This is a genomic window from Microbacterium psychrotolerans, from assembly GCF_031085295.1.
Classification (GTDB): Bacteria; Actinomycetota; Actinomycetes; order Actinomycetales; family Microbacteriaceae; genus Microbacterium; species Microbacterium psychrotolerans.
Genome location: NZ_JAVFWO010000003.1, coordinates 343,711 through 459,053, shown reverse-complemented (window position 1 = coordinate 459,053; position 115,343 = coordinate 343,711). Strand labels below are relative to the sequence as shown.

Genomic DNA, 115,343 nt, shown 5'->3' with positions numbered 1-115,343 from the left:
GTCCGCGCATTCTCCATACGCCACGAGCGTCCGGTGCGGCAGGGCCGATGTGTTGTGCGTACGCTGATCGCTCAGCCGTAAGGACCTCGAGTGACCGATTCCCCCGACTCGACGGCGACCGTGGAGTCGCTGTTCGCAGCGCACTATCCGTCGTTGGTGCGGTTCGTGTTCCGCCGGGTCGGCGATCGGCAGCTCTCCGAGGACCTCGCCGCCGAGTGCTACGTGCGGGCGCTCGGTCAGTCGCACCGCACCACCATCAACGCAGGATGGCTGTACGGGACCGCGCGCAACCTGATCGGCGACGCCTACCGCCGACGGGATCGCGAACAGCGCCTGCTCCAGACGCTCTCGACGGCGGTCGCGGAGTCGCCCGAGACCGACCACTCGGCGCTGGTCGACGCACTGGCGGAGCTCACCGCGCACGACCGCGAGCTGCTGGTCATGCTGCATATCGACGATCTGCCGCCCGCCGACGTCGCGACTGCTCTCGGCGTCTCGCTGCCGACGGTCTGGAAGCGCGGCAGCCGTGCGCGAGAACGCCTCCGTACCCTCCTGATGCGTGCCGGACACCGGCCGTCCGAAGGGAGAGTGATCCCCGTTGAGGTGGAGTGATGAGCAGATCGCGGCCGAGCTTCGCGCCCTCGACCCGGCGAGCGATCTCACCGACGACCGCATCGATGTCGCGCGCGCACGGGCGAAGATCGCGGCTGCGGCTGCGGCTGCCGCGCCCGCTCGGCGCTCCCGGCCCGCTCGTCGGCGCACGATCCTCGTGTCGACGCTGGCGGTCGCCTCTGTCGCCGCCATCGCGATCGTCGTCCCCCTGTTCGGCGTGCACGCCCCTCCGGCGGCGGCCGACGGCCCGCCACCCCTCCCGTTCGAGCCGCTCGACGCCACGGTCGCGGAGGTGGTCGACGACGCGATCGCGACACAGCACGAGGATCCCTCCGGCGTCTCTGCGCCGCTGCGCGAGGCGAGCTCGATCGGCTGGTTCGCCGACATCTACATGAACGCCGGCAGCAACGGCCTCAAGACGATCCGCCCCGAGAATCGCCACCTCGTGTGGTCCGAGGACCTGTCCGGCGAGCTCACCGTCACGGCCGGCACTGCGTATGGTCCCGACGGGTCGCCGATTCCGGACTCGAAGCCGACCGCCGGCACCGTGATGGAGCAGGAGCGCTTCGACCCCGGAGAGTTCGCTCCCCGCGACGCCACGGCGCCCGACACCGACCCGACCCGGCTCACGACACTCCTCAACACGTTCTCGAACGGTGAGACCACGACCGGAGCGGCGGACCACCTCACGGGCGTCACCACGCTGCTGGACACCTGGACCGTTCCGGACGACGTCCACGCCGCGATGCTGGAGGTGCTCCAGCAAGACGGTGATCTCACCGTCGAAGGCACGACGACCGACCGCGCGGGACGGCCCGCCATCGGGCTGCGGGCGACGTCGCAGGCGGCGCCCTGGTTCGACAGCATCGTGCTCATCTCCACTGAGACCGGTCGGATCATCGGCATCGAAGGCGTCTACACCGGACTGGCCGATCAGCTCCCGATCCCGACGGGGACCGTCACCAACTACACGCTCTGGGAGGCCGCACCATGAGGCGTCTGCTCCTCGTCGCCGCGGTCTCCGCGGCGCTGACCCTCTCGCCGACGGCGGCAGCGACGGCCGCCGAGCCCGACCTCGACCCCGACGTCGCGCATGCCCTCGACGCCCTGCCCGGCGGGGTGCTCGTCGACGAGTCGACCGTGCAGTGGCCGCGACTGGGCATGACCCTGACCGTCGCCGCCGAGTCCGTCCTCAGCGTCGGCACCTGCAGCACCGGCTACGTCTGCGCCTACTCGGGTTCCAACCGTTCCGGAAGCCGGCTCAGCTTCGCGGGATGCTCGGTGTGGTCCACAGCGGCTCTGCCCAGCGTGGGCTCCGTCGCGAACGCCCGCACCAGCGGCTGGGTCACCGCACGCAACGCGTCGGGCGCGAGCATCGCGTACGCCGGCTACGGCATGTCGGTGAACACGCCCGCCGGCGTGACCAGCATCGCCTGTGCCGGCGACGGCGTCACGTTCTGACGCACCGGAGGATCAGAGCTTCGAGATCGGCGCGATCTTGATCAGCAGCTTCTTGGGCCCCGCCACGTCGAAGCGGACGTGCGCCACGCGCTTCGCGCCCTCGCCCGTGACGGCATCCACTCGACCCTCGCCGAAGTCGTCGTGCCGGATGCGGTCACCCGGCGCCAGCTCGAGATCGCCGTTGTCGCGCACCTTGGAGGGGATCTTGTTCGCGAAGCGCTCGAGATTGCCGGTCGGTTCGCGGCGCGCCAGCGGCACGAGATCGTCGCCGTAGCGTTTGCCTGAGCCAGACCCCGACCCTCCGAAGCCGCCGCGGCGGGCGTTGAGCGCGCGCGACTGGGTGCCGCCGCGGGAGTTGACGTCGCCCGGCGACTGTCGCCAGTGCAGCAGCTCGAGCGGGATCTCCTGCAGGAAGCGGCTGGGCATCGCGACCGTGACCTCGCCGAACTGGGCGCGGGTCATCGCCAGTGAGAGGTAGAGACGCTGACGAGCGCGGGTGATGCCGACGTAGAAGAGCCGCCGTTCCTCCTGCGGCCCGCCCGGCTCCCCCGCCGAGATGCGGTGCGGGATGAGGTCCTCCTCGACACCGGTGACGAACACCGCGTCGTATTCGAGGCCCTTGGCGGTGTGCAGGGTCATCAGCGACACCGAGCCCGAGGCGTCCTCGAGGTCATCGGCATCCGACACGAGCGCCACCTCGGTGAGGAAGTCCAGGAGCGTGCCCTCGGGGTTGTTGCGCGCGAACTCACGCGCCACGGCGACCATCTCGTCGAGGTTCTCGATGCGGGCCTCGTCCTGCGCGTCCTTGCTGGCACGCAGCGCGTCGTAGTAGCCGCTCTTGTTCAGCAGCAGCTGCAGGCCGTCGGCGACGGCGGTCGGCGGCGCGAGCTCGCCCGACGCGGGCAGCATGATCTCCGTCGCCTCGGCGAGGACGGCGTCGAGATGCGCGATCGCCGCCTGGATCTTGGGGCCGACGCCGAGCGCCGACGAGTTGGCCAGCGCGTCGCGGAACGTGATCTGCTGATCGACGGCGTATCGCGAGATGGTCTCGATGGTCACATCGCCGATGCCACGTCGAGGCCGGTTGATGATGCGGCGCATCGCCATCTCGTCGGCGGGATTGGCGACCGCCACGAGGTACGCGAGCGCGTCCTTGATCTCGGCGCGCTCGTAGAACTTGGTGCCGCCCATGATCTTGTACGGCAGCGCGGAGCGGATGAAGATCTCCTCCAGCGCACGGGACTGCGAGTTGGTGCGGTAGAACACCGCCATCTGCGAGTAGTCCACGCCCGCCCGCCGCAGCGCCTCGATCTCGTCGGCGACGAACTGCGCCTCGTCGTGCTGCGAGTAGCCGGTGAAGCCGATGATCTTCTCGCCCTCGCCGACGTCGGTCCACAGACGCTTGTCCTTGCGGTCGAAGTTGTGGCTGATGACGGCGTTGGCGGCCGACAGGATGTTCTGCGTCGAGCGGTAGTTCTGCTCGAGCAGCACGACCTTGGCGCCCGGATAGTCCTTCTCGAACTCGCTGATGTTGCGGATGTCGGCGCCACGGAACGCGTAGATCGACTGGTCGGAGTCGCCGACGACCGTGAGCGACGCGCCGTCCTCGGCGGCCGGCTCGGCCTCGAAGATCATCATGCCGCCGGATCCGGCGAGGGGTGCGGCATCCGACCCGGGCGGGCGGGTGAGCTCGTGGATCAGCGCGTACTGCGCGTGGTTGGTGTCCTGGTACTCGTCGACGAGCACGTGCCGGAACCGCCGTCGGTACACGTCCGCCACCTGCGGGAAGGCGCGGAACAGGAACACCGTCTGTGCGATGAGGTCGTCGAAGTCGAACGCGTTCGCCCGCTGCAGCTCGCGCTGGTAGGCGGCGAACAGCTCGACGAAGACCCGCTCGGCGGGATCGCTCATGTTCGCGGTGCGGGCGTAGGACTCGGCATCCGCCAGCTCGTTCTTCAACTTCGAGATCTTGCCCTGCGTCGCGGCCGGCGTGAGCCCGAAGGCGTCGGCCTCGTGCTCCTTGACGAGCCGCTTGATGAGCGCACGGGAGTCGCCCGAGTCGTAGATCGTGAACGACTTCGTGAACCCGAACTGCTCGGCCTCACGGCGAAGGATGCGCACGCACGCCGAGTGGAAGGTCGAGATCCACATGCCGCGCGCCGAGTCGCCGACCAGGTGCTCGACGCGCTCGCGCATCTCGCCCGCGGCCTTGTTCGTGAAGGTGATGGCCAGGATCTGGCTGGGCCATGCCTCGCGGTTGCGCAGCAGCGACGCGATGCGCCGCGTGAGCACACTGGTCTTGCCCGAGCCGGCACCGGCCACGATGAGCAGCGCCTGCCCGCGGTAGGTGACGGCTTCGCGCTGCTGCGGGTTGAGTCCGTCGAGCAGGTCCTCGTCGGCGCGCGCGCCGGGGCGCGGCGCAGCGCCGCCGTCGAGAACGATCGGACCTATGGTCCCCGCAACGGGCGCGGTGGGAGTGGCGTCGGTCATGTCCCACCAAGTCTAGGTCGCCCGGCCGACACCGGCCGGGCGGGCTGCCGGCCCCGCATCCGCAGACGTGAGCCGCCCTATCTCACGGAAGGCGGGATGCCGCGGCCTTCAGTCGCCGCATCGCCTGCGGGACCTCGTCGAGGCGTTGCGCGGCCTCCTCCCTGGCCACCTCGGCGATCCTGTCGTAGGCGTGCGACAGCTCCCCCGCGCGTCCGGCGAGGACTGCCTCGTGCTCGACCCGCTGCGCGAGCAGCGTGGTGTCGCGGTGCGCCCCGAGAGCATCGTGGATGTCGTCGCCGGCCTCGACGAGTGCCTCGATCTCGTTCGTGCCCAGCCCAGGAGCGGCATCCGTGACGGATTCCGCCACGTAGCGCATGCGACGTGCGGCCTTGCGGAGGTCGTGGTATCGCGCATCCGTGCCGTCGAGGCGGGACTCGGCCTTCTCCACGCGACGCGCCTGTCTCGCGACCGCTGCGACCAGCACCTCCGCGGCCTCGCGATGGGGCTCGACGGGATTCGCCGCTTCCACGAACTCGCGCAGCAGTCGAGCGCGCTCCTCGGCGCGCGGAGAGGCTGCGAGCTCCACGAGCCGCCGATGAGCCACCGCGTACGCCTCCTGCTCGCTGCCGACGAGCCGCCGCTGCACATCCGGATCGTCGACCCCCGCCCGCGCGATCATCTCGCCCGCGACCTCGGCGCGCACCTCGATGTCGCGCACGACGCCGAGCTCGCGGCCCCACTCCGCGTAGGCCACGCGCACCCGCTCGGCGGCGCGGGCATCGAGCGCGTCCCGGAAGCCGCCGAGCACGCTGCGCAGGCGCCTCACCCGCACGCGGTGCTGATGCACACCGTCGGGCTCGTCGGCGACGGCGGCCGGCAACGTCGCATCGACCTCGTCCGCGGCGCGGCGCACGATCTCCCCGAGCACCTCGCCGAGCGTCGGACTCCCCTGCGGTCTTCGCACGTCCCGAGCCTAGAGATGCCGGCCACGTCGCGCGATCCTCACCTTCTCCGACGAGTGACCATGCTCCGAACCAGCGGCCGGCGTCAGAGTCGGACACCCGATGCCGATCCGCAGCGGAGTGGTGGCCGCGTAGACGCGGCCGCGCAGATGGCTGCCGAGCCCTTCCGCGCGGCTTTCCACAGGCCCGGAACACTGCGGGTCAAATCCGACAGGATGAGACCGTGGATCTCCCGTCATACTCGCGGACGACGCTCGCCAGCGGCGTACCTGTGATCAGCATCGACGCGCCGACCCAGTTCGCGGCGGCACTCGTCTTCGGAGTCGGGAGACGGGATGAAGCCCCGCGAATCGCAGGGGTGGCGCACCTGGTCGAGCATGTCGTGATGTCTCGCGTGAGACGCGTCGGCGCCTTCACGAACGCGATGACGACCGATAACGCGATCGTGTTCTTCGCGCAGGGCGAGCAGTCGCAAGTCTGCGACTTCCTCGGTCAGATCGCTCAAGCCTTGCGGGGTCTCGATGCCGTAACGGTCGAGGAGGTGGAGGCGCAACGTCGCATCATCGCGGCGGAGCTCGGAGAACTCGACGAATACCCGGGCAGAGGGCATCTCCTCGATCGCTTCGGATCTCGCGGACTCGGCCTCATCGATCTCGGGTCTCCTGCTCATCGGTCTCACACCCGGGAGATGATTCTGGAGTTCGCGGGTACATGGCTGCATTCGCAGAACGCAACACTGACGGCCTCAGCGCCACTTCCCAAGGGCTTCGATCTGGCGCTCCCCCAGCCCACATCAGCGCTCGGCGACCGTGACGCCGGCGACATAGGTCAGACCGGTTGGGCGGTCAGTCCGGGACTGCCCATCGGCATCTCGATGGTGCTGCGCAGCCATCATCGAAGCTCTCTTGTGGCCTCGGTGGCGGTCCTGGGAGAAGCGCTGACTCAGGTTCTCCGCACAGACCGCAAGATGATCTACAGTGTCACGCCGTACGTCGTCGACATCGATCCGAGTTCGCGGCTGGTGCTGTTCGCGCTCGACCCGCCATCCGACGACATCCTGGGCGCCGCCGTGGCGGCGATGGACGTCGTGCGATCACTCGCCGCCGACGGTCCGGATCCGGAGCTGCTGAGAGTCGTGCTGGCCGATTGGCAGACGGTCGTCGCCGACCCGCAGGCCCACGTCGAGGCACTGGTGGACGTGGCGGCTTCCGTGCTCCGCGGCTACCGCGATCCGGATGACATGATCGTGCCGGACGTGAGATCCCTCACGGGCTCCGACATCGCTGAGACGATCCGGACCGCGCTGCCCACGATTCTCCTGACTATCGGAGAAGTCGCCGACCCGCGGGCAACGCTGGAAACACTCTCGGAGACGCTCGGACTGGACCCGGTCGCGCAGACGGAAGGGCACTACGCGCGAATGAACCGGACTCGCATGGCGCGGGCGCTCCTGCAGCGTGATGTCGACCTGGTCAGTCCGAAGCCGTTCCGGGGACTGCGGGGCCATCAACTGATCCTGGACGCCGAACGAGTCACGTACGTGATATCCGGGCAGAGCATGGTGGAAGCACGCCTGGACGAGGTGGTGTTGGCAGGCGTGAACCAGACGACCGGCGCATGGGACCTCACAACCGCGAACGGAGGAGGCATGGGGATCGTCCCTCGCGACTGGCGTGGCGGTAAGAGAGTGACCGAGCGTCTTACGGCGGCCATCCCCGCCCACCTTCGGTATCCGGTCGCGATGAAGTCAACCGAACCGGATGAGGCCGATCGGGTGGTGGCGGCAGCCTACTGAGCGGGGCACAGGGGCGGGGCGACCTTTCACTCGCGCATCGCGATCGGCAGACTACGCGGAGATGGATGCCGCGGGCGCGCGCCGTCGGGGTCAGAGCAGGCGACGCTCCGATGCCCACGCCGTCAGCTCGTAGCGCGACGACAGCTGCAGCTTGCGCAGCACGGCCGATACGTGCGACTCGACCGTCTTCATCGAGATGAACAGCTCGGCCGCCACCTCCTTGTAGGCGTAGCCGCGGGCGATCAGCCGCATCACCTCCTGCTCGCGCGCCGACAGGCGGTCGAGCTCGTCGCTGGTCGCGGCGGTCTCGCCGACGGCGGCGCCGAAGGCGTCGAGCACGAAGCCCGCGAGGCGCGGCGAGAAGACGGCGTCGCCCTCGGCGATGGCGCGGACGGCGCGGCTGACCTCGGCTCCGGACGACCCCTTCGTGATGTAGCCGCGGGCGCCGGCGCGGATGACCCGCACCACGTCTTCCGCGGCATCCGACACGCTCAGCGCCAGGAAGCGTGTCGTCGGCAGCACGGGTCCGGCAGCGCGGATCACCGCTTCACCGCCCGCCGCGTCGGGACCGGACGCCGCGGCCCCCTGTCCAGACGGCAGGTGCACGTCGAGCAGCACGACGTCGGGCCGGGTCGCCTCGATCACCGACACGGCGGAGGCGGCATCCCCCGCCTCGCCGACGACCTCGATCGAATCGTCGAGGTCGGCGCGCAGGCCGGACCGGAAGATCGAGTGGTCGTCCACGATCACGACCCGCACCGGTGCCTCAGCCATGCGCCTCCTCCGCTCCCGCTTCAGAATCCGCGGTGCTCACGCGGGCAGTCGCTGCGCCGGGCGCGCCGGCCGCTGCCGCAAAGGGGACAGGAGCGGTGACGAATCGCAGGTGCACCTCGGTGCCTCCACTCACTCCGCGGCGCACGGTCGCGGATCCCCCGGCGCGCCGCATCCGGCCGAGGATCGATTGACGGATGCCGAGCCTGTCGGCCGGAACATCGTCGAGGTCGAAGCCCGGACCGCGATCGCGGACGTACACGTCTACGGCGTTCTCGTTGCCCTCGATGTACACCGATACGTCGCCACCGGCGTGGCGGGCGGCGTTCAGCATCGCCTCGCGCGATGCGGCTGCGACCTCGCCGCTCGCGCGCTCCGCCGGCAGTCCCGCCGAGACGACGTCTATGCGCACGGGGTAGTCGAGCTCGAGGGCGGCGGCGTAATCACGCAGATCGGTGGCGAGATCGCTGTCGGCGGGCGCGTCGCCGTCGTAGAGCCACGCGCGCAGCTCGCGCTCCTGCGCGCGGGCGAGGCGGGCGACCTCGCTCGAGGCGCCCGCGCGGTTCTGGATGAGGGCGAGGGTCTGCAGCACCGAGTCGTGCAGGTGAGCGGCCATCTCGGCGCGCTGCTCCTCGCGGATGCGACGCACGCGCTCCCCCGACAGCTCGCGCCATTTGTCCACCAGCATCGAGGAATACACCAGCACGATCCCCACGAGCGGCATCAGCGCGTAGACGAAGCCGGCCACTCCGACCTGCTGGAGCGTCGAGAGCTGCGCGAGCAGCAGCACGATCAGCACCACGGTCACCGCGGCACGCACGGCGTTCTCGTGCCGCGGACCCCGCGTCGGGTCGCGCCGATCGACCAGGGTGGCCCAGCTGCCTGCCGCGACCGCCAGCGCCGTCGCGACGAACACGCCGCCGATCCACCCGGGCAGCGAGGCGCCGACGACGCCGTTCCCGGCGAACACGGCGATGGCCGCGACGGTCGCCAGCGTGGCGACGATGGACCCGGCCGTGAGGATCCACGCCACCGGCGCACGGCGCGTCGGCACCTGCGGGCCGTACGCCTTGACGGCGGGGTCACCGGTTGCGACGTCGTCCCACGGCATGAAGAGCCACAGCCACGCGTACAGCAGCACTCCGGCGCCCGAGACGAGCGTGAGCGCCAGGAAAGCGGTGCGCACCAGCCAGACGGGCCAGCCGAGATGCCGGGCGAGCCCGGCGGAGACGCCCGAGACCACGCAGTCCCGTGGCCGACGCAGGGCGGGACGCTCGAACGCCGCGTGCACCGCGGGGGCGGTGACAGTCGCGTTCGAGGGCATGCCGCCATCCAATCACCGCCCGCCGCCCCCGACCACACCGGGGCACCAGGATCAGGGAAGGGTCAGGGGATCACCCCATAGCGGGCACCGTCTCGCCGCCGCCAGGGTGGAAGCATGACCGACACCACCTCCGCTCCCCCCGCCGATCCGGGACCACCGCCGACCGCGCCTCCCGGCGCGCAGACAGGCTCCGACCGGTTCTTCGCGTGGGTACGAGGCCTCGGCATCGTCCGCGGCGACGCATGGCTGGGCGGTGTCTGCGGCGGCCTCGCGGCCCGCCTCCGGATCGACCCCCTCATCGTGCGCGGCATCTTCGTCGTCGTAGCGCTGCTCGGGTTCCCGGCACTGCTGGTCTATGCGATCGCCTGGGCGCTGCTGCCCGACACGGACGGCCGCATCCACCTCCGCGAGCTGTTCCACGGCCGCTACGACCCGGCGATGACCGGCATCTTCATCCTCACCGCCGTCGGCTTCATCCCGGTGGTGCCGTGGCTGCGGAACCTGCTGCTGTGGCCCGTGTGGGCGGCGTTCGGCGGCGGGTATCCGTCATCGATCTGGGACGTCGGATCGCCCCTCGGCGGCTTCGGGGTCATCATCGCGCTGGCCCTCATCGGGCTCGCCACCTACTTCATCGTCCGGTCGGCCCGCGCCGATCGCTCCCCGTGGGCGGGTGCGCAGACGGCTTCCGCGCAGCCCGCCCCCACCGTCGCGTCTCATTCGGGTGACGACGCGACCTCTCCCCTCGCGGCAGCTGCCGCGGGCGTCGTGGACTCGGCCGGTCGGGCGCCGGCCGAGTCCGCGACGGAAGCCACGGGCACCGACGACCCGCAGGTCGCCGATTGGCGCGCCCGGCAGGAGGCGTGGCGCACCGAGCACCACACGTGGCAGCGCAGCCAGCAGGACGCCGCCCGCGCGGCCCGCGAGCAGGCGCGTCGCGAACGTGAGAGCGCGGGAACGGCCTTCGCCCGAGAGGCCGAGGAGCGTCGGCGCATCCGTCAGGCCACGCGACCGCGCACGAGCTTCGTCTTCGTGCTCACCGTGCTCGGGGCGGCGCTCGTCGCCGGCGCCCTCGCCGTCCTCGCCGCCGTCTCCACTCCTTTCGCCGGAGCCATCGGCGTCTTCACCGCGGCCCTGGTCACGGCCCTGGCGATGGTCGTCGCCGGCGTGGCCCGCCGCCGCAGCGGCTTCCTGACCGCCGTGACGATCGTGCTCCTCGTGGTCGGCGGTTCGGTGGCCGCGGCATCCGGTCACGACCGTCTCGTGGTCGGCAACGTCGATCTCGGCACCGCCAGCTACGACCAGGCCGTCGTGCAGCCGTTCGGCAGCACGACGCTCTCCGTCTCGCCGCTGTCCGGCAGCCGAGACGTCCGGGCAGGCGACGTCGTCGTGACCAAGGGCTACGGCTACACCTACATCGAGGTGTATCCGGGCACAGCGCTCGAGCTCGACGCGACGCTGGGCAGCGGCGCGCTGGAGTACAGCCGCGTGCCGGGAGGCGACGGCGCCGACGTCGAATCGGGCACCGTGGAACCCGGCAGCGACGGGAACCTCAGCTGGAGCGTCCGCAGCGAAAACTCCGCCACCGATGCCGTCACGACCCAGCACATCACCCTCGACCAGCGCAGCGGCTCGGTCGAGGTCACCGTCTACGAGAAATGAGGCCCGCCATGAGCACTCCTGAGACTCCGGATGCCGCACGCGGCGCCGACGCGACCACCCCGGTCGACGACCTCACCCCGCCCCCGCCGGAGTCGCCGGAGTCGCCCAGCGTCCTCCCGCCGGCGTTCACCGGGACCCTGCCACCCGCGTGGGAGCCGCCGACGGCGGCGTCCGACCGCTTGGGAACCGCGGAATCCGACCCGCCTGGGGCCGCGGCATCCGTCGCCCTCTCCCGTCCGCGGGTCCGCTGGGCGGGCATCGTGTGGGGCCTGGTCCTCGCCACGATCGCCGCCGGCGCGGTCTGGTTCCTCACCGACCCTGCCCGCCAGGATGCGCTCGCGTCCTGGCTGGTGTCGCTCAGCCCCGCCACCACGATCGCCATCGGCGTGCTCGTGCTCGGCGGGTTCGCCCTCATCACGGGCGTCGTGGGCATCGCGCGCCGCGCGCAGCGCGGCATCGAGCAGCGACGCACCTCCGCGTCAGCCGCCGGTCTGCGCTGACCCGCGGGCCGAGGTCTCGCGCGACCTCGGCCCGCGCCGCCGAAGCGGCGCGCCTACTCCCCCGGCAGCCAGGCCTCGATGGCCTCGACGACCTCGGGAGCGTCGGGCTTGGTCTGCGGCGAGAACCGCTTCACCTCACCCGACGGGCTGACCAGGAACTTCTCGAAGTTCCATGTGATGCGGCCCTTCTTGCCGTCGACGTCGGGCGTGCCGGTCAGCTCCTGGTAGAGCGGGTGGGCGTTGCGGCCGTTGACGCGTACCTTCTCGGCCATCGGGAAGGTGACGCCCCACGTGGTCGAGCAGTACTCCGCGACCGCCTCTTCGGTCGAGAGCTCCTGCAGGAACTGGTTGCTCGGAAAGCCGATCACGGTGAAGCCGCGGTCGGCATACGCCTTCTGCAGCGCCTCGAGCTGTTCGTACTGCGGAGCCAGCCCGCACCGCGATGCGACGTTGACGACGAGGGCGAGCCGTCCGTCGGCGAGCTCGCCGAAGGTGGTGCTCTCTCCGTGGATCGTGGTGACGGGGATCTCTTCGAGGGTCATGCGTTTCCTTCCTTGCCGTTCATGAGGCGATGGATGCCGCGCGCGCGTCGTACTCGCGCATCGAGGTGCGCAGCGACCGGAGCGTTCCGATGACGGACTCTGCGTCCGCGGGCGTGACCTGCATGGCCTCCGCGACGCAGCGCTCGATGTGGCCCAGCTCGCCGCGCACGGCGAGGGCGTGCGCGGTGGCGGTGATCCGCACCGAGCGGCGGTCGGTGGACCGGTGCTCACGCTCGAGGTAGCCCATGCGCTCGAGCCGTCCGACGAGGCCCGACACGCTGCTCGCATCGAGACAGAGCGCCTCAGCGAGCTGGCCCGGCGACACCTCGTCGCGCTCCCACACGACCGCGAGCACCATGAGCTGCTGATAGGTCAGCCCCCACGGCTCCAGCAGTTCGCGGTAGAGCTGCAGGGTCGTCTGCATCGACGTGTACAGCGCGAAGCACACCGACGATTCGAGCGGCGTGGCGGTCGTCGTCATCGCCAAAGCTTTGCATACAAACTATTGGCATACAAGGTACTTGCTCCCTGCACGAGGGCCGCATGCAGACGCACTCCCGCACAAAAGCGTTCGCGCCGCGCGCCCCGAGGCACACGGCGCGAACGCGGTGGATCCGGCGCCGCCGCAGGCCGGCGACGCCGTGGGATCACTCGGCGACGAGGCTGCTGCAGCCCTCGTCACCCGAGCCCACGCAGACCACGAGGGTCTCGGCGTCGACGAGCGCCTCGGGCACCTGGAAGCTCCACACGAACGTGTAGGACTTCTCCGGCGTCATGGGCACGTCGACCGAGCGCTGCGACAGGGCGTCGGCCGAGAAGGACTCGTCCTCGGTCGAGCGCAGGACGGGCGCGACGTCGACGTCCGAGAGGTCCTCGTCGGTGACCCACTGGGCGACGTTGACGGTGACCCACTGGTTGCCGGCTTCCGGCTCGTCCAGGACGGCAGCAGCGCTCTCGTCGGGGACGATGCTGCTCCACACCTCGAGCTCGTTGCCGTCCGCGCCGACGCGCTCGCCGGCGGCCGCCGGCTCGGTGACCGACGACTCGACGACCGATGACGCGGCCGACGTAGGCGTGGCCTCGGGCTCGGCGGTCGACGCGCAACCGGCGAGGAGCAGGCCGGAAACGGCGGCGATGGACAGGAGTGCTGTGCTTCGTGAGCGCATGGGGAATACCTCTTCGAATCGTTTCGGGGGATGCTTCCAAAATACTCCTCCGAAACGAATGGTCGAGAACGGCGGGTACGCCACCCCCTCCTTCAGGAGGGGGTGGTCGGGCGGGCGCCTTCTCAGCGCGCCGCCGACGCGTCGCCGCGGGCCTCGGCGAGCGTGGATCCCGTGACGCGACGGCGTCGCCAGGGCAGCGCCAGCGCGACCCCCACCACGAGCAGTACGGCCGCGAACGCGGCGGCCGCCCATGCCGTGGCATCGGGGATCTCGAGGTAGGTCGTGATGCCGAGGATCCGCGCGAGGCCCCAGGGCAGCAGGCCCATCTCGTCGTTCCAGAGCGTGAGCGCCGATTCGAGACCGACCACGCCGACGGCGGCGGACGGCACCAGCAGCCCGGCGCCCACGGCGGCCAGCACGTACCCGGTGGCCCGGCGGGCACCGACCTGCGCGGCGAGGGCCCAGCCGGCGGCGACGAACACCCAGACGAAGAGTGCGAACGCCACTGTGATGTACACGGTGCGCAGCACGGGATCGGTCCAGAACGCGAACCAGTAGCCGCCCGGCCCCGTGAACGACAGAGCGAACAGCGTGAGGATGCATCGCAGCATCACGACGCCGCCGACCGCGGCGATGACCGGCCACGGCGACCGCTGCCAGACGAACAGCCGCACGACGAGGGCGAACACCGCCCACGCCCCGATGGTGACGGCCAGGTGCGTCCACGACAGGAACGACGTCTGCACCGCCCGTGTGGCGACGAGCAGCGCTGTCGGCACGATCAGCAGCAGCCACCGGTCGAGCTCGAGCATGCCGAGCGTCGACTCGCGCGCACGCCACGGACGGGTGGAGGCGATCCAGGTCGCGCGGGCAGCGGCGGCACCGGGCTTGGCGACCAGCCGCGTGCGCGCGGCGAGCATGCCGATCACGACCCATGCGATCGCGAGCAGCAGCAGGCCGCGTGCGAGCCACGCCATCGTGAGGTCGCGCTCGGCCCTCTCCACGCCGAGCTGAGCCGCGGTGAGGTTGAACGCCGGGTAGTCGAGGCTGCCCTCGTACCGCTCGAGGTGCGTGACGGCGAGTGCCTCGTAGGCGGCGCGGTCGGCATCCCATTCCGCGTACGACTCGGGTGAGAGCGTGTCGTGCCACTCGCCCTGGTGCAGGATCATCGCCCGGTACGCCTCGAGCAGCCGCAGGGTGTCGAGCTCGTAGTCGAGGGTGTCCATGAAGGCCTCGCGCATGTCGGCGGAGTGCCAGGTCTCGGCATCCGTTCCGGTCACGAGATCGCGCATCTGCTCGACGGCGGCGACTGCCTGCTCGCCGTCGGCGATCGCCGCGGCGATGCCGGCCGTCGACGACCCTCCGGAGGCGTCCGCCCCCGACAGTGCGCTGTCTCGCACGATCGCATAGAGGACGTCGAGCACGGCGGAGTCGCCGGTGAGGATGTCCCACTCGAAGATCCACATCATGGGCGGGGGTTCGAGCCCGATCGCGAACACGCGCTGGTCGGCGAACTGCTCGATGTACATCCCCTGGGCGATCGCATCGCGCGAGAGGGCCATGGCCCCGGCGATGGCCTGAACCGTCGCGGGGTCGTCCGAGAACCACTGCCGCGCCCAGTCGGCGGTCACCTCGGCGACATCGGTCTCGGGATCCTGCGCGAGCGCGGCGGCCATCAGCGTGTTCAGCTCGTACAGCTGCCAGAAGCCCGACTTCAGGTACAGCGACATGGGTCCGGCGCGCCAGGGACCGCCGTCCTGCGTCCACACCCAGACACCCTCGATGCGGTCGTTCGCGGCGAGCAGCTGCTGCAGCGCCGCTTGATACTGCGGGCCGAGGTCGTTGGGGAAGGCGCCGAAGTTCTCGAACTCGCGGCGGCTCTGGAACTCCACGATGCGCCGCTGATCGCCCTGCTCGAGCGTGTGGTTCAGCGGCAGCCACGTGTAGAAGTCGCCGAGGGTGTACTTCGTCGACACGATGAGCGCGGGCGAGTCGATGCCGTCGAGCACGGCCTCGTACGACGCGTCGTTCGTGTGCATGTCGCCGACGGCGCCGACGCCCACGCTCCATGTGCGGAAGATGACTTCGCGATCGGATGCCTCGGCCTGCACCGTGAACGCCCCGAGCATCGTCCGCACGGCGTCGACGGTGGTCACTTCGAGCGCGGAGTAGTAGTCCCATCCGCCGACGTCGTACACGGGACCCGCCTCGCCGATGCGGATGAGGACGCCGTCGAGCGCGGGAACCGCCTGGTACAGCTCGTCGAGGCCGGCGGCGTAGACGTCCCAGAACTCGGGATCCTCGGTGTCGAGTGAGCCGAACCGGTCGATCAGGTAGCGCTCGAGCGGTCCGGTGAGGGCGAGCATGTCGGTGCGCAGGAACACCTTCACGCCGAGCTCGTCGGCACGCTCCCAGAACGGCGCGAACGCCTCCCGCAGGGCGAGCGCCTTGTCGCGGTGGTCGTCGCCGCCCGCATAGACGGCGCCGCCCGGCACGTCGTCGAACGTGACGAACTCGACGAACCCGGGGAAGGCGACGGCGTTGATGCCGTTGGCGAGCGAGTGGCGCAGGAACCCGTCGAAGTCCTCGTACGCCGCGGCGAGCGCGGTCTGGTCGATGTACGGCGGCTCGGGCTGCACGACCGCGGCGAACGCCTTCGACGCGTGGGAGTAATCGTCCCCGCTCTCCCACTCGGCCGGGTCGGGGGTCACTCCGACCGCCCCGAGATCGCTCATCCGCAGCGGAAGACGGGATGCCGGGTGCTCACCGAGCAGGTCGGTGAGCGGCTGTGCCGCCCGCACCCGGGCGGCGAGGTCGTAGATCCCTCGTGTCGCGCCGTCTTCGTCGCCGGCTCGGACGAGCAGGGCAGCCGCGTCGCCCTCCAGCGTGTACGCGTCGTCTGTCGCGGCGAAGGTGGGGTCGATCCGGACGCGGAGTGCGGCTTCGCCGGATGTTCCGGATGCCGCAGCCGCGGCATCCGCCAACTCCTCCAGCGCGACCGACACGCGCTCGGAGTCGGGCGCATCTATCGTCGTGAAGTCAGGCGGCAGGACCGGCTCCGCGACATCGGGAACGACGGGGGCCGCCAGGTCCATCTGCGCGGACGGCTCGGTGCGGATGCCGAGCGCGTCGCCGACGGCGAACGCGACCCCGGCGCCGAGCGCCAGGAGGATGATCGCGGTGACGACAGCGAGGATTCCTCGCCGTCGCGCCGTCGTCATCCTCTGATCCTAGGTCCGGCCCGAGTGCGCCCTTACACCACCGGAGGGAACCGTTGCACACCCGTTGCGGGGAGCCATGCCGGACCAGCCCCGGGGGTCCCACGGGACGGGTAACCCGCCCCGGCAGGGCCGGCGGAAGCACGAATCCGCGCGGAAAGCAAGGCTTGGCCGTCTCGGTGGAGAATTCGGCCGTTTCTCTATACTTTTCTCGTCGCAGGTGGAGCAGGAGGATCGCGATGGCGTTTCGGAATCTGGAGACGTTGGAGTCTTGGCTCACCGAGTACCGAGCACTGGGAAAGCCGCTGGGCGATTCGGCACGCGTGATGGTGCAGGACGGCGACGGTGGGGCCGACACCGGCCTGGTGGCCTTCCGACTGGGTCACGCTCCGACCGGCGTCTTCATCCAGCCGACCCCGCAGGACGCCTCCAGCTGGGTCGCCACGATGGAACCGCGCGAAGAGAACCTGGTCCTCGATGCGGACGGCCTTCGGGAGTTGTCGACCGAGCTGGCCGCAGTCTCTGAACTCTGCGCGTTCCTCGAGGCGAAGTCGCAGGCCCATCAGGGCGCTGACATCGCCTGATCGGCGATCAGTTGCGGGCGCCCACCGTTGCGGCTGTCAACGACTCCAGCAGGGCGGCGGAGTGACCCACCAGCACCTGGTCGGCAGCGCCCACGGCCACGTCGAAGTCGTCGTCGAAACGGTTGAGGGCCGACCACGGATCTTCAGCGATGTCGATCGTGGCGGTGATGCGGTTCACCCGCCTGTCGTCCGGGTCGACGTCGCGCCGAACGAGTGAGCGTCCCACCAGGCGGTCGATGAGCGTCGTCACGCCGGCCGAGGTGATCCCGAGATACTCACGCAGGGCCGTCGGGCGCGTGCCCGGATTACCCACGATGAACAGGAGCGCCCGAGCGTCGGTGTCGCTGATGCCGAGGCTGGCGCGCGCCGCCAGCATCGCTGCGTTGCGCGCGTCGAGGTACTGGCGCAGCGCTTGCCCGAGGCTCAGCGCCGGTGTGTCGTTCGCCATGCCGCCATTCTCCCTCAGCCAGTCCGATTGCAATATAGCTAACCGATCTAATATTCAAGAATTCTAGTTAAGTTCGCGAAGCATCGGGTAAGTTGGGCCCAATGGCCGACCCGACCCCCCACGCCGTCTCGCCACCCCTCACCGCCTCGGCGCTGAAGCTAGGAGGCACTCGTGACCGACCGAAGAACTCCGATCGGCTGCTGCTCCCGTTCGACCCTCCGCGACGCGAGCATTCCGTGTTAGGTCTCGCCGTCTGCGGACTGATCGCCGTCGATCGGCACTCCGTGATCCTCGACGCCAACCCCCAGGTCCTGACGTGGCTCGACTGCGACCGCGAGGCGGTCATCGGGCGGCCGCTTGAAACGCTGCTGACCCTGCGGATGCCGCTGGCCGGCGCTGACGGACAGCGCCCCACCGATGCCACCCTGCACGGCGTGTCGGGAGTCGTCCGCCCCGTCGTCGTCGGCTCTCTCGGCCAAGACCAGTGCGGGGTCGAACGCCTCGCCGTCTACGACGTGTCGACGCGGTCCGCCTTCAGTCTCGGGTTCCAGGGCGCAGAGGCGAAGACCGAACGTGGTCGGCAGCGGCTGCAGATCCTCCTGAACGCTGCGGTCGGCTTCGGCAACGTCAGAACCGAGATCGATGCGGCAGAGCTGCTGGTGGATGTGGCGAAGCGGGCGTTCGCGGCGAGCGCGGTCAGCGTGCAGCTGGCGGGTGCAGAAGGCCTCTTCCACGCCGCCGGGGTGAATCCCCTCGCCGCGCACTGGCCGACGGGTCTCCGGCCCGCCGGGACGGTGACCATGCTCGGCGGAGAAGTCCTGATCGTGCGTTCCCCCGACGAGGCCGACTCGCACCTCCCGGGGGTTGGCGTGAGCGACATCTATCGTGCGGGCGGAGTCCACGCAGCGATCGCCTCACCGATGCGGTCCCATGGCGACGCGGTCGGTTCGATGATCTGCTTCTTCGATCACCCCCGGGAGTTCGACGAAGAGGCGGTGCCGCTCGCCGAAGCGCTCTCGAATCAAGCGGCGCAGGCGATCGCGCGCATCCGTCTTGAAGACACGCTTCGCCGCGCAGCGATGCACGATGAGGTGACCGGGCTGCCGAACCGGCGGCTGATCGAGGAAGACGTCACGCGCACCATACTCCAGGGGTACTCCGCGCTGACCGTCATCTTCATCGATCTCGATGGCTTCAAGGCCGTCAACGATCTCCTCGGTCACGCCGCCGGAGACGCGCTGCTGCGCGAGATCGGTCAGCGTCTACGCGGTGTGATCCGCGAGACGGACGTGCTCGGCCGGTTCGGCGGAGACGAGTTCATCGCGGTCGCGGCGGTGGACAGCGTGGGCGACGCCGCAGTTCTCGCCGACCGCATCCGCGCCTCGATCGCCGAGCCGTACGACGAGCTTCCGAGCGTGCTGTCGATCACGGCGAGTGTCGGCGTGGTCACGGTCGGGAACGACGGCGCCCCGGTGATGGATCAGCTCATCCGCGCGGCCGACCACGCCATGTACGAGGCGAAGATGGCCGGCGGAGACCGGGTAGCACTCGCCCGCGCCGAGACGGCTCCCGTCCCCGTCGGGCTTCCGGTCGTGGAGCAGAGCGCGCTCTAGCGCGCGACGAAACGCCCCGGACGTTCCGCGACGGTCCGGGGCGTTTCGTCTCGTTTCGCGCGCTCAACGACCGGGTCGCCGGCGCCGGGTGCGACTCAGCTGCTCTTGCGCATGGCGCGGATGCCGACGGCCAGGCCGAGGATTGCGAGGGCGACCGCCGCGACCCAGCCCCAGAGGACGGTGATGTTCCCGAGGTCGCCGGCGAACAGCGCCCGCTCCGCCTGCACGACCCAGTTGATCGGGTTGACGGTGGCGACCGCGCGCATCCACGCGGGCGCATCGTCGAGGGGCAGCAGCATGCCCGACAGGATCAGCAGCGGGAAGATGAGCGTCTGCTGCACGCCCCAGAACAGCCACTCGCGATCCTTGGTCTTCAGCGCCAGCGTGTACGACAGCGCCCCGAGCCCGATGCCGAACACCGCGAGCAGGGCGAGCCCGATCACCAGCCCCGGCACGTTGATCGTGAAGCCGAACGGCCACGCGATGAGCACGATGATGAGTGCCTGCACGACGATCGGCGCGATCTCCTTCAGCGCGCGACCGACCAGCAGCGACGAGCGCGCGAGAGGCGCGACCAGGGTGCGCTCGTGCGAGCCCGTCATCATCTCGTACTGCAGGTTCGAGCCGGTCGCCCCGGTGCCGAACAGCACGATCATCACGAGCACGCCGGGTACGAACCACTGCAGGGTCTCCCCCACCGGCTGGCCCGACGAACCCACGAGGAGCGGTGCGAAGAGCCCCAGGAACACCAGCGGCTGCACCAGGCTGAAGATCAGCGTGAACGGGTCGCGCACGACCGGCTTCAGCTCGCGCGTGAGCACGTTCCACGTATCGCGCGCCGGGTTCGCCCGCACCGCGGTGTCGGGCCGGGTCTGGGTCTGGGTCTGGGCGGTCATCGGTTCGCTCCTGTCTTCTCGGCCGCGGGTTCGGCGGTTCGGGATGCCGCGTCCGCGGCGCCTGCACTCTTGTCTGCGTCCTCATCGGGCTCGCCCTCGCCCTCGCCCGCCTCGCGCAGCGTGCGGCCGGTGAGGGCGAGGAAGACGTCGTCCAGCGTCGGCGGAACGCCGGTCGCGGTGCGGACGGCGAGTCCCGCGGCGTCCAGCGCGCGGACGGCCGCGGGCAGCAGCGCATCGCCCTCGGGTGCCGTGACCGTCACGAACGTCTGCGCGGCGTCCTCGGCCGCATCTCCCGCCGTCCGGCGCACCTCGCGATCGGTCAGCCCCTGAACGACGGCGACCGCGGCTGCGGCATCCGCCTGCGTCGCGAAGCCGAACGTGAGCACGTCGCCTGCGAGCTCGGCCTTGAGCCGCGTTGCGGTGTCGTCGGCGATCACGCGGCCGCGGTCCATGACCATGACGCGTTCGGCGTAGCGGTCGGCCTCCTCGAGGTAGTGCGTGGTGAGGAAGACCGTGGTGCCGTGCTGCGCGCGCAGGTCGATGATGTGCTGCCACAGGTTGGCGCGGCTCTGCGGGTCGAGTCCGGTCGACGGCTCGTCGAGGAAGAGGAGCGGCGGCGCGTGCATAAGGCCGAGCGCGATGTCGAGCCGGCGCTTCTGCCCGCCCGACAGCTGCTGCACCGACCGCGTCGCGAAGCCGGCGAGGTCCAGCGACTCGATGAGCTCGTCGGCACGCGCGCGCGCCGCGGCCTTCGACATGCCGTAGAACGCCCCCTGACTCAGCAGTTCGTCACGCGCGCGCTGCGAGAAACTGCCGCTCGTGAGCTGGCCGACGTACCCGATGCGGGCGCGGACGTCGGCCGGCTGCTTCAGGATGTCGAAGCCGACGACCCTCGCCGTGCCCGCCGTCGGGGGAATGAGGGTCGTGAGCATGCGCAGGCTCGTCGATTTGCCGGCGCCGTTGGGTCCGAGGAACGCGACGAGTTCGCCGCGCGCCACCTCGAACGTGAGGTCGGTGACGGCCTCGACCGTCTTGCCTTTCACGGTGAAACGCTTGGTGAGTCCCTGCGCTTGGATGATCGATTCGTTCGCCATGACCTCAAGCTAGGAACGAATGCGGACAGTTCCGGTCCGCAATCTAGGGCAATCTTGAGTCATGTCCGATACGACGACGCGCGCCCTCTCGCTGCTGAACCTGCTCCAGACGCACCGGCACTGGCCGGGCTCCGAGCTGGCGGATCGCCTGGGCGTGACCGAGCGCACCGTCCGGCGCGACGTCGAGCGGCTGCGCGATCTCGGCTATCGCATCGAGTCGTCGCCGGGCGCCGCCGGCGGCTACCGCCTCGAGGCCGGCAGCGCGGTGCCGCCGCTGCTGCTCACGGACGAGGAGGCCGTGGCCATGGCGATCGGTCTGCGCGTCGCCGCATCGCAGCGCCTCGTCAGCGGTCCCGAAACGACCATCACGGCGCTTGCGAAGCTCGAGCAGGTGCTCCCGGCTCCGCTGCGCCGCCGCGTCACCGCGCTGGCCGAAGCCGTGCAGCCGGCAGGCCTCAACGCCGGCGCGGCGGTCTCGGGCGAGGTGCTCGGCGAGCTCGCCCTCGCCACCCGCGACCACGAGCGCGTGCGCTTCATCTATACGGCGGCATCCGGCGAGGTCACGCACCGCCGCGTCGAACCGCACGCCCTGGCACCGGCCGACCGGCACTGGTACCTGCTCTGCTGGGACATCGAGAAGGAGGACTGGCGCACGTTCCGCGTCGACCGTCTGGCTTCGGTCGAGCACACGCGTGTGCTGTTCGAGCCGAAGCCGCTCACGCCCGAGCAGATCGAGGAGTTCATCTTCGTGGCGCGATCGTGGGTGCGTCAGTCTGTGGAGGCGGACGCGGTGATGGAGCTGCCGCTCGAGGCGATGCGCGACTACTTCGGCCAGTGGGGCCAGGGCGCGACCGCCGAGGACGACGCGCACACGCGGTGGCCGGTCGGCGGTGGCGACTTCCGCGAGACGATGTACGGGCTCTCGTGGATCCCTGCCGGTGTCGAGTACACGACGGACTTGGGTTCGCCCGCACGCGAGCAGTTGCGCGAGACTCTCGAGCGGATGCTGCGCGCCCTGGACGCGCCCGCGCCGCCGCTTCCGCCCGAGCGGGCGCTGGCGCGCGAGCGGCGGCTGCCGGCGTAGCGGGCGCTGGGCGCGCGAGCGGCAATTGCCGGCGCAGGCACTCGCCACGCAGCCCGACCTCCCCCTCCGGCCGGGTCGCGGAACGACGTGAGCGTGGGAGCCTCCTACGCGGACCTCGCACGCCTGAGTTCAGCGAGCAGGAGCCGGTTGGGCTCTCGCCAGCGTCGTTGCGGGTCGACCCAGCCGGGTGGTCGCACCTGCGGCATGCCGTCGACCATGCGGATCTCCCATCCGCTGGTCTCGATGCCGCGATGATGAGCCAACAGAGCAGAACGCCGTTGTCGACGGAGGTCGGGCCGCCCTTCGCCCAGTCGATGACGTGGCACCTCGCACCAGGCGGCGGCTACGGCGCAGCCCGGGATGACACAGCCACCGTCGCGGGCGCCGATCGCCTTGCGCTGCCAGTGGTTGAACACGGTCCTCGACCTGGAGTGCCTTGATCGCGCCGTTCGCCGAAACGGTGAGCCGGTGGATCGTCCCGTGGCAGCCGATGTGCCGGGCGAGCGACGCCGGAACCGCCACCGGCCCGGCGGCGCTCTCGACGAACGCGACACCGTTCGGCTCAGCCAGATCCTGCTCCATGGCCGTGACGATCAGGGTCGGCGCGGCACCGCCTAGGGTCGGAGTCTCTGCCGCGCGCGCCGCTGCGGACAGGATGGACGCGAACGCATCGTGCCGCTTCTGATCGATGGTGCGCGGATCGGGCACGCAGTCGTCTGGCGCCCCTTCGGACGCAGCATCTACGAACCGCGGCCCGCGGTCCTGCGCACGCGGGTTGAGATGCGCGTCGACGAGTCGGTAGAACTGCGCCGCGACGTCGTCCGTGACGTCGCCATAGATCCGGCGCAGACCGCGGCGCGACCGCCGGCTGACGCGGATCCCGCGCATCCGCTCTGCGTACTCCTCATCGGGGAGAGTGCCATCCGGGTCGAGGAACAACGCCCACGTGGTTGCCATGACCTTCAATTCATGGATGCCGCAGGCCGGCGCCTCGGCAGCACCCACCGCCGCCCCCCACAAGCTCGAACTCAGCAGCGTCGAGCTCATCGACCGAACAGCGCCCGAGCAGCGGTCGCAGTGCGTCGACGATCGTGGTCAGCGCATCGGCACTGAGCCGCCCGGAAGCCAACGCCGCCCGCGCATGCTCGAGCGGCGCCGGACGCGTCTGCCCGGTCAACGTCACCCTGCGGGTGATCGCCTTCGCATCGCGCAGCCGAGCCCGCGCCGTTGCGCCCGACACCAATGTCGCGCGCTCCACGAGTTCCTGCGCCGACACGCAGCCGAACTGCGCGGTGATGGCATCGTCTCCGAACTCGGAGTCAGCGCGTCGCCCGACCTCACCGCCGAACGCGATGCGAGCGGCATCCGTGATCCGTCCCATCCGTTCGATGACGCCCAAGGCGTCGACCAGCTCGCGGTGCGATAAGGCCCGATGCGCCTCACTGCCGAGTGCCGAACCGAGCGTGTCGCCGAGCAGATCGGCGGCACCGGTGAGGTCGGCGAGTGGGAAGTTCATACCCCGATTCTGGCGAGGGGCTCCGACATCCGTGAGCCGCAAAAGCGCTGGTCAGCGCCGGTTCTGTGGACAACATCGAATCAGCCCGCGAAACCACTGCCTGGGGAGGAATCCCCGCCACAACGCCGCGCTGCCGGGATCGCCCCCCAAGCTCCCGGCCCGTCACAGAGGGCGAATCGATCGAGCCGACCTCGGACAGTAGGTAGGTTCGTCCCATGACCGACGACATCGCCGCCCAGCTCGCCCGCGTCCAGGCCGACGAGGCCGAGCTGGTGCTCCCTCGCTTCGATCTGACGGATGCCTGGGCTCTCGGCACTCGGATGCGCGGGGCCGCCGCGGCGGCGGGGCTCCCGATCGTCATCGGCATCACGCTCGGCGAGGCGCGGGTGTTCCACACGGCGCTGCCCGGCTCGAGTGCCGACAACGACGGGTGGCTGGAGCGCAAGTCGCGCGTCGCCCGGCGGTACAGCCGGTCGTCGTTCGGGGTCGGGCTGTCATTCCGGGCCGTGGGCAGGAACTTCGACACCGATGCGCGCCTCGACACGGCCCGGTACGCGGCGCACGGAGGCGTCTTCCCGATCACGATCGAGGGCGTCGGCGTCGTCGGGACGGTCGGCGTCTCGGGCCTGCCGCAGGCCGACGACCACGCGTTCGTCGTCGAGCAGCTGCGAGCGTGGCTGGCCGACGCGTCATAGACGACGCTCGCGCGGTCGCTGAGCAACGGCCTTCGATGCACTCCTTCGTCGCCCGTCAGCATCCGCCGCGGCGACTGAGACGGACGCGCCGAATCCGCCCAAGAGCTCGTCAGACCTGCTGCTGCCCGAGGGTGACCGATACCGGGTCGCCCAGCGAGCCATCGGGCTGCGGAATCTGGTGCGTCATCGTGACAGACGCGAAGCCCAGCGAGGTCTGCACGACCGGATCGTCGCCCGGATGGGTGGTGCTGACGGTGGTCACGACCGCGTCGCTCAGGCGCAGGGTGAGATAGTCGCCGATCATCCCCTGCCGGCGAACGGACAGCAGAGCCTCGCCGAACCGCTTGCCGCGCGCACAGGCGTCGAACAGGAGCGGAGTGGCCGAGTCGAGGCGGAGCACCACCATGATGTCGGACAGCTCCGCTCTGCCTACCCTGCCTCCCCCACCCGGCCCGCCGGAAGACGCGTGGGAGACGAGCCAGCTCCAGTTCAGCACCTCGATCGACCCCGGATGGCGATCGTCTCTCACCTCACCCGGAATCGAGGGAACGGTGAGGAATTGCTCGTCGGACATCGGACGGTCCTTTCGCCGGTCGCCCCCGCGGCGGCATCCTCGGGACTTCGACGATTCCACGCGACGGGACGCACCTCAAGGGCGTGGATGAGACCTGCGCGCCGTGAGCCCGCGCCTCACCCGAGCGCCGACATCGCCTCGCGCCACAGCCCGCGAAGCCGCCGGTTCGACTCGGGCGCGACGCGGTTTCCGGAGCGGAACTGAAACCGCCACGCCACCTCCGGTACGACGACCTCGAGCACGTCCCGCGGCACGCGGTCGGCCTCGACGACCAGCTCGTCGAACGCGACGTCGACGAAGCTCGCCGTGCGCCGCGGGTCGGCGAAGTGCACGTCCTCGTACGGTTGCGTCAGCACAGTGCCGTGCCCGATGAGCCCGTACGACCCGCCCTGCCGTAGCAGCCACGCGTCGGTCCCCGGCTCCACCTCCTTGCGGGCCCCCACCGACCACTGCGTCACGAACGGAGTCCCGGTCGCGACGCCCGCCACGACACCCGCATAGGTGCCAGGCCACTGGTCCCACAGCTTCGGATTCCAGCCCATGATGATGCCGGCGTCGCGCCAGTGATCGGATGCCTCGGCCATGGGCCCGACCCTAACCCGCTGCGACGCGACCTCGGGTCGAAGCATCCGCGTCTCCCGTCCCGAAGGAGGATCGTCGGGCGCCGTGAAGCGTCCGTCCCCGAACATCACGCGACGCGCTTCCAGGCATGGGCGTCGTCATTCGACGGAGACGGCGATGCCGCAACCCGCGGTATCCGCCGCGCCTTTCTCGCCGTCATCCACAGAAGAACGCCGGTGGCGCAGTATCCGTCTCCGGCTCTGGGATGATGTCGCGGGGCCCCGCAGAAAGGCGACTCGTTGGCAGCTTCCACGGTATTCCGACCCGAACGCGGAATGACGATCATGAACCTCCTGGCAAGTGCCGTTCTGGCGGGCGGCGGCGTCGCACTGGCACTGGCTGCAGTCGAGGCCGGCACGACCTGGCTGCTCGTTCTTTCCGCCGCATTGGCCGCAGCCGGGCTCTGGATGATGGCTCGGTCCGCGATGATGCGGATCTCGTACGACTCCGAGACGCTGCGCGTCGTGGGGCTGTTCCGCAGTCACCGCATTCCGCGTACCGCGGTGCTCGAGATCGAGCGATGGGATCTCGAACGGCCCATGGTTCGCTGGGTCCTGCCAGGCTCGGCCGATCAGTGGACCGCGCTATCGCCGCTGGCGCTGAAGTCGAGCCCGTTCCTCCCCCGCTCGATGTACCTGCGCAGGCACCGGTTCCTGGCGCAGTTGCGCCTCTGGGCACCGGATGCCTCGACTGACGACGTACGGCCGGGTTTTCGCACGCGGTCCATCGCAGCTATCGGCCGCGTCGCGGTGGCGGTATGGGAATCGCCAGCGCTGCGGGTCGTGTTGGCGCTCGCGCTGACGGCCACTGCGGCAGCGTCCTGGCTGTTGGGGTGGAACGAGACGATGGCAGTGGTTGAGGGCCGCGCAGGATTCTCCCGCGGAGTTGTGCTGGGGGTTTTCTTCGCCGGGTTTGCTCTCGAAGGCGCGTACCTGCTGCTGCCACTGAAGCGCCGCCGTCCGCGGGTGTGGCACGTGATCCTCGGGGCGATCCTCGCTCCCCTCGTGGCGCTGCTTCTTATCGCCGTCTTCGGCTAGACCCGCGCACGCGCCCCCTGGTAGGCCGGCGGAATGCGCCATATCATTCGCGTAATCGGCGGTGTTGCCCGAGTCGTGGACCGCCGGAACGTGCGGCACGGAGGGGGATGCTGTGACGTCAGCGACTCCCCCGGATCTTCGGCTGAACGATCCTTGGACGGCACTCAACGTGACGACCTATGCCGCAGGCGTCGTCTATCTGCTGTTCCTCGCCCCGTTGCCCCGCATCCTGTGGATCTTCGCCAGCGAGATCGGCCTGAGTATCGCTGTGACGACGGCCTGGCGTGTCGGCAAGCCATTCTGGCTCGAGGCGATCTTCGTCGTGGTGACGGTCGTGCTGATCGAGGTCTTGCGCGCGGTCTCGCTGACCGTTGTGCGGCGGCCGGGCGTTCTGCGGAGGCTGAGCGGCCGGCCGGCCTTCAAGGACCTCGAGCTGATGCCGCTCTCGCAGTTCAAGTTCCTGCTGCGGTGCATCGGTGGACTGACGTTCACGTTCGATGCCGAGGGGGAAGCGCTGATGCGCGCCATCGGCACCAGCGACGAGATGGTGTTCCACGACACCCTGAAGCGACAGTACGTCGCGAAGTACGGCGACGAGGGGTGGCCAGACGCCTGGGATCAGATTCGCAACGCCTCGGTCGGCGGGACGACATTCGCCACGGCTCTGAAGTCCGGACTGCTCGGCATCATCGGCCTCAAGAGGCGCAGCCTCAGCGACATTCTGGTCGTGCCGGTGCTGCTGTACTTCTCCCTGGCGTTCCTGCTGCTTTCCGATGCACTGATTCGCAACGACGCGCTGATCCTCCTGCAGGCCACGCTGGTCGGCGGCTTGATGGTGTCGGGGCTGTCCTTCGCGCTGATGACCGTGATGCTGCGTCAGGTGACGGTGCTCGACCCCGACGAGCAGATCCTCACCCAGACGGAAGCGCTGCTCATCTCCGATGACGATCGCGCACGGATGGACGAGGCAAGTGAGGCGATGCGCGCGACGGAGGCGTACGCCGCACTCAAGAGCCACGCGGGAGCAGTCTTCCTGCCGACCGTCGAGATACGCCCGCTCTACATCTCCAGCGTCCGCGCTCTGGTCGTGCAGCTGGTCTTCTTCCTCGCGCTGGGCGCCGCGCTGGTCTGCGTCCCGCTCCTGCTCCTGCAGTGGGTAGGCGGGCTCGCTATCTCGGAATGGCCGCCCGAACGCCTCGCGGTGTGGAGCGGCTGGATGCTGCTCGGCACGGCACTGCTTCCCCTCGGAATGTCACTGGCTGTCCTGTTCGGCTTCTGGCTGTTCACGCAGTTCAACAGGTTCCTCGCGCTGGCGATGGCCGCGATTCTCACCGCCATCGTCCCGTCCGTTCTCGCCTACGCGCTGGGCGTCGAATCGGCGCGGACGGTTGCGATCACCGCGCTCGTCACCGCCGCAGTCGGCAGTATCCCGATCGCTGTGGCGGAGCTGATCAAGAAGCAGCCGGCCGCGACTGTTCCGACCCAGATGGCGTCTCCCCCGGCCTCCGACCCACCGATGGCAGTCCCTCCCGACGCAGTTGTCCGCGAGCGGGTCGAAACCCTCCGAACTCCTCGGTCGCGGAGCGAGGAGCGCACGAGACGACAGACTCTCGATCCACGATCGGGGAGCGAGCGAGCAGCGAGCGAGTCGGAACGCTCCGAGCCGACGCCTCCTCCACAACGCCCCTCGCGCCCGATTCGCCGACGCCCGCCCTCGACTCCGGCGTGACAGGTCGATCGCGCTCAGCGGCTCCGACGCCCCCCGTTTCCGTGTACCGCAGGCCCATCGCGCCGAGGATGAGCGCGCCGGCGGTCGCGTCATTGCGACGACGAGCCGCCGCCGGCTCAGTCGTCGAAGATCCCCACCGACTCCGACAGGCGGGTGACCTCGTCGGCGCTGAGCTCGAGGTTCGCCGCCTGAGCCGAGTCGGTGATGGATGCCGCGCGCCGCGCGCCCGGAATCGGAATGACGTGCGACCCCAGCGCCAGTTCCCAGGCGAGCACCGCCTGCTGCGGACTGACACCGTGCGCCTCGCCCACCTCGCGGAACGCCGAGAACCGATCGCCGACCCGGCGCGCTCCCCCGCCGGTGCCACCCAGCGGACTCCAGGGCAGGAACGCGATGTCGCGCTCGCCGCAGAAGCGCAGCTCGTCGATGCTTCCCGGATGCTTCGGCGAGAACTCGTTCTGCACGCTGGCGAGGTTGCCCTCGCCGAGCACATCGATCGCGATCTGGATCTCTTCGACGCTCGCGTTCGAGATTCCGACCGCACGAACGAGGCCGTCGTCCTGCAGCGTCTTCAGACCCGCGATGATGTCGGCGTACACGCGCGAGCGGTCGGGGCGGTGGTACTGGTACAGCTCGATCTGGTCGACACCGAGGATGTCGAGCGACTTCTCGACCGCCGAGCGCAGATACGCCTCCGACCCGTCACGGCCCTTGACGCCGCCTTCGCCGAGCCTGATCCCGCCCTTCGTCGCGACGAAGATGCTCGACGCGTCGCCGTCCCAGGTGCGCAGCGCCTCGGCGACGATGCGCTCGTTGTGCCCCATCTCCTCACCGTCCGGCGCGTAGATGTCGGCGGTGTCGATGAGGGTGACGCCGGCGTCGAGCGCGGCGTGCACAGTGGCCACGGCATCCTCGAACGACGGATACTCCTTGTCGTTGTTCATCGACAGCGGCATGGCCCCGAGCCCGATCGCCGAAACCTGTCGTCCCGCCAGCGTGCGCTGCTTCATCGCATCTCCTTCTCGCATGCGCTCAGCCTGCCAGGGCGGTGCGGCAGGGAGCAGGGACTGGACAACACCGTGCCGAGGCCGTAGAGCGCGCATGCTCGCATGGCGATTCCTCTCGGGTCATCGCGAAGCCGAGCGAGCGAGCGGGCGGCTGACCTGTTCTCGTCGCCCCTCGAGCTCGCGACGCCTACGGGAACACGATCTCCGAATCCGGATGCCGGATGAGGAAGCCCTGCGCACGATCGCAGCCGAGCTGCACCGCGATGTCGAGATGGCTCAGAGTCTCGATCCCTTCGGCGACCACTCGCAGCCCGTGTGCGTGCGCGACCTGGACGCTGTCGCGCAGCGCATCCAATGCGGGTCCCGCTGCCGACCGCACCAGCTCTCCCGGGAGCTTCACCTCCGTCAAGGGCGCACTCCGAAGATGATCCAGCGACGACGAGCTCGCGCCGTATCCTGCCAGAGAGATCTCCGCTCCGACCTCGCGGAGCATCCGCAGCTGCGGCAGCACGACGCGTTCATCGACCGGGTGGGAGTCCTGCGTCAGCTCGAGGACGAGCGCCCCAGGGGCGAACTCACGCCGCCCGAGTTCGGCGGCGACGTGATGTGCGAAGGATTCGTCCGAGAACTGCATCGGCGAGACGTTGACGGCGACGGCCCAGTCGCGGCCCGTCTCGCGCCACCCGGCAAGCGTGTCGAGACAATCGTCGAGCATCCTCCGGCCGAGCGCATGGATCGCGCCGCTGCGTTCTGCGACACCGATCATCGTCGCGGGATCGATGTCACCGAGCCGCGGGTGCCGCCAGCGGCACAGTGCCTCAGCGGCCACGATCGACCCGCTCTCCAGCGACACCTGCGGCTGGTAGACGGCGAAGACGTCGGCACCGCGTACGGCCGTCGCCAGATCATCCGCGAGGTCGTCGGTCGTGGGCATTGCTCAAGTCCACCCTGTCCGGCGATGCCGTTGCAAACCGGCGATGCGACAGGCGGCCATCAGCTAGAGTCCGCTCTGCAACGGTCACCGAGAGGCCCGCGGCATCCCATCCGATTCCCCACCCGCACCGAAGACCCTTCACAGCCGGCAGATCGCCGCGCTGAGAAAGAGAGGTCTCTCATGGGATCGTCACCGAACCGCATCGTCGCCACGGTCTTCGGCGCCGTCTACCTCCTCGTCGGCCTTCTCGGCTTCGCCTTCACGGGAGGCGTCGGCTTCATCGCCACCGAGGGCGGACTGCTCCTGGGCATCTTCGAGGTCAACCCGCTGCACAACATCGCGCACCTCCTGATCGGAGCCGCGCTGCTGATCGCCGGGATCGCGGGGCCGCGACCCGCCAAGATCGTGAACATCACGGTCGGCGCCGCGTACCTGCTGCTTGGTGTGGTCGGCTTCTTCCTCGTCGGCACCGCGGCGAACATCCTCGCCCTGAACACGCCCGACCACTTCCTGCACCTCGGCAGCGCGATCGTGCTGCTGGGCGTCGGACTGGCGGCCGAGCGGACGTCGCGGGTCGCGACGGCGTGACCATGATGGCCGCGGCATCCACGGCGGAGCGCGTCAGCCGCGCTTCGTCGTGGGTGCCCGTCGCCGCGTGGGGGCTGGGTCTCGTCGACATCGCTCTCGGAGCCGCGGCCCTGGTGGGGGTCCAGGCCGACGGGCTGTCGCGAGCCCTCGGCGTGCTCGCCGTCGTCCAGGGCGTCGCGGCCCTGGCATGGGGTGCGGCGAGCCTGGCCCTCGGCCGGACGCCGCTGCCGCGTGCGGCGGTGGCCGGAGCGGCGGCCGCGGTCGCCATCGCCGTGGCGCTCCTCGCCACGGCACCCGGTCGCGCAGGCATCCTCGCGATCATGGCGGCCACCGGCCTGGGGGTGGCAGTCGCCTGCGGGATCGTGCGGGGAACACGGCGTCCGTCGCGCCGGACGAGCCTGTGGAGCCTCATGGCCGCAGCCGCGGTCGTGACGCTCGTCGTGGTGCCGGCGCTCGGGGCGTGCCAGGGGGCGGCGCTCCTCGACGCCGACGGCACGGTCCTTCCTGTGGTCACACACGAAGGACACTGACGGATGCCGCAGCCGCCGCGCCGGCTGCGGCATCCGTCATTCATGGGTGAGGCCGCGCCGGATCGGCGCACGGCGACCCGCTCGATGACAGGTCGTCACGTCGCGCCGCGTCAGCTGAACTCGAGCTCGCCGCGCACGATCGAGTCGCCGGAGTGGGTGGGATCGCCGTCGAGCGGCTCCTGTGAGACGTCGACGAGCACGTAGTCGCGCAGGTCGACGTCAGCGGGGACGACGAACGTGCCCTTCCTCCCGTCGAGCTCGCCGAGACTCACCAGCGCCGAGGCGTCCGCCGTGATGAGCCAGACCTCCCGGAACCCGTCGCCGTCGTCGGAGTCGTCGAGACTCACGGTCAGCGTGCGCTCTCCGTCGGAGAGCTCGGTCACCAGCGCCGTCCCCTTGGCACCGGGGTGATCGGGGAACGCGGCGAGGGTCGCCGACGCGATCTCGACCGACTGCGGCGGTCTGACGAAGCTCCAAACGCCGACGATCGCGAGGACGGCGGCGATGCCCGCCGCCAGGGCGAACATCAGCCGTCCGCCTCCCCGTGCGCGGCGCCGCTCCGGCTGCTGGTCGGCGACCGGCACCGGAGCGACCGCGGGAGTGGCCGCGATCTCGTCGGATGCCGCGGGAGTGGCCGCGATCTCGCCGGATGCCGCGGACTGCTGCGACCTGACCTCATCGAGAATGCGATCCCAGACCCGCTCCGGCGGCGCCTCGAGTTCACCCAGCGTCACCGTGGACCGGCCGACCGCCACGGTGTGCTCGAGCTCTGCCAGCTCGAGGGAGCAGGCGTCGCACGTCGCGAGGTGCTCATGCTCGGCATCCGTCACCGCTTCTCCGACGGCGACCAGCGCAAGACGCTCGGGGTCAAGGTGCGACATGAGACACCTCCAATCGGTCGCGCAAGCGGGTGAGACTTCGGCGGATGTGACTCTTCACCGTACCCAGCGGCATGTCGAGGCGCGTCGCGATCTGCTGGTGGGTGAGGTCGTCGTAGAACGCGAGCCGCACCACGCGCTGCGCGTCGGGCTCGAGGCGCTCGATCTCGTCGGCGAGCAGCAGCCGGTCTCCGAGATCGATGTCGGACGAGATCTCCTCGTCGGTCACCGCGAACCGCTGCAGCTTCTCCTGCAGCTCGCGCACGCGCCGACGAGCCTCCAGGGTGTCGGCGATGCGGCGGCGGGTGATCGTGACGAGCCACGTCGACAGCCTGCCCTTGGCCGGGTCGTACGACGCCCGCGAGGTCCACGCCGAGACGAACGCCTTCTGGGTCACGTCCTCGGCGTCCCCTCTGTCGCCGAGCACCCGCAGCGCGAGGGTGAAGACGATCGGCGACCATCGTCGGTAGATCTGCTCGAGGGCGCGCTCGTCACCGGCGGCGAAACGGCCGCACAGCTCGCGCTCTTCCTCGTCGTCCACGCTGGTTCCCCTCTGGTCGTCCGGCGCCATCGCCGGCTCACGTGATCGGGGTCGCGATGGCGACCACGTTATCCGCGTACCGGCCGGTGCGGGAGTCGAACTGCCCGCCGCACGTGATCAGTACGAGTGTTCGCGTGCCCGATCGGGCGAACAGCTCGTCGACCGGCAGGTCCGCCTTCGGGTAGTAGGTCACGCTCTGCACCTGGTAGCGGCGGACATCGCCCGCGGCATCCGTCACCTCCACGACCTCGCCCGCGGGGAGGTCGCGCAGCCGGCTGAGCGGGCCGATCGGATACTGCGGCGCATCGATGTGGGCCGAGATCACGACATTGCCGTCGGATGCCGCCGGGTCGGAGCCGAAGCGGTACCACCCGCCGATCGCGGGGTCGACCGGGAGCTCCATGAACCCCCCGGCCTCGACGCCCACGGGCACCACCGGCATGTCGACGTCGATGGAGGCGGCGACCACCCTGACCGGCGGCACAGGAAGCCGGGTGGGAGACGGGGTGGCCGCCGCGATCGGCACCTCGACGGCGGGCGTCGGGCGTACCGTCGCCGTCGCAGATGGTGCCGGCGCTGACGGGGCGGCCACTGGGGGCGAGCCGCACGCCGTCAGCGCAAGGGCGATCGCAAGAGATGCTCCGACTCCTGCGACCGCCCTGCTCATGGTCCGCGACGTCAGCGGCGTGCCCGGCTGCGCACGACGACGAGGGCGGATGCCGCCACCGCTGCCGCGACGACCAGACCGCCGATCGCCCACATCGACTGCTGGAACAGATCGCGCTGCGCGAGCTGGCCACCGGTTCCCGAGTTCACGCCGTCCGGCGCCGAGTGGAGGCCCGTGATCGTCTGCACCGCGAGCGCGAGGTTGTCGTCCTCGAGGCTGCCCCACGCGTACGCGATGGTGAGCACGCCCTCCTGCACGTCGACTGGCGCCGGCCCGATCACGGGATCGGTGGTGCCGGCCGCGGCCACGGAGGCCTCGATGGTTCCGGCGGGCAGATTCAGGGTCGCCTCTTCGGGATTGGCGAGGCCGCTGATGACCGCCGTCCCGCCCGCGAGCACATCGACGGCGGGTGCGGCCGCGTCGTGCCGCACGGTCAGGCGTCCCTCCCCCGCCGCCGTCGGCGACGTGTCGTTGACGTACGGAGTCACGGTCGGCGAGCCGGATTCGTTGAAGTGCGCGACCGCCGTGTAGTTCTTGCCGGCCTCGAGTGTGAGCGTCACCGGGCCGAGCACGGGCGAGCTGTCGTCCGCGGCGTCCGTCGCGGTGAGGGCGACCTCATAGGCGCCCGCGGGCAGATCGAGGGGGCCCGCCAAGTCTCCCGGCTGGAAGTCGTCGAGCGTGAGTGCGCCGTTGACGTACACGTCGACGGGCGTTTCGGGTATGCCGTGCAGTACCGAGAGCACGGCGTTGCTGTTCGTGGCCGCGTTTGCGGGGATGCCCACACTGAGTGCGGCGACAATGCCGGCGGCGATTCCCGCGAGAACCTTCTTGCGCACAGTCTTCCTCCTTCTCTGAGCGGCCGGTCGCCGCCTGTTGAAGAGTGATTCCTGCGGAAGGGGAGATTCGGATGCAGGAGGGCGCGAAGTTTCTCGATGAGCGGCGTCCACCGTCACATCTCTTCATCACCGGACACGCTCCGTCACCCTCGCGCACCTCGAGCCGAGGGCGTCTACGGTGGTGTCATCGCGGCGATCCGGGCGGTCCCGGGCTCCGGTTCATACCCGGCAGCGTTGCGGGTTCGACTCCCGCCGTCGCGTCCACGACTCGCTCGGATAAGCGAGCGATCTCGTAGCGCCCGGCATCCTCGGAGTATTCAAGCCGCATCTGCACGCGCGCCTTCTCACCCTGCTCGAGGGCGCCTATCTCGTGCTGGCCGGCGACCAGGTCGGCCTCGATGATCGGCTTGAGGGAGACCCCGGGCGGGACGAGGGTGCTGCGGCCGGAGAGCGTGATGGACTTCGCCATCCGGCCATGATGCGCACGATGCGTACTAATGACTTGAGTACGCAACTCGCTGGATCGTCAGCCCAGTGCGCGCGCCATCGCGGCGATGGTTGACGGCCCAATGCGACAGCATCCACCGATGAAGTGCGCGCCCGCCTCGGCCCACGCCGTCGTGAGCGCCAGGTCGAATTCCGGGTCGCCAATCCATCGACGTGCTGCGCCGTCCCACGTCTCGCCCGAGTTGGAGTAGGCGATGGCGGGTTTGCCGCTCGCGGCGGTCGCCGCCCGCACCGCCGGCAGCACATCGTCGGGTGCGCAGCAGTTCACCCCGACGGCCACGATGGAATTATGGCCGGCGGCGAGGGCGAACGCTTCGACTGCCGGCCGTCCGTCGCGAAGTCGATCCCCGGAGACCGTGCACGACAACCAGGCGGGGATCGCGAACTCGTCAGCGAGCTCCAGGAGCGCCGAGACCTCGTCGAGGTCGGGGATCGTCTCGAAGGCGAGCATGTCGGGTCCCGCGCTCGCAAGGAGTTCCATTCGCGGGGCGTGGAAGTCGCGAAGCGCTGCGCGGCTCAACCCGTACCGGCCGCGGTACTCGGATCCGTCGGCGAGCACCGCTCCGTAGGGGCCTACGGATGCCGCCACCAGACGCACTACGTCGTCATCGGCTGACTCGGCGACGTCGTCGCGCACCTCGCGGGCGATCGTCACACTCCGTGTGATGAGGTTCTCCGCCTCGGTGCGCGTCATGCCGCTGTGCACGAATCCGGCGACACTCGCCTGATAGCTGGCGGTCGTGGCGATCTGCGCGCCCGCGTCGAAGTACGCGCGGTGTACGGCAGCCAACTCGCCCGGAGCGTCGCGCAGCAGTCGTGCTGTCCAGAGTTCGTCGGTGAGATCGTGGCCACGTTCGGCGAGCGCATTGGAGAGTCCGCCGTCGAGCACGATCACGGGAGGTGTCGTCGGGTTCGTCACCTGCTCATCCTCTCCGAGCGGGTCAGGGCGGAGTCTGCCGCACGAGGCGCGACGAGGTACCCCGACGACGGGAACGTCGCGTCGAGGGCTGCGTCGAGATCTGCGAGCAGGTCGGAGGTCTCTTCGATGCCGACCGAGAGGCGCAGGTGACCGAACGTGCGGAAGGGCAGCGGGTAGGTGGCGACGCGACCGCCCTCGGTTCCGGTGTGCACGATCAGCGAGTCGTCGTGCCCGAGAGAGAAGCCCGACGTGATGAGCCGGAGGTTGGCGACGAACCGGTTCTGTGTGTCGGGATCGCCGGCGACGGCGAAGGCGATCATTCCGCCGTACCCGCGACCGCCGAATTGCCGCGTCGCCAGGTCGTGTTCGGGGTGTGACGGCAGGCCGGGATAGTAGACGTACTCCACTCGGGGGTCGCCCTCAAGGAACCCGGCGACGGCGAGCGCCGACGCCATGTGCTGCCGGAGGCGCAGCGGGAGGGTGACCGAGCCGCGGTGGATCTGCCAGGCGTTGAAAGGCGAGATCACTCCCCCGACATCGACCATGGCGTCGGCCTTGATCGGCTCGATGAGCTCGCGAGAGCCGATGACCGCGCCGCCCATGGCGTCACCGTGACCATTGATGTACTTCGTCAGGGAGTGGACGACGAGATCCGCGCCGTCGGCGAGCGGACGGTAGAAGGGCGGCGGCGTGAAGGTCGAGTCCACCATCAGGATCGCACCGGCGGTATGGGTGATTTCCGCGATCGCACTGACGTCCGCGACCTTGGTGGTGGGGTTCGCGATCGCCTCGACGCAGACGAGTCGGGTGTTCGGGCGGAAGGCGGCGCGCAGCGCGTCCAGATCGCCGACGTCGACGAAGGTCGCCTCGATGCCGTACCGCCGCGGCAGGAGTTCGGTCCAGAGCCTCCAGGTCGCCTCGTACGTGACGTCGCTCACGATGACGTGGTCGCCGACACGGACGTGCGTGAAGAAGACGGCGTGCAGGGCGGCGACCCCGGATGCGAGCGCGACGGCGTCTTCGCCGCCGTCGAGGGCGGCGAGCTTGTCTTGGAGGCCGGCCTGGTTGACGCCCGTGTTGCGGGTGTACAGCCCCGGTGCGGAGGCGGACCAGCTGATGTCGCTCGGATCGTCGGGAAGCTCGTACGAGTTCGCCATCACCAGCGGCGTGCGCAGCGCCTTCGTGGAGTCGAGGCGATTGCCGCCGTGCACAGCGAGAGTGAGGTCCGACAGGGTCTCAGCCCGTCGGCGGTCCGGTCGTTGCGACATTGCGTTCCCTACTTTCCAGCGAAGAGACGTAGCCCCTGGGCGGGCCGTTTGATGCGGCATCCTCGATCTACGGTAGTGTGTGCCATTGACACTTGCAATTGCCAATCGTGCACGGAGGCATCGTGGCCGCATCGCACCTGGACGACATCGACCAGCAGCTGCTCGCAGCGTTGACCGCGGACGCGAGGTTGCCGATGGTCGCCTTGGCCAACAAGGTGCATCTGTCGCGCAATGCGGTGCGGCAGCGCATCGAGCGCATGGAGCGCGACGGCGTCATCGCCGGCTACAGCGTCATCAGGGGAACCGCGTCGCGGCCACGCGTGACCGCGATGGTCATGGTTTATCGCGTCGACAGGATGCGGGACGATCGGGTGATCGCCGCGCTGCGGGGCATCCCGGAGGTCACTCGCTGCGACGTGCTGTCGGGGGCGTACGACCTCTTCGTGACGCTGGAAGCCGACTCGATGGATCGCGTGGGTCAGATCTGGGAGCAGATCGCCGCCCTGCCCGGCGTGGCCGACACCGTGACCGCGGTCTCGCTGTCGCGCGCGATCGATCGCCGGTGACGCTGCCGCCCGGGCAACCGGGCGGCAGCGCCTCAGTGCGCGAGGAGCGCTGCCGCCTCTTCTCGAGAGAGCTCCGTGTGCTGCGCCACCGCGTCGGCGATCGGGATGCCGGTGCGAAGCGCGTACTGAGCCGCGTGAGCGGCCGCCTCGTAGCCGATGGACGGCACCAGGGCCGTCACCGTACCGACGGACGAAGCGACGTAGCGCGCAAGCACGGTGTCGTTGGCTTCGATGCCCTCGACGCAGAACCGGCGCAGCGCCGCGACGCCGTTGGTCACCCAGCTCAGCGACTGCAGGAGCGAGTGCGCCATGATCGGCTCGAAGGCGTTCAGCTGCAGCTGGCCGCTTTCGGCGGCGACGCCGATCGTCACGTCGGCGCCCATGACCGCGAAAGCGATCTGGTTCATGACCTCGGGGATCACCGGGTTCACCTTGCCCGGCATGATCGACGAGCCGGGTTGCCTGGCCGGCAGGCGGATCTCACCCAGCCCGGCCTGCGGACCGCTGGCGAGCAGCCGCAGATCGTTGCTGATCTTCGACAGCTTGATCGCGCTGCGCCGGAGCATCGCGGACGACTGCAGGAAGGCGCTGGCATCCCAGCTCGCCTCGAACAGGTGCGCCGCCGGGGTCATCGGGAGCCCGGAACGCTCGCGGAGCCGTTCCAGAACGACATCGCGATAGCCGGCCGGAGCGGTCACTCCGGTTCCCACCGCGGTCCCGCCCAGACTGCACTCCAGCAGCAGCGGCACCGTGTCGCCGATGCGCGTCACGTCTTCGCGAATGGCGACGGCGAACGCGCCGAACTCGTCGCCGAGCGTCATCGGCACGGCGTCCTGCAGCTGAGTGCGGCCGATCTTGACGATCGAGCCGAACGCCACGCTTCGCTCCTCGAACGCCGCGGCGAGCTCCTCCAGCCCGGGCATCAGCCGCAGAAGGCCCTTCGCCACGGCGATCTTGACCGCGGTCGGGTAGACGTCGTTGGTCGACTGGCTCCGGTTCACATCATCGATGGGGTGAACCAGGTCGTAGCGGCCGCGCGGCATCCCCAGGTGCTCCAGGGCGGCGTTGGCGATCACCTCGTTGGCGTTCATGTTCGTACTGGTGCCCGCACCGCCCTGCAGCACGTCGACACAGAACTGGTCGTGCAGCTCGCCGTCGCGCACCCTGCGGCAGGCGACGCCGATGGCGTCCGCCACGCCTGCCGGCAGCAGCCCGAGCTCATGGTTGGCGGCGGCAGCAGCATCCTTCACGGTGACGAGCGCGTCGATGAGATCGGGATGCTGTGAGATCGGCGTGCTGCTGATCGTGAAGTTCTCGCGGGCCCGGGCCGTGTGGATGCCCCAGTAGGCGTCGGCAGGCACCGCCAGCTCGCCGAGCGCATCACGCTCGAGTCGGGTTTCGAGGCGGTTCATGTGTTGATGCAGACGACCTTGGGCTGGGTCATCTCCTCGTACGCGAATCGCACGCCCTCGCGACCCATGCTGCCGTACTTCGAGCCGCCGAACGGCATGCTGTCCACGCGGTAGTCGGAGGAGTCGTTGATCATCACGCCGCCGGCGTCGAGCTGCTCCGACACGCGCAGCGCACGTGTGATGTCGCGGGTGAAGGTGGCGGCGTGCAGCGCGTAGTCGACATCGTTCGCCTGCGCGATCGCCTGCTCCTCGGTCTCGAACGGCGACAGCACGACCACCGGCGCGAACGCCTCGTCAGCCCACAGTTCGCATGAGAACGGCACTCCCTCGACGACGGTCGGCCAATACACACCCCCCTCTCGGCGGTGCCCCGCGAGCACGCGCGCTCCCGCCGTAACGGCATCCTCCACGAGCCGCTCAGCGGCCTCGGCGGACGCGATGGAGATCATCGGGCCCACATCGGTGGTTTCGTCTCGTGGGTCGCCGGCCTTCAGGGCGATGGTCTGCGCCGCGAAGCGGTCGCGGAACTCCTCGTACACCTCGCGCTGCACCAGGATGCGCTGAGCGCCCACGCAGTTCTGCCCGGCAGCCCAGAACGCGCCCGACACGCACGCCTCGACCGCGGCGGGAATGTCGGCGTCCGCGAACACGATGACCGGGGCGTTGCCGCCCAGTTCCATCGCGAGCTTCTTCAGACCGGCGTTGCGCGCGATCGCCTCCCCTGTCGCGAATCCTCCCGTGAAGGAGACCATGCGCACCTCGCGGGCCGAGATGAGCGCCTGCGCCAGTTCACGGTCGCCGTGCACCACGGTGATGATCTCGTCGGGCAGGCCCGCGTCGATGAGCAGGTCGACGAGGAACCGCGCGGCCAGCGGGGTCAGCTGCGACGGCTTGAGCACGACGGCGTTGCCGCCGGCGATGGCCGGCCCCAGCTTGTGCGCGACGAGGTTCAACGCGTCGTTGTAGGGGGTGATGGCGACGATGACGCCGAGCGGCTCGCGGGTGAACCACCCGCGGCGGTTCTCGGACCCCTGGAACGCATCGAAGGGGACGACCTCTCCGGCATCGGAGCGGGCCGCGTCGGCCGACAGCGAGAGCGTCATCACCGCGCGAGACACCTCTTTCCGCGCCTGCCGGACGGTCTTTCCCGCCTCACGCACGATCAGGTCGGCGGCGATCTCGGCGCGCTCGCGCAGCAGCGCCGACGCCCGCTGGAGAATCTCGTGCCGCGCGAACCGCGACAACGACCGCGACAGCTGGAACCCGGTGCGAGCACGCTGCAGAATCTGCTCGAGCTGGGCCGGACCGTTCTGCGGGACGGCGCCGATCACCTCGCCATCGAACGGACTCGTGACGATCAGGTCGGGGTACCCGGAGATGATGGACTGCGTGTCCTCCACGATGCTCACCGGCCGGCCTCGACGCGAGCACGCTGGTGCGCGTCGATCGCGATGATGTCGGACAGCAGGGCGTAGGCGGTCTCGATGCGCCCCGCACCGGGGCCCGAGACGGTCACGGTGCCAAGCAGATCGGTGTCGAACGACACCGCGTTCGTCGGGCCGGTGACGCTGGCCAGCGGGTGCGTCAGCGGCAGCGCCACCGGCTCGACCTTGGCGGTGACCGTCCCGGCGGCGTTGCGGAACGCCGACCCGATCAGCTTGTAACGCTTGCCCTGCGCCGCCGCGTCGATGATGTCGGCGGCCGAGACCTCGGAGATCCCCCGCCGGGTCACGTCGGCCGTGGTGATGTCGGCACCGAGGAGCTCGTTGGCGAGGATCACGACCTTCAGCTGCACGTCGGAGCCCTCGATATCGGCCGTCGGATCAGCTTCCGCGTAACCGAGCGACTGAGCCTCTGCCACCGCGACGTCCAGCGTCATGCCCGACTCCATCTGGCCGAGCACGTAGTTGCTGGTGCCGTTGAGGATGCCCTCGACCGCGTTGATGCGCAGCCCTTGAAGCGTCTCGGACGCGAACCGCAGGATCGGCGTGCCGCTGACCACCGAGCCCTCGTACTGGAATGTGACGCCGTTCGCAGCCGCGAGGCGGTTCAGCTCGAGCCCGGCCAGCGCGACCGGGCCCTTGTTCGTCGTGGTGACGCTCTTCCCGCTCTCCAGCGCAGCACGCACGTGCGAGATCCCCGGCTCCCCGTCGATGGGGTTGGTGAAGGTGGCTTCGACGACGATGTCTGCCGTGCTGTTGCGGATCACGTAGTCGTTCTGCGGCGCCGCCGTTCCCCCCGGCCGGCCGACGAAGGTCTCACCGTCGGACATGGCGAACACGTCAGCCAGGTCGATGCCGTCGGCCTGCATGAGCGATCCCAGACGGAGGTCCGTGATCGCCACGACGCGCAGAGCGAAGCCGAGGTCGGCGGCGAGTTCGTCGCCACGGTCGAGGATGATCTGCGCCAGCGCACGGTTCACGCCGCCGAAGCCGATCAGCGCAATGTCATGACGGTCCACGTCGGGCTCCTTCAAGAGAATCGGGAAGAGGTTCGACTCAGCATCCCCAGCGGTCGCGTCAGCCCGCGCCTGTCGGATCGCTCGCACAGGATGTCAAACTGACCACCGCGGGGAAGGTCTGCCCGAATCGCCCTTGCACGCCGCGAATTCCCGCGGATGTCTTGTGCACCGACCCCCGCGCCCCGTAATCTGCCCGACACGCGCATCGTGCATCATAGACACATGGTTGTGATGATGTAGCACGGCGCCATCCCAACACCGACTGCCGACTCGAATGCGAGAAGTCATGAGCCCGCTGCCCCAACAGAGTGCGCTTCCGAACGCACTGCCACACACCACCGCAACACAGGTGCCGCTGCGACGACTGCAGCGCTCGATGGACGCCCGACACCTGATCATGATCGCCCTCGGCGGGGTGATCGGCTCCGGACTCTTCTTGAGTTCGGGCTACACCATCAGCCAGGCCGGCCCGCTGGGCGCGATCATCGCCTACCTCATCGGCGCGTTCGTGGTCTGGCTGGTGATGGCCTGCCTCGGCGAACTGGCGCTGGCCTATCCCGTCTCGGGCGCGTTCCACATCTACGCGGCACGGTCGATCGGTCCCGCCACCGGCTTCACCACCGCGTGGCTGTACTGGCTGTGCTGGGTCGTCGCCCTCGGCTCGGAGTTCACAGCATCCGGCATCCTGATGCAGCGCTGGTTCCCCGGCGTCGACGTGTGGGTGTGGTGCCTGATCTTCGCGTTGGCGCTGTTCACCATCAACGCGATCTCGGCGAGGGTCTTCGGTGAGACCGAGTTCTGGTTCTCGCTGATCAAAGTGGTCGCGATCGTCGCGCTCATCGTGTTCGGCGGTATGGCGATCTTCGGCTTCACACCGCTCTCGGCCGAGCACCCCGCTGCTCCGCTGTTCAGCAACTTCGTCACTCCTGATGGCCTGTTCCCCAACGGCGTCGCCGGCGTCGTCGTCACCGCCCTCGCCGTCTTCTACGCGTTCAGCGGTTCCGAGCTGATCGGCGTCGCCGCCGGTGAGACCAAGGATCCCGGCAAGAACATCCCCCGAGCCATCCGGTCGACGGTCCTGCGACTGCTGATCCTGTTCGTGGGGTCGATCACGGTGATCGCCGCGCTTCTCCCCTACGAGGATGCGGGTCTGACCAGCAGCCCGTTCGTGGACGTTTTCGAGTACGTCGGCATCCCCTACGCCGCCGACATCATGAACTTCGTCATCATCACCGCGCTGCTGTCGGCCGGCAACAGCGGCCTGTTCTCGTGCGCCCGCATGCTGTTCTCCCTCGCCGAGGAAGGGCACGCGCCGCGGGTGCTGCAGCGCCTCACCCGCCGCGGCATCCCGCTCGTCGCTCTCACCGTCAGCCTCGGGCTGGGTCTGGTTTCGCTGATCTCCAGCGTTATCGCGCCACAGACCGTGTACCTGGTGCTGGTGTCGATCGCAGGATTCGCCGTGGTCGCCGTGTGGATGTCGATCGTGGCGTCGCAGTTCTTCCACCGCCGCCGGTTCGTGCGCGAAGGCGGCGACATCACGACGCTGCCGTACCGAACCCCGCTGTACCCGGTGCTGCCCATCCTGGCGTTCGTGCTGCTGTCGATCTCGCTGGTGGCCATCGCGTTCGACCCGAACCAGGTCGCCGCCCTGTACTTCGGGGTTCCGTTCGTGGGGCTGTGCTACCTGTTCTTCTGGTGGCGCTACGGACGCCGCGGCGCGCGCCCGGTCGTCGCCGTGTCGGAGGAAGCTCCCGTCGACCTGGCCGACGACCCCGTCGCCGAAGAGCCCCTCCGTCAGCCCCGCGGGTAAACCGCGCCGACCACGCCACCGCCACGCATGAACACCACGAGTCCCGTCTGGGTCGAGATCGACGCCGGCGCCATCGCCCACAACCTCGACGTCGTACGAGGCGAGGTCAGCATCGCGACGCGGCTCTGCGGGGTGGTGAAGGCGGACGCCTATGGCCACGGCATCCCGGTCGTCCTGCCGATCCTGATGGCGGCCGGTATCGACACAATCGGGATCACGTCCAACAAGGAGGCCGGGGAGGCACGGCGGCTGGGATTCTCGGGACGCGTCATCCGCCTCCGCGCGGCGCTGCGCGACGAGATCCAGGAGGGTGGCCTCCTCGATATCGAAGAGTGGGTGGGCGGCGGCGATCACACGCGTGTCGTGACTGCCGCCGCCCGCTCGCTCGGGTGCCGCGCTCTACGCCGACACGTCGGCCGCGGTCCCTGGGTTGCGTCCGGCTATGAGGCTGGTGTCGCGCATCGCGGCGATCAACCCGTACCCGGCGGGCAGCACGGTCGGATACGACAGGGCCGCACGCATCGATCGCGACAGCCGGCGGGCCGTCATACCCGCCGGCTACGCCGACGGGTACCCCCGCACGCTGGACGGCCGGGCGCACGTTCTTGTCCACGGCGCCTTCGCGCCGGTGATCGACCGGCTGGCCATGAACAGTCTGGTGATCGACGTGACCCAGGTGCCGTCGGCTCAGGTCGGCGACGAAGTGGTACTTTACGGGCGGCAGGGATCCGCACTGCTCCGTTCCGCCGACATCGAACGGGCAAGCGGAACCATCGCCGCCGGCTCGTACACCGCGTGGGCCCGGCTGAACCGGCGCGTCGTCGTCGACGTGCCGGCTTCCAAAACGGCCCCCACCGGGTGACCGGCCCCTCGTCCATCGGCCCAGAAAGCACCCCAGATCATGAGCGCCCCGTCCTCACTCCTGCAGGGTCTCGCGCTGCTTGACGCGGCGGTGGCGCAGGAGCGATCGGGAAGGCAAGGGCACAACGCCTCACGCCTAGCCGAGACCACCGGCATCGAGCGCAGTCGCGTCTCGCGCCTTACACGCGAGCTGCGAGAACTGGGCTACCTCGATCGCGACAACGCTGCGGTGCTCAAGGCGGGCGACGGCTACTTCCGGGCCGCCGCGGCCCTGAGCCGGCCGTGGCTCCGAGCGGCACGCGAGAGTCTGCGCGTGCTCGCCTCCACGTTGGGGGTTTCGGCGCAACTGGTCGCCGCCGAGGGGCCGGGCGCGATCCTGCTCCGTTCCGAGAAGGGCCCGGGCGTCTCCGCGGACTACCTGCGCCCCGGCATCCTGACCCCCATCTGGTGCACCGGACCCGGCCGGGCCCTCCTTTGGGAACACACGCGCGATGACCTCGAAGCCCTCCTCGCCGACGTGCAATTCGTCGGAGTCGGCGGTCCGGGCGCGGCAAGATCGGTCGATCAGCTCCATCAGCTGCTCGAGCGGGACCGCAAGCTCGGCATGGTGGATGCCCGCGAGGAATACGTCGAAGGCGTGCGGGACTTCGCACTGCCGATCCGCGATCAGCGCGGCATCGTGGTCTCCATCGGCATCAGCAGCGGCGGGCTCTGGGAGCGCCGCACACGCGAAGCCCAGAGTGCGCTTCGCGACGCCTGCGCACGGCTGAGCCAGCTCATCCAGGAGTCGTGAGCAGCCCGCTCCGAGTCACTCGCCCCGAGCCTCGCCCGCGCCGAGCATCGCCGACAGACGCTGCGCAGCGTCGACACACGCCGCTCCCAGAGCCTCCGACCTCGACTCCAGGCGATGCCGTTCCCCCACGATCTGCAGGCCGGCGATGACTTCGCCCCGGAAGTCCCACACCGGCGCCGAGACCGAGTACAGGCCCGGCTCGGCCTCCTCCGCCACGATCGCGTAGCCCCTGGCCCGCGACTCCTTCAGGCGCACGAGGAACTCATCGACCGATGCGGCGGCGTTGGGACCGGCGCTGCGGAAGCTCGTGCGGCTGAACACACCGCGAACCTCCTCATCGGAGGCATCCCACAACACCGCCTGACCCGCGTCACTGCAGAACGCCGGATACGCTCGCCCGATCCACGAACCGATCAAGCGGGCGGCAGGCGGCACGCTCTCGACGATCGTGACCGTCGCATCACCCTCGAGGACTCCGAGGAAGCACGCCTCTCCCACGTCCGCTGACAGCTCGTCCAGAATCGTGAGGCCCTCGCTGCGCAGACGCCTTTCGACCAGCAGCTCCGCGGAGGCGTACCAGGCCCACGCCAGTCGGTAGCGACCGTCGGGACCTCGCGACACCAACCGCTCCTCCGCCAGCGCAGCAAGAGTGCGAGAGACCTGCGACCGGTCGCGCTGCAGCGCTCGCGCAATGGTCTGCACGGATACGCCCTGCCCGCTCGCTGCGGACATCTCAGCTACGCAGGACACCACGTCCATCCCACGGCCCATACTGGTCCGCTCGGGAGCGACATCGTCACGCAGGGTCACAAGGAGAGGATATCGAGGTGGGCCGTTGCGGCTCGGCTCACCAGGCGGGTGACGAGCGCGGAAGTGGGATGCCGCGCAGGCCGGATCTCGTATGGCTGTTGTTGTCCGTTATGTCGATAGTCAAGACCGCGGGTCGCCTACCCGCTTGCACGACTTGATGCGAGTTGCCATGAACGGCGGGCGCGCCCCTACTGGTACGTTCGGCCTCGTGACGCTGGAGCTGGGGCCAGACGACAAGCGCATGCGGCTGCGGTACGCCGGAACGTGCCGCCTCTGCGGCCAGGCGCTCGCGGCTGGCGTGGAGGCGATCTACGAGCGCGAAATGAAGACCGTGCGCTGCATCGACTGCACAGCTATCAAGGCTGCTCCCGAGCCGGGCACCGCCGGCGGATCCGCCCGCCGCGAGTACGAACGCCGCAAGGACAGTCGGGAGCAGCGGATCCGGACGAACCACCCGAAACTGGGCGGGCTGATACTCGCTTTGTCAGACGATCCGCAGAGCACGAAGGCCTGGGAACGCGGTGCCGTGGGCGAAGAGCTCATGGCCCGGCGCCTGGCCGATCTGCCCGACACCTTTCGGGTGCTGCACGACCGCCGCATCCCCGGTACTCGCGCGAACATCGACCACATCGCGATCGGCCCATCCGGCGTGTGGGTGATCGACGCCAAGCGGTACGTGGACAAGCGCCCAGCACTGCAGGTCGAAGGCGGTCTGTTCCGACCGCGGGTCGAATCGCTCCGCATCGGTGGCCGGGACGGGACGAAGCTGGTGCAAGGCGTGCAGTCCCAGGTTGCGCGAGTCGCCGCGGCTCTCGGCGACGAACTGCCACTCGTCACCGGCGTCCTCTGCTTTCTCGAAGCCGACCGGCCTCTCATCGGGGGCTCGTTCACAGTCGCCGGCGTCCAAGTCTTGTGGCCCCGGCTGCTCGTCAAGCGGATGGTTGAAGCGCCGCCCCAGACGATCGATGTCGACAGTATCCACTCCCGCCTCGCAACGGCGTTCCCGAGCGCCTGACGTCGCAACGCCTCCGATAGGGTGCTGAGGTGCTTCCCCCAGACACGGCAAGACTTCGATTTCGCCAGATGCTGCCAGCGGACCTCGACGAGATGACGGGCCTCTTGGGCGACCCCGATGTCATGCGGTTCTACCCCGCGCCGAAGACCCGCGAGCAAGCCGCGGCATGGATCGAGTGGAACCAGCGCAACTACGCAGAGCACGGTTACGGGCTCTGGATCATCGAGACACACGAGGGCGACTTCGTCGGAGACTGCGGCCTCACCTGGCAGGCAGTCAACGGGATCAAGAAGCTCGAGGTGGGGTACCACGTCGGCACACAATGGCAAGGCCAGGGCTTCGCATCCGAGGCCGCAGCGGCGTGCCGCGACTTCGCGCGCGAATACGTCGAGGCGCGGGAGCTGGTTGCCATCATCCATCCAGACAATCGCGCCTCCGAGCGAGTGGCCGCGAAGATCGGGATGCACCGCGTCGAGGACGATCAGCCGGCGAACGGTTCACGCCGAATCGTCCTGAGCATGCCCCTCTAGCAAACCCGACGGTGCTCTAGTTCAGCCCACACCACCTCAAACAGCGCAGCCGACGGGGATGCCCAGCGCCGTCGTCAGACCGCCAGCTCGCGGATGGTGAGACCGCGGAAGGTCGCCGAGCCGTCGTTGGCGTAGAGCCGGATGCGGTTGTCGCCCTCGAGCGGGAAGACCCGGTGCGAGTGCACCACGCGGCCGTCGCCTACGAAGAACTCCACGCTCGTGCGATCGACGAGGATCCGTACGTCCAGGCGCCCCGTCGACGGATCGATCGGCGTCTGCGACTCGCCCCCGGTGGGGTTGATCGTCGGGCGGCGGTTCACGTAGGTGAACGGCCCGTTCAGGAACGCACCGGCGGCGACGTGACGGCCCCCGCCCGGCGCGCGACAGACCTCGAATCCGATGTTGGAGGGCGCTGCCGCCGGGTCCCAGACCAGTTCGCACGAAAGGTCGTAGGCGAGCGAGCGCAGCTCGAGGTCACGCACGCCGGCGACGGTGACGTCGCCCAGGCGGTGCGTCTTCTTGGCGTACTGCTCGAGGGCCGCCGTCGGCGCGGAGGCGAGGTAGTAGCCGCCGTCGCCCGCGGTGAGCCGCAGATCGCGCACGATCATGTCGTCGCCGTTGTAGCCGTCGGTCGCAAGCGTGGGTGTGTTGTGGGGGTAGTCCCAGAAGTTCGCCCATCCGATTGCACGGCGCAGCGTCGGGTCTTCCGCGCCCGATGCATCGTGGTTCGGGTAGGTCACGGCGCCGTAGAAGTCGAACCCGTAGTCGAGCCAGCGCGGCTCGCCGTGGTCGGGAACGAACGACGCTCCGTCGAACGCGCCGGTCCAGTACGCGTACGTCGCCGGCAGCCCCCGCCCCTTGCCGTTGGCGCTGATGCCGAGGATCCAGTGCGCCGTGCCGTCGCCCGCGGTCATGCGGAAGATGTCGGGGCACTCGATCAGCCCCAGGTCGGTCCGCACGAACTCGCCGACGCGCCGCCACGAGCGCAGGTCGGCGGAGACGTAGAACCCGACCCGCTGCCCTTCCGCGTTCGCCATGAACCATCGACCGCGGTCGGCGTCCCAGATGACCTTGGGGTCGCGGAAGTCCGGCACGCCGGGGTTCGGAAGCACCGGTGCGTCGCCTCCGGGGCGGAACGTCCGCCCACGATCCGTGGAGTACCAGAGGTACTGCGCCTGCCTGCCCTGCGGCGCCTGCGTCACGAGCGCGATTACCGCGCCCGCGCCGTAGCCGGCGGTGTTCCGCTCATCGACGACCAGGCACCCCGACCAGCAGTCGCCGTTCCCGTTGCTGAACTTCGGGATGGCGATGCCCCGATCGCGGAACGACACATGGTCGCGCGTCGTGGCGCGCCGCCATGCGGTGCCCGCACCGCCCTCGTTGTAGTCCGCGTTGTAGAGGTAGTAGTAGTGGTACTCGCCGTCGATGTAGACGGGTCGCTGGGGGTCGTTCTTCCAGTTGTCGGGAACGCTGACGTGGTAGGCGGGGCGCATGCGAGTGCGTCCTTTCGAGGTCGTGCCGAGGACGGATGCCGCATCCGCCGCGGCGGCGGGCGCGCCTCCTCCTGCCAGGGTCAGTGTGCCCGCGAGAGCGGCGGTGCCGGCGCCGGCGAAGAGCGCGCGGCGTGAGACTGCAGTCGATTCCTCCATGGATGGCCTTTCATCTGAGGCAGCGTCGATGCTGCCTATGGGGGGTGGGTGGTGGGTGGCGTCAGTCCACGGACGCCATGCGCCACACACGGAGCGTCGCGGCGGCGCCGTCGATGTCGACCGAGACGTCCAGGGCGTCCTCGCGCGTCGGATATGCGCGGGCGGCGAGCGGGATGCCGTTCGCGAACGCCTCCAGGGCGGAGTGGTCCACCACGAGGCGCAGACGCACGGTGTCGCCGGCGAGGCCGACGACGCCTGCGAGCGGCTTCGCGTCGACGGTGTCGTCGAGGCTGGACCGGCTGCGGTCGAGCGAGAGCTCGATCTCATCCCCGGCGCGGCGCAGGCGGTACACGGTGCGCTCCGCGCGGTCCGCGGTCGCGCGCACGGCGAGCTCGATCGAGGCGCCTGGTGGAAGCGTCGCGTCGAGTTCGATGTCGAGCTGGTCGCCGCCGACATCCGCCGCGCCGACCTCGCCGGCCGGGCCGTCGTAAAGCAGCTCGGCGCGCAGTGCATCGACCTCGGGCGCCGGCGCCTGATGCAGCGAGCCGTCGGGGCGCCCGGTCACGACGCGCGGCAGCGACATCACCCCGGACCAGCCGGCCGCGACTGCCGCGGCATCCGTTCGTCCTTCCTGCATCCACCCGAACATGAGCCGTCTGCCGGTCGCGTCTCGCATCGACTGCGGCGCGTAGAAGAACCGTCCGCCCAGGTCGAGCCGGTGCAGCGCCAGGGGTTCGAATCGGTCGCCCTGGTACCGGCCGGACCAGTAGAGCGGGTGGTGGGTCACCCCGTCGTCCCATGCGGAGAACACCAGGACGTCCGCGCCGTCTACGGCGAACAGGTCGACGCACTCCCACATCGTTCCGGTCCAGTCCGGAGCCGTCCGCGGCCGGCCCGCCGCGTCGCCGACGAGGAGCGGACCGAGATAGTTCCACGAACGCAGGTCGTCCGATTCGTAGAGCAGTGCCGTGCCGCCGACGCCGCGGATGCCGGCGCCGATGATCTGCCGCCATCGGCCGGTTCCCTCCGCGGCCTGCTCACGCCACACGCAGTGGTCCCGGAAGGCGACGATGTCGAGATCCCCGGGCGGTGCCGAGATGACCGGGTTCCCCGGTTCCTTCGTCCATTCGACGAGGTCATCGGACCCCGTGGCGACGCAGGGCAGCTCGACCTCGGCGTGGCGCCCCGAGTAGACCAGCGTGGGCACTCCCCCGTCGTCGACGAAGACGCCGGACCAGCATCCGTCGACGTCGGGACCGGGGGTCGGCTCGAGCGCGATCGGCAGGTGCTCCCAGTGCACGAGGTCGGTGCTGCGCGCATGGCCCCAGTGGATGCGGTCGTGCACGGGCGCGTAGGGGTTGTACTGGTAGAAGAGGTGGTACCAGCCGTCCCTCTGCGTGAGCCCGTTGGGGTCGTTGAGCCAGCCGGCGGGCGAGACGAAGTGGAACGCGGGCCGGTGCGGGTCCGCGGCAGCGAGCTCCAGGAGACCGGATGCGGTCCGGCTCGGAGTGGTCATCGGATGCGTCGTCATGCGGCGTTGTTCTCCTGATCGTGTGCGGGCTGTTCCAGGGCGGTTCCCGGGGCATCCGACGGGGGTGCGTAGAGTCCGCAGCGCACCCAGTGCTCCGGCTGCTCACTCAGCCGGTGGAACACGGCACGTTCGTTCGAGCAGGGCTCCGTCGTCTGCCCGGACCAGCGACAGACGGTCGGATGCAGCACCTCGCGACGCAGTTGCGCACGTTCGACGGAATCGAACGGGTCGGTGCGCTTGGGGTCCGGTACGGCAGAGATGAGCAGGCGAGTGTAGGGGTGGGACGGGTTGGCCAGCAATTCCATGGCATCGCCGCCCTCGACGAACTCGCCGGCGAACATCACGACGATGCGATCGGCGAGGTACCGCGCCGACGCGAGGTCGTGCGTGATGTAGAGCATCGAAATGCCCTGCTCCTCGCAGAGCGTGCGCATGAGGTTGAGCACCCCGATCCGCACCGAGACATCGAGCATCGACGTGGGTTCGTCGGCGAGGATCAGCCGCGGGTTCACCGCGAGGGCGCGGGCGATCGCGATGCGCTGCCGCTGGCCGCCGGAGAGTTCGTGCGGGTAGCGGTCCAGCATCTCGTCCGGAAGACCGACCTTCTCCATCAGCCGCCGCTTGGCGTGTTCCAGCGCGGCACGGCCCGATGCGGCACCGTGGATGCGCAGCGGACGCTCGAGGAAGTGACCGATCCGGTGGACGGGATTCAGCGACCCGAAGGGGTCCTGGAAGATCATCTGCACCGCTGAGCGGTACTCGCGGGTCGCGCGCCGCTTGGAGGTGGCGATGATGTCTTCGCCCTCGAAGAGGAAGGTGCCGGCCGACGGCTGCTCGAGGCGGGCGATGCAGCGCGCCAGTGTGGACTTTCCGCTGCCGGACTCGCCGACGAGCGCGACGACCTCGCCGTGGGCGATGTCGAGGTCGACGCCGCCGAGGGCGCGGACCCGCTTGCGGGAGAATGCGCCGCCGATGGTGAATGTCTTCTGCAGCCCTCGTGTCGAGAGCACGGGGGTCTCGGGTGCGGTCATGAGATGGTCTCCGTGATCAGGGAGTCGTCGTCGCTGGGCGCCACCCAGTGGGTGGGCGTGATCGGTTCGAGATCGGGGATGTCGTGGAACCTCACACCTTCGCCGAGGCCCTGCAGTCGGGTGCGAGGACCGGACATGGGCGGGAAGGCGTTCATGAGGGCGCGGGTGTAGGGGTGCTGCGGCGTGTCGAAGATCTCCTCGGACCGTGCGGTCTCGACGAAGCGCCCCGCGTACATCACGGCCATCCGGTCGGAGAGCTCGACCATGAGCGACATGTCGTGGGTGATGAAGAGGATCGCGAACCCCAGCTCGCGCTGCAGGTCCTTGATCTGCGCCATGATCTCCTGCTGCACGACGACGTCGAGCGCCGTGGTGGGCTCATCCATGATGAGCAGTGGAGGTCGCAGTGCCGTCGCCATCGCGATGACGACTCGCTGCCGCATCCCGCCCGAAAGCTGGTGCGGGTACGAGCGCAGTCGATCCCGCGGGATGCCCACGAGATCGAGCAGTTCGCCGGCGCGCGCGAGCGCGGTCTTCTTCGATACGCCGTCATGGGTGGTGTAGATGTCGACGATCTGGTCGCCGATCGTCATCACGGGGTTCAGCGCGTTCATGGCGCTCTGGAAGACCATGGCCACCTTGCGCCAGCGGAACTCGCGGAGCTCCTCGGCGTTCAGTGCCAGCACATCGGTGCCGGCGAAGCGGACGGACCCACCGGAGATAACGGCGGGGTCCCGCAGCAGCCGCAGGATCGCGTTGGCGATCGTCGACTTCCCGCAGCCGGACTCCCCCGCGAGGCCGAACACCTCGCGCTCGGCGATCGAGAAGGACACTCGATCGACAGCGCGCACCGTGCGGGCCTCGGTGACGTATTCGACGGAGAGATCCTGGATCTCGAGCAGCCGGGCGGTCATCGCGCCGTCTCCTTGCGTGTGCGGGGGGCGACACGCGTCGGCGCGTCGGGGGTGGTGCGGCGGCGCGGCCGACGCAGGCGGGGGTTTGTCGTCTCGTCGACCCCGTAGTTGACGAGCGCGAGCGCGAAGGCGACGAGCGCGATGCACACGCCCGGAGGAACGAACACCCACCAGGCTCCCGTCAGCAGGGCGCCGTCGTTGCTCGCCCAGTACAGGTTCGTACCCCAGCTGATGGTGCTGATGTCGCCGAGACCGAGGAACTCGAGGCCGGCCTGCGCCCCGATGCCGAAGATCACGCAGGCGAGGAACGTGCTCATGACGATCGACGCCATGTTCGGCAGCATCTCGCGGAACATGATGCGCAAACCGCCCTCGCCGGTGACCTGCGAGGCGGCGACGAAATCCTTGCCGCGGATCGACATGGCCTGCGAGCGCAGCACGCGGGCGGACCCCGCCCAGCCGGTGATGACGAGCACCAGGATGACGGTTCCAAGACCCTGCGGCAGGAACGCCGCGAGGATCACGAGCAGCGGCAGGCCGGGAAGGAGCAGGAACACGTTCGTGACGAGCGACAGGACGTTGTCGATCGTGCGTCCGAGGTACGCCGACGCGAGGCCGACGAGAAGTCCGACGAACGTGGCGAGGATGCCGACGGTGAAGCCCACGAACAGAGACGACCGCGAACCCCAGATGTTCAGCGCCAGCACGTCCTGCCCCTTGGCGGTCGTTCCCAGCCAGTGCTCGGCCGACGGCGGCTGCGAGCCGAAGCCCTGGATGAGCGTGGGATCCCCGGGAGCGAGGACCGGAGCGAAGACCGCCATCAGCACGAAGAGGATGAGGATGACCAGGCCCGACGCCGCCTTCGCGTTGCCGAGCAGGCCTCCCAGGAGTCCGCCTCCGCCGCGGCGGCGACGCGGAGGCGTCGGCGTGGTCGTGACCTGCCCATCGGGGCCGGGCGGGCTGCCGAGTTCCAGCTCGGCCATGGCGCGGGGGTCTTGCGCGAGTGACATCACACCCTCCGTTCAGCTCACGCGCACGCGCGGATCGAGGCGCACGTACACGATGTCGACGAGGAAGTTGGCGATCAGCACGGCCGTGGTGATCGTGAGGAAGAGTCCCTGCATGAGCGGGTAGTCGAGGTTCTGCACCGCGGCGAGCAGGGTGTAGCCGATGCCCGGGTAGGCGAAGACGACCTCCGTGAGCAGTGCGCCGCCGACGACGAAGCCCAGCGACATGCCGAATGCCGTGACCGACGGGAGCAACGCGTTGCGGGCGGCGTACTGCATCATCACGCGGTTCGCGCGCAGGCCCTTGGCTTCGGCCATCACGATGTAGTCCTCGGCATTGGTGGCGATCATCGTGTTGCGCATGCCCAGCATCCAGCCGCCGACCGAGACCAGCACGATCGACGTGGCGGGGAGGATGAGGTGGTACGCGACGTCGCCGAGGAACGCCAGGGAGAACTCCGGGGCGGTGCCCACCTCGTACGCGTGGCGCAACGGGAACCATCCGAGCGTGACGCCGAAGAGGTACAGCAGCCCCATCGCCAGCCAGAAGTACGGGAACGAGCCGATGAAGATGAGCAGCGGCGGCACGAAGGAGTCGAGGACGCCTCCACGCCGCCACGCGGCGAGGATGCCGAGCACGTTGCCGATGACGACGGCGATGATCAGCGACACGAAGCCCAGGAGGAAGGTCCAGCCGATGACGCTGGAGATGACGTCGATGACGGGGGTCGGGAACCGCGAGATCGAGAAGCCCAGGTTGCCGGTGAAGATCTGGCCGAGGTAGCGCAGATACTGCTCCCACAGCGGAGCGTCGCTGAGTCCGAAGGACTCCTTGAGCGCCTCGATCTGGTCGGGGCGGATCTGCCCCTGCAGCCGTGCGACCATGCGCGACACCGGGTCACCCGGCATGAAACGAGGAAGGAAGAAGTTGAGGGTGATCGACACCCAGAACGCCACGAGATAGAACCCGAAGCGCCGCAGCATGTAGCCCATGATGTGTCTCCTCGGCCGTTCTGCTGCGCCGCGACGGCGACGCAGCAGAACGGCACGATGGGTCAGTCGGTGACGACGGGTTCGAGGCTGGTGAGGACGAGCACCGTCGTCCGCGAGCGCGTCGAGAGCGTTGCGTACGGGTCGTCTTCGGTCGGCCAGCCGGTGAATCGTGCGGTGCTCGCGGCACCCCACTCCGGGCCGGGGAAGAGCGGCGCAACCGGTGCGACGTCGGCGAAGAGAGCCTGCAGCTGGTTCATGATGTCGTGCTGCGCGGCTTCGTCGGATGCCGCGGCGAACTGCGCCAGAAGGGCATCGGCCTCCGCGCTGCCGAACCGGTGGTAGTTGTCGAACGTCTGCTCGCCGACGGGCTTGACCGTCTCGGTCGACATCACGCCGCGGTAGAACTGGTACGGCGTCGGTGCGTTCGCGCTCCAGACGATGCCCGAGTCGAAGGTGCCGTTCTCATACCCCGCGACGACATCGCCCCAGTCCTTCGCGGCGACGGTGACAGTCACCCCGAGCTCGGCGAGGTTCTGCGCGATGACATTGCCCACCGACACCCAGTCGCTCGAGGTCGAGCCCACTGAGAAGTCGAAGGCGAACGGCGACCCGTCGGGAAGGACGCGCTTGCCGTCTGCGCCGAGGGTGATGCCCGCGGCATCCAGGAGCTCTCCCGCGCCCTCGAGGTCACGTTCGGTCCACTCGCACGAGTCCGCCACGGCGTCGTCGCGCCACGTGTCGTACGAGCCGGTCAGGCCCGTGCAGTCGGCGGGGAACGTGTAGCCCTGCATGCCGATCTCGGTGACCTGCTTGCGGTCGACAGCCATCGACAGAGCCTTGCGCACGTTGACGTCGTCGAACGGGGCTTTGGTCGTGTTGAACTGCCAGTTGATCATCGACCCGGTCGGCGGGAACCAGTAGAACCGGTTGTCGGGGTCCTTCGCGACGTAGGCCTCGTCGATGTTCGGGATGAACTGCGGCGCCCAGTCGACGTCGCCGTTCGCGGCGGCGAGGTTGGCACCGTCGTTGCCGGAGAACGCGAGCATGCGGATGCCCTCGATCTGCTGCTTCTCAGGCTGCCAGTAGTTCGGGTTCTTGCCGAGGTCGAACGACTGGGCCTGGAAGTTGGTGACCTCGGTGTAAGGCCCCGTGCCCACGGGCTCTTCATTGGCGAACTTGGTCGGGTCGTCGACATCGGTCCAGATGTGGGCGGGCGCGATCACCTGCTGGCCGATGTCGAGCAGCGCAGGAGAGAACGGCTGGTTGAAGTCGAACTGCACCGTGAGCGGGTCGACCGCCGTCACGGACTCGATGTAGTCGAATCCGCCGCGAACCTCTCGCTGCAGGTCGAACGACAATACGACGTCGTCGGCGACGAAAGGCTCGCCATCCGACCACTTCACTCCGTCGCGCAGGTGGTAGGTGATGCCCGTGCTGTCGGGCGCGACCTCCCACTCGGTCGCCAGCCACGGGGTCGTGGAGCCGTCGGCGGGGTTGTAGACGAGCATCGATTCGTAGATCGCCTGCTGCGTCATCGGGAACTCGGGATTGGCGAACGGGTTGAAGTTGCGGTCGAAGGTCCCCATGTCTTCACGGGGGATCGTCAGCAGCTGGGTGCCGTCGAGCGAGTCCGCGGACTCGCCTCCGCCGGCGCTGCAGCCCGACAGCACGAGCGCGGCGGTCGCCGCCACCGTGGCGGCGATGAGCGCCGCTTTGCGGTGAACTGTCATGATGAGTGTGTTCCTTTCTTCTTCGTTGAAGCCGAAGGGGCTGCGCGTCGGACGAGATGTCCAGTCACACCGACGCGCGTTCTAGGAGCGGGCAGTCGACCGTCACGGTTCCCGTGCCGGTCGACTGACCCGCGATGATCGCGGCGAGAAGATCCACGCCGCGGGCGCCCATCTGTTCGAAGGGCAGTGCCACCGTCGTCAGGCCCGGTCTCAGGTAGGCCGCGATGAGCTCCTGATTGTCGAATCCGATGACGGCGATGTCCTGGGGGATGCGCAGGCCACGTTCCTTGATCGCGTCGTATGCGCCCATCGCCATACGGTCGTTTGCGCAGAAGATCGCGGTGGGCGGGTCGGCGAGATCCAGAAGAGCGGATGCTGCGGTGTACCCGCCGTCGGCCGTCGCGTGTCCCGAGATCTCGAGCTTCTCGTCGGGTGCGACACCCGCCTCCCGAAGCACCTCGTGGTAGCCGACGAGCCGGCCGACCGCTGCGGGGATGTCGGGATCGAGGTTGATGAAGCCGATGCGGCGGTGACCGGCCGCGAGGAGGCGCTCTGTCGCTCGACGTCCGCCCGTGCGCTCGTCGGGGACGATGGCGGGATACCGGCCCTCGGCGTCGAAGCAGTTGACGAGGACGGTCGGCACTTCACGTGCGATCTCGGGAATCTCGACGGCGCGATGCCACGTCGCGGCATAGAGGAGTCCTTCGACGCGCTGCTCGAGCAGCCGCTCGATCGCCGCCGTCTCTGCGGCGGGGTCGGACTCGGTGGACGCGATCAGCAGGTACTTCTCATCGACGAGGGCGCGATCCTGCGCTCCCTTGATGATGTCCACGGCGAAGGGTGCCGTCACGATCTCCGTGACGAGGCCGTACCAGTCGCTCTGCTTCTTCGCGAGTGCGCGCGCTCCCGCGTTCGGCCGATAGCCGAGTTCGGCCGCGGCTGCCAGCACGCGATCGCGGGTGTCTTCGGCGATGCTGACCGAGCGTCGGTCGTTGAGCACGAACGAGACGGCTGAACGGGACACGCCGGCGTGACGCGCGACATCCGCCATCGTCACCGGGCGTCGGGTCGTCTCTGACATTCTGCGGTTCCTTCATCGGATGCGCGGGCTGACTAACGCGCGTGAGTTCGAAGCGATCTGAGACTAACGCGAGTTAGCGGTGCGCGCAACTCTCTTGTCGAGTCCGACCCCCGCCGTCGCATTCCATTTCTCGCGGGGGGCACCTGCGATCACCCGTGCCGCGGCAGGCGCAGCCCGGAGAGCCACACTCGCGGGCGCGGCTAAGCTCCAGGGTTGGAGGCGATTGCACATGCGCACATCCTCGACTCTGCCGTTGGTCTTCACCCTGGTCGCCGCACAGTTCGTGGTGATGCTGGACTCCAGCATCCTGAACGTCGCGCTGCCGTCGATCGCGGCCGACCTCGGCCTCAGCCCGGTCGGAACCGCCTGGGTCCTGAACGCGTACTTCCTGACTTTCGGGGGACTGCTCCTGATCTCCGGCCGCGCGGCGGACGTCTTCGGGCGCCGCCGGATGTTCCTGCTCGGAGCCGGCGTGCTGGTCGTCGGCTCTGTGATCGGCGGCTTCTCGACGACCGAGACGATGCTGATCGCGGCCCGTCTCGTCCAAGGAGTAGGCGCGGCGATGCTGAGCCCGGCGGCCATGTCGGTGATCCTCGCCACCTTCACCGGCCCGCCGCGGGTGCGGGCGATGAGCGGATGGGGCGCCGCTTCCACCGTCGGTGGTGCGGCCGGCGTCACCGTGGGCGGACTCCTCACGGCTGCGTTCGGCTGGCAGAGCGTTCTCTTCGTGACGGGGGCGGTCGCAGCCATCATCGGGGTGGCCGGCTGGGCGATCCTCCCCGCAGGAAAGGGCACGGCGGGGCGCCCGTTCGACGCGGCCGGCGCGTCCCTCCTCACCGGCGCAGCGGTCGCCATCGTGTTCGGAGTGCTCTCCGCGCCGCACAGCGGGCTCGTCTCGGTGGAGGTCATCGGCGCGACGATCGTCGCCGTCCTCTGCCTCGTCGCATTCGGCCTCGTCGAGAAGCGAGCCGCGGACCCGGTGCTGCCCTCACCGGTCCTGCGGGACGCCCGGGTGAGCGGTGGGATCGTGGTCAACCTCCTCGGCGGGGGCGCTCGCGTCGCCTGCTTCGTGCTCGTCGCGTTGCTGTTGCAGCAGGTCCTCGAGTACGACCCCGCCGTCGCGGGCCTCGCCATGCTTCCGACATCGCTCGCGGGCTTCGCTGTCAGCATCCTCGTCCTGCCGAAGGCGCTCAACAGCCTCGGACCCCAGCGCGTCGCGGCCATCGGGCTCGTGCTTCTCGTCGTTGCTCATCTCCTGCTCGCCGCGGTCGACAACGGCGATTCGTACCTGCTGCGCGTCCTCCCGGCGCTCATCGTCGCCGCGACCGGCGTCGCATTCAGCTTCACGCCCACGACACTCGTCATCGCCGAAGGCATCGCGGCCCGCAACTCAGGCGTCAGCTCAGGCCTCGCGTCCGCGACGGCTCAGATCGGCGGAGCCATCGGGATCGCTGTGTTCGGCGCGGTCGATGCCGCCAGGCGCGCGACCACGCTCGATGCGGGTGGAACCTCACTGGCAGCCGCAGAAGCCGGACTGCAGGCTGCCAACCTCGCGGCTGCCGTCGCCGCCGGCGCGGCGGTCGTCGTCGCAGTCCTCACCTTCCCTTCATTGCGGTCAGCGCTGACAGGTCGACCACGCCCCGTCGAAGCGGATGCCGCAAGCTAGCCGATCCCCCGCGACAGTCGATGGCCGTACGCGTACGGCGCTCCTCTCGACAGACCGGACCTCTGCGCTATGTGACGGGCCAGCTCCTCAGTTCGGCGGTGAGTCGATCAAGATACTCGGGTGGACCGGCTTCCGAGAACCACAGCCAGAGCTCGGCGGCGTGTATCGCATTCCACGCCCTCACCGCAGTGGGATCAGCGCCATACCCCTCGACCATGACGTCGAATGACCGCGGGTCTTTCCGTGATGCCGCCCATGCGGCCCGGGACAACTCCCTGAGAGGGTCGCCCAGGTGCGCTCTCTCCCAATCGACGATCGCCGTGAGGCGACCCCCAGATGCGAGGAGATTTCCATCCGTCCAGTCGCCATGACAGAAGGCTGCCTCGGTGGCAGCCGGAATGGTCAGAGGAAGCGGTGGACCACCGGCGCCCAGATAGCGCTCGATGATCGAAGCATCGTCGGGCGGCGGCCCGAGCCCGCGCAGAGGCGACACTTCGTGCAGACGACGCAGAAGGGCGGCTGATTCGCGGAGTAGATCGAGCCGCTCATCGAGCTCCACCTCGTCCAGTCGGTCTCCCGGCATGAGTGTCATGAGAATCGCGCCCGGGCGAACATCGACGACCTCCGGCACCGGCATGCCTGCGGAGGCGAGATACCGCAGCGCGAGCACCTCGGTCTCTTGCCGTGCGGGATCTGTCATCTGCTTCTCGACGACCGTGTGCCCGCGATGCTCCACCAGCCGCACGTGACCCACCGCCCCCTGTCGCATCGGGCAATCCTGTCACCCCGAGCACCAGAGAAGCTCGCATTCGGGTTCCGGTTCCATCCGCTGCGAAGACCACATTCACTCGTGACGGCGCGTTGGTCTCGCTGAGCCACGACCAGGTGAAGTCCGTCTCACGCGGTATCGGAAAGCAGCAGATCAGCGGAGGCCCCGCGTCCCCACGCGAGTGCCGGCCTCCGGCCGCTCGCGCACTCACCCACCATCCGAGTCATCGGCCACCCGTGGCGGCATGGAACGCGCGCCGAGTGCCGCACCGGCTGACGCCCCGACGATGCAGAGCACGGCGGCCCATTGCGCCGGCGACAGCGACTCCCCCAGCACGACCAGCCCGACGACCGCCGCGGCGGCGGGTTCCAGGCTCATGAGGATCCCGAACAGCTGCGGCGGCAACCGGCGCAGGGCCTCGAGGTCGAGCGAGTAGGGGATGACGGATGACAGCATCGCCACGCCCAGCCCCACCGCCATGACCCCCGGATGGACCAGCGCCGCTCCGCTCTCGTAGAGGCCGACGGGTGCAGCCACGATCGCCGCGACCGCCATCCCCAGTGCCAGTCCGTTCCCCTCCGTCGTGTGGCGGCCGAGCCCAGCGCTGGCGATGATGTACAAGCCCCAGCACGCCCCGGCCCCGACAGCGAACAGCACCCCGAGCAAGTCGAGGTCTCCGCCGCCATCCGTCAGCAGCACGACGCCCGCCGCAGCGAGCAGCGCCCAGCCGGCATCGCGCCATCGCCTCGAGCCCCCGAGCGCGACGGCGAGCGGGCCCAGCAGTTCGATGCTCACGGCGATGCCGAGCGGAATCCGGGCGAGCGCCAGATAGAAGAGCAGATTCATGAGCGCGAGCACCGCTCCGTAGACGATCACGCTCCCCCACGCGCGACGCGTCATCCGCAACGGCGGGCGCCACACGAGAAGCAGAATGACCGCCGCGAAGAACAGACGCAGCGTCACGGTCCCGAAACTGCCGACGGCGCCGAAGAGGCCCTTGGCGAGCGCGGAGCCCAGTTGAACACTGAGGATGCCCAGCAGCACGAGTCCTGTCGGTGGGACGCGGCCGAAGAGCCGCCCACCCCACGACGTCAGGGGTCATCACGTCGGCATGCGCCGCGTATGGTCCTGTCGACAGAGGTCAAGGTCATGCGGTCCAGTCTTGACCATTTCGCACCGGCTGTCACCCCGTCTGCCGCGCCGCCGCTCCCCGCGCTGTCAGAGCGAAGGAAGATGACGGGGCGAGGCGATCTTCTTCGTCTTCATTGCGCGAGAGCGCTCTCAGAACCGGTACCGTGAAGCTCCCCGCCCCCACCCCAGAGAAAGAGAAGCAGTGTCTGAATCCCTCACCGTCGTGCTCGTCCATGGCGCCTTCGCCGAGTCCTCCAGCTGGACGGGCGTCCTTGCGAACCTCCACGCCCGCGGCGTCGCCGCCATCGCCACCCCGAACCAGCTGCGCAGTGTCACGACCGACGCCGACAACGTGCGTCGCGCGGTCGAGTCGGTCGGAGGCCCCGTGCTGCTCGTCGGCCACTCCTACGGCGGGGCCGTCATCACCGAGGCCGCCGTGGGCGCCGACGCGGTGAAGGGGCTCGTGTATGTCGCGGCGTTCGCTCCCGAGCACGGCGAGACCGCGCTCGGCCTCACCGGCCAGTTCCCCGGCAGCACGCTGGGCGAGACGGTGCGGGCGATCCCCCTCGGCGACGGAACGAACGACCTCATCGTCGACCGCGAACTGTTCCCGAACCAGTTCGCCGGCGACGTTCCGCTCGCCGACGCGCAGATCGCCGCGGCGACCCAGCGCGCCATCCGCGACTTCGCCCTCAACGAGCCGCAGCCGGCAGAGACGTCCGCCTGGAAGACGCTGCCGTCGTGGTTCGTGTACGGCACCGGCGACAAGAACATCCCCGCCGAGGGCCTGCGGTTCATGGCCGAGCGGGCCGGGTCGCTGAAGACGGTCGAGATTCCGGATGCCTCGCACTCGGTGATGGTCTCGCACCCTGACGCGGTCGCCGATCTGATCGTCGGCGCCCTCGCCTACCTGGCCTGATCGCCGGAGAAGCAGGCCGGGCGTCACCTTCGGGTGGCGCCCGGTTTCCGTCACGCCAGGCGTCAGCTCTTCCTGAACCGGTCCAGAAGGCCGGGGACCGAACGCTGCTGCTCGCCCTGCTGAGCGCCGAGGACGATGAGCAGCGCCGTGACCGCGGGAACAACCCATTGCAGCACCCGCTGCTGCGTCTGCGCGGATGCAAGCTCCTGCGACACGCCTGCGGCAGGCTCGGTGACACCCTCGCCGCCCTCGTCGGCACGCTTGGACATCTTCATCCCGAGGATCCCCGAGTACAGGGTGGCTCCGCCGGCGACGGCCGTCAGCACGAGCTTCACGATGGTGTTGGTCCGCGCCTCGGGCTGAGATGCGAGGCGTTCACGGTTGGCCAGGATCAAGGCGGCGCCGCCGACCCCGTGGACGATGATCGCGGCGAGCTGCACGGGTGCCCACTTCGCCCATCCCGCAGAGGAGAGGCGCAGGCGCTGCGCAGGATCATCGGCCTTCGCGGTGCCGCCGTTCAGTCCGACTGCCCCCATCAGGGTGCCGCCGAACCAGGCAGCAAGCCCGAGGTCGTGCATTGCGCGCACGATGGTGTTCTGACGAGACATGGTGCCGTCCTTTCGATGTGTGGCGTTCCACCCTGCGCCCGACCACCACCGATCGAAGCGGGGGTTGCCAGCAGACCGCGACTGTGTAGCAGCGGCGGTCATGGCGAGGCCGCCGGGCGAGGAACGATTCCTCCCCCGGCGGCCGACCTTCCGCGCGCTGCCACCACTCGCCCCGCATCGACCCGGACGACATGATCCGCCGCGTCGATGACCGCGTTATCGTGACTGACGCACACCACGGCGACGCCGCGATCCGCCTCCGCCCGCATCGCACGGACGATCCGCTCCGCGCTCTCGAGGTCGAGGGCGGTCGTGGGTTCGTCGAGCAGCAATGTCTCAGCGCGTCGCGCCAATCCCTGTGCGAGGAGGGCCCGCTGCTGCTGACCGCCGGACAGGACGCCGAAAGGGGCTCGCTGCAGAGTCGTGAGGTCGAGGTGCTCGAGGGCGGCATCCACCGCCTCCCGCGACGCGCGATCGAGTCGGCGCCACGGGCCGACCCTGCCCCACGCTCCCACGGTGACGACGTCACGCACCGTGAGCGGCAGGGCCGGCGAGATCGCCGTGCGCTGCGGCACGAATGCCCGTGACGACGCGCGGATCGCGACGCTGCCCGCGCGCGGGGTGATGGTTCCCGCGAGCACCTCGAGGAGCGTCGACTTGCCGGCGCCGTTCGGTCCCGCGATCACGGTGAGCGAGCCGGCGGCGGCGTCGAAGTCGACACCGCTTAGGGCAGGCGTCCCGGCGTAGTCCACGGAGACTCCGCGCAAGGACAGGGCGGTGATCGACGAGGTTTGGACAGGCACGAGCACAGCCTAATCGATTTTGAGAATCGTTCTCATTAACGCTACCGTCGTCGCTCGTGCCCCTGATCACCGATCCGTTCGCGCTGGAGTTCGTCCAGCGCGCCCTCCTGGGCGGCAGCCTCGTGGCCGTGCTGTGCGGGGTCGTCGGCACCTGGGTCGTCGCCCGCGGCATGGCGTTCCTGGGCGAGGCGCTCGGCCACGGCATGCTCCCCGGCGTCGCCGTGGCGACGCTGCTCGGTGTTCCCGTGCTGCTGGGCGCGGGCGTCAGCGCGGTCGCCATGAGTCTGGGGATCGGGGCTCTGCAGCGGCGCGGCCGGCTGTCGTACGACTCCAGCATCGGCCTGCTCTTCGTGGCCATGCTCGCTGCCGGTGTGATCGTCATCTCGCACTCGGGAAGCTTCGCCACGGATGCCACGGCCATCCTCTTCGGCGACATCCTGGCGATTTCGGCCGAAGATCTCGCGATCCTCGGATGGGCGACGGGGATCGGTGTGGTGATCGCGGCGACCGCACACCGCTCACTCGTGGCGCTGGCGATCGACGCGAGAGTCGCGGCGGTGCTCGGGCTCCGGCCGAGGCTCGCTCAGGCGGCGCTGGTCGGCCTGGTCACACTCGCGGTCGTCGCGTCGTACCAGGCCGTCGGCTCGCTCCTCGTGGTTGGCCTGCTCATCGCACCGGCGGTTGCCGCCGGCCACTGGACTCGTCGGCTGCCGTCTGCGATGGCCCTAGCGTGCGTCTTCGGCGTCGCGGCCGTCGTGCTCGGCCTGCTGCTGTCGTGGCACGCGGGCACCGCCGCGGGCGCCTCCATCGCGCTGACCGCAATCCTCCTCGCGGCCGCTTCATGGGCCGGCCGCGCCGCCCGGGCCCGCATGCGGGCGTCCCAGGCGACGTACGCATGACGAGACCCGTGAGTGGCCCAGCTAGCGCCCCCACCACCCGACAAAGGATTGAAGACTCCGTGTTCCACCGCTCCTCCACCCTCGCCGCGATGCTCACCCTTGCCGGTCTCGCCCTCGTCGGCTGCGCGAGTGCCGAAGCCCGCCCGCCCGCCGCGAGCCCGGCATCCGGCGGACACGGCGCCGTCGACGGCGCGAGCGAGATGGACGAACCGCCCCTCGCCGTCGTGACGATCGACCCGGACGGCCTCGTGCGTCAGCTCGACCTCCTCGACGGGACCGTTGCCGAACTCGGGCAGGTGCCGGTGGCCTCGCGGGCGAGCACCGACGGCCGCTACGTCTTCACCGACGGCGGCGAGGGCGTCACGGTCGTCGACAGCGGCCGGTGGACGTGGGATCACGTCGACCACTTCCACTACTACCTCGCCGAACCCGCGATGCTCGGCGAGGTGCCCGGTCGCGGACCGGCCGCCGTGGCGACGACCTCGTCCTCCAGCACCGGCAGCACCGGCGTCTTCTTCGCCGGCAGCGGTGAAGCGGTGCTCCTCGACACCGCGGCGATGTCGAGGGGCGAGCTCGTCGAGCGTTTCCGTCACGAGACCGACCCGCACGACGGGATGGTCGTGCCGATCGGCTCGTACGCGCTCGTGACCCAGCCGCAGGACGGGGTCGCGACGTCCGTCTCGATCCTCGACGAGGAGGGGATGCCGGTGTCTGCCGCCGTCGACTGCGCCCACGCCCGCGGCACCATCATGACCCGCGTCGGTGCGGTCATCGGCTGCGCCGACGGCGCACTGCTCGCTACCCTCGTGGACGGTGCGGTGGAGCTCGAGCGCATCCCCTACCCCGAGGGCACGACCGCTCCCCCGGCCACGACGTTCCAGGGACGCGGCGGCCGCCCCACCGTCGCCGGGCTTGCGGGCGACCAGGCGATCTGGCTGCTCGACACCCGCGAGCGCACGTGGACGCTGCTCCCGGTCGATCGGCCGATGGTGCAGGCGACCGCGGTCGACGACGAAGCCCAGCATGTGCTCGCGCTCGCCGCGGACGGACGGATGCTGGTGATCGACGGGGCGACCGGGGCGCTTCTCTCGCAGACCGAACCGCTGGTCGCCGAGTCGCTGGCGACGGGCGCCGGCCGTCCGACGCTCGTCGCCGACCAGCCCCGCGCCTACCTCAACGGGCCGGCGGAGCACGTCGTCTACGAGATCGACTTCGCCGACACCGCCCGCATCTCGAGGACGTTCGAGACGCCGACACCGCCCGCCCTGCTCGCGGAGACCGGCCGATGATCAGCCGGCGCCACGCAGCACTCGCCGCGCTGCTGACGGCCGTTGCAACGGCATCCGTCCTCTCCGCGTGCACGCCGGCGGCCGCCGATCGCCCGCTCGTCGTGGTGTCGACGAACATCCTCGGTGATGTCGTGGACCAGCTGGTGGGCGACGACGTGGAGGTGATGACGCTCATGCGACCCGACGCCGATCCGCATTCGTTCGAGATCTCAGCACAGGATGCCGCGCGCCTGCGCACCGCCGACCTGCTGGTGTCGAACGGCCTGGGCCTCGAAGAAGGGCTGCAGCAGCACCTCGACGCCGCCGTGGCCGAAGGTGTCGACAGCTTCGTCGCGGGCGAGTCGATCGACGTGCTCGAGTACGCCACCGGTGATGCCGCCGGCACCCTCGACCCGCACTTCTGGACCGACCCGGCTCGCATGATCGATGTGGTCGAGGAGCTGGCCCCGCGTCTGTCCGACCTCCCGGGTGTGGATGAAGCCGACGTCGACGCGCACGTCGATGCCTACCTGGCCGAGCTCAGGCGCCTCGACGACGACATGGCGGCGGCGTTCGAGACGATTCCCGCCCAGCGACGGGCGCTCGTCACCAACCACCACGTCTTCGGGTATCTCGCTGAGCGCTTCGGCTTCCGCATCGTGGGCGCCGCGATCCCGGGCAGCACGACCCTGGCCGCGCCGAGTGCGTCCGACCTCGCCGATCTGGTGTCGGCGATCGAAGAGAACGGCGTACCCGCCGTCTTCGCGGAGTCGTCGTCGCCGGACCGCCTGATGCACGCCTTGGCACAGGAGACCGACACGCACGTCGAGGTGATCGAGCTGTTCCCCGAGTCGCTCACCGCCGCGGGCGGCGGCGCCGAGGACTACCTGACCATGATGCGCGAGAACACGCAGCGCATCGTCACCGGGCTCGCGCCATGAGCCCCACCAAGAAAGAGGAACACCCATGCGCACACGCACACTGCGTCGCGCCGGCCTGATCGCCGTCGCCGCCGGTGCCGTCGCGACACTCGCGGCCTGCTCGTCGGCACCGTCGGCGTCCACCGGGACCGGCGCGGAGACGCCCTCGGCCACCGAAGCGGGGTCGCGGATCGCCGTCTCATACGAAGGCGGCATCCTCGTGCTCGACGCCGAGACCTTGGAGCCGGTCGACGATTTCCCCGCAGAGGAGTTCACCCGGCTCAACCCCGCCGGCGACGGACGCCACGTGCTCGTGACGATGAGCGAAGGCTTCCAGGTGCTCGACACGGCGGCGGGAAGCGCGGACCAGCCCGAGCTGACGGATCTGATCTTCGAAGCCGAAGCGGCCGGCCATGTCGTCCGCCACGGCGGCAAGACGATCCTCTACGCCGACGGCACGAGCGACACGACGATCTTCGACACCGACGCGCTGCGCGCCGCCTCGGGTGAGCTGCCCGAGACCGAGACGATTCCGGGCGTGGAGGCCCACCACGGCGTCTCCGTGGTGCTCGAGGACGGCACCTTCCTCACGACAGTCGGCGACGCCGACGGACGCACCGGCATCTCGGCGAGCGACGACTCAGGCGAGGTGATCGCCACGAGCGACGCCTGCCCCGGCGTGCACGGCGAGGGGACCGCGGCCGACGAAGCCGTCGTCTTCGGCTGCGAGAACGGCGCGCTGCTCTACCGCGAGGGCGAGATCCTCAAGCTCGACGCCCCCGACCAGCCGTACGGACGTATGGGAAACGCGTACGTGAGCGAGACGAGCCCCCTCGTCGTCGGAGACTACAAGATCGACCCGGATGCCGAGGGCTACCTCCTCGGTGCGGTCACCGTCATCGACACCGAGGCCGGCACGCTCGAAGTCGTCGATCTTCCGGAAGGCGTCGAATACACGTTCCGCGACATCGCCCGCGGACCCGAGAACCTCGCGTACATCCTCGCGAGCGACGGATCCATCCACGTCTTCGACCCCGCGACCGGCGAGATCACCGACGCGTTTCCCGTCGTCGACGCATGGGAAGGTCCCGCTGAATGGCAGGATCCTCACCCCGCGATCGTCGTCGATGGCGACATCGCCTACGTGACCGAGCCCGCCGCCGACGCGATCCACGCCGTGGATCTCACCACGGGCGAGATCATGGCGTCGACCACGCTCGACATCACGCCCAACGAGATCGCCGTCGCCGCCGGCTGATGGCACATCGAGGGCGGGCCCGAGAGCCCGCCTCTTCCGGCAACGGCGGTAATGCCGCAGCCGCCGGGCGAGGAACGAATCCTCCCCCGGCGGCCGCGGCGCGTTCGACTAGTCGAACGGGTCGAAGTAGGCGACCGTCGCTGCATCGATGTTGCTGTCGAGCCCGACCGAGTCGTACGCGGTGGTGCTCGCCCCGGTGACGAACACGCGTCGCGAACCGTCGGCCCTCTGATCGAGCGCCACGCCGTTCGCTCCGTCGCTGGCGCCGGTCGCGTCGTAACTGCCCGACCAGATCTGCTCGCCGGTGCTCATGTCGTACGCGATCGTGACGTAGTCCCAAGCCGTCTCGGCGTTCCGGGACTCGCCGGCCACCACGGCACGGGTGCCGTCCTCGGTGAGCGCGACGTCGTAGGCGACGTCGAGCCCGTGAGCGGTGCCGTCGTACCGCATCGCCCACAGCTGCTCGCCGTCGGCCAGGTCGTAGGCGACCGTGGCGTAGTCCATGTCGGCTCCGCCTTCCACGTTGCCGACCACGACGACGGTGCCGCCGTCAGGGCTCACGGCGAGCGACTGCGGCACATCGGTGAGCGCCTCGCCGTACCCGGTTGCCCAGCGCTCCTCGCCGGTCGCCAGGTCGTACGCCACGGTCTCCCAGTCCACCTGACGGTCGGTGTTGCTGACGACGCCCGCGACGATCACGGTGTCACCCGTCACGGCGATGTTCTCCGCGATGTCGATCTGGCCTTCCGAGCCGTTGCGCAGGACCTGCCAGAGCTCCTCACCGGTGGCGGCGTCATAGGCGACAGTCCCCCAGTCGGTGAGTCCGGTGCCGTCACCCTGGCTCTGCCCGGTGATCACGACAGTCTTGCCGTCGTCGCTCACCGCGATGCCCCGCGCGTCGTCGGTGCCGCTCACCGGATCGTCGTACCGCGCGATCCAGCGCTGCGCACCGGTCGCCGCGTCGTACGCCACGGTGGCGTAGTCGAGCTGCGGCCCGCCCATGTTCTGGTACCCGGTGACGTAGACGGTCGAGCCGTCCGGGCTGACGACGAGGTCGTTGACGAAATCACCGGCCTCACCCGGGCCGTCGAGGCGCGTGGTCCACCGCTTCTCCCCCGTCGCACCGTCGTAGGCGACGGTCAGGTAGTCGCCACCGCTGGTCCCCGCGACGTAGACGGTGTCGCCGTCGGGGCTCATCCCGAAGCCCGCCGGCTCATCGGAGCCGCCGTCGGAGGCATCCCACTGGTCCTCCCAGAGCGTGTCACCGGTCTCGGGGTCGTACGCGGCGGTGAGGAAGTCGCTCACCAGCCCGCCGGCCGCCGGCGGTCGGCTGTAGCCGCTCAGGTAGACGCGCTGACCGTCGGGGTGGACGAGGAGCTCGTTGCCGGCATCCGACGAGGGCCCGAACTGCCCGCCCGCGCCGTCGTACCGAGCGGCCCAGTCCTCCTCACCCGGCTGCTTCGCCCGGAGCACGATCGGCGACCGCACCGTGTGGCTGCCGTCCGTCCACGAGAGCTGACCCGCGAGATAGTCGAACAGCTCGGTCTCGTCACCGACCGTGAAGGTCACCGCGTACGACGCGGTCTCCCCCGGCGCGACGGTGAGCGTGCTCGGCTCGACGGTGACGCCGACTCCCGTGAGACCGCTCACCGACGCGGTGTAGGTCGCGGACTCGTCGTCGACGTTGGTCACCGTGCGGGTGACCGTCTGGGTGCCGTCGAGCAGGCCGATGCCGATCGACGGCGTGTTGAGGTCGCTGGGATCCAGCGAGCGCCCGTCCGCCTCGAGGTCGTCACAGGTGGCGGCCGGCACGCTGCGGGTGGAGCCGCACAGGAACGCCAGCCACTCGTCGACACCGCTCTCGTAGACCAGGCCGGGATCGGCCGCGCTGGTGGGCTGCACGTGCCCGGCGCCCTGCTTGAAGATCAGGTTCGGGTCGTTGGAGGACTCGCCGTCCAGGACGTCCGACCCCGTGGTCATGAGCGCCGACTTGATCGCCATCGGCGACCACTCCGGGTGCAGGTCTCGCAGCAGCGCGGCGAGTCCCGTGACGTGCGGTGCCGACATCGACGTGCCGCTCATCAGGTTGAAGTCCATGCCGCCCTGACCGGGAGGCGCCACCGCCGCCAGGATGTCCTGTCCGGGGGCGATCACGTCGGGCTTCAGCACATCGCCGTTGCCGGCGACGAGCGGTCCGCGAGACGAGAACGCCGCCGTGTAGGGTGCGGCACCGCCGCTCGCGATGACGGCCTTCTCGATGCTGGCGGTCGCTCCGGCCGTAGTCGCGTAGGCGCTGATGGCAGGCCCCTCGGTGTCGGGCAGGTGCACCGTGGGCACGGAGTGGAAGTCGGCGTTGAGCGAGTTCTCGAAGGCGTTCACGAAGATCATGCCGACACCGCCGGCCTCGGCGACCGCGCGCGACGAGTCGACGCGCGCGATGTCGCCGCCGCGCTCGCAGAGCACGATCTTGCCGGTGACCTTGGCGGGATCCAGAGCCGGTTTGCCGTTGTTGGCACTCGCCGGATAGCAGCGCACCGCGGCGCCGGCCGAGGCACCCGCTGCGCGCGCGGCGGCTCCGGTGATCAGCGGGACGGGACCGACCGCCGAGTTGCTGACCGAGACCCCTTCGTAGCGCGCGCCGTTGCCCAGCACCACGGCCCCCGTCGTCGTACGGTCGTGCGTGCCCGCGGCGACGGTGGTCAGCCAGGGCCCGGGGTGGGCGACCGTGCCCGCATCGGGGCCGGAGTTGCCCGCGGATGCCGAGACGAAGATGCCGGCCGCGGCAGCGTTGAGGAACGCCGCCTCGGTGGGCTCGAGGAAGTCCGTGCTGGATCCCGACACGGAGTAGTTGATGACGTCGACGCCGTCGGCGACGGCCTTGTCGATGGCAGCCACCATGTCGGACGTGTAGCCGTTCGCGGTGGAGCCGTCCTCGATGGACCACAGCGCCTTGTACGACGCGATGCGGGCCCGCGGTGCGATGCCCGAGATCTCACCGAACGCGGCGGCCGGGCCGGTCACGTCGACGCCATGGTTGCCCCCGGCGGTCGAGGCGGTGTGGGTGCCGTGTCCGTTGTAGTCGCGGGGCGAGAGGAACTCCCACGGCAGCTGCTGGGCGACGCCCTCGTTCCCGCCCCAGGCCGCGTTGAAGTACTGCGCGGTGACCAGCTTGTTGTTGCAGAGGTTGGCGTCCCACGAGTCGTCACCGACGTTCTCGGCCGACGCGCACGTGCCGCGGAAGCCCTCCGGCTTGCCCTGGTACACGAGCTTGTTCGACTCGTTCCGGTCGGAGAAGCTGCCGACCTCGGGCCAGATGCCGCTGTCGATCACGCCGATGACGATGTCCTCACCCGCACCCGGCGTCTTCTTTCCGCCGGTCGGACCGCCGAGCCGGCTCCACAGGCCGTTCTCGCCGTCCAGTCCCAGGAAGCTCGGCGTCGACGACGTGTCCGTCTCGACCAGCTCATCCGGATGCACGGACACCACGTCGGGCTGCGCTTCCAGCTCGGCGGCCTGCGCGGGGGTGAGGTCGGCGGCGAACCCGTTGAAGCTGTAGACGTAGCTGTACGACGGCCCGCCGCCGTTCACCTTCGCCAGAGCAGCCCGCTGCTGCCCCTTGAGGTGCTTGCTGTACGCCTCGACAGCCGGGTCGGCCGGATCCACCTTGGCGCCGCCGCGGGGCTTCGTCGCCTTCAGCCCAGCCTCACCGCCGTCGTATGCGACGACGGGCGCCAGGGCCATCTGGACCACATAGGTCTCGGGCTCGCCCGCTGCTGCCGCGTCGGCTTGCGCGTCGTCGGGTCGCGTCACCTCGACGCCCCAGCTGCCCTCCCCGATGTCCTCCGCGGCAGCCGGCGCCGGCGGCGCAGCGAAGGCGCCGGCCGGTGTCGCCGTCGCCACCAGGGCGACGGCGGTGGCCAGCGCGATCGTCAGTCGCGGGGGTGTGAATCGCCGCTGTCGTTGTCTCAGGTACCTGGTCACAGTCTCTCCTCGCGCGCGGATGATTCGATTCACTCGTTGCGTTGCAGGTTACGGACGGGTGAACGGCGCCGGCATCCGTGACCTACACTGACTTTTGCTCGCGCCCCACCCGAGGGAATGGCAGTCATGCCTCAGCAATCCGCTCCACCCGCAGGCGGGGTGTCGCCCGTGCTGGTCGGTCGCCACACCGAGTTCACCGCGCTGACAGCTGCTGTTTCGGCTCCTCCCGCGCTGATCGTCATCCAAGGGGAAGCCGGGATCGGCAAGAGCCGACTGGTCCGCGAGCTTCTCACCGCCGCTTCCGGCACTGCTGCGGTGCTGATCGGTCACTGTCAGCAGCTTCACGACCCGTTCCCGCTGGGGCCGGTCCTCGACGCGTTCCAGCACCACGGCGACCTCATCCAGGTCGACGGGCTCAGCCCCGTCGTGGGCAGCCTGGCGCCGCTCGTGCCGGAGATCGCCGATCGCCTTCCTGCTCCGCCGGAGCGACCCGCGGACCAGCGTGAGGCGCGGCATCAGATCTTCCGCGCGGCGACGGAGCTGCTCGAGCACCTGTCCCCCGCGGTGCTGGTCCTCGAGGATCTGCACTGGGCCGACACGGTCACCTTCGACTTCCTGACGTATCTCATCGCGCACCAGCCGCCGAAGCTCACCATCATCGTCACCAGTCGCACCGACCTCGGGACGACTCCTGTCGGTGAGGCGTTCGCCCGCGCACCGGCGGGCCGAACGCGCAGGGTGCGGCTCGCGCCGCTCGACGTCGCCGAGGTCCGTGAGCTCTCGCGGCATCTGCTGGGCATCGACCTCCCCGATCCGATCGCGTCGGGGCTGTACGACGTCACCGGCGGCGTCCCCTTCGTCGTCGAAGAGGTGCTGCGGACCCTGCTCGCGCGACTGCCCGCCGAGGAGATCCCGAGTCATCCGGATGCCCTTGCCGCATTGTCCGTCTCCACCGCTCTTCGCGACGTCGTCGTGCAGCGGCTGACCACTCTCGACGCGACGGCCCGCGAGGTCATCGATGCGGCGGCCGTGATCGATCTCTCCATCGATCCCGCCCTCATCGCGGAGGTCACCGAGCACGGCCCACGGCAGGTGGCGACCGCTCTGACGTCGGCCCACGCCGCGGGGCTCCTGCACGATCACGACGGCCGCATCCGCTTCCGCCACGTCCTCGCCCAGCAGATCGTCTACGAGGCGACGCCGCTGCCCACGCGGCAGTGGTGGCACGCTCGCGTCGCCCGGGTGCTGGAGGAGCGGCGCGATCCGATGCTCTCGGCGCGGATCGCGCACCACTACCAGCGGGCCGGCCGGGTCAGGGAGTTCGTGCGCTGGGCGGAGGCCGCGGCCGACGAGGCTGTGCGCCACGGCAACGAGTCGGCGGCGGCCGAGTTCCTGCGCGAGGCGACCGTCGACATGGCGGACCTCCCGATCGATGACCGGGTGCGCGTCGCGACGAAACTCGGGCGCGTGGCTGTGGACGGGCTGGCTCACGCCGAAGCCGCGCCGATCCTCACGCGGCTGCTGGACAGCCAGCAACTGACGCAGGCCGCGCGCGGCGAACTCCGCTTCGCACTCGGCAGGCTGTACCGCCAGCAGGGCTTCGCGCGCGACGGCTACGGCGAGATCGAGCGCGCGATCGATGACCTCTACGACCGCCCCGACCTCCAGGCGCGCGCGCTCGCGGTGCTGGCGGCTCCCGAGACCGTCGTCGACGTGTCGCTCGAGGTGCATCTCGCGCGGTCCGTTCAGGCCGAACAGGCGGCGAGCCGAGCCGGATCGCCGGAGGTCGAACTCGGTGTGCGGATCGCGCGGGCATCGCTCCTCTTGGAGCAGGGCGATCCCTCCGCGTGGCGGCTCATCGAGTCCGCCCGTCGCGACACCGTCCTTCTCACCCAGCCGCGCGAGCACGCGCGAGCGGCGATCAACTGGGCGCAAGGCGCGCTGCACATCGGCTACGTGAGCCGCGCCGACGAGCTGCTGAGCGAGGGACGAGCGATCGCCGAGCGATCGGGTTCACCCCGGCTGCTGGAGGTGTACGAACTCGTCGGCGCCATGATGGACCACGCCGCCGGCCGGTGGGACGGTCTCGCGGAACGCACGCACGACCTGGCCTCGCGCGCGTTCGGATTCGGCGCGGCATCCTTCGAAGCCCGGTATCTCGACTGCCTCATGCTCGGCTCTCTCGGCAGCACCGTCGAGGCAGCCGATCGTCTGACGGAGCTCATCCGCGACTGCGAGAAGGTGGGGACGGCGTGGCCGTTGATCCCCGCGCGCGCGGCCCTCGCGCGGCTCCGGCTGACCCTGGGCGATGCACGAGGCGCCTTCGACGAAGCCGAGGCCGCCCTCGACCAGATCCAGCGCAAGGGTATGTGGACCTGGGCGGCTGATGCCCTCATCTGCCTGGTGGATGCCGCTTCGGCGCTGGGAAGAACGGGCGAAGCACGTCCCCGGGTAGCGGCGATCAGCGCACGCGTTCGTCATGTCGAGGCGCCCGCGATCTCGGTGGCAGTGACCATGTGCGACGCGGTCATCGCGTACGTCGACGGCGACACTGAGAATGCGGAGCGTCTGATGTCCGACGCCCGGACCACCGCGCATGCGGCCGGCCTGGTCCAGGTGGCCGCGCAGACGACCGAGCGGCTGGGCGACTGGCGCTGCGCGCGCGGTGCCGCCGACGGACCCAGCCTGCTCATCGAGGCGCTGACCGCGTACGGCCGGCTCTCTGCACGGCAGGACATCGCCCGAGTCACCCGGACGATGCGCGGGCACGGAGTGCCCGTCCCGTACCCCTGGCGCGGAGGGCGCCCGGCGCACGGCAACGATCTTTCCCGTCGCGAGCGGGAGGTCGTCGGACGAGCGGCCGCGGGACGGACGAATCGCGAGATCGCCGCCGAGATGTTCCTGTCACCGCGCACCGTGGAGACGCACATGTCCAACGCGCTCCGCAAACTCGGGCTGCGCTCCCGTGACGAGCTCGATGCCGACGTCCTCGAGGCCGGAGCACCCGGCTGACGATCGGAACGCGGTTCTCGCCGATCGGATGTCACGCCCTCCGCCGTGCGCGGATCAGGCGCGCTCCTCGGCGTCGCCCTCGGGCAGGGGGCCGGTTCCGACCGACTCGGGCAGCTCGCCCGGGCGGAACCTCGGCAGGCGGCTCGCCGGCACGATCGCGAGCGCGCTGACGCCGGAGAGGATCAGCAGGCCGATCTTGAGCGCGCTCAGGCGGGCTTCCTCGTTGAGCGCCACCGCGGCGTCGACCTGTTCAGGGGTTGCGTCGGTCTGCTCGGTGAGCGTCGCTTCGAGACGGTCGTTGCTGATGAAGTTGACGTTGTCGAGATCGACCTGCGAGACGAGCTCGGGCGACAGCTCCGGGTGCTCGACCAGTGAGGCGACGACGTTGAGGCTCAGGATGCCGACGAGGAGCGCACCCGAGACGGCCGTTCCCACCGCGGAGGCGAGATTCTGTGTGGTGCCGCGCACCGACCCGACGTCGCCCGCCAGCTCCTTGGGAGAGGCCGTGACGAGCACGTTGAAGACGAGAGTGACCAGCGCCCCCTGACCGACGCCGAAGACGAACAGGCCGAGGATCGTGGGCAGTGTCTCCCAGTTGTTGGTCACGACGATCGACAGCCAGACGAGGGCGATCGTGGTGAGTCCGAACGAGAACATGCCGATCGTCCGCGGCGTGAAGCGCCGGTAGAAGCGCACCACCAGCATGGCTGTGAAGAACACGGTCAGGTTGAAGGGCAGCATGGCCAGGGACGTGTCGAACGGCGTCCGGCCCTGGACGATCTGGATGTACAGGGGGATCGTGAAGTTGAGCGCCGCCTCCAGGCTCACCACGATGAACATCGCGTAGACGGCGGCCCGCTCACGCGACGACCCGAAGACCGAGAGGCTGACGAGCGGAACCTTCCCAGCCCTCGTCCGGCGCCGCGTCCAGAGGAAGAACAACTGGACCAGAACCACGCCGATGAGGATCAGCACGGGTGCCGGCGAGACCCCGGCGATGTCGAACGGGGCCGCCGGGCGCGCGAGCAGGAGCCCCCAGTTGTTGAGGTTGTTGACCCCCAGCGTGAGCGCGACGATACCGAGGCCGATCAGCACCGCGGCGACAACGTCGATCTTGATCGCCGGGTTGCCCGGCAATCCGCGCAGCCAGAAGCTCAGCACGAAGACAGCCACCGCGAGGATCAGCACCACGATGAACACCTGCCGCCACCCCACGAGGGTCGCCAGTGTGCCTCCGATGAGGAAGGCGCTGACGCCGGCGAGGGCACGGGCCGAGCCGAGCGAGCCGATCGCCGTCTCCTGCTGTCCGCCGCGATAGTTCTCGGCGATGAGTGCCACCAGAGACGGCACGATGATCGCGGCCGATGCGCCGGCGAGGGCCTGGGCGAAGATCACGTAGCCGACCGATGGGCCGAAGATCATGACGAGCGCCGAGACGGCGAACAGCGCTACGACGATGCGGAACACGGTCACCCAGCCCACGCGCTGACCGATCTTGGCGCCCACCATGACGAGAGCCGCCACGACCAGCCCGTAGGTCACGATCGCGGTGCTCACGTCGGTGGGCGGGACGCCGAACGTCTCGACCATGCCGCCGAGTGAGACGGGGAGCGCCGCGACGTTGTACGACATCAGGATCTGAGCGAGGAAGAGCCCGATCATCGGCACCCAGGAGGTGCGAGCGGCATCCACGGTGGTGGTGGCGTTCTGCGAAGTGGTCATGACGAGGTTCCTCCTGAGAAGTGCGAGCTCGAGGCGAAGATGTTCAGGCCCAATGCGCGCGACAGATAGGCGGTGGCCACCTGCCCGCGCACGCTGTTCCCTGCGGAGTCGAGCGGCGGCGAGTAGGTCCCGATGCCCACCTTGCCGGGGGCGACGGTCACCAGTCCTCCCGCGACGCCGGACTTGCCCGGCAGGCCGATCTCGAAGAGCCACTCCCCAGACCTCTCGTAGAGGCCGGTGGCTGCGAGGACGGCGAGCAGATCGCGGCAGACCGAAGCGGACACCACTCGTTCACCGGTGAGCGGATTGACGCCGCCGTCGGCGAGTGTGGCGCCCATCACCGCGAGGTCGCGCGCGTCGACGAGCAGGGCGCACTGGCGGGTGTACACGTCGACGACCTCGAGCGGGTCGACGCGAATGCGGCCGTAGCTCTCGAGGAGCTGCGCAATCGCTCGATTGCGGTGGTTGGTCTCGGCCTCCGACCGGTAGACATCCTCGTCGACGACCAGCTCGCGACCCGCGAAGCGCGAGAGACCGGACCGAACAGCTTCCCACTTGTCTTCCGCGGTGCCTCCGGGCACCAGTGCCGTCGCCGCGAGAGCGCCCGCATTGACCATGGGGTTCATCGGGTGACCGTCGTTGAGCTCGATCGCGACGACGGAGTTGAACGGGAGTCCGGTGTTGTTGACGCCGATCACGTCGAAGGCCTGCTCGTGTCCGAGCGCGTCGCAGACCAGCGCGTAGACGAACGCCTTCGAGATCGACTGGATGGAGAACGGGACGCGGGTGTCGCCGATCTCGTGAAGTCCGCCGTCGACGTCCGCCACGCACACCCCGAATGCCTCGGGGTCCGCCTCAGCGAGGATCGGGATGTAGTCCGCGACGACGCCGTCCCCATGGGAGCTGGCCCGGCGGTGCGCGGCCGCGACGAGCTCGTCTATGCGATCGCCGGGCGGAAGGGGCCCCGTCGCAGCGTGCTGCTCGACATCGGCTACGTCCAGATCGCTCTCCCGCACAGAGCCCACAGTAGGGCGCCTCGGCTGGTCAGCGGTGTCAACCCCTCCCGTCGCGCCGGCTGCAGTGCTTCAATCGGCGCTGTACCCGCCAACCGCGGGGCGAACGGAGAGGTCGTCCGCATGATCCTCGAACCACATCCGGCGGCGCTCCACCACGAGCCCTCCCGCGTCGTCGACCGGCTGTTCCTGCCGGGCGAGGAGACGCGCACCGCCCATTCGCGGATGCTGCCCATCATCGAGCGCGTCCGCGCGGTGCCCCGTGAAGAAGTGAGCGCTCTCGCCGAGGCGATCGTCGCCGATTTCGCGACGAGGCAGCCGGAGGCGGCATCCATCCTTCTGTCGAACGCCCACGCGCTGGTGGCCCGCGTGGATGCCGAGCATGATCTGACCGACGCGCAGCTGCTCGTCGTCGGGTCGGCGTTCACCGCCCAGTACGCCGTCGAGGGCGCGGCGCTGTGCAACCCGAGCGCGGTCGAGCATCCGTCACAGGCCGGGCTCGGCGACGGCGAGCTGCGGGTCGCGGTGTCGCTGCGCTGCATCGGAGAGGGGCATACGTCGTCGATCGGCTTCGCGGAGGCCGTCATCGGGGCGGACGACACCTGGGTCTTCGGCGAGCGCGCCACTCCGCCGACGCGGGCGGATGTCGCGATCGGCACGTGGTCGCGGGCGGACTTCGCGCGGACGCTCGACGTCGCCGATCGGCTCGACGATCTGGCTGGCGCGGTCCTGGCCGCGCTGCCGGATCGCTTCACCGGCAACGAGCTGGAGGCGGCGATCGAGGCTCTGCCGACGAAGCTGGCGATGCGGCCGACCAGCCGCCGACCGATGCATGCGCTCCGCGACGTGGCGGCGTCGAGGTACCGTCTGGGGTTCGACGCGGACGTGGAGCTGTCGGCGCGCACCATCATGCCGGTGCTGCCCGAGGAGGACCGCGGCGTCGAGGACGCGCGTTTCGTGCGCTTCATCGGCGGCGACGGCGGCGTCGAGTATCGCGGAACGTACACCGCGTACGACGGACGCACCGTAGGTCCGCGCCTGCTGACCTCGCCGGATCTCGTGTCGTTCGAGTCGCAGCGGCTCGGCGGATCGGGCGCGCGCGGCAAGGGCATGGCGCTGTTCCCTCGTCTCGTCGACGGGCGCCACCTCGCGATAGCGCGCGGCGACGGCGAGAACATCGGGCTGTCCAGTTCGGACGACGGCGTGCTGTGGGATGACCTCGGGGTGATCCATGCGCCGACCGAGGTGTGGGAGCTGATCCAGCTCGGGAACTGCGGCTCCCCTATCGAGACGTCGCGCGGCTGGCTCCTGCTCACGCACGGCGTCGGCCCGTTACGCACCTACTCGCTCGGCGCGCTGCTGCTCGACCTCGACGACCCGTCGCGCATCCTGGCCCGCACGCGAGAGCCGCTGCTCACGCCCGAGGGCGACATGGTGGACGGCTACGTGCCGCGCGTCGTCTATTCGTGCGGCGGCATCGTGCATCGCGAACGGCTGTGGGTCCCCACCGGCATCGGCGACTCGCGCATCCGGATGTACTCGGCACCGCTCGACCGGGTGTGGGACGCGATGAGCTAGCGGATGACCGCCCGTGGCGGAGGCAGTGACGGCGCAGCGTGGCGCCGGTCACCACCACCAGGATCGACCGTGCAGCATGTCGCCGAAGTCCTCGGGTGACCCGCGCCCCGTGTGCCGCGAGCCGAGGTAGCTGTCCACGACGGCCCGGCCGAGGTCGTCGAGCTCGGGGGCCACGACCTGCCCACCGGCGCGCCGCGCGAGGGCGTCGATGAACCGGGCGAGGCCGGGATCCTCGCCGAGCCGGAAGAAAGTCGTCTGCGCTCCGAGCCGCTGCACGGTATCGAGCTCCCGCACCGTGACGGCGACCGTGCGGGCGTCCGGCGGATACGCGAAGTGCACATGGCCGTCGGGGCGCAGGTGCGCCGTCGGCTCGCCGTCGGTGACGATGAGCAGGACGGGCTGTGCCGTGGGGTTGCGGCGGAAGTGCCGCTGGGCGAGCAGCAGCCCGTGCTGCAGATTGGTGCCCTTGTCCCACACGGCGTCCTTCGCCGTCAGCTGCTCGATGTCGATCACCTCGGCGTGGCGGGCGAACGCGATGAGCTGGAGGCTGTCCCCGCGGAAGCGCGTCGAGATGAGGTGATGAAGGGCCAGCGCGGTGCGCTTCATGGGGACCCAGCGGCCGTCGAGCGCCATGGAGAACGACGTGTCGACGAGGAGGGCGACCGCGGCCTGCGTGCGCTGCTCGGTCTCGACGACCTCGACATCGCGCGTGTCGAGACGCACGCCCGTCGAGACGTCGCCCCCGTCGAGCACGGTCCTCAGCACGGCATTCGACACCGTGCGGGGGATGTCCCACGGCTCGGTGTCGCCGAACGCCCACTCGCGGGTCGAGCCGGTGCGGTCGCCGGCGGCACCGGCGTGGCGCGTCTCGCGGCGGCCGGTGCGACCCGACTGCCGCGTCGCGATGTCGCGCAGAAGGGCTCGCCCCAGCTGGCGCATGGCCCGCGGGGTCAGCCGCAGCTGCCCGTCGGATGCGCGCTGCAGCATCCCGGTGTCCCTCAGCTCCTGCTCGAGGTCGCGCAGGGTGCGGGCGTTGACGGCGGCGTCCTCGCCGACCAGCCGCTGGAGCGCCTCGAGATCGATGTCGTCCATGCGCGCACCGGGATACGTCTGGCTGAGCTGATCGGTCAGCGCGTCGAGGTCGGAGAGGTCCTGCATGATGCCCGTCGCCTCACCGAGGCCGGTCGGCTCCTCTCCCGAGAAGGATGCCGAGCCCGTCCAATCCTCGCCGGGCCGGAGCGAGCGGAGATTGTCGTCGAGTCGCGACAGGGACTGCATGAGGTCGGGTGAGCCGAACGCCTGCTCGGCGAGGCCCAGCAGCTCGTCCCGCTGCTCGGGCGTCATGGAGTTGAGCATCCGCTGCGCCGCCGCGGATCGCTCTGCGAGCGTGTCGAGGAGCTCGTCGAGGTTCTGCGGGTTCTCCGGGAACTGATCCCCGTGCTTGCGCATGAACTCGTCGAAGTCCTCCTGCGTGTCGTCGCCCAGCCGGCGCTTCTCCAGCAGGTCGTTGAGGTCGTTCAGCATGTCGCGGATCGCCTGCCGGTCGGCATCCGTCGCGTTCTCGAGCGCGTTCTTCATTCCGGCGAATCGCTGGTCGAGGAGCTCCCGGCCGAGCAGTTCGCGGATGCGGTCGTAGTCCGCCCGTGCGCTCGGGCTCTGCCAGTCGTAGTCCGCGAGCTCGTTGACGGCCGCGGCGGTGCTGGGCGGCAGGTTCTCGAGGCGCATCTCGGAGAACGCGCGGGCGTCGTCGTCGAGCTGCACGTCGCGCACGAGATGCTTGCGCTCCTCGAGCACCGCGCGGTCCAGCAGCTTGCGGACCTCCTCGAGCGTGCCGTCGAGCCGGTGCCGACTCACCAGCTCCGCCCGGCGCTCGCGGACCCGCCGGGCGAGGTCGTCGAGCCCCTCCCGGTTGCGGTCGCCACGCCGCAGATATTCGCGCATCGCCCGCTCGGCCGAGGTCCCCGCCATGACGTCCTGCCCGATCGCCTCGAGCGCCGACTGCACCTCGACCGGCGGCGCGAGCGGATCGCCGCCGGTGTACCGTCCGTATCGCGCCGTGTGCGCAGGCGTGCGGTGGAAGCTGCGGGGCATTACCGGATGCCTCCTCCTGGCGTCGCGCGCGAAGCGTGGCGCTCCGATCGGCTCAGCGACCGGGGTGGGGTGCTCAGCCGCCGGGGCGGGGTGCTCGAAGTCCGGGACTCATCCATAGACGGTCTCCCCGTCGGCGCTGTCCTTGCCGATCCGCTTCTCGAGATACAGCGACTCGAGCAGCAGCTCGAGCGCACCGGCGCGCTCGCCCGCGGTGCGGGCCTCGAGCCGCTCCGCCACCTGGTCGTAGAGATCGGACTCGCCGAGCACGGGCATCGCCGCGAGGACGTCGGCCGCCGTGACCTGTTCGCCCGTCATGACGGTCGCGCCGTCGTGGAGGGCGTCGGCGAGCACGCGGGCGTCGAGCCCGCGCAGGTGGGCGCGGGCGGTCTCGGCGACCGCAGTACGCAGCAGGTGCTCGAGGATGGCGCGCTCCCGGCCCTCCTCCCCTGTCTCGAACTCGATCTTGCCGCCGAGCACGTCGACGGCGGTCTCGAGATCCACCGGGCGGGCGACCGCGACCTGCTCGTGCTGGCGCGTCGCGCGATGCAGCGCCGCCGCCGCGATCGTCTCGGCGCCGGCGATCGCGAACCGGGCCGACACTCCCGCGCGCTGGTCGACGGCATCCGACTCCCGCAGGTTGCGGGTGAATCGCGCGAGCACCTCGAGCAGGTGTGCGGGCACCTCGGCGACCAGGTCGGCCTCCTGACGGATGACGGCGATCTCCTCGTCGATCGTCTGGGGATAGTGCGTGCGGATCTCGGCGCCGAAGCGGTCCTGCAACGGCGTGATGATCCGGCCGCGATTCGTGTAGTCCTCGGGGTTCGCGGTGGCGACCACGAGCACGTCCAGGTCGAGGCGCAGCACGTACCCGCGGATCTGGATGTCGCGCTCCTCCATGACGTTGAGCAGCGACACCTGGATGCGCTCGGCGAGGTCGGGCAGCTCGTTGATGGCCACGATGCCGCCGTTGCTGCGCGGCACGAGCCCGTAGTGGATCGTCTCGGGGTCGCCCAGCGACCGGCCCTCCGCGACCTTGATGGGGTCGACGTCGCCGATGAGATCGGCCACCGATGTGTCGGGGGTGGCGAGCTTCTCGGCGTACCGCTCGCTGCGATGGCGCCACGCGACGGGCAGATCGTCCCCCCGTTCGCCTGCACGGCGGACGGATGCCGGCGTGATCGGGTGGAACGGATGCTCGCCGAGCTCCGACCCCTCGATGACCGGAGACCATTCGTCGAGCAGGCCCACGAGGCTGCGCAGCAGCCGCGTCTTGCCCTGCCCGCGCTCGCCCAGCAGCACGATGTCGTGGCCGGCGAGGATGGCGCGCTCGAGCTGCGGGATGACCGTGGTGTCGAATCCGTGGATGCCGGGCCACGGATCGGTCCCCTCGGCGAGCGCCGCGAGGAGGTTCTCGCGCAGCTCGACCCGCACCGGGCGGTAGGTGTGACCCGATGCGCGCAGCTGCCCGGCGGTGGTGATCCCGGAAGGCGATGGTGTCATGACGAGAGGGTAGGTCCGCTCCGGGACCACGAGGGCCGGATCGGCGAAATTCCTCGGCATCCGATGATCGCTCCGCGCCGGCGGTCGCCGCACGGCCACCCATACACGTGGGCGCCCCGCCGGTCGTACTCTGAGCGCATGGGTGTCATCGAGTTCGAGCTGACCCGCACCGTCGCTGCCCGCATCGACGCGGTGTTCGCTCGCCTCGCCGATATCGAGGGATACAACGAGTGGATGCCCGGAAAGGGGAGCATGCTGCGACGCACCACGCAGACCTCGCCAGGCGCCCCGGCCGTCGGCACGACCTTTCTCGACGACACGTCCTTCGGCCCGACCCCGGGTGAGATCGCAGAGTTCCAGCCGCCGCACACGCTCGTCTACCACTGGTGGGACAAGACGAAGGCGGGCAAGCTCAAGCTGGAGGGCTGGCCCGCGTACCGGCTCGAGGATGCCGGCGACGAGACGACGCTCGTGCACCATCACGCCGAGGTGCGCACATACGGCATGTACCGGCTGGCGACGCCCTTCCTGCGCAGGATCGCGATGAAGGAACGCAGCGCCACGCTCGTGGCGCTCGCAGCGTCCTTCGAGCCGCGCGGGCCCGCCGTCGGCTGACGGCGCCTGACCCGAGCGCTCTGGCTCAATGCGATTCGCGCGTGACCCGTGATCCGCTGGAGCCGACGAGGAAGTCGAGATCGGCTCCGGTGTCGGCCTGCATGACGTGATCGACGTAGAGGCGCTCCCAGCCGCGTTGCGGGTTCGCGAAGCCTTGCACGGTCGCGTCGTTGACGCCGCGCGCCGCGAGTTCGGCGGCGGGGACCTCGACGTCGAGGCGGCGGTTGCGGACATCGAGGCTGATCCAGTCGCCGGTCTGCACCCGGGCGAGCGGTCCCCCTGCGGCGGCCTCTGGTGTCACATGCAGGATGACGGTCCCGTACGCGGTGCCCGACATCCGCCCGTCGCAGATGCGCACCATGTCGCGCACGCCCTTCTCCAGCAGCTTCTTCGGCAGCGGCATGTTCGACACCTCGGGCATGCCGGGGTAGCCCATCGGGCCGCAGCCGCGGAGGATCATCACGGAGTCCTCGTCGATGTCGAGCTCGGGGTCGTCGATGCGGGCGTGGAAGTCCTCGATCGAGTCGAACACGACCGCGCGGCCCCGATGCTTCAAGAGGTGAGGCGATGCGGCGGCGGGCTTGATGATCGCTCCACCCGGCGCAAGCGAGCCGCGGAGCACGCTGATCCCCGCGGCGGGGATCAGCGGCTGGGTGCGCGGCGCGATCACGTCGGCATCCCAGATCCGCGCGTCGTCGAGGTGGTCCACGAGCGGGCTGCCGGTGATCGTGAGCGCCGTCGGGTCCAGCAGGTCCTTCACCTCGCGGAGCACGGCGAGGAAGCCGCCGGCACGGTAGAGGTCGTCCATGAGGTAGCGGCCGGCCGGCTGCAAATTCACAAGGAGCGGCACGTCGGCGCCGATGCGGTCGAAGTCGTCGATGGTCAGATCGATCCCGAGCCGTCCGGCGATGGCGAGCAGGTGCACGACCGCGTTCGTCGAACCGCCGATGGCGGCGAGCGCGACGATGGCGTTGTGGAAGCTCGCCTTCGTGAGGAACGTCGACGGGCGGCGCTCGGCTGCGACCAGCTCCACCGCCAGGCGTCCGGTCTGGTGCGACGCCTCCAGCAGCCTGCTGTCGGGTGCGGGGGTCCCGGCGAGGCCAGGGACGATCGTTCCCAGGGCCTCGGCGACGAGCGCCATCGTGGAGGCGGTCCCCATCGTGTTGCAGTGCCCCGTGGACCGGATCATCGACGACTCGGACTTCTCGAACAGCGCTTCGCCGAGCGTGCCGGCGCGTACCTCTTCGCTCAGCCGCCACACGTCGGTTCCGCACCCGAGCGCCTCACCGCGGAAGTGGCCGGTGAGCATGGGCCCGCCCGGAATCACGACGGCGGGAAGATCGACGGATGCCGCGGCCATGAGCAGGGCCGGAATCGTCTTGTCGCACCCGCCCAGCAGCACCACGCCGTCGATCGGGTTGGCGCGCAGCATCTCCTCGGTCGCCATCGCCATCATGTTGCGCCACAGCATCGCGGTGGGTCGTACCTGCGTCTCACCGAGGGAGACGACCGGCAGATTCAGCGGAATCCCCCCTGCCTCGTAGATGCCGTTCTTGACCGACTGCGCGACCTCGTCGAGGTGGGCGTTGCAGGGGGTGAGGTCGGAAGCGGTGTTGGCGATCGCGATCTGCGGTCTGCCGCGGAACGCGGTGTCGGGCACGCCCCGCCGCATCCACGCCCGATGGATGTAGGCGTTCCGGTCGTCTCCGGAGTACCACTCCGAACTCCTGAGGTGGGACGCCATCGTTTACCAACTTTCGGAAATTACGTCAGATCGACGGAATATGACTATCGTAGGCGCGTCGGACCGCGACGACGCGGGCGCACGGTCGCGACCCACCGTCCACCGGCGAAGGAGATGCGCTGATGACTGCCACCGACTCGGTGATCCTGGCGAATCCGACGACCTGCGAACTCGGCGAAGGTCCGGTGTGGGATCCCATCCGCGAGGTCGTGCACTGGGTCGACATCCGGCGGGGCGTCGTCTTCTCGGGCCGACTCGACGATCACGGTCGCGTGACGCTGGTCGACCACGTGTCGTTCCCCGGCACGGTCGGCGCGGTCGCGGTCGCCGAGGACGGGTCCTGGATCGTCGCCGGCTCGCACACTCTGACCCTGCACCCGACGTCCGGATCGACGCGCGAACTGGCGCGCGTCATCCCCACCGGACGACCGCGGCGGACGAACGACGGCAAACCCGACCCCGCCGGGCGCTTCCTCATCGGCACGCTGAGCCTGGACGACGACTCCGAGCACGAGGTGCTGACCCGCCTCGACGACGACGGCACGCTCACGACCATCGACGACGACCTCACCCTCTCGAACGGCCTCGCGTGGAGCCCGGACGGATCGATCATGTACTCCGTCGACACGGTGCGGCGCGTGGTCTACGCACGGTCGTACGACGCGGCGACGGGCGCCACAGGCGATCGCCGCGCGCACATCGCCTTCGACGAGGGCTACCCCGACGGCATGTGCAGCGACGCAGCCGGCTACCTCTGGATCGCGATGTGGGGTCGCGGCGAAGTCCGCCGGTACACGCCCGCCGGAGATCTCGAGCAGACCCTCCGCGTGCCTGCCCCGAACGTCTCCAGCGTCGCCTTCGCCGGCGCGGAGCTGGACACCCTCATCATCACGACCGCGACGCAGGATCTGACCGAGGACCAGCTCGCCGCCGCTCCCCTCTCGGGGAAGCTGTTCAGCGCGCGGCCCGCCGTCCCGGGGCTGCCCGTCCCACTGTGGCGAGGCATCCCCGCAAAGCCGAAGGAGAACCCGTGAGACTCGCCCGCAAGGTCCTCGCACCCCGATGAAGGCGTTCGTGATCACCGGCCCCGGCCAGGCCGGGGTGCAGGATGTCGAGCCGCCGTCGGCTGCCGCCGGCGAGGTCGTCGTCGACGTGGCGCGCGCAGGCGTCTGCGGGACGGACGTCGAGTTCTACACCGGTGAGATGCAGTACCTCCACGAGAGCCACGCCGCGTATCCGATGCGGATCGGTCACGAGTGGATGGGCACGGTGTCGGGGGTCGGCAGCGGCGTTGATCCCGCGTGGATCGGCCGGCGCGTCACCGGCGACACGATGCTCGGCTGTCAGCGCTGCGAGCGCTGCCGCGCAGGCTTCCACCACGTGTGCGCCTTCCGTGACGAGCTCGGAGTCCGCAACGGCCGCCCGGGCGCCCTCGCGGAACAGGTCGCCATCCCCGCATGGGCTCTGCACGCGCTCCCCGACACCGTCGACGACGTCGCCGGTGCGATGGTCGAGCCCGGCGGCAATGCCTGGCGGTCGGTGGATGCCGCGAATCTGCGCGCCGGCGACCGGGTGCTCATCCTCGGCCCGGGGACGATCGGGCTGCTCTGCGCCCTGTTCGCCCGCGCGGCCGGAGCGGAGGTCCATCTGCTGGGCCGCACCGGCCGCTCCCTGGAGTTCGCGAGGACGTTCGGGTTCGACGGCGTCTGGACCGAGTCGGAGCTGCCCGAGCTCGCCTGGCATGCGGTGATCGACTCCTCCAACGCCCCGCACCTGCCCGCCCGCGCCCTCGAGCTCGTCGAACCGGGCCGGCGCATCGTCCACGTCGGGCTCGCCGGCAGCCCCAGCCTGATCGACACGCGCATGCTCGCACTCGGCGACGTCACCGCCGTCGGCATCCTCGGCGCCTCGGCGGGTCTGGACCCGACGATCGCCGCCTACGGCGACGGGTCCGTAGATCCTCGGCCGCTCGTCGCCGCGACCGTCGAGCTCGAGGACCTCGCCGCGATCCTCGCCGGCACCCGGCCGGAGCACGCCGGCGCGGGACCCAAGATCCACGTCGAGATCGCTGAGCAGACCTCCCCCCGACAGGAAGGACCATGAAGCGCGCACTCATCACCGGCGGAGCCCGCGGCCTCGGGGCCGCCACGGCCTCCCGCCTCCGTGCCGACGGTGTCGAGGTGATCACGGTGGATCTCGCCGGCGACGTCGACGAGATCCTCGACATCACCGACGAGCAGGCGGTCACCGCCCTCGCATCGCGCGTCGGCGCAGTCGACATCCTGATCAACTCGGCGGGGATCGTCGGGCCCAACATGCCTCTCGTCGAGACGACCGCCCCCGATTGGCGTACGACCCTCGAGGTGAACGTGCTCGGCACGGTCGGCATGATGCGGGCCTTCGTCCCCGGGATGGTGGAGCGCGGGTGGGGGCGGGTCGTCAACTTCGCGAGCATGGCAGGCAAGGACGGCAATCCGAACCTGGCGGCCTACTCGGCTTCCAAAGCGGCCGTCATCGCGCTGACGAAGTCCGCCGGCAAGGAGCTGGCGACGACGGGGGTGCTGGTCAACGCGATCGCGCCCGCGGTCATCGCCACCCCCATGAACGACTCGACGGCGCCCGAGGTGCTCGCGCACATCACCAGCCTCATACCGATGAAGCGGGTCGGTGAGGCATCCGAAGTCGCGGAGCTCGTCGTCTGGCTGGCCTCCGAGAAGGTCAGCTTCTCGACGGGCGCGGTCTACGACATCAGCGGCGGGCGCGCCACCTACTGAGTCGTCGGCACCGGCTCGCGCCGGACGATCGCGCGAATGGCCGGCAGTTCGGCGACGAGTTGCGGCAGCGGGATGCGGAACGCCAGCGCGCTGACGCTGATCGCACCCGTCGGAGAGGTGTGCTCCTCACTCTGAACGGGCACGGCGACGCAGTTGACGCCGACCTCGTTCTCCTGATCATCGACGGCGTACCCGCGCTCCTTCGAGAGCCGCAGCTCGTCCCACAGCCGGCCGAGATCCGTGATCGTGCGGGGCGTCCGCTGCTCGAGCGCCCCGGCGCCGAGGAGGTCTCGAAGCTCGTCCCGATCGCCCACCCGGTAGCTGAGCAGGAGCTTGCCGACCGCGGTCCGGTACGCCGGATTGCGCCCTCCGACGACGGAAGTCAGACGAACGGCACCACCCGGCGGGTCCACCTTGGCGCGGTAGACGACCTCCGGTCCGTCCAGCACGGCGTAGTGCGTGGTCTCGCCGAAGCGCGCGGCCAGCTCCTCGAGAACCGGCGTGATCCGCACCGCCTCCGGTCGCTCGGCATAGTTGTGGAACGCCAGCCGGAAGAACTCGTCGCCGAGGACATAGGTCCCCCGGCTGATCTGCGCCGCCAGCCCGGCCTTGCGCAGCGATGCGAGAGCGCGGTGCACGGTCGATTTCGGGCTGCGCATGGCCGCCGCGAGGTCGTCGAGGCTCACCCCGCGCGGGTGGGCGCCCAGCTCAATCAGCACCGCCAGCACCCTGTCCGAGCCGACGACGCGCGCGTCGTCGGCGGCGGCATCCGTGGCGACCACAGCGCTCCCCTCGATCCGACTATCGGCATACTAGTCCGACATCGTGAAAAGCAGGCGCGGGGAGGCCGTCACCCGAAGTGTTCCGCGTCGCTCGCTGCCCGGCTCGGCGGCGGCGGCGACGCCACCGTCAGCGGTTGTCGCCTGTCACGTCGATGAGCACCTTGCCCACAGCGCCCTGCTCGACGGCGTCGTGGGCGGCGGCCGTGGCGTCCAGCGGGAACCACGTCAGCGGCAACCCCGCCTGCTCGCCGACGGGGAGTGCGCCGTCGCGCAGCGCCGCGGTGATGTCTTCGGCGGCCGCGGTCAGGGCGGGCTCCCCCACCGTGTACAGCAGCAGCCCCTGGATCCGCACGTTCTTCGCGAAGGTCGGCCGCACCGGGATGGTGGCCTGGTCGCCGCCGTTGTCGGCGTAGTACGCGATCGATCCGTGGTTCGCGACCACCTGGCCGTCGAGGTCGGCGTTCTGCGCGAGAGACACCTCGACGACGTGGTCGACGCCACCCGGCGCGATCGCGGTGATCTGGTCGGCGGGGTCGCCCCGTCGGTAGTTCACGACGTGGTGGGCACCCGCGGCGAGCGCGAGAGCGGCCTTCTCGTCGCTCGAGATGGTGGCGATCACCGTCGCGCCGCCCCAGGCGGCGAGCTGGATGGCGGCGTGGCCGACGGCGCCCGCTCCACCGGCGACGAGCACGACGCGGCCCTCGAGCGCGCCCGGCGACAGCCGTGCCGGTCCGAACTCGTGAACGGTGAGCGCCCGGTGCGCCGTCATCGCGGGAACCCCGAGGCTGGCCGCGACGTCGAAGCCGACGCCCTCGGGGAGCTTCACCGCCCGCGCCGCGGGTACGACGGTGTACTCCTGCGCCGTCCCGGTCGGCCGCTGGTGCTGAGCGAGGTACAGCCAGACGCGATCGCCGACGGCGAGGTCGGTCACGCCATCGCCTACGGCGTCGACCACTCCCGCCCCGTCCTGATTGGGCACGATCTCATCGAACGCCAGGGCCGCGCCGGATCCCGCGCGCGCCTTCCAGTCCGTCGGATTGACGCCCGACACGGCGATCTTCACGCGCACCTCTCCGCGGCCGGGCTGCCCGGGTTCACGCTCCGCCAGCGAGAGGACGGACGACGTTCCGGGGCGGGAGTAGACGATCGATCGCATGCGAGAGGGCAACGCGCGCGAGGCGGCGGGCATTTCCCCGACCGCCGACCGCTTCCCCCCTTGCGGGTCCGGCGTGCGGGGAGTATCTGTGAGGTGGTCGTGCGCGTGTTCGCGCGATCGGGGGAATCGCGGAAACGGACGGGGGGCGCAGCATGGCGTCCGACGAGTTACGCGCATATGTGGATCGGCTGCGGGCGACCTTGATGAGCCTCGGCGTCGACGCCGGGCCTCTCACCGCCCTCGCCGACGCCGCGCAGGGCATCGCCGAACTCATCGATCACCCCGAGACCGCCACCGAGGCGGCCTGGCGGACAGCGGCCACCCAGTGGGAGAGCGCCCGCGCGGCAGTGCTCGACGGGCTCCGCAGGGCCACGCTCGGCACGTTGGCCGAGATCCCGCTGCTGGATGAGCTGACGGATGCCGCGTCCTTCGCGACGAACGGCATCAACGCGGATCTCGACATCGGCCCTGTCCACGTCGCCGTGCGCACCGCGGTGCTGTACGTGGACCCTCCCGTCATCCCCGGCGTCGACCTTCCGCCGGTGCCGATCGGCCCCTTCGCACTCGGCGCGGTCGAGGCATCCCTCACCCCGCCGAGCTCGGGGGGCGGCCCCTCGCTCCCGGGCGGCGGATCGCTGGTGCGCCTGCCACCGAACGCGGGCGGCGCGCTCGAGCGCGGCTGGGGCGGATCGCTCTCGGTGCCGGTGCCGCCGGTGCTCGTGACCGCCTCGGCGATCCTCTCGGTCGACGGCGACGACCCGAGCTTCCTCGCCGTGCTCGGCATCCAGTTCATCCCTCCCATCCAGCTGTCGTTCGGCTTCGCGCTCGACCGGGTCGGCGGCATCGTCGGCGTCAATCGCGGCATGGACACCGACGCGCTGCGTGTCGCGGTGCGCACGGGCGCTGCGGGCGACGCGCTGCTGCAGGTGCGACCGCCGGACGACCCGCTCACCGTCGCCGGCACCCTCGACCGCATCTTCCCGCGGCGCACCGGGACGCACATCTTCGGGCCTTCGCTCCGGCTGACATGGCTGTCACTGGGCCCGACGGGGAGCATGGTGTCGCTCGACCTCGCCGTGGTCGTGCAGATCCCGGACGGCAGGGTGGCGATCCTCGGCGTCGCGCGCATCGGCATCCCGAGCCTCCCCCAGGTGCTGAACCTCCGCGTCGACATGCTGGGACTCATCGACCCGGTCGAGAAGCTCGTGGCGATCGACGCCAGCCTCGTCGACAGCCACGTGCTCGGGGTGTTCGAGATCTACGGCGACGCCGCCCTGCGACTCAGCTGGGGCAGCGAGGCCTACGTCGTCGTGTCGATCGGCGGGTTCTTCCCCGGGTTCGACCCGAAGCCGGCGAAGCTGCCGGCCCTGCGCCGGGTCGGCATGTCGCAGTCGGTGCCCGGCAGCGGCATCACGCTGCGCGTCGAAGGCTACTTCGCCGTCACCGCCAACACGGTGCAGCTCGGTGGCCGCATCGAAGCGGGGATCGACGTCTCGGTGCTGGCCGCGCACGGCTTCATCGAGACGGACGCGATCCTGCAACTGCGGCCGTTCCGCTTCCAGGCGCGCGTAGCGGCCGGCTTCTCGGTCTCGGCCGGCGGCTTCGACTTCGCCTCGGTGCAGCTGTCGGGGCAGATCTCGGGACCCGGGCCGGTCGTCGTGCAGGGATCACTGTCGGTGTCCGTGTTCCTGTTCGAGGTGGAGTTCGACCAGACCTTCAGGCTGGGCAGCGGCCCGGCCGACGCCCTGCCCGTCGCCGAGCCGATCCTCGACGTCCTCGCAGCCGAAGTGGCGAAGAAGGAGAATCTCCACGCCGAGAGCACGGCCGACCGGCTCGTCGCGCTGACGCCCCGCAAGCCGGTGCCGGGCAAGGCGCTGGTCCCCCCGACCGGGACGCTCGTGGTGCAGCAGAAGATCCTGCCGCTCGGGATCCCGATCTCGCGCCTCAAGGGCGTGCCGTTGCCGGCGACCGCCGGCGCGCGCATCACGGGCACCGGGCCGGACGTGCGTGACTCCTTCGCTCCCGGCGTCTTCCTCACGCTGAACGATGCCGAGCTGGTGAACCGGCCGCCGTTCGATGTGCTTCCCGCCGGCAAGGTGCTCACGCCCCCGCAGCCGGCGCTGAGCACGTTCCCGCACGCCGACGAGGAGCGCACGCTCGAGCAGATCGTGATCGACACCCGGACCGGCGGGAAGCGCACGATCACCGCATCACCGCCCATCGACCTGCTCGCCGCGTTCGCGATGGTGTCGGCGGCCCGCTCCGAGCCGGCGCTGTCGGACCGCACCCCGGTGCTCTCGGCCGTCGCCGAGCAGTGGACCGTCGTGGGCGTCGGGCAGGTGCACGAATCCGCGACCGAGGCCCACGAATGGGCGCGGGCCATCGGCACCGTCGCGGTGCCCAGCGCCGACCTCGCGGCCGCTGTTCCTCTGGCGGGGGTCCTGTAGCGATGGCGATCACAGGCCAGTACTTCGGCAGGTTCGATCGGCCGCTGCGGGTGAAGGCGGGAGCGGCGGAAGGCGGCCGGCTGTCGGCGAAGGTCGACATCGGAATCGCGAACCTCGACGGGTCGGACCCGCGGACGGTTCAGGCGGAGTTCCAGCTCATGGGACCCGGGGACGTCGCCCGGCTCACCCCGGGCGCCATCGTCAGGCGCTATCCGTCTCCCGGCGCCGACGACGCCGAGTCCGAGAAACTCGCCCACGTGGAGTTCGCAGAGAGCGACCTCCCGTGGCGCTATACGCCGCAGCATCCGTCCGGCGAACAGCTGGCCCCGTGGCTGGCGCTGGTCGTGGGAGTGCAAGGCGCCGAGGGCATCTCGGCCCGTCCCGACGGCTCGGTGCGTCTCTCACCCGGCGTGCAGGCCGCGCACGGGCTCGACGGCTCGTGGGCGTGGGCGCACGTGCACACCGTCGGCGCGTTCGAGCGCTCGCGCCTGATGTGCCCCGCCCAGCTGTCTCCCGACACGTCCTACCTGGCAGTGGTCGTTCCCGCGTTCGCCGCGGACGGATCCGCCGCCTGGTCGGGAGCTGCGGCCGTCACCCTGCCGTGCTACGACCGCTGGGAGTTCCGCACCGGCCCGGAGGGCGACTTCCCCGGCCTGGCGAAGAAGCTCCGCAAGGCGGATCTGGCCGAGCTGGCCCGCCGCGGCGGCCGCCCGTTCGGACGAGCCGACCTCGAGTACCGTCCGCGCACCGGCGATCCCGTCGTCGTGCTCTCGGCGGCCGGCGCCCTCCGCGTGCCGGCAGACCCTCCTCCCGACCCCGCCGACGCACCGCCTCCGCCCGAGGTCGCGGCCGACGTCGCCGCGCTGCAGACCCCGATCGTCTCGCCGGACGGACGCGACGTCATCACAGCGCCGGACTATCCGCGGGCGTTCCGGCCGCTCGAGGCGGCTCCCGCCCCGGCAGGAAGCTGGCCGGTGCAGCTGACCGAAGACCCCCGCCTGCGCGGCGCCGCGGGGCTCGGCGCGTGGACGGCGATCGCCTGGCAGGACCGCATCGCCGAGGCCGCAGCCGTCAGGCTCGGCGACACGACCTCGGCGGCGGAGCGCATCCGCGCCCTCGCACTCGGCGTGTGGGCGAGCCGATCACTGTGGCGCCGACGTGTGCCCGCCGATCCCGCGCAGGCGCTCGCGCTGCTCGCGCCGGCGCTCGGGCGCCTCCCGGCCGGGGGCGTCGGCAGCACGACGGTTCTCGGCGCAGTCGGGGTGCGCCACTTCGACGACCCCGGTCGTCCCACTTCGCCGCAGTTCGCGCCCGCGCTGTTCTCGTCGGCCGCGCGGCGCGCGCTGCGGCAGGGCACCGCACGGTCCGCACTCGCCGCGCCCGGACAATCGGGAGTCGCCATCCTGGTCTCCGTCGCCGCCGGCTGCCCCGACGCGACGGATCCGGAGGATGCGCTCGGGCGGCAGCATCCGGATCCCGAACCCGACCCTCTGCGCCACGCGAGGCAGGCGATCCATGCGGCGACGGACGATCCGGGCTTCGCCGAGAGCATCATCGACCGGCTGCTCGACGACGGGGTGGTCGATCCCGCCGGCCTCGCCGCCGTGCTGTTCGCGATGCAGCCCGGGCCCGATGGACGGGTCGACGAAGAGCTGCTGAACCGGCTGCTCGACTCACGGGACTTCCCGACGCTGCCGGAGCCTGACGGCGCGTGGGAGGAGACGCCCGACGATTTCGCGCCCCGGTGCGAACCCGTCGACGTGGGCCGGCTGGGAGGACTGGTGGCCGGCGCGATCGATCCCACCGTGCCCGAGCCGCCCGCCGCGATCAGGGTCTACGCGACACTGCCCGGCGTGCGCTCGATGCGCCCGCTCGAGGTCGAGCCCGAGCTCGACATCCCGCTGTGGAGCTTCCTCTCGACGGCCTCGCCCGACTGGATGCTGCCTGGCATCGGCGACCTCGCGAAGCACGAGGTGATCGCCGTCGAGACCAACCCGCTGTTCGTCGAGGCCCTCCTCGTCGGCGCGAACCGCCAGGCCGCTCAGGAGCTGCGGTGGCGCAACGTCCCGATGCGGCCCCGAAGCTCGCCGCTGCGTCGCTTCTGGCAGCGCGCGGATCGCACCCCGGGCGGCGACCCGGACGCCGTGCACGACATCCGTCCCATCCGCCAGTGGCCCGACGCGTCTGCGCTCGGCGACCCGGGACTGACGCCGAGCGGCCGCACCAGTGAAGCGGTCGTGGTGTTCCGCTCGCCCATCTTCACGCGGTACCCGACGACAGTCGTCTACCTCTACGACGCCCGCACAGCGCCCGGCGGTGCACCGGACTGGGACGACCCGCCCGACGAGAACGTCACGCTGGCCAAGCCCCGCCGCGTCGACTTCACCTTCACCGGGACGATCGGGCCGGAGGTCACGTTCTTCGGATTCCCCGTGCCCATCGCCGAGCTCGCCCACCACTGGGTCGTGCTCGAAGAGCCGCCGGCCGGCTATCGATTCGCCCACGCTCCTTCCCCCGTCATCGCCGCGACGGAGGACCACAGCGGCGACTTCGCCCACCGACGCTTCGCACTTCCGGTGCGCGTGCTGATCGGACCTCTCGCATGACGCGCGTCGAAGTCCTCACCCCCCTGCGCCTCGAGACGAGGTTCCAAGACGACGGTGCCGGCGGCTGGATCATGCGGCTGCGGGTGTATCCCGACGACATCGCGCTCGCGCGACCGCCGGCGGCGCCCCTCGGCGAGGAGCTCGACATCCTCCAAGACGCGCTCGCGGCCATCGACCCCGCGGCCGATCCGGCGCGTGCCGCCGACGCGGCCTTCCGATCCGTCGCGGCCTCACTGGGCGGGCGGCGTGCCTGGTGGCTGTGGCGCACGGCGACGACCGTGGAGGCCGGACCGGACGGCGTTCCGCGCCGCGTCGCGGATCGCGCCGCACAGGCGCCGGCGAGGACGGCCGAGGCGCGAACGCCGCTCGGGCTGCCCGAGGCGCTGGACGTGTGGCTGGTCCTCGACGGCGGCGCCAGGCTGGCCGACACGCTCGCGGTGGACCGGGCGGAGATCGCGGCCGAGCTGGGCTTCGGCCCCCTTCAGCCGCGGGATCGCACGCTGCCCCGCCTGTGGTGGCTCGACTACGAGCGCGCCAGGGATGTCGGCCTCGCGACCGAGCTCTCGCTGACCCAGAACGAGGTCGACACGCTGAGGGCCCTCGTCGTCGTGGGCGCAGGCGACACGCCCGCCCCGGATCTCCTCGCGTCGCACGCGGCGGCCGGGCGACTCGGCGTGGTGCCGCAGGGCACGCCGACGAATACGGTCGCGGGAGCGGCCGCGGCGCCGCTCGCCGACGACCCCGAGACGTGGCTCTCGCTGCTCGACGTCGACGGCACGGAGCAGCCGGGCACGCTCGACGTGCTCCGCGCGTTCGGGGTGGACACCGCAGCCGGAGCACCGGCACTCCCCCTCCCCGGTGGAGAGGCCGGGCACGGCCGGGTGGCCGCTCTCGCAGTGCGAGGTCTCTGGCCCGTGCTCTGGGGCCGCACCATCCGCGACGTCGTCGGGACGATCGCCGGCTCGACGTCCGAGCCCGACCTGGCGGATTGGGCCGCGCGCACGCTCGCTGTGCAGGGCCCGTGGCCGGCGGTCCGCGTCGGCGATCAGCCGTACGGGCTGCTCCCGACATCGGACTTCGGCGACGCCGACCTGCCCGGCCCCGGAGACCTCGACGTGCGCTGGCAGGATGCCCCGGGCGACGATCCCGTGGCCGGCGACGTCGAGCGCTCGGTCGTGCAGTGGGCGGTGCCCTGGCGGGACGGGGCGGCGCGCGCCACCGCGGCGGCGACGACCGTTCCGGATGCCTCACCCGTCGTCGGTGCGGATGCCGCCACCCTGCTCGGGCTGCACGGGCGCCACGCACCGTCGATGTTCTGGCGGATCCGCCGCGTCGACGACCTGCCGACCGTGCAGGCGCAGCAGATCGCGCAGGGCTTCGTCGTGAGCCATGCGACCGCCTACGACCGGTCGACGGCGCGTGCGTGGCACGGTTCGCCGTTCGCGTTCTCGCCCCTCACCGCCGCGGGCGCACGACGGCACCTGCCCGCTCCGCCGCGGGACGAGGAACCCGACCCTGATCGCCTCTTCGAGATGCTCGACGAGCACCCCGAATCGCTCTACTTCGGCGAGCACGTCGAGTTCGGGCTCCTCGGTCACCTCATGCGCGAGTCGCTCATCATCGCCCGCGCCACGGTGGGCCGCGCGGCGCTCGACCTCGATCTCGGGATCACCCCCGACCCCGGTCGGCGGATTGCGCTGGACGACGAATATCCGAACACGGTCATGGCCGGGTCGGACGATGCGATCGGGTTTGTCGCCGGGTCGGGTCGCGAGGGCGAGCTGATCGTCCGCCGGTTCGACCAGGTGCGGGAAGCGCTGAAGGAACTCATCGAGGAGTACCGCAACAATCCCGCCGACACGCTCCGCGGCATCAAGGCCGCTCTCGACGCAGCCTCGTTCCGCGCCGACCCGTGGCTGATGAGCATGGCGGCACGGCGTGCCGCGCTCATGGCGGGGGCGGGGGTGCCGTTCCTCCTCGGCGCCTACGGTTGGGTGGATCGCCCGCAGCCGTGGTCGCCGGCACGCCCGGGTCTGCCACCGGGCCCGACCGAGGCCGGTCTGCTGCACGCCCCCTCGTTCGCCCAGGCGCAGGTCGCCGCCGTGCTGCGCGATGCGGCGGTGCGCACGAAGAGCGAAGGCCGCTGGGATCTGACGCTGAGCGCCGACAAGGTGCGCGCCGCCATCCGGCTCAATGACCGCGTGCGGCTCGGCGTGCACCCGTTCGAGGCGCTCGGTCTCGAGGTCGAGGCGGTGGCAGGCGACCCGAACGACGTGCGGGTGCTGCGGCGCGCGTTCCCGACGACCGGCGAGACGGCCGGGACCGACGACGTGACCCGCCGCGTCTGCAACGGCGCGGCGGTGCTGGACGCCGTGCGGGCGAACGCGCTCCCGCCCGGCCTTCCGGCCGACCTCGGAGACCGGCTCGCACCGCTGGACGACGTGCTCGATGCCTACGCCGATCTGCTTCTCGTCGACGGCGTGCACGCTCTCGTCACGCGCAGCCCGGAAGCCGGCGGCGCGGCCATGGAGGCTGCCGCCGGACTCGCGACGCCGGTGGAGCTGCTCGGCATCCGCACTCCGCGCGAGGCGACGACGGTCCCCGTCGCGTGCTGGCTCGTGCTGGCGGCGGGTCAGCCTGCGGCTCCCGACACGGATCCCGTCGCCATCGCCGACCCGGTCTTCCACGCGCTCGCGGCCGACGCGATCGACGATCTCGGCGCCCCCGCCGTCTCGGCCGCACTCCGGCTCCTGGGCGGGTCGGAAGCGGCGCCCGACGGAATGGACGACCATCCCGCTCTCGTGCCCGCGATGGTGCAGAGCCTGAAGGATCGGCGTGCCGAGCTCCTCGACCGCGCCGAAGCCCTGCGGGCGGCGCTCACCGATGAAGGGAATGTCGTGACGGATGCCGCGGTCACTGCGCTCGACGAGCGGTGGAAGCTCGGGCTGCACGACGTGGCGGAGGACTGGACGGCCGACGACCGGCGGGCGGAGGCCGCCGCGGCCCTCGCCGCACGGATCGACGAGACGGACGAGGAGCCCGCGTCGATCCCGGCGCTGCAGGATCAGCTCCGCACCCTCGTAGGGCGGCGGCATCTGCCCGTCGTCCCCGTGGTCGATCGTGGACTGCTGCCGCCGTGGGTCGTGGTGGCCGACGGCAGGCTCGACGCCGAGTGGCTCGAGATCGTCGCGGCCGTCCGGCCCCGGGTCGCGACGCTCGAGGCGCACCAGCTCACCGCCGCGGAGCCGTGGCCCGCGGCGATCGACGCTCCCGCGGGCGAGCCGTGGGGCACGACCGGGCCCGTGCGCATCGCCTACGGCCCCGAGGTGAGCGGAGCCTCGGCACGCGTCGGCCTCGCACTGCTGGATCGCTGGGTGGACTCGGTGCCGTCACAGCACCACGTCACGCAGGCGGCGTTCGGCTTCAACGCCCCCAAGACCCGCGCTCCGAACGCCGTGCTGGTCGCGGTGCCGCCCGATCCCGATCGTCCCCTCGAAGGCGAGGCGCTGCTGCGCGTCGTCATGCAGGTGCGACGGCTCGCGCTGGCGCGCGCCGCGCGTCCCACCGATCGCGACGGGCTTCCGTGGGCGACGCCTTCGCCGATCGTGCAGGCCGAGCCGCCGGTCGACATCAGGCAGGGGTGGCCGACATGACGAACCTCCGGCGAGCCTGGTTCGAACCCGGCCGCACCGACCCCGAGATCGGGCTCCGGGCCGAGGTCGCGGACCCGGTGTGGTTCCTCGCGCGGCAGTGGGAGCTCGGCGAGTTCCAGGGGGAGGATGCCTCCTCCCCCGTCCGGGTGACGCTCACCCCGCAGCAGATCCCGCTCCGCTACGACACCGCACGGCCCCACCTCGATCCGACGGTGATCCCCGGCGAGGCCCTCATCGAGGCCGAGCCCGGCGAGTGGTGGACCATCGGAAGACGTGCACGGGCCGGCCGCGCCGCCGCGCCGCTGCTGGCGCCGGAGGATCTCGACGGCTTCCGCTTCGGCCCGCTCGCGGCACCCTATGAAGGCCTCTCGGGTGCCGTGGACGGCCAGGCGGTCTTCGAGTCGGGAGTCCTCGCCGGTGACGCGGTCTGGGGCGAGCTCGGCGTGCCCTCGCCGCCACCCGACCGCTTCTCGCGACGCGACCTGTCGTACAGCGCGACCTTCTCGGCCGGTGACACGGGACTCGAGGTGCGCGAGCACCGCGGGGGCGACGTCGACTGGTTCAGCGTCGACGTCGGCAAGGGCGCAGGGGTCCCCGTCGGGCAAGCGCCGCTGGAGGCGGAGGTCGTTCCCACGCGTCTCACCTTCCCCGGTGCGCCGCATCCGCGCTGGTGGCAGATCGAGGATGCCGCCGTCGATCTCGGGGCGTTCGCCCCCGACCGCTCGCATCTGGCGACCATGCTCCTGTCGGATCTCGCGGTCTCGGATGCGGAGGACTGGTTCGTGTTCCCCGTGCCGGCCGGATCCGCCCCGATCGACGGCACCGCGCCGCCGACCGCCGGCGTGCTCGCAAGCCTCGGAGCCGTCGTCCGGGTGACGGATTCGTTCGGCGAGACGCACGATCTCGCCGCCCCGCCGACCGAGGGGCCCGGCGAGTGGTCGCTGTACTTCGTCCGAGGTCTTGCCGCGACCGACCTGGTCGTGTGGCCCGTCGCCGTTGCGGCGCACGGAGGACCACCGCTCGACGACATCGTGCTCGGCGTCGATGAAGACGCCGACCTGGCGTGGGCGGCGGAGCTGCGGGCCGATGGCGCCGAACTGCTCGCCGACACGTCGACCGCTCAGGCCGTCGCCGAGACGACGCGCACCGGTACGCGGCAGTTCCGTTACGAGCCGATGACCACGTTGCCGCCGCACTGGCATCCTTACACCCGGTCGCAGGACTGGCGGCAGGCGATCCTCGCCGATCTGACCGGGCCGGTGCCGCAGCCGCGACCTGGACCGGTGTCGCGCCTCATCGGCGGCCCCTCGGGCGCGGGGGCGGGCAGCGGTCATGAACTCGACATCCGGGCCATTCCGAGCGCGGGCGTCCGGGTACGCCGCCGCGCCCGGCTCGCCCGCGACACGAACGGCGCCCCCGTCCTCTGGGTCGAGCGCAGTGCGCTGCCCGCGGCCGGCCCGCCGGTCTCACACCTGCGCTGGGACGTCATGGTCGAGGCCCCGAAGCCGGACCCCAACGGGTGACGGCCGGGGCTTCGCAGAGGAGCCCTCGACGCGACCGTCAGTCGCCCCACGTCGCGCGGACCTCCTGCGGCGACCGCCCTTCGGGCTGGCGTGGGCGCGGGCCGGAATCGCTCCGCGGCGGGGTGGCCAGCCTCACCGGCGACCCGGGTTCGAGGTCCACATCGTCGCCGAAGTGCCGGATGCGCAGCGTGCGACCGTCGACGAGCGTGTAGGTCGTCGCGTCCATCCCGACGTCGACGCGGAGCACGCATCCGCCGACGCGGATGCCGAAGGCCAGTCGCGTGAGGGGAGCCTCCAGCCGAGGCGCGAACTCCACGCCGCGGCATCCGTCCCTCATCCCGCCGAGTCCCGACACGACCGCCGTCCAGACGCCGGCGAGCGCGGCCACGTGCAGGCCGTCGTCGATGTCGTCGCGCAGATCCTCGAGGTCGATCGTGGCGGCCTCACGGAGGTACTCGATCGCGAGGTCGAGGTGACCGACCCGCGCCGCGACGACCGACTGCGACGACGCCGAGAGCGACGAATCCCGGACGGTGAGCTCCTCGTAGTAGGCGAAGGCGCGCGCCGTCTCGTCGTCCGAGAACTCCTCGTGGAAGAAGTGGAGCGCCAGCACCAGGTCGGCCTGCTTCACCACCTGCTTGCGATACAGGTCGAAGTAGGGGAAGTGGTCCTGCAGCGGGTACTGGTCCTGCGACGTGGATTCGAAGTCCCAGCGCTCGAGGTCGGTGAAGCCGGCCGACTGCTGATGCACGCCGCGCTCCTCGTCGATCGGCACGGCCATCGCGTCGGCGATGCTCTCCCACGCGCCCAGCTCGTCGTCTGTCACGCCGAGCCGGCGGGCGTCGTCGGGGTGCCGGCGCGCGGCCTCGGCGGCGCCGCGCAGGTTCCGTCGGGCGGCGAGGTTGGTGAACGTGTTGTCGTCCACGAGCGCCGAGTACTCGTCGGGGCCGGTGATCCCGTCGATGTGGAACGCCCCGTCGCGACCGAGGTGCCCGAGCGACACCCACAGCCGCGCGGTCTCGACGAGGATCTCGAGCGCCACCTCGCGCTCGAAGTCCGCGTCGCCGGTGACCCGCACGTGCCGCAGGAGCGCGACCGCGATGTCGGCGTTGATGTGGAACGCGACCGTGCCGGCTGGCCAGTAGCCGGAGCACTCCCGTCCGCTGACCGTCCGCCACGGGAACGCCGCACCGGCCAGATGCAGCTGCTTCGCCCGCTCCCGCGCCAGGTCGAGCGTCGAGTGACGCCAGCGCAGGGCGTGGGCCGCGGCATCCGGAATCGTGTAGGTGAGCACCGGCAGCAGGAACGCCTCGGCGTCCCAGAAGGTGTGTCCCTCGTAGCCGGGGCCGGTGAGCCCCTTTCCGGGAATCGAGCGCACCTCGGTGCGCGCGGCGGACTGCAGCACCTGGAAGAGCGCGAACCTCACCGCCTGCTGCAGGCGCGCGTCGCCCTCGAGCACGACATCGGCGGCGTCCCAGAAGTGGTCCAGGTACTCGCGCTGCTCGCGGGCCAGCCCATCCCAGCCGAGCTGCGTCGCGGTCGCGACCGAGGCCTGCACGCGGTCGCGCAGTGCGGCATCGGTGAGGGCATCGGACCATTCGTGGGCGACGATCTTCACGAGACGGATGCTGTCGCCCGCAGCGAGACGGGTCGTGACGGTGGTGCGGGCCACATCCTCGGATGCCTCGGTGTCGACGGAGCAGTCGGCGCCCTCCATCACGTGGTCCATCGCCACCGCGACACCGATCCCACTGCGTCGCGTGCGGAGCAGGAGGGTGGCCCGGGTCGTGTCGGCGAACTGCTCGACGGGCTCGAGCGGGTGCTCGAGGGGGGCCATCACGCGGTCGTCGGGGTGCACGCGGGGCAGCGGCTCGTCCGCCACGATCTCCGAGAGCACGGTGAGGTCGAGCGGTCCGGAGACGGCGGTCACCCGGTAGTCGATCGCGGCGACCGGGCGATGCGCGAGCGACACCAGCCGGGTGGACTCGACGTGCACGGTGTCCCCGGCGGGTGACGTCCAGCGCAATTCTCGCCGCAGCGTCCCCGACCGGAAGTCGAGGTGCTGCTCATGGTGCTCGAGCCGCCCCTGCCGGATGTCGAGCGGCTCATCTGCGACCAGCAGCCGGATCACTTTGCCGTCGGGGGCGTTGATCAGCGTCTCGCCATGCTCGGGGTAGGCGTATCCGTCCTCGGCGTACGGCATCGGATGCTCTTCGAAGAGCCCGTTCAGGTAGGCGCCGGGCACCTCGCACGGGTCGCCTTCGTCCAGGGTGCCGCGCCAGCCGATGTGGCCGTTCGACAGCGAGAACACCGACTCCCGCCGCGCCTGGCGCTGCGGGTCCCACCCCGACCAGCCGATCCCCCACGGCGAGACGTCGAAACCGGTGCTGTCAGGCATGCGGCCAGTCTGCGGGTGCGCCATTGGGCTCGCGAAGGCCTTGCAATCAGCGCGGCCGCCCGGTATCGCGGGCGTTGCGCCCTGAGCGAATCGGCCGGGTCGGGGCTGCTCGACGACATCCTCGCGCTGTCGGCGCCGAGATCGCGTGACGTCAGTCGGCGGTAGGGGTGGGGAGGGAGCGCGCGAGGGACGTGAGCCGGTCGGCGTCCTCCGGCGCGAGGTGCGCCCAGCGGGTCTCGAGCTCCTCCCAGATCCGGCGCACCGGCTCTTCAAGGGCGCGGCCGGCGTCCGTCAGCCGGACGAGGGTCACGCGGCCGTCGGCGGCCGAGCGCTCGCGGCGGACGAGGCCGGCCTTCTCCAGGCGCTGCACCGACTTGGCGATCGTGGAATGGTCGAGGCCCAGCAGGCAGCGCAGCTCTTTCTGCGAACGCCCGTCGACGGTCCAGAGGTGCGCCAGCACGAGCTCCTGGCCGGGGAAGAGCCCGAGAGTGGCGAGCCGCTGTGCGGCCAGGGCACGCTGCGTATGCGCGAGCTGCATGACCGCCCAGCTCACGGGCGCGACGTCGGCGAGCACGGACCGGTGCTCATCGGGGTCGGGCGTCGTGGGCTGGGCGGCCATGGTTCCTCGTCAGGTCGAGATGCTCGCGAGCGCCGGGTAGTCGGTGTAGCCGGCGGCACCTCCACCGTAGAACGTCGCGGGGTCGGCGTCGTTCAGCGGCGCACCCGCGCGGATCCGATCGACGAGATCCGGGTTAGCCAGCGCCCACCGCGCGACCGGCACGACATCTGCCACCCCGGCCTCGATGTCGTCCGCGACCGACTCGAGGGATCGGCCCGCGCGCAGGACCAGGAGCGCACCCGGCCACAGCCCACGCAGGTCACGGAGGAGCGCCTCGTCCGACGACTGCACGACATGAAGATAGGCGAGGCCGAGCGGGGCCAGCTCACCGACGAGGTGCCGATACTGGTCCGCGGCATCCGGTCCCTCGTCGATGCCGCCGATCAGCAGACCGGGCGAGATCCGGATGCCGACCCTGTCGGCGCCGATCTCGTCGGCGACGGCGACGGCGACCTCGATCGCGAAGCGCGAGCGCGCGGGGATCGATCCGCCGTAGCCGTCGGTGCGCAGGTTGGCGTTGGGCGAGAGGAACTGGTGCAGCAGGTACCCGTTGGCCGCGTGGATCTCGACACCGTCGGCGCCGGCTTCGACCGCCTTGGCCGCGGCGTGACGGAACTCCGCCACCGTACGGCGGATGTCGTCGCTCGTCATCGCGCGGGGCCGAGGAGCCGGCCGGCGCCCGCTGGGCGTGAACATCTCGACGCCGGCCGAGACCGCCGACGGTGCCAGCGACTGCCGATGGTGGGGCGTGTTGTCGGGGTGCGACATCCGTCCGACGTGCATGAGCTGCAGCACAAGATGGCCCCTGCGGTCATGCACCGCGTCGGCGATCGTGCGCCACCCCTCTACGTGGGCGGGCCGGTAGATGCCCGGCGTGTTCAGGTAGCCCTGGCCGTCGTCGGACGGCTGGACCCCCTCGGTGATGAGCAGGCCCAGAGCGGCGCGCTGGGCGTAGTACTCGGCGGCAAGGGGGCCCGGCGTACCGTCGGGAAGGGCGCGACTGCGCGTCATGGGGGCAAGCGCGAGGCGGTGCGGCAGCTGCATCCGGCCCACCGTGGTGGGCTCCCACAGGACGCTCATGCGTGGGCTCCCGGGATGTCGGCGACCCTCACGAGCAGCTTGCCGCGCAGATGGCCGCGTTCGCTGCGACGGTGCGCCTCGGCGATGCCGTCGAAGGGCAGCACCGCGGCGATCTCGGTGGCGAACCGCCCCGCCGCGGCGAGGTCGAGCACCGCCGGGAGCGAGCGTGCGTTCACTTCGAACGGGTCGCCCGCAGCGATCCGCACGCCCTGGGCTGCGGCCGCGAAGTCGACGATCGTCACGATCCGCGACGGGTCGACCAGCGGAAGCATCTGCTCCGCGAACCCGCGACCGCCGGCGTCGAAGGCGGCATCCACCCCGTCGGGGGCGACCTGATCGAGGTCGGCGAGCAGGTGCTCGCCATAGCGCACCGGGGTCGCGCCCAGCGACCGCAGGTAGCCGTGGTTGGTCCCGGAGGCCGTGCCGATGACCCGCGCGCCCGCCGCGACGAGCAGCTGCACCGCAGCGCTTCCGACGGACCCGGCCGCTGCGTTCACCACGACAGTCTCACCGGACCGCACGTCCAGGAGTGCCAGCGCCCGCTGCGCCGTCTCGGCGGCGGTGGGTAGGGTCGCCGCCTGCGTGAGCGGCAGCGCGTCGGGCACGCGGACGAGCCGATCGGGCGTCGTCACGACGAGCTCGGCATAGCCGCCGGAGGGCGCGAATCCCGCGACGCGCTCCCCCACCGATAGATCCGACACGCCGTCGCCGACCGCCTCGACCACGCCGGCGATCTCGTTGCCGAGCACCGCGGGGAAGTCGATGGGGAACATCGACGCCAGGGCGCCGGCGCGGATCTTCGCGTCGAGCGGGTTCACGGCGGCCACCGCGACTCGCACGAGAACCTGTCCCGGGCCCGCAGCGGGCGAGTCCACCTCGCCGTACTCGAAGACCTCCGGATCTCCGAACCGAGTGATGACCTGAGCTTTCATGACCGTCTCCTTCATTCATGTGGTCGGCAACACGAATGACGATAGCGCGATATATGTGGTCGGCAACCTTTGTTCGACGACAGCGAACATCCCGTTGCCGCGGAGGTCGGATGCCGCATCCCTGGCGCATGTCGGCGGCCCGTGGTTGGCTGACGCCATGCGCACCGCGACCTCTGCCGACGGCACACCCATCGCGTACGAAGAGACCGGCGACGGCCCCACCGTGGTCATCGTCAATGGCGCCATGTCGACGGCCGCCGATGCCGCGGGGCTGGCGGAGGCGCTGGCGGATGCCGGCTTCCGGGCGGTCACGTGGGACCGCCGCGCCCGCGGCTCGAGCGGTGACGCGCGGGGCTCGACGCCCGACCGCGAGGTCGAGGATCTCGCAGCCGTGATCGGCGCGGCCGGCGGCGATGCGGCCGTGCTCGGGCACTCGTCCGGCGCGGTGCTGGCCCTGGTCGCGGCATCCCGCGGCGTGCCGGTCCGCGCGCTGTTCCTGTCCGAGCCGCCGTTGCGGTTCGGCGTCGACGAGCCCGCCGACGACCTCGCCGACCGCCTGCAGCAGGACGTCGACGCGGGCCGCTTCGACGACGCGATCGTCACCTTCCAGCTCGAGGGCGTCGGACTCCCGCGCGAGATGGTCGAGGGCATCCGCGCGAGCGACCAGTTCGCCGCCCTGCTTCCGCTCGCTCAATCCACGGTCTACGACACCAACCTCGTCCGCGAAGCCTCGATCCCGACCGACGAGATGCTCGGCGTCAGGGCGCCGGTGACGGTGCTGCGCGGCGAGCAGACCTTCCCGATCCTGCTCACCGCGGCCGATCGCCTCATCGACGCCATGGACGGCGCAGAGCTCGTGGTCGTTCCCGAGTCGGTGATGCATCGTCCCGATCCCGTGGCCACGGCCCGCGTGATCCAGGAGCGCCTCGGATAGACGCGGTCAGTCGTTCAGCCGGTCGAGCAGGTCGACGGCCGCGCGCGCGTACTCCCCGATCCAGCGATCGTGGATGCGCTTGATCGGCACCGGCGCCAGCGCGAGGTGACGCTCGCGGCCGATCCTGCGGCCCGTGACGAGCTCGGCCCGCTCGAGCACGCGGAGGTGCTGCAGCACCGTCGTCCGATCCACCTCGGGAAAACGTGCACAGAGCGCACCGGTCGTGAGCGGCTCGTCCTTCAACGCGTCGAGCATGCGCCGGCGCAGCGGCGCGGCCAGCGCCTTGAACACCAGGTCGTCGTCACCGGACCCCTTGTGCTCGGCATCCGTCATGTTATAAAACTACAACATGTCTGATGAACTGACCGCGCTCTCGTTCACCGTGTCGGGGCGCGTCTCACGGCCGCCGGCCGAGGTCTACGAGGCCGTCGCCGATCCCGAGCAGCTGTCGCGCTACTTCACCACGGGCGGCGCGCGCGGCCGGCTCGAGCAGGGCGCCGAGGTCACCTGGGACTTCGCGGACTTCCCCGGCCGGTTCCCGGTCACGGTCGTGGAATCCGACCCGCCGCGCAAGCTGGTCATCCGCTGGGAGGCGCGCGCCGGGGTCGAGTCGGAGACCACGACCACCTTCGAGTTCGAGCCGGTCGACGACGGCGCACGCACCCTCGTGACGATCACCGAGTCGGCGTGGGAGGTCAGCCCCGACGGCGCGAAGAACGCATTCGGCAACTGCGCGGGCTGGACGGGCATGCTCGCCGCGCTGAAGGTGTGGGTCGAGCACGGGATCAACCTGCGCGACGGCTTCTACGCCTGACGAGCGCCGGCGTCGCCTCGAGGTCAGGCGATGCGGGTGCCCGACGGCAGGCGACCGGCCGGGGTGCGGGTGCGCGCCCAGGCCCACCACATCAGCCCTGCCGCGAGCAGCAGCTGCAGAGCCATGCCGACGAACCAGATCGGCGCCGACCGGTCGATGACCTCCTCGGGCGTCGGCTGGTCGCTCTGCAGCTCCGGGGCGCAGTCGTCCCAGCGCTGATCGAGGTCGGGCGGCTGCTGGGCCGCCCGCACGCCGAACTTGATCTGGCCGAAGAGGTCGTTCGGATTGCCGTAGTCGTCGAACTGCGTCGGTGTGGCATCGGCGAGGATCACGAAGGGGTTCGCGGCCAGCAGCCACCACACACGGTCGAACCGGGGCACCTCGTACGTCGAGGTCTGCCACTCGCCGCAGCGCACCTCGGCATCCTCGTCGCAGGGGTAGTCGTCGCTCGACTCCTCCCCCGGCATGCACGGGAACGTATCGCCGGAGTACTCGCCGTACTCGAACGACCGGTAGCTGCTGATCGTCTCCGACCGGATCGAGAAGCCCACGAGGGCGAACGCGATGAGCGTGCCGATCACGAGCGCCGCGACGACGAGGTACGTGCTCGCCACCGAGAACAGCGGGCGCGACAGGATGCCGCTGAGCGCCACTCCGATCGCCGCGATGATTCCCACCTCGAACGTGAGCACGAGCAGCGACACCGCGATGGTCGCCGGCGCTCCCCCGCCGGACAGCGTGGCCACCGCCAGGAACGGGATCGAGACCGCCACGAAGGCGAGGCCGGTGACCCACGCGGCGAGGAACTTCCCGATGAGGATCTCGGCCGTCGTCGCCAGGGTGATCTGCACCGGCGCGAGCGTCGCGGCATCCCGATCGCCGTTGATCGCATTGCCGCTCAGCGTCGGAGAGACGAGCACCACGAGCAGCAGCGTGATGTAGACGATCGTCGAGTAGATCGCGCCGCCGGGCCGGTACGCGGCCCCCCACGCCAGGAACGAGAGCGCCGTGACGATGACCAGCAGCAGCGCGAAGACGCCGAGAAGCACGTACCACGCCACGCTCCGCGTGCGCTGCGTCAGCTCGAGGCCGACGATGGTGCCCAGTCGCTGACCGTTCACGAGGTCGCCTCGCTCTCGCCCGCGTCGCCGGCGGGTGGTGCGGTCGCCGGACGCGGAGGCGCCGGAGGCGCGGATGCGGGAGGCGGCTGCGGCGCGCCGGCCGAAGGCGTCGGCGCCTGAGGAGGCCGCCCCTCACCCAGGTCGAGGAAGGTGCGCTCGAGCGCGCCCTGCGCGGCGGCGAACTCGATCACGTCGAGCCCGGCCAAGATCAGGTCGCGCAGGGCCGCGGCCGCGGCATCCTCCGATTCGAAGGACATCACGACGTCCCGGCGATCGACGCCGAGGCTCTCCACCGGAACGCGCAGCGCACCGGCAACGCGGTCGAGGGTCTCGGCGGACGGCTCGGCTCCGGCCAGCCTCACCCGCCACGGGCGGGCGCGGCGCGACGCCGCCTCGACCCTCGCCGGATCGACGGTCACTCCCGACATCAGGAAAACGGCGTCGTCGACGACCTCTTCGAGCTCCGAGAGGATGTGGCTCGACACGAGCACCGTGCGTCCCTCTGCCGCGAACCGCCGCAGCAGCAGCCGCAGCTCGATGCGCGCCTGGGGGTCGAGTCCCGACGCCGGCTCATCGAGCAGCAGCACGCGCGGGTCGTGGACGAGGGCGCGCGCGAGTCCCAGGCGCTGCTTCTGCCCGCGTGAGAGGACGCGGGCCGGGGCGTCCGCGAGTTCGACGAGGCCGACCTCGTGAAGGAGGGCGTCGGCGCGGGCGGATGCCGCGGCCGTCGGCATCCCGTACAGCCGTGCCGTCACGGCGAGCGTCTCACGCGAGGTGAGCGAGTTCCAGGCTCCGAGCGCGTCGGGCATCCAGCCGAGCACGGCACGCGCCGCCTGGGGATCGGTGACCGGATCGATGCCGTCGATGCGGATGGAGCCTGCGTCGGGAGCGAGCAGCGACGCGAGCATGAGCAGCAGCGTGGTCTTGCCCGAGCCGTTCGGGCCGACGAGTCCCGTGACCCTGCCGGCGTGCGCGCGCAGCGTCACGTTGCGCACGGCCTGCACCTGACCGAACGAGCGCCGCACGCCCTGGACGATGATGCCGGGCTCGGCCGCGATGCCTGCTGCGGCGGGGCCCTGTGGCAGCGGGCTCTGGGTGGTCACGCGCTCACTCTATCCACCGGGTGCGTCGCCCTCGTCGACCCATGCGCTCAGGGGTCGCAACGGGCGGCACCGCCGCGGACGAAGCCCCGGTTCGCGTCACCTCAACGGGGGGCGCCTCAAGAGCGGAAGAACGCGACGGCGAGATCGGGGTGGTCGACGAACACGCCATCGACCCCGCTGTCGCGGATCATGCCCCACTCGGCCTCCCAGTCGCCGAACGCCGACGGACCGCCGCGGGTGCGGAACTGGCCGATCAGGAAGCGGTTCTCGGGCCGGCACGTCCACGTGAAGACGCGCAGGCCGCGGGCATGCGCATCGGCCACGACGGGTGACGGCCCGCTGGTGCGCCCGAGCTTGTCGGGGGCGAGGATCGCCCGCTTGTCGACGCTGATCCCGTCGACCCGCCCGACGAGGGAGTCCAGGCCCGCCGGCGCGGCGGTCTGCCGGTACGTCAGCGCGGCCTTGCCGTGCGCGGCGAACAGGTCGAACGGCCGGCCGGACGCCTCCAGCAGATACACGTACGCCGCGCGGATGCCGCGCTCCCTCAGTGCGTACAGCACCGTCGACTCGAACGCCTCGATGGTGAGGGGCAGCTCGCCTGCGGCCCATCCGGCCTCGCGCAGCTCGGCGTCGACGAGCGCTGCGATGTCCCACCCGCCTGCGGCGCCGAGGCACGTCGCGAAGTAGGTCGCGTGCTTGATCTCGAGGACGACGCCGATCTCACGGCCCTGCTCGAGCGAGGCGTCGCGCACGGCGTCGAGCACGTCGCGCAGCCGCAGCACCGGCTGCTCGTCGTCGAAGCTCGCGCTCGAGGGCCGCAGCTGCGGGATCCGCTCACGGCACCGGAGCGTCGCGAGCTCGTCCCACGTGAAGTCCTCGGTGAACCATCCGGTGTGCTCCACGCCGTCCACCGTCTTGGTGGTGCGGCGATCCGCGAACTCCGGCCGGTCGGCGACGTCCGTCGTGCCCGAGATCTCGTTCTCGTGACGCACGACCAGCACGCCGTCGCGCGAGACCACGACGTCGGGCTCGACCGCATCGACGCCCATCGCGAATGCGAGGGCGTACGACGACCGGGAGTGCTCGGGGCGGTACCCGGGCGCGCCCCGGTGGCCGATGACGAGCGGTCTGCGACGGGGCACGGTCTCAGCGTAACTTCACGGTCGTAGAGCGGCCGAGCAGGCCCGTTCGCGGCATCCGTTCTAAGCCGTCTCACAGCGCTCACCCGTGCCGCCCGCGCACCCGTCGGATAGTGTTGATCAACAGCATCGTGCTGGGATTCCCTTGACATTGGAGTGTGAGAGAGCAGTGGCCCTCAACAACCCCGCGTTCAACAGCCCGGCCTTCCAGGACCCGAAGGCCGTGCAGACCTACCCCGGCGGTTCGCAGGCGGCGAACCTGGGCTCACAGACGCAGTTCGCGACGGCGCAGCGCGCAGGAACGGATGCCGCCTCCCAGGCCCACCTCGAGGGCATGTACGCCGCCCCGCCGGCCGGCTCCGTCGAGACGGGCCGCATGACCGTCGAGGACACCGTCTGGAAGACGCTCGGACTGTTCGCGGTCCTCATCGTCGGCGCCGTCGCCGGCTGGGTGTGGACCATGGCGGGCGTCACGCCGGCCAACCCGAACCCCTCGATCGCCCCGTGGGCGATCGGCGCGCTCGGCGGCTTCGTCCTCTCGCTGGTCGTCATCTTCACGTCGCGCAAGAAGATCCGCCCCGCGCTGATCTTCGGCTACGCCGCCTTCGAGGGCCTCTTCGTAGGCGGCATCTCGGCCTTCTTCGAGATGATGTTCGAGGGCATCGTGCTGCAGGCGACCCTCGCGACGCTCTCGGTCGTCGGCGTCACGCTCGCCCTGTTCGCCAGCGGCAAGATCCGCGCGTCGAAGCGTGCGACGAAGATCTTCCTCATCGCGATGGTCGGCTACCTCGTGTTCTCGCTCGTGAACATCGGACTCATGCTGTTCAACGCGCCCATCGCGGGCGGAGCGTTCGGCATGCTGAGCAATCAGAGCCCGCTCTTCGGCATCCCGTGGGGCGTCCTGATCGGCGTCTTCGTCGTCATCATGGCGGCGTACTCGCTCGTGCTGGACTTCGACAGCATCCAGCAGGGGGTGCGCAACGGCGCTCCCCGACAGTACGGGTGGCTCGGTGGCTTCGGCATCATGGTCACCGTCGTGTGGCTCTACGTCGAGATCCTCCGCATCATCGCGATCGCGCGCAGCAGCAGCTGACACACCTCGCTCACGAACGGCCGCCCGGATTCCGGGCGGCCGTTCGGCGTTTCGCCTCGTGCGCCCGGCAGCCGGGAGCCTGCCGTGCATCGCGTCGAGACGCTATCCGCGCCCGCAGACCACGCCTAGGCTGAAGCCGATTCGAGGAGTGACATGTCATGGCCCGGCGTTCTGCGATTCTCGGCATCGCCGTGCTGCTGTGCCTCACCGGCTGCGCAGGAGGACCGATGACCGAGCCGACACCCTCCGAGCCCACGTCCTCCGAGCCGACGCCCTCGGCGCACACCCGTCCACCCTTCGCAACGACGCCGCGCGGCCCGATCGCCCCCACCGGTGAACCCGCCATCGTTCCGCCCGCCCGCTGGGACGCGATCGTCGCGGATCTCGCCGCACGAGGCGTGACGGGGACTCCGGAACTCAAGTCCGCGCACGCGGTCACCTGGAACAACGGCGCCCTTGGCTGCCCGTCGCCCGGCGTCTCGTACACGCAGGCGCTCGTCGACGGCATGCGCGTCGTCGTCTCCGTCGACGGCACGACCTACGACTACCGCTTCGGCACCTCGGACAGCCCCAAGCTCTGCACGCGGTGACGCCTGGGCGCACCGCTGAGGGCGCCTCACGGTCAGCGCTGCGCCGATGGATGCCGCGGCACCGGCATCGGGCATCCGTCCCGGCGGCACGCACGAAGTGGCGCCCCGCCTTTCGACGGGACGCCACTTCTGATCGTGCTGCGCGGGCTACTTGGCCTTAACCAGGATCGCCTCGTCCTTGCCTGCCGCGTTGTCGGTCACGACGACCATGACGCCCAGCGGGTTCTGCTCGGCGAACGCCGCGGCGCTCACGTCGACCGGCACCGGGACAGTGCCGCCGACGGGCACCGACACGAACTGCCCGTTCGTGAGAGCCGGGGCCCACGGGTCGTAGGTCGCGGTGCCGTCGATGGCGTCCGAGCCGTCGTTGACCGACGAGAAGCTCTGCACCGTGTAGTCGAACGCTCCGGCCGCGAGGCCGAGGTCGCTCGCGACCACCGGCAGCAGGATGGTGCTGCTGTCGGTCGGCGCCGAGGCGTTGAATCCCGTCGCGAGGGTCTCGCCGGTCGCCACCTCGTAGGCGAACACCTGCGAGATGCCGTTCGCGTCGCCGGCCGTGACGAGCCCGCCGTCGGCCGAGAACACGATCCACTCCGGCTCGCCGTCCCGGTTCGTGTCGATGACGACGTCGAACTCGTTCGCTGCCGCGTTCGACCATCGGTTGTGCGTGCTGACCGCGAACACCAGCAGCTGGTCGCCGCCGATGTCGAACGACTGCACGCCGGCGGCACGCAGGTCGTAGCCGGTGTCGGTGAACGACTTCGGCGCGTCCTTCTTGTCCTCCAGGCCCCACGTGTAGAAGTCGGCATCGGCGGCCATGGCGCCGGCCCGGTTCTTGAGCGTGACCTGCACCTGGCCGTCGACCGGTTCGCCCCTCTTCGTGACCTTGAGGTCACCCGCGGCCGAGACGTCGCTCGTCGCGCGAGGCACGAGCAGGTACGGGACCCGCAGCGTGTCCGCCGCCGACGACGAGAACAGCACGTCGCCCGAGAACTCGTAGAACGCGAAGCCGCCCGCGGTCGAGCTGCCGACAGCGGTCGCGGGAGCGGTCAAGGTGACGGTCACCTTGGCGGTGCGACCCGCCGGGACGGTGACCGAGCTCGGACTGACGTTGACCGTCGCGGCCTCCGACTGCGCGGATGCCTCGACGCCGACGTTGTACGTCACCGGCTCGGTGCCGTAGTTCGTCAGCAGGACCGTCTTCTTGCCGTCGAACGTGCGCGAGCTCTCCTGGAAGCCGAAGCTCAGCGCGGCCTCGCGGAGTCGACCGTTCTCGGTCTTGAACGCGTCACCGGTCGCGGTGACCTGCTGGTTCACGACCTGAGCGGGGTCGACCAGACCCACACCGCCGCGCACCAGGTTCTGGCCCACGACCTCTTCGGGGTCGGCCGTCGACACGATCACCGAAGCGACCTCGCTGGCCTTCCACGTCGGGTGCGCCTGGACGGCGAGCGCCGCGACGCCTGCCACGTGGGGAGCCGCCATCGACGTGCCCGAGATGGTCGCGGATCCGCTGCCGGTCCCGACGCCCGTCGAGACGATCGAGACGCCCGGAGCGGCGACGTCCACGCCGAGGGCGCTGTCACCGCTGCGCGGACCGCTCGAGCTGAACGACGCGTACCCGCGGAAGCCGGGGTTCGCGAGGTCCGCAGGCGTCACCGTCGCCGGCGCGCCGTCGACGAGCTTCGGGCCGTCGGACGCCCGGACGCCGAGGAACGGAATGGTCACCACGTACTCCTCGCCCGTGTCGGGGTTGGAGGTGATCTCGCCCTCGAACGGCGGGTAGTCGTTCGTGGTGTTGATCATCACGGCAGCCGCCGCTCCGGCCTGCTGGGCGAAGATCGCCTTCGCGACACGGGCGCAGACACCGCGCGTCGAGACCGCGAGCTGGTTGCCGCCTGCGGTCACGCCGGCGTGCTGATACGCCTCGACCGAGCAGCCCAGCGCCTCGTTCTCATCCGCGGTGGCGGGGTCGTCGGTCAGACGGACCACCGTCATGCCCGGCAGGCCGGTCAGGACCGCGCCGTTGGCGTTGATCGCGGGGATCGCGACTCCGTTCACGGTGATCTCGGCACCCGGGAAGGACTCCGTGCTGTCGACCGCCGATACCGAGATGGCACCGTCACCGTTGCCGGCGAGGTACGGGCTCGGGCCCTCGTTGCCCGCGGACTTCACGACGATCACGCCGGCGCCGATGGCGTTCGAGACCGCCACCTCGTCGGGGTCGTCAGCGCGGCCGAACGGCGAGCCGAGCGACATGTTGATGACGTCCATGCCGTTCTCGACGGCCCAGTCGATGGCGGGCACGACCACGTCGGTCGAGCCGCCGCAGCCGAAGACGCGGAGCGCGTAGACATCGGCCTGCGGCGCGACGCCCGGGCCGATCGTCCACTCGGCCGACGCCGTCGACGCGTCGTACGGACCGGTGTAGGTCTCACCGTCGGCGGTGACGCCGCTGCCGGCAGCCGTGCCGGCGACGTGACTGCCGTGCCCGTTGCAGTCGAGCGGGTTGGCGTCGGGCATCGGGACCGGCTGGTAGTCCTCGGATGCCGGGTCCGCGTTGTACGAGTCGCCGACGAAGTCGTAGCCGCCCTTGACGCGGGGCGCGTTCGGACCGAACTGCGCCGGGTCGGCGGGCTGCGCTTCGGCGGCGTTGGCCGCGGCGTATGCCTCGGGCGTTCCGACGCCGCCGAAGTTGGCGTGGGTGTAGTCGACGCCGGTGTCGATCACCGCCACCTTGATGTTCTCGCCGGTGTAGCCCGTGTCCTGCCACACCTGCGGAACGCCGAGGAAGGGCACCGACACGGCGTTGTCGAGCGTGTAGGTCTTCACGGCGTGAACAGCGACGACGTTGGGCAGGGCCGCCACGGCGTCGACCTGATCGGCGGGGAGGGTCGCCTGGATGCCGTTGTAGGCGGACTGCATCGTCGCCGCGACGTCGCCGTCCTTGCTCTCGATGGATCCGACCACCGCGTCCTGCGCGGACTTGAGCGTGTTCTTGATCGCTTTGCGCTCGGCCGCGGAGAGGTCGCTGCCCTTCTTCGCCTGGGCGACGGCCACCGGGTCGCCTGCCATCTCGACGATGACGGTGACGCGCCCGTCGGCGCCCACGCTCATCGGGCGAACGGTCGTTCCGACCGCGCCCTTCGTGTCTGATTTCTCGAATCTCGACGATGGATCGTCGTCTGGAGTGGCAGCCATCGCTGCGGTTGGTGTGGCGATCGCCAGCGCGAGCGCGCCGACAACCGCCAGAGAGCGTCGGATCACGGGGGAGCCTTCTTTCTGCATGCACGAGAAAAATCGCGGTACGGGCGGCACGCTATGTGCGAATTCTCAAAAGGTCAACAGAAAGCTCTCAGGATGAGCAGACCGCGCAGTGGCGGGGGTCCGGCGCTCACGAAAACAGCTCATCATCCCGCACCGCGAGCCGACCGACCGCGCGGACGCCCGCAGGACCGGTGGAGAGGTCGCCCGTTCTGCTCTGAGCGGAACACCGTCGAGCGCTCCGCGCGCGCGTTCTATCGTGAGCGCATGGCCGAGATCATCCCGCTGCCGACGAAGGCGCGTCCCTCTCGTGAGCCCGAGCCGCTCTGGCGCGACGCGCTGGGCGAGCGCCTCCGCCGCCTCCGGAATGAGCGCGGCGAACGCCTCGCCGACACCGCCGATCGCGCCGGAGTCTCGCCCCAGTACCTCTCCGAGATCGAGCGCGGCCTCAAGGAGCCGTCGAGCGAGATGATCGCGGCCGTCGCCGGGGCTCTCGAGGTGACGCTGATCGAGCTGACGGCGGGCGTCGTGGACGATCTCCGCTCGCGCGCCGCCGAG

97 protein-coding genes, 1 tRNA gene and 1 pseudogene (1 of these 99 running past the window's edge) are annotated in these 115,343 nt (G+C 70.3%); 43 read left to right on the top strand and 56 right to left on the bottom strand.

Going from position 1 to position 115,343, the window contains the following annotated elements; all coding sequences use genetic code 11:
- The first annotated feature begins 90 nt into the window (after positions 1–90).
- From Q9R08_RS11180 to Q9R08_RS11170, 3 genes are read left to right on the top strand one after another with little or no spacing between them, the layout of a single operon-like run.
- Positions 91–612 (top strand): RNA polymerase sigma factor, encoded by a 522-nt coding sequence (locus Q9R08_RS11180; protein ID WP_308868087.1) that lies wholly within the window; start codon positions 91–93, stop codon positions 610–612.
- Entirely contained in the window at positions 599–1,606 is a 1,008-nt protein-coding gene (locus Q9R08_RS11175; protein WP_308868086.1) for a hypothetical protein, read from the top strand. Before Q9R08_RS11180 ends, Q9R08_RS11175 begins: the two co-directional genes overlap by 14 nt.
- The gene (locus Q9R08_RS11170) at positions 1,603–2,073 is read left to right on the top strand and encodes a peptidase inhibitor family I36 protein (RefSeq protein ID WP_308868085.1); all 471 of its coding nucleotides are present in this window, start codon (positions 1,603–1,605) and stop codon (positions 2,071–2,073) included. The genes Q9R08_RS11175 and Q9R08_RS11170 overlap by 4 nt, the downstream gene beginning before the upstream one ends.
- Before the next feature lie 12 nt (positions 2,074–2,085).
- Here the strand turns inward: Q9R08_RS11170 and Q9R08_RS11165 are convergent, their stop codons facing one another.
- Both Q9R08_RS11165 and Q9R08_RS11160 read right to left on the bottom strand, forming a co-directional pair.
- On the bottom strand, positions 2,086–4,563 hold the full coding sequence (locus Q9R08_RS11165) for an ATP-dependent helicase (protein WP_308868084.1): 2,478 nt from the start codon (positions 4,561–4,563) through the stop codon (positions 2,086–2,088).
- 82 nt (positions 4,564–4,645) lie between these two features.
- Positions 4,646–5,527 (bottom strand): CHAD domain-containing protein, encoded by an 882-nt coding sequence (locus Q9R08_RS11160; protein WP_308868083.1) that lies wholly within the window; start codon positions 5,525–5,527, stop codon positions 4,646–4,648.
- Positions 5,528–5,796: 269 nt separating this feature from the next.
- On the opposite strand from Q9R08_RS11160, the gene Q9R08_RS11155 reads away from it, so the two are divergent.
- The gene (locus Q9R08_RS11155; RefSeq protein WP_308868081.1) at positions 5,797–7,320 is read left to right on the top strand and encodes an insulinase family protein; all 1,524 of its coding nucleotides are present in this window, start codon (positions 5,797–5,799) and stop codon (positions 7,318–7,320) included.
- A gap of 90 nt (positions 7,321–7,410) precedes the next feature.
- On the opposite strand, the gene Q9R08_RS11150 is transcribed toward Q9R08_RS11155, so the two are convergent.
- Positions 7,411–8,094 carry a LuxR C-terminal-related transcriptional regulator gene (locus Q9R08_RS11150; RefSeq protein WP_308868080.1) on the bottom strand — a complete coding sequence of 228 codons (684 nt, stop codon included), beginning with the start codon at positions 8,092–8,094 and terminating at the stop codon, positions 7,411–7,413.
- A complete protein-coding gene (locus tag Q9R08_RS11145) occupies positions 8,087–9,415 on the bottom strand; it encodes an ATP-binding protein (protein ID WP_308868079.1) in 1,329 nt (442 codons plus the stop codon). Before Q9R08_RS11145 ends, Q9R08_RS11150 begins: the two co-directional genes overlap by 8 nt.
- A gap of 114 nt (positions 9,416–9,529) precedes the next feature.
- Here Q9R08_RS11145 and Q9R08_RS11140 point away from each other — a divergent pair, with 114 nt between their 5' ends.
- Both Q9R08_RS11140 and Q9R08_RS11135 read left to right on the top strand, forming a co-directional pair.
- Positions 9,530–11,074: a PspC domain-containing protein gene (locus Q9R08_RS11140; RefSeq protein WP_308868078.1), complete on the top strand. Its 1,545-nt coding sequence runs from the start codon at positions 9,530–9,532 to the stop codon at positions 11,072–11,074.
- Positions 11,075–11,082: 8 nt separating this feature from the next.
- Entirely contained in the window at positions 11,083–11,574 is a 492-nt protein-coding gene (locus tag Q9R08_RS11135; protein ID WP_308868077.1) for a hypothetical protein, read from the top strand.
- 53 nt (positions 11,575–11,627) lie between these two features.
- On the opposite strand, the gene Q9R08_RS11130 is transcribed toward Q9R08_RS11135, so the two are convergent.
- The 4 genes from Q9R08_RS11130 to Q9R08_RS11115 form a co-directional block, all read right to left on the bottom strand.
- Entirely contained in the window at positions 11,628–12,116 is a 489-nt protein-coding gene (locus tag Q9R08_RS11130) for a glutathione peroxidase (protein ID WP_308868076.1), read from the bottom strand.
- Between the two features lie 19 nt (positions 12,117–12,135).
- The gene (locus tag Q9R08_RS11125) at positions 12,136–12,597 is read right to left on the bottom strand and encodes a MarR family winged helix-turn-helix transcriptional regulator (RefSeq protein ID WP_308868075.1); all 462 of its coding nucleotides are present in this window, start codon (positions 12,595–12,597) and stop codon (positions 12,136–12,138) included.
- A gap of 166 nt (positions 12,598–12,763) precedes the next feature.
- Entirely contained in the window at positions 12,764–13,282 is a 519-nt protein-coding gene (locus Q9R08_RS11120) for a hypothetical protein (RefSeq protein WP_308868074.1), read from the bottom strand.
- A 122-nt stretch (positions 13,283–13,404) separates the two neighbouring features.
- A complete protein-coding gene (locus Q9R08_RS11115) occupies positions 13,405–16,503 on the bottom strand; it encodes a hypothetical protein (RefSeq protein ID WP_308868073.1) in 3,099 nt (1,032 codons plus the stop codon).
- Between the two features lie 236 nt (positions 16,504–16,739).
- Here Q9R08_RS11115 and Q9R08_RS11110 point away from each other — a divergent pair, with 236 nt between their 5' ends.
- Positions 16,740–17,084, top strand: a complete 345-nt coding sequence (locus Q9R08_RS11110) for a hypothetical protein (protein WP_308868072.1) — start codon at positions 16,740–16,742, stop codon at positions 17,082–17,084.
- 7 nt (positions 17,085–17,091) lie between these two features.
- Here Q9R08_RS11110 and Q9R08_RS11105 read toward each other — a convergent pair whose 3' ends face one another.
- Positions 17,092–17,532, bottom strand: coding sequence for a MarR family transcriptional regulator (locus Q9R08_RS11105; protein WP_308868071.1), 441 nt, complete (start codon positions 17,530–17,532; stop codon positions 17,092–17,094).
- 101 nt (positions 17,533–17,633) lie between these two features.
- Between Q9R08_RS11105 and Q9R08_RS11100 the strand changes: the two genes are divergently transcribed.
- Positions 17,634–19,145, top strand: coding sequence for a diguanylate cyclase (locus Q9R08_RS11100; protein ID WP_308868070.1), 1,512 nt, complete (start codon positions 17,634–17,636; stop codon positions 19,143–19,145).
- A 95-nt stretch (positions 19,146–19,240) separates the two neighbouring features.
- Here the strand turns inward: Q9R08_RS11100 and Q9R08_RS11095 are convergent, their stop codons facing one another.
- Together Q9R08_RS11095 and Q9R08_RS11090 are read right to left on the bottom strand one after the other, a co-directional pair.
- Complete coding sequence (locus tag Q9R08_RS11095; protein WP_308868069.1) at positions 19,241–20,041, bottom strand: ABC transporter permease; 801 nt, start codon at positions 20,039–20,041, stop codon at positions 19,241–19,243.
- A complete protein-coding gene (locus Q9R08_RS11090) occupies positions 20,038–21,135 on the bottom strand; it encodes an ABC transporter ATP-binding protein (protein ID WP_308868068.1) in 1,098 nt (365 codons plus the stop codon). The genes Q9R08_RS11095 and Q9R08_RS11090 overlap by 4 nt, the downstream gene beginning before the upstream one ends.
- A gap of 61 nt (positions 21,136–21,196) precedes the next feature.
- Here Q9R08_RS11090 and Q9R08_RS11085 point away from each other — a divergent pair, with 61 nt between their 5' ends.
- Positions 21,197–22,219: a helix-turn-helix transcriptional regulator gene (locus Q9R08_RS11085; RefSeq protein ID WP_308868067.1), complete on the top strand. Its 1,023-nt coding sequence runs from the start codon at positions 21,197–21,199 to the stop codon at positions 22,217–22,219.
- 129 nt (positions 22,220–22,348) lie between these two features.
- Here Q9R08_RS11085 and Q9R08_RS11080 read toward each other — a convergent pair whose 3' ends face one another.
- Entirely contained in the window at positions 22,349–23,266 is a 918-nt protein-coding gene (locus Q9R08_RS11080) for a DUF222 domain-containing protein (protein ID WP_308868065.1), read from the bottom strand.
- Positions 23,187–23,735, bottom strand: a complete 549-nt coding sequence (locus Q9R08_RS11075) for a hypothetical protein (RefSeq protein WP_308868064.1) — start codon at positions 23,733–23,735, stop codon at positions 23,187–23,189. Before Q9R08_RS11075 ends, Q9R08_RS11080 begins: the two co-directional genes overlap by 80 nt.
- 215 nt (positions 23,736–23,950) lie before the next feature.
- Between Q9R08_RS11075 and Q9R08_RS11070 the strand changes: the two genes are divergently transcribed.
- Positions 23,951–24,430 (top strand): heme-degrading domain-containing protein, encoded by a 480-nt coding sequence (locus Q9R08_RS11070; protein ID WP_308868063.1) that lies wholly within the window; start codon positions 23,951–23,953, stop codon positions 24,428–24,430.
- Positions 24,431–24,539: 109 nt separating this feature from the next.
- On the opposite strand, the gene Q9R08_RS11065 is transcribed toward Q9R08_RS11070, so the two are convergent.
- Positions 24,540–25,004: an Hcp family type VI secretion system effector gene (locus Q9R08_RS11065; RefSeq protein ID WP_308868061.1), complete on the bottom strand. Its 465-nt coding sequence runs from the start codon at positions 25,002–25,004 to the stop codon at positions 24,540–24,542.
- A gap of 116 nt (positions 25,005–25,120) precedes the next feature.
- Complete coding sequence (locus tag Q9R08_RS11060; RefSeq protein ID WP_308868060.1) at positions 25,121–25,588, bottom strand: hypothetical protein; 468 nt, start codon at positions 25,586–25,588, stop codon at positions 25,121–25,123.
- Positions 25,589–25,900: 312 nt separating this feature from the next.
- Between Q9R08_RS11060 and Q9R08_RS11055 the strand changes: the two genes are divergently transcribed.
- Entirely contained in the window at positions 25,901–26,662 is a 762-nt protein-coding gene (locus Q9R08_RS11055) for a hypothetical protein (protein ID WP_308868059.1), read from the top strand.
- A 169-nt stretch (positions 26,663–26,831) separates the two neighbouring features.
- Positions 26,832–28,391, top strand: coding sequence for a hypothetical protein (locus tag Q9R08_RS11050; RefSeq protein WP_308868058.1), 1,560 nt, complete (start codon positions 26,832–26,834; stop codon positions 28,389–28,391).
- Positions 28,392–28,507: 116 nt separating this feature from the next.
- Here Q9R08_RS11050 and Q9R08_RS11045 read toward each other — a convergent pair whose 3' ends face one another.
- Positions 28,508–29,401: an aldo/keto reductase gene (locus Q9R08_RS11045; RefSeq protein ID WP_308868057.1), complete on the bottom strand. Its 894-nt coding sequence runs from the start codon at positions 29,399–29,401 to the stop codon at positions 28,508–28,510.
- Between the two features lie 184 nt (positions 29,402–29,585).
- Positions 29,586–30,332 carry an EAL domain-containing protein gene (locus tag Q9R08_RS11040; RefSeq protein ID WP_308868056.1) on the bottom strand — a complete coding sequence of 249 codons (747 nt, stop codon included), beginning with the start codon at positions 30,330–30,332 and terminating at the stop codon, positions 29,586–29,588.
- Between the two features lie 180 nt (positions 30,333–30,512).
- On the opposite strand from Q9R08_RS11040, the gene Q9R08_RS11035 reads away from it, so the two are divergent.
- Entirely contained in the window at positions 30,513–30,920 is a 408-nt protein-coding gene (locus tag Q9R08_RS11035) for a DUF4383 domain-containing protein (RefSeq protein WP_308868055.1), read from the top strand.
- Positions 30,917–31,450, top strand: a complete 534-nt coding sequence (locus Q9R08_RS11030) for a hypothetical protein (protein WP_308868054.1) — start codon at positions 30,917–30,919, stop codon at positions 31,448–31,450. The genes Q9R08_RS11035 and Q9R08_RS11030 overlap by 4 nt, the downstream gene beginning before the upstream one ends.
- 110 nt (positions 31,451–31,560) lie before the next feature.
- On the opposite strand, the gene Q9R08_RS11025 is transcribed toward Q9R08_RS11030, so the two are convergent.
- From Q9R08_RS11025 to Q9R08_RS11010, 4 genes are all read right to left on the bottom strand, one after another.
- Entirely contained in the window at positions 31,561–32,331 is a 771-nt protein-coding gene (locus Q9R08_RS11025; RefSeq protein WP_308868053.1) for an anti-sigma factor, read from the bottom strand.
- Positions 32,318–32,869 (bottom strand): RNA polymerase sigma factor, encoded by a 552-nt coding sequence (locus Q9R08_RS11020; protein WP_308868052.1) that lies wholly within the window; start codon positions 32,867–32,869, stop codon positions 32,318–32,320. The genes Q9R08_RS11025 and Q9R08_RS11020 overlap by 14 nt, the downstream gene beginning before the upstream one ends.
- Before the next feature lie 37 nt (positions 32,870–32,906).
- Entirely contained in the window at positions 32,907–33,461 is a 555-nt protein-coding gene (locus tag Q9R08_RS11015) for a class F sortase (RefSeq protein WP_308868051.1), read from the bottom strand.
- Between the two features lie 86 nt (positions 33,462–33,547).
- Positions 33,548–34,372 (bottom strand): DUF4397 domain-containing protein, encoded by an 825-nt coding sequence (locus Q9R08_RS11010; RefSeq protein ID WP_308868050.1) that lies wholly within the window; start codon positions 34,370–34,372, stop codon positions 33,548–33,550.
- A 188-nt stretch (positions 34,373–34,560) separates the two neighbouring features.
- On the opposite strand from Q9R08_RS11010, the gene Q9R08_RS11005 reads away from it, so the two are divergent.
- Positions 34,561–34,636 (top strand) — tRNA-Met (locus tag Q9R08_RS11005).
- 262 nt (positions 34,637–34,898) lie between these two features.
- On the opposite strand, the gene mmuM is transcribed toward Q9R08_RS11005, so the two are convergent.
- Entirely contained in the window at positions 34,899–35,798 is a 900-nt protein-coding gene (gene mmuM / locus Q9R08_RS11000; protein WP_308868049.1) for a homocysteine S-methyltransferase, read from the bottom strand.
- Entirely contained in the window at positions 35,795–37,066 is a 1,272-nt protein-coding gene (locus Q9R08_RS10995; protein ID WP_308868048.1) for a trans-sulfuration enzyme family protein, read from the bottom strand. The genes mmuM and Q9R08_RS10995 overlap by 4 nt, the downstream gene beginning before the upstream one ends.
- Positions 37,067–37,188: 122 nt before the next feature.
- Here Q9R08_RS10995 and Q9R08_RS10990 point away from each other — a divergent pair, with 122 nt between their 5' ends.
- A complete protein-coding gene (locus Q9R08_RS10990; RefSeq protein WP_308868047.1) occupies positions 37,189–37,632 on the top strand; it encodes an Lrp/AsnC family transcriptional regulator in 444 nt (147 codons plus the stop codon).
- 32 nt (positions 37,633–37,664) lie between these two features.
- Here the strand turns inward: Q9R08_RS10990 and Q9R08_RS10985 are convergent, their stop codons facing one another.
- From Q9R08_RS10985 to Q9R08_RS10975, 3 genes are read right to left on the bottom strand one after another with little or no spacing between them, the layout of a single operon-like run.
- Positions 37,665–39,044: an aspartate ammonia-lyase gene (locus Q9R08_RS10985; protein ID WP_308868046.1), complete on the bottom strand. Its 1,380-nt coding sequence runs from the start codon at positions 39,042–39,044 to the stop codon at positions 37,665–37,667.
- The gene (locus Q9R08_RS10980) at positions 39,041–40,453 is read right to left on the bottom strand and encodes an aldehyde dehydrogenase family protein (protein WP_308868045.1); all 1,413 of its coding nucleotides are present in this window, start codon (positions 40,451–40,453) and stop codon (positions 39,041–39,043) included. Before Q9R08_RS10980 ends, Q9R08_RS10985 begins: the two co-directional genes overlap by 4 nt.
- Positions 40,450–41,505 carry a homoserine dehydrogenase gene (locus Q9R08_RS10975; RefSeq protein WP_308868044.1) on the bottom strand — a complete coding sequence of 352 codons (1,056 nt, stop codon included), beginning with the start codon at positions 41,503–41,505 and terminating at the stop codon, positions 40,450–40,452. The genes Q9R08_RS10980 and Q9R08_RS10975 overlap by 4 nt, the downstream gene beginning before the upstream one ends.
- Positions 41,506–41,791: 286 nt before the next feature.
- Between Q9R08_RS10975 and Q9R08_RS10970 the strand changes: the two genes are divergently transcribed.
- The 4 genes and pseudogenes from Q9R08_RS10970 to Q9R08_RS10960 all read left to right on the top strand — a co-directional run bounded on the left by Q9R08_RS10970 (position 41,792) and on the right by Q9R08_RS10960 (position 44,969).
- Positions 41,792–43,315 carry an amino acid permease gene (locus Q9R08_RS10970; RefSeq protein WP_308868043.1) on the top strand — a complete coding sequence of 508 codons (1,524 nt, stop codon included), beginning with the start codon at positions 41,792–41,794 and terminating at the stop codon, positions 43,313–43,315.
- A gap of 27 nt (positions 43,316–43,342) precedes the next feature.
- Positions 43,343–43,690: pseudogene (locus tag Q9R08_RS20850) on the top strand (alanine racemase); the annotation flags it as partial.
- A gap of 76 nt (positions 43,691–43,766) precedes the next feature.
- On the top strand, positions 43,767–44,177 hold the full coding sequence (locus Q9R08_RS10965; RefSeq protein WP_308868042.1) for an alanine racemase C-terminal domain-containing protein: 411 nt from the start codon (positions 43,767–43,769) through the stop codon (positions 44,175–44,177).
- Positions 44,178–44,216: 39 nt separating this feature from the next.
- A complete protein-coding gene (locus Q9R08_RS10960) occupies positions 44,217–44,969 on the top strand; it encodes an IclR family transcriptional regulator (RefSeq protein ID WP_308868041.1) in 753 nt (250 codons plus the stop codon).
- A gap of 15 nt (positions 44,970–44,984) precedes the next feature.
- On the opposite strand, the gene Q9R08_RS10955 is transcribed toward Q9R08_RS10960, so the two are convergent.
- Complete coding sequence (locus Q9R08_RS10955; RefSeq protein ID WP_308868040.1) at positions 44,985–45,779, bottom strand: IclR family transcriptional regulator; 795 nt, start codon at positions 45,777–45,779, stop codon at positions 44,985–44,987.
- Positions 45,780–45,987: 208 nt separating this feature from the next.
- On the opposite strand from Q9R08_RS10955, the gene Q9R08_RS10950 reads away from it, so the two are divergent.
- Positions 45,988–46,794 carry a nuclease-related domain-containing protein gene (locus tag Q9R08_RS10950; RefSeq protein ID WP_308868039.1) on the top strand — a complete coding sequence of 269 codons (807 nt, stop codon included), beginning with the start codon at positions 45,988–45,990 and terminating at the stop codon, positions 46,792–46,794.
- A gap of 29 nt (positions 46,795–46,823) precedes the next feature.
- Positions 46,824–47,324 (top strand): GNAT family N-acetyltransferase, encoded by a 501-nt coding sequence (locus Q9R08_RS10945; protein WP_308868038.1) that lies wholly within the window; start codon positions 46,824–46,826, stop codon positions 47,322–47,324.
- 74 nt (positions 47,325–47,398) lie between these two features.
- On the opposite strand, the gene Q9R08_RS10940 is transcribed toward Q9R08_RS10945, so the two are convergent.
- The 8 genes from Q9R08_RS10940 to Q9R08_RS10905 all read right to left on the bottom strand — a co-directional run bounded on the left by Q9R08_RS10940 (position 47,399) and on the right by Q9R08_RS10905 (position 57,260).
- Complete coding sequence (locus Q9R08_RS10940) at positions 47,399–48,973, bottom strand: glycoside hydrolase family 32 protein (RefSeq protein WP_418001343.1); 1,575 nt, start codon at positions 48,971–48,973, stop codon at positions 47,399–47,401.
- A gap of 61 nt (positions 48,974–49,034) precedes the next feature.
- Positions 49,035–50,489 (bottom strand): glycoside hydrolase family 32 protein, encoded by a 1,455-nt coding sequence (locus Q9R08_RS10935; protein WP_308868037.1) that lies wholly within the window; start codon positions 50,487–50,489, stop codon positions 49,035–49,037.
- A gap of 11 nt (positions 50,490–50,500) precedes the next feature.
- Positions 50,501–51,535 carry an ATP-binding cassette domain-containing protein gene (locus tag Q9R08_RS10930; RefSeq protein WP_308868036.1) on the bottom strand — a complete coding sequence of 345 codons (1,035 nt, stop codon included), beginning with the start codon at positions 51,533–51,535 and terminating at the stop codon, positions 50,501–50,503.
- A complete protein-coding gene (locus Q9R08_RS10925; protein ID WP_308868035.1) occupies positions 51,532–52,449 on the bottom strand; it encodes an ABC transporter ATP-binding protein in 918 nt (305 codons plus the stop codon). The genes Q9R08_RS10930 and Q9R08_RS10925 overlap by 4 nt, the downstream gene beginning before the upstream one ends.
- Positions 52,446–53,432: an ABC transporter permease gene (locus Q9R08_RS10920; RefSeq protein WP_418001348.1), complete on the bottom strand. Its 987-nt coding sequence runs from the start codon at positions 53,430–53,432 to the stop codon at positions 52,446–52,448. The genes Q9R08_RS10925 and Q9R08_RS10920 overlap by 4 nt, the downstream gene beginning before the upstream one ends.
- 39 nt (positions 53,433–53,471) lie before the next feature.
- The gene (locus Q9R08_RS10915) at positions 53,472–54,449 is read right to left on the bottom strand and encodes an ABC transporter permease (RefSeq protein WP_308868033.1); all 978 of its coding nucleotides are present in this window, start codon (positions 54,447–54,449) and stop codon (positions 53,472–53,474) included.
- A gap of 62 nt (positions 54,450–54,511) precedes the next feature.
- On the bottom strand, positions 54,512–56,179 hold the full coding sequence (locus Q9R08_RS10910) for an ABC transporter substrate-binding protein (protein WP_308868032.1): 1,668 nt from the start codon (positions 56,177–56,179) through the stop codon (positions 54,512–54,514).
- A 64-nt stretch (positions 56,180–56,243) separates the two neighbouring features.
- On the bottom strand, positions 56,244–57,260 hold the full coding sequence (locus tag Q9R08_RS10905) for a LacI family DNA-binding transcriptional regulator (protein WP_308868031.1): 1,017 nt from the start codon (positions 57,258–57,260) through the stop codon (positions 56,244–56,246).
- A 229-nt stretch (positions 57,261–57,489) separates the two neighbouring features.
- On the opposite strand from Q9R08_RS10905, the gene Q9R08_RS10900 reads away from it, so the two are divergent.
- A complete protein-coding gene (locus Q9R08_RS10900; RefSeq protein ID WP_308868030.1) occupies positions 57,490–58,926 on the top strand; it encodes an MFS transporter in 1,437 nt (478 codons plus the stop codon).
- Between the two features lie 67 nt (positions 58,927–58,993).
- Here Q9R08_RS10900 and Q9R08_RS10895 read toward each other — a convergent pair whose 3' ends face one another.
- Entirely contained in the window at positions 58,994–59,695 is a 702-nt protein-coding gene (locus Q9R08_RS10895) for a phosphotransferase family protein (protein WP_308868029.1), read from the bottom strand.
- 207 nt (positions 59,696–59,902) lie between these two features.
- Entirely contained in the window at positions 59,903–60,739 is an 837-nt protein-coding gene (locus Q9R08_RS10890; protein WP_308868028.1) for an EamA family transporter, read from the bottom strand.
- Between the two features lie 289 nt (positions 60,740–61,028).
- Between Q9R08_RS10890 and Q9R08_RS10885 the strand changes: the two genes are divergently transcribed.
- Positions 61,029–61,745: an alpha/beta fold hydrolase gene (locus Q9R08_RS10885; protein ID WP_308868027.1), complete on the top strand. Its 717-nt coding sequence runs from the start codon at positions 61,029–61,031 to the stop codon at positions 61,743–61,745.
- 62 nt (positions 61,746–61,807) lie between these two features.
- On the opposite strand, the gene Q9R08_RS10880 is transcribed toward Q9R08_RS10885, so the two are convergent.
- Positions 61,808–62,353: a hypothetical protein gene (locus Q9R08_RS10880; protein WP_308868026.1), complete on the bottom strand. Its 546-nt coding sequence runs from the start codon at positions 62,351–62,353 to the stop codon at positions 61,808–61,810.
- A gap of 98 nt (positions 62,354–62,451) precedes the next feature.
- The gene (aztA, locus tag Q9R08_RS10875) at positions 62,452–63,156 is read right to left on the bottom strand and encodes a zinc ABC transporter ATP-binding protein AztA (protein WP_308868025.1); all 705 of its coding nucleotides are present in this window, start codon (positions 63,154–63,156) and stop codon (positions 62,452–62,454) included.
- A gap of 56 nt (positions 63,157–63,212) precedes the next feature.
- Between aztA and aztB the strand changes: the two genes are divergently transcribed.
- The 4 genes from aztB to aztD are packed head-to-tail and all read left to right on the top strand — an operon-like array spanning position 63,213 to position 67,501.
- Positions 63,213–64,055, top strand: a complete 843-nt coding sequence (aztB, locus tag Q9R08_RS10870; protein WP_308868024.1) for a zinc ABC transporter permease AztB — start codon at positions 63,213–63,215, stop codon at positions 64,053–64,055.
- 59 nt (positions 64,056–64,114) lie between these two features.
- Entirely contained in the window at positions 64,115–65,344 is a 1,230-nt protein-coding gene (locus tag Q9R08_RS10865) for an ABC transporter (RefSeq protein ID WP_308868023.1), read from the top strand.
- Positions 65,341–66,264 carry a zinc ABC transporter substrate-binding protein AztC gene (gene aztC, locus Q9R08_RS10860; RefSeq protein ID WP_308868022.1) on the top strand — a complete coding sequence of 308 codons (924 nt, stop codon included), beginning with the start codon at positions 65,341–65,343 and terminating at the stop codon, positions 66,262–66,264. Before Q9R08_RS10865 ends, aztC begins: the two co-directional genes overlap by 4 nt.
- 25 nt (positions 66,265–66,289) lie before the next feature.
- Positions 66,290–67,501, top strand: a complete 1,212-nt coding sequence (aztD, locus tag Q9R08_RS10855; protein ID WP_308868020.1) for a zinc metallochaperone AztD — start codon at positions 66,290–66,292, stop codon at positions 67,499–67,501.
- A gap of 108 nt (positions 67,502–67,609) precedes the next feature.
- Here the strand turns inward: aztD and Q9R08_RS10850 are convergent, their stop codons facing one another.
- Positions 67,610–71,482, bottom strand: coding sequence for a S8 family serine peptidase (locus Q9R08_RS10850; RefSeq protein WP_308868019.1), 3,873 nt, complete (start codon positions 71,480–71,482; stop codon positions 67,610–67,612).
- A gap of 126 nt (positions 71,483–71,608) precedes the next feature.
- Here Q9R08_RS10850 and Q9R08_RS10845 point away from each other — a divergent pair, with 126 nt between their 5' ends.
- Positions 71,609–74,494 (top strand): ATP-binding protein, encoded by a 2,886-nt coding sequence (locus tag Q9R08_RS10845; protein ID WP_308868018.1) that lies wholly within the window; start codon positions 71,609–71,611, stop codon positions 74,492–74,494.
- A gap of 54 nt (positions 74,495–74,548) precedes the next feature.
- Here the strand turns inward: Q9R08_RS10845 and Q9R08_RS10840 are convergent, their stop codons facing one another.
- Both Q9R08_RS10840 and glsA read right to left on the bottom strand, forming a co-directional pair.
- Positions 74,549–76,216, bottom strand: coding sequence for an MFS transporter (locus Q9R08_RS10840; RefSeq protein WP_308868017.1), 1,668 nt, complete (start codon positions 76,214–76,216; stop codon positions 74,549–74,551).
- Positions 76,213–77,232 (bottom strand): glutaminase A, encoded by a 1,020-nt coding sequence (glsA, locus tag Q9R08_RS10835; protein ID WP_308868481.1) that lies wholly within the window; start codon positions 77,230–77,232, stop codon positions 76,213–76,215. Before glsA ends, Q9R08_RS10840 begins: the two co-directional genes overlap by 4 nt.
- 120 nt (positions 77,233–77,352) lie before the next feature.
- Here glsA and Q9R08_RS10830 point away from each other — a divergent pair, with 120 nt between their 5' ends.
- Complete coding sequence (locus Q9R08_RS10830; protein WP_308868016.1) at positions 77,353–78,807, top strand: glycoside hydrolase family 130 protein; 1,455 nt, start codon at positions 77,353–77,355, stop codon at positions 78,805–78,807.
- A 48-nt stretch (positions 78,808–78,855) separates the two neighbouring features.
- On the opposite strand, the gene Q9R08_RS10825 is transcribed toward Q9R08_RS10830, so the two are convergent.
- Together Q9R08_RS10825 and Q9R08_RS10820 are read right to left on the bottom strand one after the other, a co-directional pair.
- Positions 78,856–80,898 (bottom strand): VWA domain-containing protein, encoded by a 2,043-nt coding sequence (locus Q9R08_RS10825; RefSeq protein ID WP_308868015.1) that lies wholly within the window; start codon positions 80,896–80,898, stop codon positions 78,856–78,858.
- Between the two features lie 108 nt (positions 80,899–81,006).
- Positions 81,007–82,398, bottom strand: coding sequence for an AAA family ATPase (locus Q9R08_RS10820; RefSeq protein WP_308868014.1), 1,392 nt, complete (start codon positions 82,396–82,398; stop codon positions 81,007–81,009).
- A gap of 138 nt (positions 82,399–82,536) precedes the next feature.
- Between Q9R08_RS10820 and Q9R08_RS10815 the strand changes: the two genes are divergently transcribed.
- Entirely contained in the window at positions 82,537–83,013 is a 477-nt protein-coding gene (locus Q9R08_RS10815) for an SRPBCC family protein (RefSeq protein WP_308868013.1), read from the top strand.
- 25 nt (positions 83,014–83,038) lie between these two features.
- Here Q9R08_RS10815 and Q9R08_RS10810 read toward each other — a convergent pair whose 3' ends face one another.
- Complete coding sequence (locus Q9R08_RS10810; RefSeq protein ID WP_308868012.1) at positions 83,039–84,757, bottom strand: IlvD/Edd family dehydratase; 1,719 nt, start codon at positions 84,755–84,757, stop codon at positions 83,039–83,041.
- 122 nt (positions 84,758–84,879) lie between these two features.
- Between Q9R08_RS10810 and Q9R08_RS10805 the strand changes: the two genes are divergently transcribed.
- From Q9R08_RS10805 to Q9R08_RS10795, 3 genes are read left to right on the top strand one after another with little or no spacing between them, the layout of a single operon-like run.
- Positions 84,880–85,791 carry an SMP-30/gluconolactonase/LRE family protein gene (locus Q9R08_RS10805; RefSeq protein ID WP_308868011.1) on the top strand — a complete coding sequence of 304 codons (912 nt, stop codon included), beginning with the start codon at positions 84,880–84,882 and terminating at the stop codon, positions 85,789–85,791.
- Between the two features lie 40 nt (positions 85,792–85,831).
- Positions 85,832–86,860, top strand: coding sequence for a zinc-dependent alcohol dehydrogenase (locus Q9R08_RS10800; RefSeq protein ID WP_308868010.1), 1,029 nt, complete (start codon positions 85,832–85,834; stop codon positions 86,858–86,860).
- Positions 86,857–87,531: an SDR family NAD(P)-dependent oxidoreductase gene (locus Q9R08_RS10795; protein ID WP_308868009.1), complete on the top strand. Its 675-nt coding sequence runs from the start codon at positions 86,857–86,859 to the stop codon at positions 87,529–87,531. The genes Q9R08_RS10800 and Q9R08_RS10795 overlap by 4 nt, the downstream gene beginning before the upstream one ends.
- On the opposite strand, the gene Q9R08_RS10790 is transcribed toward Q9R08_RS10795, so the two are convergent.
- Both Q9R08_RS10790 and Q9R08_RS10785 read right to left on the bottom strand, forming a co-directional pair.
- A complete protein-coding gene (locus tag Q9R08_RS10790; RefSeq protein WP_308868008.1) occupies positions 87,525–88,313 on the bottom strand; it encodes an IclR family transcriptional regulator in 789 nt (262 codons plus the stop codon). The genes Q9R08_RS10795 and Q9R08_RS10790 overlap by 7 nt on opposite strands.
- 127 nt (positions 88,314–88,440) lie before the next feature.
- A complete protein-coding gene (locus Q9R08_RS10785) occupies positions 88,441–89,469 on the bottom strand; it encodes an NADPH:quinone reductase (protein WP_308868007.1) in 1,029 nt (342 codons plus the stop codon).
- Between the two features lie 152 nt (positions 89,470–89,621).
- On the opposite strand from Q9R08_RS10785, the gene Q9R08_RS10780 reads away from it, so the two are divergent.
- The 4 genes from Q9R08_RS10780 to Q9R08_RS10765 are packed head-to-tail and all read left to right on the top strand — an operon-like array spanning position 89,622 to position 99,698.
- Positions 89,622–91,916 carry a DUF6603 domain-containing protein gene (locus Q9R08_RS10780; RefSeq protein WP_308868006.1) on the top strand — a complete coding sequence of 765 codons (2,295 nt, stop codon included), beginning with the start codon at positions 89,622–89,624 and terminating at the stop codon, positions 91,914–91,916.
- Positions 91,917–91,918: 2 nt separating this feature from the next.
- Positions 91,919–94,522 carry a hypothetical protein gene (locus Q9R08_RS10775; protein ID WP_308868005.1) on the top strand — a complete coding sequence of 868 codons (2,604 nt, stop codon included), beginning with the start codon at positions 91,919–91,921 and terminating at the stop codon, positions 94,520–94,522.
- Positions 94,519–98,175, top strand: a complete 3,657-nt coding sequence (locus Q9R08_RS10770) for a hypothetical protein (protein ID WP_308868004.1) — start codon at positions 94,519–94,521, stop codon at positions 98,173–98,175. The genes Q9R08_RS10775 and Q9R08_RS10770 overlap by 4 nt, the downstream gene beginning before the upstream one ends.
- Positions 98,172–99,698, top strand: coding sequence for a hypothetical protein (locus Q9R08_RS10765; RefSeq protein ID WP_308868003.1), 1,527 nt, complete (start codon positions 98,172–98,174; stop codon positions 99,696–99,698). The genes Q9R08_RS10770 and Q9R08_RS10765 overlap by 4 nt, the downstream gene beginning before the upstream one ends.
- A gap of 37 nt (positions 99,699–99,735) precedes the next feature.
- On the opposite strand, the gene Q9R08_RS10760 is transcribed toward Q9R08_RS10765, so the two are convergent.
- The 4 genes from Q9R08_RS10760 to Q9R08_RS10745 form a co-directional block, all read right to left on the bottom strand.
- Entirely contained in the window at positions 99,736–102,096 is a 2,361-nt protein-coding gene (locus Q9R08_RS10760; protein ID WP_308868002.1) for a glycoside hydrolase family 65 protein, read from the bottom strand.
- 151 nt (positions 102,097–102,247) lie between these two features.
- Positions 102,248–102,715 carry a MarR family winged helix-turn-helix transcriptional regulator gene (locus Q9R08_RS10755; RefSeq protein WP_308868001.1) on the bottom strand — a complete coding sequence of 156 codons (468 nt, stop codon included), beginning with the start codon at positions 102,713–102,715 and terminating at the stop codon, positions 102,248–102,250.
- A gap of 9 nt (positions 102,716–102,724) precedes the next feature.
- Positions 102,725–103,795, bottom strand: a complete 1,071-nt coding sequence (locus tag Q9R08_RS10750; protein ID WP_308868000.1) for an alkene reductase — start codon at positions 103,793–103,795, stop codon at positions 102,725–102,727.
- Positions 103,792–104,727 (bottom strand): NADP-dependent oxidoreductase, encoded by a 936-nt coding sequence (locus tag Q9R08_RS10745; RefSeq protein WP_308867999.1) that lies wholly within the window; start codon positions 104,725–104,727, stop codon positions 103,792–103,794. Before Q9R08_RS10745 ends, Q9R08_RS10750 begins: the two co-directional genes overlap by 4 nt.
- Before the next feature lie 157 nt (positions 104,728–104,884).
- On the opposite strand from Q9R08_RS10745, the gene Q9R08_RS10740 reads away from it, so the two are divergent.
- On the top strand, positions 104,885–105,661 hold the full coding sequence (locus Q9R08_RS10740) for an alpha/beta fold hydrolase (RefSeq protein WP_308867998.1): 777 nt from the start codon (positions 104,885–104,887) through the stop codon (positions 105,659–105,661).
- A gap of 6 nt (positions 105,662–105,667) precedes the next feature.
- On the opposite strand, the gene Q9R08_RS10735 is transcribed toward Q9R08_RS10740, so the two are convergent.
- Entirely contained in the window at positions 105,668–105,994 is a 327-nt protein-coding gene (locus tag Q9R08_RS10735) for an ArsR/SmtB family transcription factor (protein WP_308867997.1), read from the bottom strand.
- Positions 105,995–106,010: 16 nt separating this feature from the next.
- On the opposite strand from Q9R08_RS10735, the gene Q9R08_RS10730 reads away from it, so the two are divergent.
- Positions 106,011–106,475: an SRPBCC domain-containing protein gene (locus tag Q9R08_RS10730; protein WP_308867996.1), complete on the top strand. Its 465-nt coding sequence runs from the start codon at positions 106,011–106,013 to the stop codon at positions 106,473–106,475.
- Between the two features lie 23 nt (positions 106,476–106,498).
- On the opposite strand, the gene Q9R08_RS10725 is transcribed toward Q9R08_RS10730, so the two are convergent.
- From Q9R08_RS10725 to Q9R08_RS10715, 3 genes are all read right to left on the bottom strand, one after another.
- The gene (locus tag Q9R08_RS10725) at positions 106,499–107,596 is read right to left on the bottom strand and encodes an ABC transporter permease (protein WP_308867995.1); all 1,098 of its coding nucleotides are present in this window, start codon (positions 107,594–107,596) and stop codon (positions 106,499–106,501) included.
- Positions 107,593–108,699 carry an ABC transporter ATP-binding protein gene (locus Q9R08_RS10720; RefSeq protein WP_308867994.1) on the bottom strand — a complete coding sequence of 369 codons (1,107 nt, stop codon included), beginning with the start codon at positions 108,697–108,699 and terminating at the stop codon, positions 107,593–107,595. The genes Q9R08_RS10725 and Q9R08_RS10720 overlap by 4 nt, the downstream gene beginning before the upstream one ends.
- Before the next feature lie 116 nt (positions 108,700–108,815).
- Positions 108,816–109,841: a glycerophosphodiester phosphodiesterase family protein gene (locus Q9R08_RS10715; RefSeq protein WP_308867993.1), complete on the bottom strand. Its 1,026-nt coding sequence runs from the start codon at positions 109,839–109,841 to the stop codon at positions 108,816–108,818.
- Positions 109,842–110,007: 166 nt separating this feature from the next.
- On the opposite strand from Q9R08_RS10715, the gene Q9R08_RS10710 reads away from it, so the two are divergent.
- The gene (locus Q9R08_RS10710) at positions 110,008–110,931 is read left to right on the top strand and encodes a Bax inhibitor-1/YccA family protein (RefSeq protein WP_308867992.1); all 924 of its coding nucleotides are present in this window, start codon (positions 110,008–110,010) and stop codon (positions 110,929–110,931) included.
- A 158-nt stretch (positions 110,932–111,089) separates the two neighbouring features.
- Positions 111,090–111,521, top strand: a complete 432-nt coding sequence (locus Q9R08_RS10705; RefSeq protein ID WP_308867991.1) for a hypothetical protein — start codon at positions 111,090–111,092, stop codon at positions 111,519–111,521.
- Between the two features lie 147 nt (positions 111,522–111,668).
- Here Q9R08_RS10705 and Q9R08_RS10700 read toward each other — a convergent pair whose 3' ends face one another.
- Complete coding sequence (locus Q9R08_RS10700) at positions 111,669–114,638, bottom strand: S8 family peptidase (protein ID WP_308867990.1); 2,970 nt, start codon at positions 114,636–114,638, stop codon at positions 111,669–111,671.
- Positions 114,639–115,052: 414 nt separating this feature from the next.
- Between Q9R08_RS10700 and Q9R08_RS10695 the strand changes: the two genes are divergently transcribed.
- Positions 115,053–115,343: the 5' portion of a helix-turn-helix domain-containing protein gene (locus Q9R08_RS10695; RefSeq protein ID WP_308867989.1), read on the top strand. The gene runs 45 nt beyond the window's last position; the window shows 291 of its 336 coding nt (coding positions 1–291); the start codon lies at positions 115,053–115,055; its stop codon lies beyond the right edge, outside the window.

Bases quoted from the DNA above. Each gene is read 5' to 3' on its own strand.
- Q9R08_RS11170 (WP_308868085.1), top strand. From the start codon at position 1,603: ATGAGGCGTCTGCTCCTCGTCGCCGCGGTCTCCGCGGCGCTGACCCTC.
- Q9R08_RS11165 (WP_308868084.1), bottom strand. From the start codon at position 4,563: ATGACCGACGCCACTCCCACCGCGCCCGTTGCGGGGACCATAGGTCCG.
- Q9R08_RS11150 (WP_308868080.1), bottom strand. From the start codon at position 8,094: ATGGCTGAGGCACCGGTGCGGGTCGTGATCGTGGACGACCACTCGATC.
- Q9R08_RS11145 (WP_308868079.1), bottom strand. From the start codon at position 9,415: ATGCCCTCGAACGCGACTGTCACCGCCCCCGCGGTGCACGCGGCGTTC.
- Q9R08_RS11140 (WP_308868078.1), top strand. From the start codon at position 9,530: ATGACCGACACCACCTCCGCTCCCCCCGCCGATCCGGGACCACCGCCG.
- Q9R08_RS11135 (WP_308868077.1), top strand. From the start codon at position 11,083: ATGAGCACTCCTGAGACTCCGGATGCCGCACGCGGCGCCGACGCGACC.
- Q9R08_RS11130 (WP_308868076.1), bottom strand. From the start codon at position 12,116: ATGACCCTCGAAGAGATCCCCGTCACCACGATCCACGGAGAGAGCACC.
- Q9R08_RS11125 (WP_308868075.1), bottom strand. From the start codon at position 12,597: ATGACGACGACCGCCACGCCGCTCGAATCGTCGGTGTGCTTCGCGCTG.
- Q9R08_RS11120 (WP_308868074.1), bottom strand. From the start codon at position 13,282: ATGCGCTCACGAAGCACAGCACTCCTGTCCATCGCCGCCGTTTCCGGC.
- Q9R08_RS11115 (WP_308868073.1), bottom strand. From the start codon at position 16,503: ATGACGACGGCGCGACGGCGAGGAATCCTCGCTGTCGTCACCGCGATC.
- Q9R08_RS11110 (WP_308868072.1), top strand. From the start codon at position 16,740: ATGGCGTTTCGGAATCTGGAGACGTTGGAGTCTTGGCTCACCGAGTAC.
- Q9R08_RS11105 (WP_308868071.1), bottom strand. From the start codon at position 17,532: ATGGCGAACGACACACCGGCGCTGAGCCTCGGGCAAGCGCTGCGCCAG.
- Q9R08_RS11100 (WP_308868070.1), top strand. From the start codon at position 17,634: ATGGCCGACCCGACCCCCCACGCCGTCTCGCCACCCCTCACCGCCTCG.
- Q9R08_RS11095 (WP_308868069.1), bottom strand. From the start codon at position 20,041: ATGACCGCCCAGACCCAGACCCAGACCCGGCCCGACACCGCGGTGCGG.
- Q9R08_RS11090 (WP_308868068.1), bottom strand. From the start codon at position 21,135: ATGGCGAACGAATCGATCATCCAAGCGCAGGGACTCACCAAGCGTTTC.
- Q9R08_RS11085 (WP_308868067.1), top strand. From the start codon at position 21,197: ATGTCCGATACGACGACGCGCGCCCTCTCGCTGCTGAACCTGCTCCAG.
- Q9R08_RS11080 (WP_308868065.1), bottom strand. From the start codon at position 23,266: ATGAGCTCGACGCTGCTGAGTTCGAGCTTGTGGGGGGCGGCGGTGGGT.
- Q9R08_RS11075 (WP_308868064.1), bottom strand. From the start codon at position 23,735: ATGAACTTCCCACTCGCCGACCTCACCGGTGCCGCCGATCTGCTCGGC.
- Q9R08_RS11070 (WP_308868063.1), top strand. From the start codon at position 23,951: ATGACCGACGACATCGCCGCCCAGCTCGCCCGCGTCCAGGCCGACGAG.
- Q9R08_RS11065 (WP_308868061.1), bottom strand. From the start codon at position 25,004: ATGTCCGACGAGCAATTCCTCACCGTTCCCTCGATTCCGGGTGAGGTG.
- Q9R08_RS11060 (WP_308868060.1), bottom strand. From the start codon at position 25,588: ATGGCCGAGGCATCCGATCACTGGCGCGACGCCGGCATCATCATGGGC.
- Q9R08_RS11055 (WP_308868059.1), top strand. From the start codon at position 25,901: ATGACGATCATGAACCTCCTGGCAAGTGCCGTTCTGGCGGGCGGCGGC.
- Q9R08_RS11045 (WP_308868057.1), bottom strand. From the start codon at position 29,401: ATGAAGCAGCGCACGCTGGCGGGACGACAGGTTTCGGCGATCGGGCTC.
- Q9R08_RS11040 (WP_308868056.1), bottom strand. From the start codon at position 30,332: ATGCCCACGACCGACGACCTCGCGGATGATCTGGCGACGGCCGTACGC.
- Q9R08_RS11035 (WP_308868055.1), top strand. From the start codon at position 30,513: ATGGGATCGTCACCGAACCGCATCGTCGCCACGGTCTTCGGCGCCGTC.
- Q9R08_RS11025 (WP_308868053.1), bottom strand. From the start codon at position 32,331: ATGTCGCACCTTGACCCCGAGCGTCTTGCGCTGGTCGCCGTCGGAGAA.
- Q9R08_RS10995 (WP_308868048.1), bottom strand. From the start codon at position 37,066: ATGTCGCAACGACCGGACCGCCGACGGGCTGAGACCCTGTCGGACCTC.
- Q9R08_RS10985 (WP_308868046.1), bottom strand. From the start codon at position 39,044: ATGAACCGCCTCGAAACCCGACTCGAGCGTGATGCGCTCGGCGAGCTG.
- Q9R08_RS10970 (WP_308868043.1), top strand. From the start codon at position 41,792: ATGAGCCCGCTGCCCCAACAGAGTGCGCTTCCGAACGCACTGCCACAC.
- Q9R08_RS10960 (WP_308868041.1), top strand. From the start codon at position 44,217: ATGAGCGCCCCGTCCTCACTCCTGCAGGGTCTCGCGCTGCTTGACGCG.
- Q9R08_RS10940 (WP_418001343.1), bottom strand. From the start codon at position 48,973: ATGGAGGAATCGACTGCAGTCTCACGCCGCGCGCTCTTCGCCGGCGCC.
- Q9R08_RS10935 (WP_308868037.1), bottom strand. From the start codon at position 50,489: ATGACCACTCCGAGCCGGACCGCATCCGGTCTCCTGGAGCTCGCTGCC.
- Q9R08_RS10930 (WP_308868036.1), bottom strand. From the start codon at position 51,535: ATGACCGCACCCGAGACCCCCGTGCTCTCGACACGAGGGCTGCAGAAG.
- Q9R08_RS10925 (WP_308868035.1), bottom strand. From the start codon at position 52,449: ATGACCGCCCGGCTGCTCGAGATCCAGGATCTCTCCGTCGAATACGTC.
- Q9R08_RS10920 (WP_418001348.1), bottom strand. From the start codon at position 53,432: ATGGCCGAGCTGGAACTCGGCAGCCCGCCCGGCCCCGATGGGCAGGTC.
- Q9R08_RS10915 (WP_308868033.1), bottom strand. From the start codon at position 54,449: ATGGGCTACATGCTGCGGCGCTTCGGGTTCTATCTCGTGGCGTTCTGG.
- Q9R08_RS10910 (WP_308868032.1), bottom strand. From the start codon at position 56,179: ATGACAGTTCACCGCAAAGCGGCGCTCATCGCCGCCACGGTGGCGGCG.
- Q9R08_RS10905 (WP_308868031.1), bottom strand. From the start codon at position 57,260: ATGTCAGAGACGACCCGACGCCCGGTGACGATGGCGGATGTCGCGCGT.
- Q9R08_RS10900 (WP_308868030.1), top strand. From the start codon at position 57,490: ATGCGCACATCCTCGACTCTGCCGTTGGTCTTCACCCTGGTCGCCGCA.
- Q9R08_RS10895 (WP_308868029.1), bottom strand. From the start codon at position 59,695: ATGCGACAGGGGGCGGTGGGTCACGTGCGGCTGGTGGAGCATCGCGGG.
- Q9R08_RS10880 (WP_308868026.1), bottom strand. From the start codon at position 62,353: ATGTCTCGTCAGAACACCATCGTGCGCGCAATGCACGACCTCGGGCTT.
- aztC (WP_308868022.1), top strand. From the start codon at position 65,341: ATGATCAGCCGGCGCCACGCAGCACTCGCCGCGCTGCTGACGGCCGTT.
- aztD (WP_308868020.1), top strand. From the start codon at position 66,290: ATGCGCACACGCACACTGCGTCGCGCCGGCCTGATCGCCGTCGCCGCC.
- Q9R08_RS10845 (WP_308868018.1), top strand. From the start codon at position 71,609: ATGCCTCAGCAATCCGCTCCACCCGCAGGCGGGGTGTCGCCCGTGCTG.
- Q9R08_RS10840 (WP_308868017.1), bottom strand. From the start codon at position 76,216: ATGACCACTTCGCAGAACGCCACCACCACCGTGGATGCCGCTCGCACC.
- Q9R08_RS10830 (WP_308868016.1), top strand. From the start codon at position 77,353: ATGATCCTCGAACCACATCCGGCGGCGCTCCACCACGAGCCCTCCCGC.
- Q9R08_RS10825 (WP_308868015.1), bottom strand. From the start codon at position 80,898: ATGCCCCGCAGCTTCCACCGCACGCCTGCGCACACGGCGCGATACGGA.
- Q9R08_RS10820 (WP_308868014.1), bottom strand. From the start codon at position 82,398: ATGACACCATCGCCTTCCGGGATCACCACCGCCGGGCAGCTGCGCGCA.
- Q9R08_RS10815 (WP_308868013.1), top strand. From the start codon at position 82,537: ATGGGTGTCATCGAGTTCGAGCTGACCCGCACCGTCGCTGCCCGCATC.
- Q9R08_RS10810 (WP_308868012.1), bottom strand. From the start codon at position 84,757: ATGGCGTCCCACCTCAGGAGTTCGGAGTGGTACTCCGGAGACGACCGG.
- Q9R08_RS10805 (WP_308868011.1), top strand. From the start codon at position 84,880: ATGACTGCCACCGACTCGGTGATCCTGGCGAATCCGACGACCTGCGAA.
- Q9R08_RS10795 (WP_308868009.1), top strand. From the start codon at position 86,857: ATGAAGCGCGCACTCATCACCGGCGGAGCCCGCGGCCTCGGGGCCGCC.
- Q9R08_RS10785 (WP_308868007.1), bottom strand. From the start codon at position 89,469: ATGCGATCGATCGTCTACTCCCGCCCCGGAACGTCGTCCGTCCTCTCG.
- Q9R08_RS10780 (WP_308868006.1), top strand. From the start codon at position 89,622: ATGGCGTCCGACGAGTTACGCGCATATGTGGATCGGCTGCGGGCGACC.
- Q9R08_RS10775 (WP_308868005.1), top strand. From the start codon at position 91,919: ATGGCGATCACAGGCCAGTACTTCGGCAGGTTCGATCGGCCGCTGCGG.
- Q9R08_RS10770 (WP_308868004.1), top strand. From the start codon at position 94,519: ATGACGCGCGTCGAAGTCCTCACCCCCCTGCGCCTCGAGACGAGGTTC.
- Q9R08_RS10765 (WP_308868003.1), top strand. From the start codon at position 98,172: ATGACGAACCTCCGGCGAGCCTGGTTCGAACCCGGCCGCACCGACCCC.
- Q9R08_RS10760 (WP_308868002.1), bottom strand. From the start codon at position 102,096: ATGCCTGACAGCACCGGTTTCGACGTCTCGCCGTGGGGGATCGGCTGG.
- Q9R08_RS10755 (WP_308868001.1), bottom strand. From the start codon at position 102,715: ATGGCCGCCCAGCCCACGACGCCCGACCCCGATGAGCACCGGTCCGTG.
- Q9R08_RS10750 (WP_308868000.1), bottom strand. From the start codon at position 103,795: ATGAGCGTCCTGTGGGAGCCCACCACGGTGGGCCGGATGCAGCTGCCG.
- Q9R08_RS10745 (WP_308867999.1), bottom strand. From the start codon at position 104,727: ATGAAAGCTCAGGTCATCACTCGGTTCGGAGATCCGGAGGTCTTCGAG.
- Q9R08_RS10740 (WP_308867998.1), top strand. From the start codon at position 104,885: ATGCGCACCGCGACCTCTGCCGACGGCACACCCATCGCGTACGAAGAG.
- Q9R08_RS10735 (WP_308867997.1), bottom strand. From the start codon at position 105,994: ATGACGGATGCCGAGCACAAGGGGTCCGGTGACGACGACCTGGTGTTC.
- Q9R08_RS10730 (WP_308867996.1), top strand. From the start codon at position 106,011: ATGTCTGATGAACTGACCGCGCTCTCGTTCACCGTGTCGGGGCGCGTC.
- Q9R08_RS10705 (WP_308867991.1), top strand. From the start codon at position 111,090: ATGGCCCGGCGTTCTGCGATTCTCGGCATCGCCGTGCTGCTGTGCCTC.
- Q9R08_RS10700 (WP_308867990.1), bottom strand. From the start codon at position 114,638: ATGAGCGTGGGCGCCGACGGGCGCGTCACCGTCATCGTCGAGATGGCA.